Raw genomic sequence first — 112,121 nt, 5'->3', positions numbered from 1 at the left:
GGCTTCGCGGGGCGGGAGGGTGCCCGGGTCAGACGGTGGCGAGGTGCCGCAGCTTGTCGGGGTTGCGGACGATGTACACGGTCGTGACGCGGCCGTCCGCGATCTCCAGCTGGAAGAGGCTGTCGGGCCGGCCGCCGTCCAGGAGCAGGACGGCCGGGCCGCCGTTGGCCTCCACGAAGCGGTACGACATGGTCTCCCAGGCGCCCGGTACGACGGCGGCCAGGAAGCGGCCGACCTTGTCGGCGCTGTGCACGATCCGCGAGGGCGCCTTGGCCTTGCCGCCGCTGTCGCCGACCAGGCGGACGTCGGGGGCGAGCAGGGACATGAGCGCGTCCAGGTCGCCGTCGGACGCGGCGTCGAGGAAGCGCTCGGTCACCGCGCGGCGCTGGACGGGATCGACCTCGTAGCGCGGCCGGCGTTCGTCGACGTGCCGTCGGGCCCGCCCGGCGAGCTGCCGTACCGCCGCCTCGCCGCGGTCGAGCAGCGCGGCGATCTCGGCGAACGGGTAGCCGAACGCCTCCCGGAGCACGAAGACGGCCCGCTCCAGCGGGGACAGCGATTCCAGGACGACCAGCACGGCGAAGGAGACGCTGTCGGCGAGCAGGACGCGGTCCGCCGCGTCCGGGGCCGGGTCGCCGAACTCGCCGACGTACGGCTCCGGCAGCCACGGTCCGACGTACGACTCGCCGCGCGCCTGCACCTGGCGCAGCCGGTCGATGGCCAGGCGGGTGGTGATGCGCACCAGATAGGCGCCCGGTTCGCGGACCTCCGTGCGGTCGGCGCGGGACCAGCGCAGCCAGGCGTCCTGGACCACGTCCTCGGCGTCGGCGACGCGGCCGAGCATGCGGTAGGCGACCCCCATGAGCAGGGGCCGGTGTTCTTCGAAGACGTCGGTGAAGACATCGGTCTCGGTGTCGGAGCTCACCCCCGCATCCCATCCGACCCGCGCCGGGCGTGTCCAGTTCCGCGTCCCGCGCCTTCGTCCCGCGCGCTTCGTCCGCGCCCCGAGACGGACCGGGCGGAATCGGCCCGTCCGCCCAGGATCCGGATCACAATGACCGCGGACCGCCGGGGGTCGGCGGCCGGTGACCGGGAGGTGGCCGATGCGGTACGGGGTACTGGGCACGGGCGAGGTGGGCCGCACGCTGGCCGGCAAGCTGGTGGAGCTGGGGCACGAGGTGACCCTCGGGTCGCGTGCCAAGGACAATCCGGTGGCGCTGGAGTGGGCCGCGGGCAAGGGGGACCGGGCCCGCGCGGGCACGTTCGCGGAGGCGGCCGCGGCGGCCGAGGTGGTGGTCAACGCCGTGGGCGGCCCGGTGGCGCTCGACGCGCTGCGCGCGGCCGGCGCGGAGCATCTCGACGGCAAGGTGCTGGTGGACGTCTGCAACCCGCTGGCGTTCGTGGACGGCGAGGCGCGGCTGGACCCGGTGGAGTCGGACAGCGTGGCCGAGCGGATCCAGCGGGCCTTCCCGCACGCGCGCGTGGTGAAGACGCTGAACACGATCAACGCCCAGGTGATGGTGGACCCGGACCGGGTGCCGGGTGCGCACAACCTCTTCGTGAGCGGTGACGACGCCGGGGCCAAGGAACAGGTGACGGCGCTGCTCGGGGAGCTGGGCTGGCCGGCGGAGCGGGTGGTGGACCTGGGCGGGCTCCGCACCGCGCGGGCGACGGAGATGTACCTGCTGCTGTGGTTCACCATGTACCGCAACTCCGGCAGCGCGGACTTCAACATCGAGGTGCGCCGGGCGGACTGACCGACCGTGGCCGTTCCGGGGGCTACCGACGGGTAGCAGTTGCTGACAAACTGTCTATGACGTTCGTCAGCAGCCAGACGAGGAGCATCCCATGTCCGCCACCGTCTCCTTCCCGGTCCCCGGTCCGCACGGCCCGAAGGACGTGACCGTGTCCTACACGCGCGTGGGCCGCGGCGAGCCGCTGGTCCTGCTGCACGGCATCGGCCACCACCGGCAGGCCTGGGACCCGGTGGTGGACATCCTCGCCACCGAGCGGGAGGTGATCGCCGTCGACCTGCCCGGCTTCGGCGCCTCGCCGAGCCTGCCGGACGGCCTCGACTACACCCTGCCCGACACCAACGCCGTACTCGGCGCCCTGTTCGAGGCCCTGGAGCTGGACCGTCCGCACGTGGCGGGCAACTCGCTCGGCGGCCTGCTCGCCCTGGAGCTGGGCCGCGAGAAGCTCGTGCGGTCCGTCACGGCCCTGTCCCCCGCCGGATTCTGGTCCGAGGCCGAGCGCCGCTACGCCTTCACGACCCTGCTCGCGATGCGGGCGGTCGCCCGGCGGATGCCGCTGCCCCTGGTGGAGCGCCTGTCGCGGACGGCGGCCGGGCGTACGGCGCTGACGAGCACGATCTATGCCCGTCCCGCGCGCCGCGCGCCCGAGGCCGTGGTGGCCGAGACGCTCGCGATCGTGGAGGCCACGGGTTTCGACGCGACGCTGCGGGCGGGCCGGGCGGTGCGGTTCACCGACGAACTGGCGGGCCTGCCGGTCACGGTGGGCTGGGGCACCCGGGACCGCATCCTCGTGCGCCGGCAGGGCGTGCGCGCCAAGCGCATGATCCCGCACGCGCGTCTGGTGCGGCTGCCCGGCTGCGGCCACGTCCCGATGAACGACGATCCGGCGCTCGTCGCGCGCGTCGTCCTGGACGGCAGCCGCTGACCCGGATCCGGGTACCGGCGCGCCCGAACCCGCCGCCCTCGGCCGGTTGTTCACTTCGGGTTCGCGTGCGCGCCGCGACGCCCGCGTAGGTGTGGCTGTGCACACTGGCCGGATCCTGCCCCTGGAGGCACAGCCATGTCCCACCGTCCGTTCCCCGGTCGCCGCAGCGTGTTGCGCGGCTCGCTCGCCGCGTCGGCGGCCCTGACCCTGCCCGTCGGCCTCGGCGCGGCCCCGGCGTTCGCCCGCTCCGGGCGCCCGCAGGCGAGCTGGGGGGTGCAGGCGGGCGACGTGACCGCGAACTCCGGCCTGGTGTGGGTGCGTTCGGACCGGCCCGCCCGGATGATCGTGGAGACCGCGGCCACCGAGTCGTTCCGCGATCCGCGCCGATGGCAGGGCCCGCTGCTCGGCTCCGGCACCGACTTCACCGGCACCACCCGGCTGCACGGCCTGCCCGCGGGCGAGCAGGTCCACTACCGCGTGCTGCTCGCCGATCCCGACGACCCGCGCCGCACGGGCGAACCGGTGACCGGGACCTTCCGCACGGCGCCCGCCGAGCGGCGCCGCGGCGTGAAGTTCGTCTGGTCGGGCGACCTCGCCGGACAGGGCTGGGGCATCAACGAGTCCATCGGCGGCTACCGCATCTTCGACGCCATGGCGCGGACGGACCCCGACTTCTTCCTGTGCAGCGGCGACAACATCTACGCCGACGGCCCCATCGCGGCGAGCGCGCCGCTGCCCGACGGCAGCGTGTACCGCAGCCTCACCACCGAGGAGAAGTCGCACGTCGCGACCACCCTGGCCGACTACCGGGGCAACTTCCGCTACAACCTGCTGGACCAGGCGCTGCGCCGGTTCAACGCCCAGGTGCCGAACATCATCCAGTGGGACGACCACGAGGTGCGCAACAACTGGTACCCCGGCGAGGTCATCGGCACCAACACCCCCTACCCGGCCGGCACCCGGCTCGACGACCTGGCGCTGCGCTCGCGGCAGGCGTTCTCCGAGTACTTCCCGATCTCCACGATCAGCGGCCGCCCCGACGGCCGCATCTACCGCGTCGTGCACCACGGCCCGCTGCTGGACGTGTTCGTGCTCGACATGCGCACCTACCGCAACGCCAACTCCCCCGACGACCAGACCACGGACCCGGTCGGCATCCTCGGCCGCGAGCAGCTGGAGTGGCTCAAGCGGGAGCTGGCGAAGTCCCGCGCGGTGTGGAAGGTGATCGCCAACGACATGCCGCTCGGGCTGGTCGTGCCGGACCCGGTCGAGGGCAGGCCGAACTTCGAGGCGGTCGCGCAGGGCGACCCGGGCGCGCCGCTGGGCCGCGAGCTGCAGATCGCCGAGCTGCTGCGGTTCATCAAGCACCGGCGGATCACCGGCACGGTGTGGCTGACGGCCGACGTGCACCACACGTCCGCCCAGCACTACGACCCCGCGCGGGCCGCGTTCAAGGACTTCGAGCCGTTCTGGGAGTTCGTCTCCGGCCCGCTCAACGCGGGCGCGTTCCCGGCCAACGCCCTCGACGGCACGTTCGGCCCGGACCGGGTGTTCGTCAAGGCGCCGACGACCGCGAACGTGTCACCGGCCGAGGGCTACCAGTTCTTCGGCGAGGTGGACATCGACGGCGAAAGCGGCGAACTGACGGTCCGGCTGCGGGAGTACGACGGCACCGTGCTGTTCACGCGGACGCTCCAGCCGGGCCGGGTCGGCCAGTAGCCGACGGCGGGTACGCTTCCTCTCACACCGTGCCGCGCTACGGCGTCATCCCCCGGAGCGCGGCAGGGTCCCGCCGCACCCGGGCCCCGGTCGGGGGCGCGGGGTCGTAAAAATCTGGACAATTGGCGCGGAGCATACTTTACCCATCGGTCACAAAGCGTTCGTGATCACGCAACACCCTTCCTTCACAGTGGGTGTATGACTCCAGAGATGTCCGATGTGACCCGCACGAAGCACGGACGCCCCGTGCACCACTGGCGCCGCGACGTCGTCGAACTCGCCGCCCTGTTCACCGCCGTCGCGGTCGCCGACGGGGTGGCGAACCTGATCGGGCACGGCCCCGGCGGCCCCGCCCTGCTGGTGATCTCGGCGGTGCTGCTCGCCGCGACGGCCGGTTTCCACACCTGGTGGGCACGGCGCCACGGCCACGCACCGCCGGCCGACGATACCGGCGCCCGGCCCACCGCCGGGACACGGTCGGCCGGGTCCGCCGAGCAGCCCGGCACGGCGGCGGGCGAGACGGCCGGCGCCGCCGCGCTGTGGCGGATGCGGACGACCGTGCAGGACGAGCCGGGCTCGCTGGCGGCCCTGTGCACGGCGCTCGCCGGACAGCGCGTCGACATCCTCAGCCTCCAGACGCACCCCTTGGCCGACGGCACCGTGGACGAGTTCCTGCTGCGGGCGCCGGGCACCCTGGAGGCGGCCGCGATCACCCGGGCCGTCGCGCTGGCCGGGGGCGTGTCCACCTGGATCGAGCGGGCCGACGCCCACGACCTGGTCGACGCCCCCACCCGGGTGCTCGGCCTCGCCGCGCGCACCGCACTGGACGCCGCCGAACTGCCGCTGGCGCTGCGGCAGTTGCTGGGCCGCTGCACCATCCGTTCGCTGCCCGGCAAGCCGGTCGGCGGGGGCCGTGGGCCGCAGCCGGTGCCGGTCGAGGGCGTGCTGGAGGACACCGTGATGCGGCTGCGCGCGCCCGAGGGCGGGGTGCTCACGGTGGAGCGGCCGTATCTGCCGTTCACACCGACCGAGTTCGCGCGGGCCCGGGCGCTGGTGGAACTGGACAACCGGCTCGGCCCGCGCATCCCGCGCGGCGAGTACGTGCTGACGCTGCCCGCGGGCGACGACATCACCGTCCGCCGCGCCGACACCGGTGACGTGGCGGCGGCCAGGGCGATGCACGAGCGGTGCTCGCCGCGCACCCTCGGCCTGCGCTACCACGGCCCGGTCGGCGACGCCGACCGCTATCTGAACCACCTGCTCAGCCCGCGCTTCGGGCGCACCCTGGCCGCGCAGACCGCCGCCGGCCGCATCGTCGGCCTCGGCCATCTGCTGTGGGACGGCGACGAGACCGAGGTCGCGCTGCTGGTCGAGGACGACTGGCAGCAGCGCGGCATCGGCGCCGAACTGCTCGGCCGGCTGGTCGCCATGGCCGAGGACGCCGGCTGCGCGAGCGTGTACGCCGTGACGCAGGCGTCCAACACCGGCATGGTCGCCGCGATGCGCGGCCTCGGCCTTCCCCTGGACTACCAGATCGAGGAGGGCACCCTGGTGATCACGGCCCGGCTGGACGCGACCCGGGCGGTCGGCGCCCGCGACGCCCGTACGGCGCACACCCGGCTCACCTGACTCCGCCGCGCCCGCGCTCAGCCACGACGGAGGTGCCCGGCGGTGACGGACTCACCGGCACCGACCGCGGTCTCCGGCGTGGCACCCAGCGCCTGGTCCAGATCCGCCCACAGGTCGTCCGGATCCTCCAGGCCCACCGACAGCCGCAGCAGCCGGTCGCTCACCCCCGCCCCGCGCCGGTCGTCGGCGTCGACGATGCGGTGGCTGATGGACGCGGGGTGCTGGATGAGCGTGTCGACGCTGCCCAGGCTGACCGCCGGGGTGACGAGCCGGACCCGGGAGATGACCTCGTGCGGGTCGCCGTACACCTCGAAGGCGATCATCGCGCCGCCGAGGCGCGGGTAGTGGACGCGGGCCACGCGCGGGTCGGTGGTGAGGCGGCGGACCAGTTCGGCGGCGTTCGCGGAGGCGGCCCGCACGCGCACCGGGAGCGTGGACAGCCCCCGGAGCAGGAGGTAGCCCGCGAGGGGATGCAGGACGCCGCCGGTGGCGAACCGTATCTGCCGCAGCCTGCCCGCGAACTCCTCGTCGCAGGCCACCACTCCGGCCAGCACGTCCCCGTGGCCGCCGAGGTACTTGGTGGCGCTGTGCAGCACCAGCCGGGCGCCCTGCTCGGCCGGGCGTTGCAGGACGGGCGTGGCGAAGGTGTTGTCGGCGAGCAGCGGGACCGAGCCGCAGGCGTGGGCGACGGCGCGCAGGTCGAGTTCGGCGAGGGTCGGGTTGGCCGGGGACTCGACCAGCACCAGACCGGTGTCCGGGCGCAGCGCGGCGGTGATCCCGGCCGGGTCGGTCCAGGTGACCTCCGTACCGAGGAGCCCGGCGGTCAGCAGATGGTCGCTGCAGCCGTACAGCGGCCGTACGGCGACGACGTGCCGCAGGCCCATGGCGGAGCGTGCGAGGAGGACGGCGCTGAGCGCGGCCATGCCGCTGGCGAAGGCGACCGCGGACTCGGTGCCCTCCAGGCGGGCCAGCGCGGTCTCGAAGCGGGCGACCGTCGGATTGCCGAGCCGGCCGTAGACGGGCGGCCCGGCCGGGTCGGCGCCGTCGGTCGCGAACGCGTCGATGCGGGCGGCCTCGGCGCGGCTGTCGTACGACGGGTAGGTGGTGGACAGGTCGATCGGCGGGGCGTGCAGACCCTGGCGGGCGAGGTCGTCGCGGCCGGCGTGCACGGCCTCGGTGGCAAGGGCTCTCGATGCGGTGCGTACGCCGTCGTAGGCACCGGTGCTCGCTGTGTCCATGACCGGAAGGGTGAACATTGAACGGTTTCCGCGGATCGAACACCGTGCTACGTTCGGCCAATGGCCGAATCTGTCGTACTGGATCCGGTGGACCTCCATCTGCTGCGGCTCCTGCAGAACGACGCCCGGACCACCTACCGCGACCTCGCCGAGCAGGTGGGCGTCGCCCCGTCGACCTGCCTGGACCGGGTGACCCGGCTGCGCCGCTCGGGTGTGATCCTCGGTCATCGGCTGCGGCTGGATCCGGCCAAGCTGGGGCGCGGGCTCCAGGCGCTGCTGTCGGTGCAGGTACGGCCGCACCGGCGGGAGCTGGTGGGGCCCTTCGTGGAGCGGATCCGGGCGCTGCCGGAGGCCCGGACGGTGTTCCATCTGACCGGGCCGGACGACTATCTGGTGCTCGTGGCCGTCGCGGACATGGCCGATCTTCAGCGGCTGGTGCTCGACGAGTTCACCTCGCGGCGGGAAGTGGCCCGGGTGGAGACCCGGTTGATCTTCCAGCAGTGGGAGTGCGGGCCGCTGCTGCCGCCCGGCCAAGCCCACAGCTGAATCCCCCCGAACCCGGGTGACGCGGAGATCGCCGTCGTACGAGGATGGGCGGCATGTCTGAGACCAAGAGCCCGCTGCCCCGTCAGGTGGCCGACGCGTATGTGGACGACCTCATCGCCCTCGACCCGGTCACCGGTACCTATCTCGGTGTGAAGGAGAGTTCGACCCGGCTGCCCGACTACTCCCCAGCCGGTCAGGAGGCTCTCGCCCGGCTGTCGCGGGCGACGCTCGCCCGGCTCGACGAGGCGGAGCGCCGGCCCGGCGCGGACAGTGACGTGGAGCGCCGCTGCGCGCGGCTGCTGCGGGAGCGGCTGACCGCCGAACTCGCGGTCCACGAGGCGGACGAACACCTGCGCGCGGTCGGCAACATGCACACCCCCGGCCACGCGGTGCGGGACGTGTTCACGGTGACCCCTCAGCAGACGGAGGAGGACTGGGCGGCGATCGCCGAGCGGCTGCGCGCGGTGCCCGGGGCGCTCGCGGGCTACCGGGAGTCGATCGAGCTGGGCCTGGACCGCAAGCTGTTCGCGGCCCCCCGGCCGACGGCGACGTACATCGGGCAGCTGACCGAGTGGACGGACACCGACGGCTCGGGCCGCGGCTGGTTCGAGGACTTCGCCGCCGCCGGGCCGGACGCGCTGCGCGCCGAGCTGGACGAGGCGGCCCGCGCCGCGACCGCCGCCCTGACGGAGCTGCGGGACTGGCTGCGGGACGTGTACGCCCCGGCGATCGAGGGCACCCCGGACACCGTGGGCCGCGAGCGCTACGCCCGCTGGTCCCGCTACTTCAACGGCACCGACCTGGACCTCGACGAGGCGTACGGGTACGGCTGGGCGGAGTTCCACCGGCTGCTCGGCGAGATGAGGCGGGAGGCGGAGAAGATCCTGCCCGGTGCCGGGACGCCGTGGGTGGCGCTCGCCCACCTGGACGAGCACGGCAGGCACATCGAGGGCGTCGAGGAGGTCCGGGAGTGGCTCCAGGGTCTCATGGACCAGGCCGTCGCGGACCTGGACGGCACCCACTTCGAACTCGCCGAGCGGGTGCGCCGGGTGGAGTCGCGCATCGCACCGCCCGGCGGTGCCGCGGCGCCGTACTACACGGCCCCGTCGGAGGACTTCTCGCGTCCGGGCCGCACCTGGCTGCCGACCATGGGCCAGACCCGCTTCCCGGTCTACGACCTCGTCTCGACCTGGTACCACGAGGGCGTGCCCGGCCATCACCTCCAGCTCGCGCAGTGGGCGCACGTGGCGGAGGACCTCTCCCGCTACCAGGCCACGGTCGGCGGGGTCAGCGCCAACGCGGAGGGCTGGGCGCTGTACGCGGAGCGGCTGATGGACGAACTGGGCTATCTGAAGGGCCCGGAGGAGCGGCTCGGCTACCTGGACGCGCAGATGATGCGCGCGGTCCGGGTGATCGTGGACATCGGCATGCACCTGGAGCTGGAGATTCCGGCGGACTCGCCGTTCCACCCCGGTGAGCGCTGGACGCCGGAGCTGGCGCAGGAGTTCTTCCGTGCGCACAGCAGCCGGCCGGCGGACTTCGTGGAGAGCGAGGTGACCCGGTACCTGACGATTCCGGGCCAGGCGATCGGCTACAAGCTCGGTGAGCGGGCGTGGCTGCTGGGCCGGGAGAAGGCGCGCGAGCGGCACGGCGACGCCTTCGACCTGAAGGCCTGGCACATGGCCGCGCTGTCGCAGGGTTCGCTGGGCCTGGACGACCTGGTGGACGAGCTCGCCCGGCTCTGACGGCCTTCTGCCCCAAGGGAGTTGGGCACAGGTGGCCCCCGGCGCCGTCGGCACCCGCGCCGGACCCGGTGTCCGCCGTCCGGCCCTCCCCCGGTGGCGGGCGGGGGCGGCGGACTGCTGGCTGGTGGCGGAAGCGATGACGCCGGCGGCGAGGAGGCGGGGTGCGTGGCGGGGAGCCAGGAGACGGGGGCGGCGGAGGCGCTGCGGACGCCGCGGGCCGCCGGGCTGGCCGGGGTCGTGTTCGCGCTGTTGCTGGCGACGGTCATCGTGCTCGTGCGCCTGGGCATCCCGCAAGGGGCGCACGTGGTCACCGCCCGGGGGTTCACCGACTCCGGGCGGCGCGCCGCGCTCCGGGCGGCCCTCGCGCTGGTGCCGTTCGCCGGGATCTTCTTCCTGTGGTTCATCGGTGCCGTACGGGCGCACGTCGGCACGGCGGAGGACAAGTTCCTCGCGACGGTCTTCCTGGGCAGCGGACTGGTCTTCACCGCCACACTGTTCGGCGTCGGCGCCGCCGCCGGTGCCGTGCTCGACGTCGCGCATCCGAGCGGCACGGCACCGCCGCCGGCCTCCTGGGACTTCGGGCGCCACTTCGCCTACCTCCTGCTGATGGAGTACGCCATGCGGATGGCGGCCGTCTTCGTGTGCTCGCTGTCGGTGCTCGGCCACCGCCTGGGCGTACTGCCCCGCCCGCTCACGCTGCTGGGCTTCGTCACCGCCGTGACCCTCCTCTTCGCCTCCTCGAACGTGCCCTGGGCGGAGCTGGTGTTCCCCGCGTGGTCGCTGGTGCTCAGCGGCTACATCCTGGTCGTGGGCGGTCGCGTCCGTTGACCCGGACGGTGGTGCCGACGAGCGGAGTGCGCGCGTGTCTCGCATGCTGACGGGCGGGACATGACCACGGGAAGAGCGGAGCGTCGATGAGGCTCGTCGTCGATCTCAACAAATGTCAGGGGTACGCCCAGTGCGCGTTCCTCGCACCGGACGTCTTCGCGATGCACGGCGAGGAGTCGCTGATCTACAACCCGCACGCGCCGGAGGAGCAACGCGAGCGGCTGGCCCGCGCGGTCGCCGCCTGCCCGGTGCAGGCGATCACCGCCGACGGGCTGGAGGACCTCGTGACCGAGCCGGGCACCGGTCCCCGCCAGGTGGCGCCGGAGGCGTCCGATGGCCGCTGACCACCTGGACCGGCTCCGGCGCGAGGGCCGGATCGTCATCGTGGGCGCCTCCCTGGCGGGCCTGCGGGCGGCGGAGACGCTGCGCGCCGAGGGCTTCGCCGGCGAGCTGACCCTGATCGGCGACGAGCCGTACGAGCCGTACGACCGCCCGCCGCTGTCGAAGTCCGTCCTGCTGGGCATGGCGTCCCCGCGCCGCACCGAGCTGCCGCACCGCCGGGAGATCGACGCCAAGTGGCGGCTCGGTGTCGCGGCGACCGGGCTGGATCTGTCGGCCAGGCGGGTCAAGCTGGCCGACGGGGACGAGGTGCCGTACGACCGCCTCCTCATCGCGACCGGGGTGCGTGCCCGGCCCTGGCTGAAGGAGGACGAGGCCCGGCTCGGCGGAGTCTGTCTGCTGCGGACCCGGGACGACGCGGCCGATCTGGTCCAGCGGCTGGACGCGGGACCGCGCCGGGTGTTCGTCATCGGCGCCGGGTTCGCCGGTTCGGAGATCGCCTCGGCGTGCCGCGAGAAGGGCATCCCGGTCACCGTGGCGGAGCGCGCCGGGGCGCCGCTGGTGGGCGCGCTCGGTGGCGTGATCGGCGCGGTCGCCGCCGACCTCCAGACCGAGAACGGCGTGGACCTGCGCACCCATGTCACGGTGACCGGCCTGGAGGGCGACTCGATCGGCCGGGTGCGGGCCGTCCATCTGTCCGACGAGAGTGTCGTCGAGGCGGACGTGGTCGTGGTCTCGCTGGGTTCGCAGCGCAACACCGAGTGGCTGACCGGGTCGGGGCTGGGTGCCGGGCCCCGGGGCATCGCGTGCGACGCGGGCTGCCGGGCCTTCGACTTCCGGGGCATCGTCACGGACGACGTCTTCGTGGCGGGCGACGTGGCGCGCTCCCCGCACGCGCTGTTCGGCTACCAGTTCCTGTCGCTGGAGCACTGGGGCAACGCCGTCGCACAGGCGGAGACCGCCGCGCACAACATGATCTGCCACGGCGCCGACCGCCGACCGCACCTGTGGATGCCGGCGTTCTGGTCGTCGATGTTCGGCGTGAACATCAAGTCGGTGGGCGTGCCGCCCATGGGCGACCAGCTCATGATCACGCAGGGCTCGCTGGCCGAGCGCCGGTTCGTCGGCGTGTACGGCTACCAGGGCCGCGTCATCGCCGCCGTGACCTTCGACAACGCCCGCTGGCTGGAGTTCTACGCACGGCAGATCGAGCGGGGCGCCCCGTTCCCGGTGGAGTACCCGACGATGGACCGGCGGCCCGAGAACCGGCAGCCGGTGGCGGCCGACTTCCCCGACCCGTCCCTGCCGACCCACGGCCCCACCGTGACGCTCAGCGGCTACTCGCCGGCCGACCAGCAGCTGGTCTTCCACCCCGCCCGCCACTGACGGCCGCCCGGCCCGACGCTCCGAGGAACGAGTCATGCCGAAAGCCTCGCTGTTCCGCCAGATCACCGACTTCGCCAACCGCGCCGACCCGTACCCGCTGTACCAGGAGCTACGCCGGACACCGGTGCAGCACGAGGAGGAGGACGGCCCCTACGTCATCAGCTCGTACTGGGACATCGAGGCGCTGCTGCACGATCCGCGGATCAGCTCCGACGCCGCCAACCTGGCCGCCGCCGGGGCCGACGAGCTGAGCCAGCCGGACGAGACGGGCGGGCTGCCGCCGTCGTTCATCCGGCTCGACCCGCCCGAGCACGACCGGCTGCGGCGTATCGCCAACCAGGGCTTCGGCCCGCCGCACCGGCCGCGCCGGATCGAGGGCATGCGCGGTGAGCTGGAGGAGATCGTCGCCGGCCTGCTCGACGGCCTCGGCGACGCCCGGCAGATCGACCTGGTGGACCAGTTCGCCTACCCGTTCCCGGTGACGGTGATCTGCCGGCTGCTCGGCGTGCCCCGCGAGGACGAGCCCAGGTTCCGCGCCTGGGTCGACCCGATCGTCGCCGGCCTGGACCCCGACTCCCGCACGAGCGCCGACTCCGCACGTGCCGCGCAGGAGGCACGGCTGCAGCTCGGCATGTACCTGTCCGGGCTGGTCGAGCAGCGCACCAGGGAACCACGGGACGACCTGCTGTCCGACCTGGTCAACAGCCACGGCCCGGACGGCTCCATGACGATGATGGAAGTGCTCGCCACCGCGGTGCTGCTGTTGATCGCCGGCCATGAGACGACGGTCAACCTCATCACCAACGGCATGCTGACCCTGCTGCGGTACCCGGACGTCCTGCGCCGTCTCGCCCGGGACCCGGGCCTGTCGGTGCGGATCGTGGAGGAGCTGCTGCGCTACGAGCCGCCGGTGCAGATCGTGCCGCAGCGCACCTGTATCGCCGACATCGAGGTGCGCGGGGTCGTCATCCCCAAGGGCTCGCGCATCTGGCTGATGCTGGCCGCGGGCAACCGCGATCCCGAGCGGTTCAAGGACCCCGACCGGTTCGACCCGGACCGTGAGGACATCCAGCACCTCGGCTTCGGCAGCGGCATCCACAGCTGCTTCGGCGCCCCGCTGGCCCGTCTGGAGGCCCAGACCGCCCTGGCCGCGCTGGCCCGGCGGCTGGAGAACCCCCGCCTGGTGGCGGACCCGCCGCCGTACCGGCAGAACGCGGTCCTGCGCGGCCCGCGCCATCTGGAGATCGCCTTCGACGGGCTGAACTGACCGCAGGGGTCGCGTGCGCGGGGGCCGGGTCAGTGGCCGAGGCGGCTGAGACGGACCAGCCCCACCCAGGTCTCGGGGCCCGGCTGGGCGTACGCGGCGCGCACCGCGTACGTGCCCGCCTCCAGCGGCACCCGGAGGTGTTCGACGCGGCCGGCGGCGCGGCCCGGCCAGGCCGAGTCGAACAGCAGCACCGGGCCGGGCACCCGCCAGTGCACCTCGCTGCCCCACACCGCCGAGTCGAGGGCGGCCGGGACACCGGCGAGCAGTTCGTCCTCGGAGTGGGCGGCGGACCACCGTACGAAGGTGGCGTGCTCCGGCAGGAAGGAGGTGGAGGCGGGTTCCTCGCCGAACACGAGGGCCGCGCTGTCGCCGACGGGCAGCAGACCGACGTGCCCGTCGACCTCGCACGCCCGGTCGTAGTCCGTGGCGAGGTCCTCGTTGTCGGCGCCCGCCCAGAACGACAGCACCGTCTCGGGCACGGCTATCAGAGGGCCGCCGGCCGACTCCACCCACTCCAGCACGCCTGGATCCGCGTATCGAGCCATGGCCCAAGAACCTACACGGGCCGGCGTCAGCAGCCGCACTCGCCTGCGACCGGCGCGGTCAGGGGGTCGGGATCGCGCCGCGCCGGTCCCTGCCAGGTGTCGTAGGCGAAGCCCTCGCGCACCCAGTACTCGAAGCCGCCGAGCAACTCCTTTACACGATAGCCGAGTTCGGCGAGGGCGAGGGCGGAGCGGGTGGCGCCGTCGCACCCGGGGCCCCAGCAGTACGTCACCACGGGCACGGAGAGGTCGAGGAGTTGCCCCGCCTGTTCGGGGATGCGGGCGGTGGGCAGGTGGACGGCGCCGGGGATGTGACCCTGGTCCCAGGACTCGGTCGAGCGGGAGTCCACGACGACGAACCCGGGGTCACCGCCGGCCGCCAGCGCCGCGGCCACGTCGGAGACGTCGGTGTGGAAGGCGAGGCTCGCCCGGAAGTGGGCGGCGGCCTCGGCGGGGGCCGCGGGGGCCACGCGCAGGACGGGGTTCACGGGGGCCGGTGAGGTGTGGGTGATCATGGCTGAGAATTTACGGCCGCACGCCCGGCCGCTGAAGGGGCGATCCACGGGCCTGCCCTTGCCGCGCCGGGGATTTCCCTGCTATCCATCCGGGATGACCGTGTATTCCCCGGACGCCACCGACTGGCGCATCCTTGAGGTCCTCCAGCGCGAGGGCCGGGCCAGTTACGCCGAGCTGGCGCGCGCCGTCTCGATGTCGCCGAGCGCCGTCACCGAACGCGTACGGCGGCTGGAGGAGGCCGGCGTGATCCAGGGGTACGCGGCGGTCGTGGACCCCGAGCGGCTGGGGCTGCCGATCCTGGCGTTCGTGCGGCTGCGTTATCCGAACGGCAACTACAAGCCGTTCCACGACCTGGTCGCCGCCACGCCCGAGATCCTGGAGGCGCACCACGTGACGGGCGACGACTGCTTCGTGATCAAGGTCGCCGCCCGTTCCATGTCCCATCTGGAGGAGATCTCCGGGAAGATCGGCGCGCTGGGCTCGGTGACCACCAGCGTCGTGTACTCCTCTCCGCTCCCCCGGCGCGCGCTGGGCCGCTGACCCGAACTGGGCGTACGGGGCTACGGTTTGCGGGCCACGCCGCCGAAGTTGTCGACTTCGGCCGGTGCTTCGGCGCCGTTCGGCGCGGGGCGCCACCGGGACGTGGAGACCAGGCCGGGCTCCAGCATCTCCAGGCCGTCGAAGAAGCGGGCGAGCTGGTCGGGGCTGCGGTTGACGCGAGGGTTGTCGCTCGCCTCGTTCCACTGCTCGACCATGGCGCGCTGCTGCTCGGGGTGGATGACCTCGGTGCTGTCGCAGAACACGAGGTGGCTGCCGGACGGCAGGGCGTCGAGCAGTCGCTGCACGATGCCGTAGACGGAGTCGTCGGTGACATGCGCGGCGATCCCGAGCAGGATCAGGGCCACCGGCTGGGTGAAGTCCAGTGTCCTGGCGGCCTGTTCGAGGATGCCGTCCGGGTTGCGCAGATCGGCGTCGATGTAGTCCGTCGCGCCCTCGGGCGTGCTGGTGAGCAGCGCCTCGGCGTGCACGAGGACGACCGGGTCGTGGTCGACGTAGACGATCCGCGCCTCGGGCAGCAGGCGCTGGGCGACCTCGTGGGTGTTGTCCGCGGTGGGCAGCCCGGTGCCCACGTCCAGGAACTGGCGGATACCGGCGTCCCGGACGAGGTACTCCACGGCCCGGACGAGGAACGCCCGCTGCGCCCGGGCGGTGTCGAGGATCCCCGGGTTGGCCTCGGCGATCCGGTCGCCGACCTGCCGGTCGATCTCGTAGCAGTCCTTGCCGCCCAGCCAGTAGTTCCAGATGCGGGCGGAGTGCGGCGCGCTGCTGTTGACAGGCCGGCGTTCGACGGACATGCGGGCTCTCCTGGTCGGCCGGTGGTCACCTCACAACTTATTCCTCGCAACGGGGTCCTCACGCGCCCCGCTGCCGCAGCGTCGACCCCGTCCTCCCCTTGACGACCTCCAGTTGGGCGTGGATCCTGCGCCGCAGGTCAGGCACATGGCTGACGATGCCGACGCTGCGGTCGCGTTCGCGCAGGGAGTCGAGGACGTCGAGGACCTCGTCGAGGGTCTGGTCGTCGAGGCTGCCGAAGCCCTCGTCGATGAAGAGGGTGTCGAGCCGTACGCCGCCGGCCTCGTCCGTGACGACGTCCGCGAGACCGAGGGCGAGGGCGAGCGAGGCGAAGAAGGTCTCGCCGCCGGAGAGGGTGGCGGTGTCGCGCTCGCGGCCGGTCCAGGCGTCGACCACGTGCAGCCCGAGCCCGCTGCGACCGCGGCCGGAGCGGTCGTCGGAGTGGACGAGGGTGTAGCGGCCGGACGACATGCGCTGAAGGCGCGCGGTCGCGGCGGCGGCGACCTGCTCCAGGCGGGCCGCCAGGACGTACGACTCCAGGCGCATCTTGCGCTCGTTGTCGGCGGAGGTGCCCGCGGTGAGGGCGGCGAGACGGGCGACCCGGTCGTGCTCCTCGCGCAGCGGGGCGAGTTGCCGTACGGCCTCGGTGGCGCGGGCGGAGAGGCGGTCCAGCTCGGTGCGGCAGTGGGCGGCCGCGTCGCGCGCGGAGGCGGCCGTGCGCAGGCGGCGCTCCGCCTCGGCCGCGGTGCGCTCGGCCGCGGTGAGGTCGGCGGGCGGCTGCTGGGCGGCGGCCGCGGTGTCGCCCTCGGCCAGCACGGCCCGTACGGCCGCCTCCTCCGACTGCCAGGCGTCCAGGCGGTGTTGCAGCTCGCGGTGGGCGGCGGCGTCGAGGAGGGCGGCGGCCGCGGCCTGGGGGGTGTCGAAGCCGGCCCGGTAGGCGGCGTCGGCGAGGCGGGCGTCGGCGTCCTTCAGGCGCTGGGCGGCGTCCTCGGCGCTGCGCGTCGCGTCGGCGGCGTCGGCGAGCAGGGCGACGCGCCGCTCCAGCTGGGCGGCGCGCGCGGCCACGCTGCCCGCGTCGCCGCGTGCCTGCGCCAACTCGGTTTCCAGCTGGGCCTGTTCGCGCTCCAGGGTTTCGCGCCGGGTGAGCCGGGACGCGGTGCGCACGGCGGCCTGCTGGCGGTCGGCGAGGCGCTGCTCGCGCTCGCGCTCGGCGCGGCGCAGCTCCTCGTGGGTGGCGTGCAGGACGGAGGCCGCACGGCGGGCGCGGGCGTACTCCTGCTCCAACTCCCCCGCCTCTGCTTCCAGTTGGCCGGTCGGGGTGTCACCGGCCTCGGCGGTGGCGGCGGCCAGCGCCTCGCGGACGACACCGAGGCGCCGTTCGTCCTCGGTGCGGCGCTGGTCGGCCTGCTGGAAGGCCCGGTGCGCCCGCTCCTCGGCCGCGCGGTCGACATGTCCGGCGTTCTTGCGGGCCGGGGCGGGGTGCGCGGTGGCTCCGCAGACGGCGCAGGGCTCGCCGTCGGTGAGGTGGGCGGCCAGCTCGGCGGCGATGCCGCTCAGACGCCGTTCCTTGACGTCGAGCCAGTGGGCGCGGGCGTCCAGTGCCTGCTGCTGGGACGCGCGCGCCCGGTGCTGTGCGTCCTCCAGGTCGGCGGCCAGTGCGTCGCGGGTGCGGGCCGCGGTGAGCCGGCGGTCCATCGGTTCCCGCCGGACGGCGAGCTGTTCGGCGCGGGTGGCGGCCTCCTGGGCACGGTCCACGCGGGCCTGGAGCGCGGCGCGAGCGGTGTCCCAGCCGTCGAGCCAGGTGTCGGCCTCGCGCAGCACCTCCTCGTCGGCGCGCTCCTGCCGGTCGAGCCCGTCGCGTTCCTCGGCCAGCTGCACGAGCCGCTGCTCGGCGCGCCGGGCCGCGTCCAGGCCGCCCAGCTCCTCGGCGGTCCGGCGGGCGGCGGCGGCCAGTCCGCTCGCCCCGGCGTCGGCGTACGACTCGGGGAGCCTCCCGCGCGCGCCTGCCTCGGCCGCCGCTGCCCTGCGGTGCTCCTGCTCGGCGGCCTCGCGCAGCTCCAGCGCGGGCGCGACCGTGTCCGCCTTGCGGCCCCGCTCCATGCGCTCCTGGGCCTCGCGGTGCGCGCCGGAGTGCTGCTGGAGCCGCTCGGCGCGCTGCCGGGCCTCGGCGAACCTGGCCTGGAGCCGGGCGAGTTCGCGTACGTCGTCCAGGGCGCGGCGGGCCTCGGCGTGCGCGGACTCCGCGGCGCCGAGGCGGAGGTGGGCGATGGTGAGGCGCTCGCGGGCGGTGGCGCGGGCCACGGCGGCGGCGGCGAGCACCTGCTCCGCCAGGCCCGGCTCGCCCGGCGCCAGGTCCGGCAGCTCCATGGTGTCGCCTGCCTGCTGCTGCATGCGGTGGGCGTCGGCGAGCAGGGCCGCGTCGCCCTCGCGCACGCGTGCCTCGGTGGCGCGGCGGCGGTCGGCGAGGCGTTTTTCGACGTCGGCGAAGCGCTGGGTGTCGAAGAGCCGGCCGAGCAGCCGGCCGCGGGCCTCGGCGTCGGCGCGCAGGAAGCGGGCGAAGTCGCCCTGGGGCAGCAGCACGACCTGGCAGAACTGCTCGCGGCTCATGCCGAGCAGCTGGGTGATCTCCTCGCCGATCTCCTGGTGGGAGCGGCTGCGGTCGCGCCAGGCGCCGGCCGCGCTGTCGTACTCGCGCAGCCAGCTCTGGGCCTTGTCGACCGTGGTGCCCCTGCCGCGCAGTTTGCGGCGCTCCCAGGGCGGCTGCCGGGTGATCTCCAGACGGCGGCCGGCGACGGTGAGGTCGAGGCGGACCTCGGTGCGGGTGCCGGGCTCGGCGTGATCGCTGCGCAGGGTCATGCCCTGGCCGTTTCCGCTCTGCCGGGCGCCGGGGACCGAGCCGTACAGGGCGTAGCAGACGGCGTCCAGGACGGAGGTCTTGCCCGCGCCGGTGGGGCCGTGCAGCAGGAAGAGTCCGGCGGCGGACAGGGCGTCGAAGTCGACGCCGAGGGAGCCGCCGAAGGGCCCGAAGGCGGTGATGTCGAGCCGGTGCAGCCTCACCGGGCCACCTCCCGCACGGCGTCGTCGGCGCGCACGGCGTCGAACGCCTCGCGCAGCACGCCCAGTTCACGGTCGTCCGGCCCGGCGCCGCGCACATGGGCGACGAAGTCCTCGGCGACCTGCTGGTCGCTGCGGCCCGCGAGCCGCCGGGCGTACGACACCTCGGGGTCGTCCGGGGCCCGCTCGGGGGCGAAGACCAGGCTGAGGGTGTGCGGGAAGCGCTCGGTGAGCCGGGCCATGGGATCGGCCGGGCGGACCGGGTCGGTGAGGGTGGCTTCGACCCAGGAGTCCTCGTACCGGGCCAGCTCCGGGTCGGCCAGCAGGCCGTCCAGCGTGCCCCTGACGCGGGCCAGCGGGCGCGGCACCGGGCAGTCGAGGCGCTCGGCGGTGACGGAGCCGTCGGCGCCGAGGTCGATCAGCCACATGCTCTTGCGGTGGTCGGTCTCGGAGAAGGAGTAGGCGAGCGGGGAGCCGGAGTAGCGCACGCGCTCGGTGAGGGTCTGGCAGCCGTGCAGATGCCCGAGGGCGACGTAGTCGACGCCGTCGAAGACGCCCGCCGGGACGGCGGCCACCCCGCCGACGGTGATGTCCCGCTCGCTGTCGCTGGCCCGGCCGCCGGTGACGAAGGCGTGGGCGAGGACGACGGAGCGGGTGCCCCGCGCGCGCGTGGCGAGGTCGGCGCGGACACGGTCCATGGCGGCGCCGAGCACGGCCTCGTGTCCGGCCCGGTCCACCGCGAACTCGTCCTTCACCAGGGCCGGTTCGAGATACGGCAGCCCGTAGAAGGCGACGTCCCCGTGGGCGTCCGCGAGCAGCACCGGGGTGCCGGCGGCGGCCGGGTCGGTGCGCAGATGGATGCCCGCGCGCTCGATGAGACCGGCGCCGACGCCGAGGCGGCGACCCGAGTCGTGGTTGCCGGAGATCATGACCGTCGGTACGCCGAGGTCCGCGAGGCGGTGCAGCGCGTCGTCGAACAGCTCGACCGCGGCGAGCGGGGGCACCGCGCGGTCGTACACGTCACCGGACACGACCACCGCGTCCACGGCGTGCTCGCGCACGGCGGTGACGAGGTGACCGATGAACTCGGCCTGGGCCCCGAGCATGTTCACCCGGTGGAAGGCCCGGCCGAGGTGCCAGTCGGACGTGTGCAGCAGTCTCATGATCCCCGAGGTTAACGGCCGGGTCTGACATCACGGGCGGTTACTCCCGTATCGACCGGCGGCACGCAGGAGTTCGTACGGATATCCCGTACGTCGCGAATGGTCTGGATGTTCCGATCGGTCCGCTATGTCACGCGTCTCCGTAGGCCTCTCCGCCCAGTTCGAACCCCGCCGAGCCCGCCGTCGCATCGGCGAGCCACGCCCGGAAGACGTCCACGTCGGCGTCCGGCAGCCCGATCTCGATGGTGACGACCTCGCCGTACCGGACGTCGCGCACCTCCCGCCCCGTGGCGCGCAGGTCGTTCTGGACCTTGCCCGCGCGCTGGTGGTCGACGGTGACGGTGGCCAGCCGGAAGCGGCGCCGGGTGAGTGTGCCGAGCGTGTCGAGGGCCTCGCCGACGGCGCCGCCGTAGGCGCGGATGAGTCCGCCGGCCCCGAGCTTGACGCCGCCGTAGTAACGGGTGACGACGGCGACGACGTAGCGCATCTCACGGCGCAGGAGCATCTGGAGCATGGGGACGCCGGCGGTGCCGCCCGGTTCGCCGTCGTCGCTGGCCTTCTGCACGGAGGCGTCGGCGCCGATCACGTACGCCCAGCAGTTGTGGGTGGCGTCGGCGTGCTCCTTGCTGACGGCGGCGATGAAGTCCTGTGCCTCCTGCTCGGTGGCGGCCGGGGCGAGGGCGCACAGGAAGCGGGAGCGGTTGATCTCGGTCTCGTGCACGCCCGCGTGGGCGACTGTGCGGTACTCGTCCTGCATCCCGCCAGCCTAAGCGGTGGCGGGAAGTGCGGGTCCGGGCGGAGGCCGCGCCCACGCGCGCGTGGCGGCGGATCCTCCTCCCCGGCGCCGCTCGGCTACTGCTTCTTGCCCCCGCGCGGCACGGTCACCCAGGTCAGCAGGGCGACGCCGGGGGCGAGGGCGGACCAGCCGGTGCCGTGCCAGGTGAGGACGGCGATCGCGGACGTCGGGAACTTGGTCCGCACCCGCTCCAGCGTGTCGTCGAGACCGTCCCCGGCCAGCTCCAGGACCAGCTCCTCCAGCCCGGGGTTGTGCCCGACCAGCAGCAGGGTCTCCACCTGGGACGGCACTTCGCGGACCACCTCCACCAGGTCCGCCGCGTCGGCCGTGTACAGCCGCCGGTCGTAGCGCACCGGCGGCGGGGTGCCCCACTCGGCGGAGGCCAGCTCCCAGGTGCGGCGGGCGCGTGCGGCCGTGGAGCACAGAGCGAGGTCGGGCAGGCAGTCGGCCTCGGCGAGGGTGCGTCCGGCGGCGGGGGCGTCCTGCAGGCCGCGCGGCGCGAGAGGCCTGCGGTGGTCCTCGACGCCCTCGGGCCAGGCGGACTTGGCGTGCCGCAGCACCACCAGCCGGCGCAGCGGACCCGAGGAGCCCGCCCGCGCGCTCACGCGAGGCTCCCGAGGTCACGGGCGAGGTCGAGCGCCAGCAGCCGGTCCACGTAGGCGAACGTCTCGAACCGGGCGCCGTCGGGCAGATCCGGGTCACGCGCCACGTCCCGCAGCACGTCCAGGACGCCGGGCAGGTCGAGATCGTCCTCCCACGCGGAGCGCAACCGCCCCCGCACCGCCTCCGGCACCGGCCTGGACGGCCGCCGGGCCCACCCGGCGACGGACCGCCGCCACTGCGCCAGCCGCCCGGCCGCCGCGTCCAGTACGGCGGGCGACAGCCGAACGGGTTCACCCCGAGGGACGGAGAGCAGGGCGAGCCGCACCGCCTCGGGGTCCTGGAGGAGGGCCGGGAGCGCGGGGTGGGAGTGGAGGGTGGGACCGGTGCCGGGGGCGGGTGCGGACGCGGGTCCCGCGTCGCGGCCGACCGCCTGCGGCCCCTGGCCGTCCGTCTGCCAGTGCACCGGTGCCACCCGCATCACCGGGCCTTCGCCGACGGCGGCCGCGGGGTCGGCCGTCACGTGGATCGCCTGGGACTCGCCCAGCCCCGAGGCGAGGTCGCGGCCGTCCTCGAAGGGGCGGATCGCGAGGGCGGTGGCGGCCGCGCGCAGTTCGGCGTGCTGGTGGGGGGACGTGAGGATCGTCCAGACCGGGGTGCCGCCCAGCTCCAGGGCGCGGACCAGGAGGTCGGCGGTGAGGAGCACCCGCAGGGCGGTCGGGTCCAGCCCGGAGGCGTAGGCCTCGATGCGGGTCAGGCCGCGGCGGGCGGGCGCGGCGGGGACGGGCTCACCGGTTCGGTCGTCGAGGATGCGCAGCACAGCGCGAGCGTAGGCGGGCAGAGCGTCCTACGCAGGCATCTTGCTCCGATTCCGGACATGGCGGCGGCTACCGGGGCGGGAATCCGCACCCTGCGCTCCGCTGTTGCCCAGGCGAACTGTTCCCCCGAACCGAGGAGGCGGCCATGGCGGTCGTGCACGGCGACGGCAGCTACGACGGCGACGACCACGGCGACGAAGCGGTGATCCGCAGGATCCTGACCGGGCTGGGCGACACCTGGGCCGTGGTCGGCCTGTCGAACAACCGGAACCGGGCCGCCTACGGGGTGGCGCAGGTGCTCCAGCGGTTCGGCAAGCGCGTCGTGCCGGTGCATCCGAAGGCGGAGACGGTGCACGGCGAGCGCGGCTACGCCTCCCTCGCGGACATCCCTTTCGACGTGGATGTGGTCGACGTCTTCGTGAACAGCGACCTGGCCGGGGCGGTGGCCGACGAGGCCGTGGCGAAGGGCGCGCGGGCGGTGTGGTTCCAGCTCGGCGTCGTGGACGAGGCCGCCTACAACCGGACCCGGGCGGCGGGTCTGGACATGGTCATGGACCACTGCCCGGCCATCGAAATTCCCCGCCTCGACTAGCGAATCTCTCCTTCTACTTACAATTCGACGCTGAATATTGACATTCGCACTAGGCATCTGACCTGTGACAAGACAGTGACCGAGCGTGGGGCCAAGACACCTAAGATCCCGGGTCAAAATTTGGTTAACGCTCTTTTGACGGCATGGAACGCACCCCTAACCTGTGGCCTCCTCGCCCGTTAACGCTGCGTATAGATCTGAGAGGCCACTACACATGGCGAATGTCGACCAGGCTGCACCGGTAGCCACAAGCGACACCGGTGGTCTGCGCCGAGACGTCGGACTGATCGGTCTGATGTGGGCCTCGGTGGGTTCCATCATCGGCTCCGGCTGGCTCTTCGGCGCCGAGAAGGCAGTCGTGGTGGCCGGTCCGGCGGCGATCATCTCGTGGGTGATCGGCGCGGTGGCCATCGTGCTCCTCGCCCTCGTGCACGCCGAGCTCGGCGGCATGTTCCCGGTGGCGGGCGGCACCGCGCGCTACCCGCACTACGCCTTCGGCGGCCTGGCCGGCATGTCCTTCGGCTGGTTCTCCTGGCTCCAGGCCGCGACGGTGGCCCCGATCGAGGTCGAGGCCATGATCGGCTATGCCAAGCACTGGCACTTCGCCGACGGCCTGCAGAACGCCAACGGCACGCTGACGACCAGCGGCATCGTCGTCGCCGTCCTGCTCATGGCGGTCTTCGTCGCGGTCAACTTCCTCGGTGTCCGCATCCTGGCCCACACCAACAGCGCCGCCACCTGGTGGAAGATCGCTGTTCCGCTCGCCGCGATCTTCATCATCGCGGTCGGCAACTTCCACCCGTCCAACTTCACCTCCCAGGGTTTCGCGCCGTTCGGCGCCAAGGGTGTCCTCACCGCGATCAGCTCCAGCGGCATCATCTTCGCGCTGCTCGGCTTCGAGCAGGCGATCCAGCTGGCCGGCGAGAGCCGCAACCCGAAGCGTGACCTGCCGCGCGCGACGCTCGGTTCGGTCGCGATCGGCTCCACGATCTACCTCCTGCTCCAGATCGTGTTCATCGCCGCCCTGCCGCACGCCTCCTTCGCCAAGGGCTGGGCGAACCTGGCCTACGCCGGCATCAGCGGCCCCTGGGCGGGTCTCGCCTCGGTGGTCGGCCTGGGCTGGCTGGCCTGGGTGCTGTACGCCGACGCGATCATCTCCCCCGGCGGCACCGGCCTGATCTACACCACCGCCACCTCCCGTATCTCCTACGGCCTGGCCAAGAACGGCTACGCGCCGAAGCTCTTCACCAGGACCGACTCGCGCGGTGTGCCGTGGTTCGGCCTCGCGATGTCGTTCGTGACCGGTGTGATCTGCTTCCTGCCGTTCCCGAGCTGGCAGACGCTGGTCGGCTTCATCACCTCGGCGAGCGTGCTGATGTACGCGGGCGCCCCGCTGGCCTACGGCGTCTTCAAGGACCGGCTGCCGAACCACGACCGTCCGTACAAGCTGCCCTACGGCAACTTCATCTCGCCGCTGTCGTTCGTGGTCGCCAACCTGATCATCTTCTGGTCCGGCTGGGACACCCTGTGGCGACTGGGCTTCGCGATCCTGATCGGCTACGTGCTGCTCGGCGCCTACGCAGCCTACGCGATCCGCAAGGGCCTGCCCGACGCCCCCCGGCTGGACTTCAAGGCCGCGCAGTGGCTCGCGCCCTACCTGCTGGGCATCGGCGTGATCTCCTACCTGAGCACCTTCGGCGGTAACGGTGACCTGCCGCTGTGGTGGGACATGCTGGTCGTCACGGTGTTCTCGCTCGTCATCTACTACTGGGCCAAGGCCACGGCCTCCCAGCCCGAGGCGATCGAGCGCAGCATCGAGGAGGTCGTCGTCACCGACGCCCCCGCGCACTGAGCCACACCACTGCCGGTGTCCCGTCAGCCGATTCCCGGCTGACGGGACACCGTCATAATGCGAGGGTGATCTCCCCCTCCCCCTCCCCCCACCCGGATCCCGCGCACCCCGCACGCCGGGAAGCCGGTACGGTCGTCGTCGTGGGCGCCGGTCCCGCCGGGCTCGCCGTCGCCAACATCCTGCGGGCCGCCTCGGTCGACTGTGTCGTCCTGGAGACCGAGAGCAGGCAGTTCATCGAGACCCGGGCCCGGGCCGGTGTCATCGAGGAATGGGCGGTGCGCGAACTCGGCCGCCGCGGCCTCGCGGGGCACCTGCCGCAGCGGGCCGAGCTGCACAGCGCCTGCGAGTTCCGCTTCGCCGGCGAGCGGTACCGCTTCCCCTACGCCGAACTGACGGGCTGTCACCACTACGTCTACCCGCAGCCGTTGCTGGTGACGGACCTGGTGCGCGAGTACGCCGACGTGCGCGGCGGCGACATCCGCTTCGGCGTGCGCGACGTCACGCTGCACGACCTGGACACGGATCGGCCGGCGGTGTCGTACCGCTGTCCGGACACGGGTGAACGGCGGCTGCTGCGCTGCGACTTCGTCGCGGGGTGCGACGGGGCGCGCGGGGTGACGCGCGACGCGATTCCCGAGCGGCACCGGCGGATCGCCCGGCAGGACGACGGCATCGGCTGGCTGGCGCTGCTCGCCGAGGTCCCGCCGTCGACGGACTGTGTCCTGTTCGGCGTCCATCCGCGCGGCTTCGCCGGGCAGATGCCCCGCAGCCCCGGGGTGACCCGGTTCTACCTCCAGTGCCCGCCCGGCGACGATCCGGAGAACTGGCCGCACGAGCGGGTCTGGACCGAGCTGCGCGAGCGGCTGGCCGCGACCGGGGCGCCCCCGCTGACCGAGGGGCGGATCGTCGAGAAGCGGGTGCTGGACATGCACCACTACGTCGTCGAACCCCTCTCCCACGGGCGGCTGTTCCTGGCCGGCGACGCCGGTCACCTGGTCGCGCCGATCGCCGCGAAGGGGATGAACCTCGCCCTGCACGACGCCTTCCTGCTCGGCGACGCGCTCGTCTCGTACGTCACGGAGGGGGACGGCGCCGGCCTGGACGGCTACTCGGCCGCGGCGCTGCGCCGGGTGTGGGACTACCAGGAGTTCTCGCAGTGGCTGTCGGACATCTACCACGGTGTCGCGTCCGGTGATCCGTTCCGCGCCGGCACCACGCTGGCCCGGCTGCGCCGGCTGTTCTCCTCGCCCGCAGCGGCGGCGGCCTTCGCCGAGCAGTACCTCGGCACGGCCTCCGCCTACTGAGCCCGTTCGGTGAGGTGGTGGTCGGCGGTCTTCAGCGCCTCGTCCACCAGCCGCCGCAGGTGCCCGTGCGCGAGCGAGTAGACCACCCGGCGGCCCTCCTTGCGGGTCCGCACCAGACCCGCGAGCCGCAGCCGGGCCAGATGCTGGCTCACGGCGGGACGGGCCGCGCCGCATGCCCCGGTGAGCGTCGTGACGTCGGCCTCGCCCGCCGTCAGCGCGTGCAGCAGGGTGAGGCGGGTGCGGTCACCGAGCAGGGCGAGCAGCTCGGCGGCCAGCGCGAACTGCTCCTCGCCCGGGCTGCGCGGATGCGTATGGTGCGCAGGTGACAGGTGCATGCGTGCGCTCATACGCACATATTGGTCCCATGGACGCCGCACGTCCACTCCCGCACACCGGAAGGGGAGCCACGTGAGCGACCGGCACCCTCACCAGCACGCGCACGGGCACGCACACGGACAGGGGCACAGCCACCGCGCCGCCGGTCTCCGGCACCGCCTCGCGCATCTGCTCACCCCGCACTCCCACGAGAGCGCCGACAAGCTGGACTCCGCCCTGGAGTCCTCGGCGCGCGGGATGCGGGCGCTGTGGGTGTCGTCGGCCGCGCTCGGGGCGACGGCGCTGACACAGGCGGTCGTGGTGGCCGTGTCCGGTTCGGTGGCGCTGCTCGGGGACACCGTGCACAACGCCGCCGACGCGCTGACCGCCGTCCCGCTCGGCATCGCCTTCGTCCTGGGGCGGCGGGCGGCGACGCGCCGGTTCACCTACGGCTACGGCCGGGCCGAGGATCTGGCGGGGCTGGTGATCGTGCTGACGATCGCCGCGTCGGCGGCCTTCGCCGCGTGGGCGGCCGTCGGCCGGCTGCTCGAACCGCGCCCGGTCAGTCATCTCCCGGCCGTCGCGGGGGCCGCCCTGGTCGGCTTCGCCGGCAACGAATGGGCGGCCCGTCACCGGATCCGGGTGGGCCGCGCGATCGGTTCTGCGGCGCTCGTCGCCGACGGGCTGCACGCGCGCACCGACGGGTTCACCTCGCTGGCCGTGCTGGCCGGCGCGGGCGGCTCCGCGCTCGGCCGGCAACTGGCCGACCCGGTCGTGGGGTTGGCGATCACGGCCGCGATCGCGCTGGTGCTGCGGGACGCGGCGCGGGAGGTGTTCCGGCGGATCATGGACGCCGTCGACCCGGCGCTGGTGGACCGGGCCGAGCGGGCGGTGCGTGCGGTGCCGGGCGTGCGCGAGGTGGGCGAGCTGCGGCTGCGCTGGATCGGGCACCGGCTGCGCGCCGAGCTCACGGTGGTCGTGGACGGTGAGGCGACGGTGCGGCAGGCGCACGCGATCGCCGTCGAGGCCGAACACGCCCTGCTGCACGCCGTACCGAGGCTGACGGCCGCCCTCGTGCACGCCGATCCGGCACCGGTGCCGGGCGAGCGCGACCCGCACCTGGCACTGGCCCACCATCTGACCGCCTGACGCGGGCCTCCGGCAGCCCGGCCTCAGGCGGTCCCGAGTCCCTCCAGCACCACGGCGCCGGGCAGTTCGGCGAGGGCCTTGCCGGGGACCAGCAGCTTGCCGCGCCGGCGTCCGCTGCCGACGAGGACGTACGGCAGGTCGGCGACCGCCGAGTCCACGAGCACCGGCCAGCCGGCGGGCAGGCCGACCGGGGTGATGCCGCCGTATTCCATGCCGGTCTCGCCGGTCGCCGTGTCCATCGACGCGAACGAGGCCTTGCGGGCGCCGAGTTGGCGGCGCACGACGCCGTTGACGTCGACCCGGGTGGTGGACAGCACGAGGCACGCGGCGAGGGAGGTCTCGCCGCCGCGCCGGCCCGCGACCACCACGCAGTTCGCCGACTGCTCCAGCAGGCCGCGGCCGTAGTGCTCCACGAAGACGGCGGTGTCGGCCCAGCGCGGGTCGGTCTCGACGTAGAGGATCCGGTCGGCGGGGACGGCGCCCTGCCAGTGCCGTACGGCGTCGGCGACGGGTGCGATCAGGTCGTCCAGGCAGTCCGGGGCCGGGGTGGCGGTATCGAAGTCTCCGATGGGTGCGCGCATGGCCGCACGCTAACAGCCCGCGCCGCGGGGTCGTTCAGCGCACGGGCGGCACGGAGACGGCCATGACCATCTCCATCGGTACGTCGCCCTCGTTGCCGTACGTGTGCCGGGTGCTCGCCTCGAACGTGGCGCTCGCGCCGGCCGCCACCAGGTGGGCCACGCCGTCGACGGTGAGGGTCAGTTCGCCGGCGGTGACGTGGACGAGTTCCACGGTGCCCACCGGATGCGGCTCGGAGGGGCTGGACTCGCCCGGCATCAGCCGCCAGTCCCACATCTCGACCGGGCCGGGCGCCTCCGTGCCCGCCAGCAGGCGGTTGTAGCTGCCGGCGTCGGTGTGCCACAGGCGTACGGCCTGGTCGGGGGCGACGATACGGACCTTGGGGCCCTGTTCGTAGTCGAGCAGGGTGGTGATGCTGACGCCGAGCGCGTCGCCGATCTTGACGACGGTGCCGAGGCTGGGGTTCGTCCGGGCCTGCTCGATCTGGATGAGCATGCCGCGGCTGACTCCCGCACGGGCCGCGAGCACGTCCAGGGTGAAGCCGCGCACCGTGCGCCAGTGCTTGACGTTGCGCGCCAGGGACTGGGTCAGCAGGTCGAGGTCCGACACATCACGTCCATCGAGAGGAGAGTTCACTATATGGGATGAAGTAGTTCATTGTGCTGAACTACGGTGGGGTGCACCCGATCATTCAGCAAACTGTACTGCGAGGCCGTCCGTGACAGCATTCTTCGCCCTCACCACCAGTCTCCTGTGGGGCCTGGCCGACTTCGGCGGCGGACTGCTGACCCGGCGTACGCCCGCGCTGACGGTCGTCGTGGTCTCCCAGTCCATCGCGGCGGCCGTCCTGGGCGCGATCGTCGTCGCGACCGGTGGCTGGGGGGAGGCCGGGCCCCGGCTGTGGTTCGCGTTCGCGGCGGGGCTGGTCGGCCCGGTCGCCCTGCTCTCCTTCTACAAGGCCCTGGCGCTCGGCCCCATGGGAGTCGTCTCGCCGCTCGCCACCCTCAGCGTGGCCGTCCCGGTCGGTGTCGGCCTGGTCCTCGGCGAGCGCCCGGGGCTGCTCCAGGTCGCGGGCATCGCGGTCGCCGTCACCGGCGTCGTCCTCGCGGGCGGGCCCCAGCTGCGCGGCGCGCCGGTACAGCGGCGGACGGTCCTGCTCACCCTGGTCGCGGCGCTCGGCTTCGGCACGGTGTTCGCCCTGATCAGCGAGGCCTCGACCGATGTGACCGGGCTCTTCCTCGCCCTCTTCGTGCAGCGGCTGACCAATGTCGCGGTCGGCGCGACCGCGCTCGCCGTCTCCGTCCGCCGGGGCGGCCGCGGCCTGCCGGACGGCGGCTTCCCGTGGGCCTCGCTGCCCGCGCTGGCCTTCGTCGGGCTCGCGGACGTGGCCGCCAACGGCACCTACGCGATCGCCGCCCGGCTCGGCCCGGTCACCGTCGCGGCGGTGCTGGCCTCGCTGTACCCGGTGGTGACCGCGCTGGCCGCCCGCGGCTTCCTCAGCGAGCGGCTGCGCGCGATCCAGGCAGCGGGCGCGGCGCTCGCCCTGCTCGGCACACTGCTGCTGGCGACCGGCTGAAACAACCCGCCCCCGCTTCCAGGCCGCTCTCACTCCCACCCTGGAAACACCCTTCACCCCCGCCTCGGCCCCCACCCGGAAACGCCCCCCCCGCCGCGACGCCGCCCCGGAACCAGCCTCGGCCCCGACACGGCCCGGGCTTCGGCTCGGCCCCCGACTCGGCCGCGCCCCGGCCCAGCCTTCGACCCCGGCCCCGGCTCAGCTCTCTGCTTCGAGTTCGGCGAGGCGGGTCACCGTGGCCTCGTCCAGTTCTGCCAGTGCCCGGAGCTGCTCCGGTGTCGTGTCGGCCGGGATCGGGACCGGGGCCGGGGTGCGCAGTGGGGGTTGCCAGCCGTCGGCGGGGGTCCAGCGCCGGACGACGCGGGCCGGTGCTCCGGCCACCACGGCGTGGTCGGGCACCGCGCCACGCACCACGGCACCGGCCGCGACGACGACGTTCCGGCCGATCCGCGCCCCCGGCAGGATCACCGCACCGGTGCCGATCCAGCAGCCCGGGCCGATCTCCACCGGCTCCATCCGCGGCCACTGCCTGCCGATGGGCTCGTGCGGGTCGTCGTAGGAGTGGTTGGTGGAGGTGACGTAGACGTACGGGCCGAAGTAGCAGTCGCGGCCGATGGTGACCGTCGTGTCCGCGATGACGTGGCTGCCGCGGCCGAGGACGACTCCGTCGCCGATGCGCAGGATCGGGTCCGGGCCGAGGTCCAGGTCCGGCATCAGGCCGGCGGTCAGCGTGACCTGCTCGGCGATGATGCAGTGGGAGCCGAGGTGGATCCAGGGTTCACCGAAGACGGTGCCGAGCGGGAAGGCGAGGCGGGTGGCTTCGCCGATCGCGCCGAACCGGTACCCCGCCGGGTGCTCGGCCGAGACGGAGCCGGCGCGCTGTATCCAGGCCCAGGCCTGGTGGACGACACGTTGCGCTGCACGGCGTCGCCGGAATGAGAACGTGTTCTTCCGCTGGGGCACGGGGTTACGTTACTAAGCGGACGCTTTCGGCGAGAGGGCCGACCGCTGTGATCTTTGCCCCAGCCCGTGTCGTACGGTGCGGTGGACGACGACACGAGGAGAACCGTCATGACACAGCAGGCGCTGATCGTGGGCATCGGCGGCAGGGAGCCCCAGGTCGATCCCGAGGCGTTCGTGGCCCCCACCGCCTCCGTGATCGGGGACGTCACGCTGCATGCCGGGGCCAGTGTCTGGTACGGGGCGGTCGTGCGCGGTGACGTAGAGAAGATCACCGTGGGGGCGAGCGCGAACGTGCAGGACAACGTGACGCTGCACGCCGATCCCGGGTTTCCCGTCAGCGTGGGTGAGCGGGTCTCCATCGGGCACAACGCGGTGGTGCACGGGGCGACCGTCGAGGACGACTGTCTCGTCGGGATGGGGGCGACCGTGCTCAACGGCGCGGTGATCGGGGCGGGCTCGCTGGTCGCCGCGCAGGCTCTGGTCCCGCAGGGGATGGTGGTGCCGGCCGGCTCACTGGTGGCGGGGGTGCCTGCGAAGGTGCGGCGGCCGCTCTCCGAGGAGGAGCGGCAGGGCGTGACCCTCAACGGCACGATGTACGCGGAGCTGGCGAAGGCGCACAGGGACGTGCACAGCCAGGCATAGCCGGGCCGATCACGCCCGTCCGGCGGAGCCGCATGTCGATACCGCCCCGCGCGCCTGCGGGGCGTCTTCGCTCACCGGCCCACTCAGCGGTTCACTCGCCGGCGCCGACCGGCTCCGCCTCCCGGCCGTGCTCCTGCTGGGCCTTCTTCGCCTTGCGCTTGACCAGCAGCATCGAGGCCAGGCCGACGAGGACCGCCGCCGCGAGGCCCACGTAGGAGAACTTCTTCAGCCAGCCCTCGGCGACCACGCCCACGTAGTAGATGACGGCCGTCGTGCCGCCCGCCCAGCAGATGCCGCCGAGGACGTTGGCGATCAGGAACTTCCAGTACGGCATCTGCAGGACGCCCGCGAGGGGGCCGGCGAAGATGCGCAGCAGGGCGATGAAGCGGCCGACGAACACGGCCCACATGCCCCACTTCTCGAAGGACCGCTCGGCGGTGGCCACATGGCCCTCGCTGAAGTGTCTCGGGAACTTGCCGCCCAGCCAGGCCAGCAGCGGGCGGCCGCCCTTGCGGCCGATCGCGTAGCCGATGGAGTCGCCGACCACCGCGCCGGCGGTCGCGCACGCGCCGAGGACGACGGGGTTGATGCCGGAGTGCTGGGAGGACAGCAGCGCCGCCGAGACCAGGACGATCTCGCCCGGCAGCGGGATGCCGAGGCTCTCGACGCCGATCACCAGCGCGACCATGGCGTAGACGGCGACCGCGGGCACCGAGTCGAGCCATTCCTGCACGTGCACCGCGGGTTCCTCCCCTGTCGCCGACCTGTGGCTGCCGGACACCGCATGTAAAGAGCGTTCCAAGGGAAGGCTACCTGGTCGGCGGTGAGCGGCGGTTAAGCACGGGCCTCCCCGGCCGTTCCCGGCGGCTCCCCGGCGGCACCCTCCCGCCCTCGGCCCTTGGGCTCACGGACACCCCGGTGTCACACGGGCGGGGAAAACTCCCGCGGTATCGCCCGACCCGCCTCCCCCAGGTCCCCGTCCGGGACCCGCCGCGGAAGGACGACGTCCCCGTGCCCTCACCGTCCCCGTCCCCGCTCTCCCTCCCGCCCCCGCCCTCCGCTCCGCCCGTCCCGCTCGCCGGAGAACTCCCCGGTCACCTCCCGGAGGCGACGCCCGCGCCCCGGCCGTCGTCCTTCCTGGCGGGCCGCTCCGCACGGCTCGTCCTGTGCCTCGCGCCGCTGCTGCTGGCGGGCGGCTGGGCGGTGGCCAACCGGCCCGTGGTGTACGAGGGGGTCCGGCGGCTCGTCGCCGCCGATCCCTGGTGGCTGCTGGCCGGCGGCGGTTTCACCTGCCTGAACTGGGTGGCCGCCACGTGTGTCCGGCAGGGCGCGCTGCCCGACCGGGTCCCGGCGGGGCAGTTGCTGGCCTCGCAGTTCGCCGCCGGTGCCGCCAACCACGCGCTGCCCGCCGGGCTCGGTGCCCATGCCGTCACCGTGCGCTTCCTGCGGGCGCGCGGTGTGCCGCTGGAGCGGGCGACCGCGTCGGTCGGGCTGTACTCGCTGGCGAAGTCCGCCGCCAAGACGGTCGTGCTGGTCGTCCTGCTCGCGGTGTCGCCGGCCTGGCGGCGCCTTGGCGAGCTGGTCCCGGACGGGCGGCTGCTGGTGCCGCTCGCCGCGGTCGCGGGCGGGGTCCTCGCGGTCGCCGGGGTGCTGCTGACCGTCGTACGGCCGTTGCGGCGGCCCGTGACCGGGCTGCTGCGCTCCGCCCTCGCCGATGCGCGGGAGGTGCACACGCGGCCCTGCCGGGTGGCCGCCCTGTGGGGCGGGGCGGTCGCGATGCCGCTGCTGCAGGGGGCCACCCTCGTCTGTGTCGGGGCCTCGCTCGGGCTGCACATGCCGTGGCAGCAGGTGGTGCTCGCCTACCTCGCGGCCGGTACGGCCGTCGGGGCGGTCCCGGCGCCCGGCGGGTTCGCGGTCGACGCGGCGCTGGCCTGGACGCTGATCGCCTTCGGCGCCGCACCGGCCGTGGCCACCGCGACCGTCATCGGCTACCGGGTGCTGACCGACTGGGTGCCGCTGGTGCCGGGCGCCCTGACGTTCTCGGCGTTGATCCGCGCCAGGATCCTGTGAGCGCGCGTCGCGTACCGGTCAGTCACGGCGGGCCACCAGACGGTAGGCGTTCGAGACGCCGAGGCGGTGGGAGAGGGGGCGTACCGCGAAGCGGTCGAGGAGCGTGGCGGTGACGAGCGCGGGCACGCCCGCGAGGAGAAGGGCGGTGCGCGCGGCGCGGCGCGGACCGCCGGGGGGCTCGGGCAGCCAGGGCGCGTCCTCGCGGGGCGCCGCGTGGTCGAGGGCCAGCCAGACGGCGGCGAGCAGGTCGACCGGATCGTGCGGTTCGGCGTGCTGCTCCGCGACCACCGTGAAGCCCAGCTCGGTCAGCCGCCGCCGGAGGTTGGCGACGGGCATGAAGTGCAGGTGCTGCGGCTGGAGCCAGGGCAGCCACCAGCGGCCGAGCAGCCGGGCGTAGCGGCTCTCGGGGTCCGGCACCTCGATGAGGAGGTGGCCGCCGGGGCGTACGGTCTCGTGGGCGGCGCGCAGCTCGCGGTCGGGGTCGGTGCTGTGCTCCAGGTAGTGGAACATGCTCACGACGTCGTAGCGGTCGGCGAGTTCGGGGGCGAGGGCCGGGAAGGCGCCGCGGTAGGCGTGGTCCACACGGCCCTCGCGGGCGGCGAGTTCGACGCCGTCGGTGAAGTCGAGGCCGTCGAAGGAGGTGCCGGGCAGGACGGTGCGGGCGGCGGCGCAGAAGTGGCCGTGGCCGGTGCCGACGTCCAGCCAGGTCTTCGGGGCCGGGTCGTACGGCAGCATGGCCTCGGCACGGCTGCGGTACATGGCGGTGCGGCCGCCGAAGGTGCCGCTCATGCGCTGCTCGCCGAGGCCGTCGTAGAAGTCCCGGTAGTAGAACTCCAGTCCCTCCTCGGTCAGTCGGGGGTTCTGGAAGACGTGGCCGCAGTCGGCGCAGCGGTCGAGGGTGAAACGGCCGGGCTTGTGCTGGAGCAGGTCGGTGGTGCGCAGGCGGGGGGCGAGCCGGGCCGAGCCGCACCAGGGGCAGTCGGCGCGCAGGGCCGTGAAGAAGCGGTCCGGGCCGGCGGCCAGGTCCCGCTGGTAGGCGGGGCGCAGGGCGGCGATGCGCGCCCGCTTCTCGCCCTTCTCGCCCTTGTCGCTCTTCTCGCTCTTGTCGTCGGTCATCGGCTCTCCGCTTCGACGTCTGCGCGGGATGCGTGGTCTGCGAGGTGTTCGAGATGGGCCACGGCGGCCCGGGCGCCGCCCGCCGCGCGGAACGCGGTGCTGATGCGGGTCGCGGCGGCCCGGTGGGCCGGGTCGGTGAGGACGGTGTCGAGGGCCGCGCCCAGCCGGTCCGCGCGGACCCGGCCGAAGCGGACCCGGACGCCGGCCCCCGCGTCCACGACCTGTCCGGCGATCACGGGCTGGTCGTCGCGGATGGGGGCGACGACGAGCGGGACGCCGTGCCACAGCGCCTCGCAGACGGTGTTGTGGCCCGCGTGGCAGACGACGGCGTCCATCCTTTCCAGCAAAGGGAGTTGGGGTACGGACGAGAGGGCCAGGACGTCCTTGTCGCCGGGCGGCACGGGCAGGACACCGCCGGGGTCGGCGATCACCGCCTGCACCCGGTCGGCGCGTTCGCGCAGCGCGGTCAGGCACTCGGCGAGGAACCGGTCGCCCGCGCCGGCGTTCGCCGTGCCGAGGGTCACCAGGACCTTCGACCGGTCCGGGGTGAGCCTCTCCCAGGGGAAGCCGGGCCCGGCCGGGCGCCCGCTGATCGAGGGGCCGACGTACCGGATGTGCGGGGCCAACGGCGCCTGGGGGCCGATGAGTTCGGGGGTGCTGAAGATCAGCAGGAGGTGGGGCGAGAAGCGCGGGTCGGCGGTGCCGGCCCCTTCGCCGATCCGGGTCCGCAACTCGGCCAGGCTCCGGTGCAGCCACTCGGCGACCTTGGGCAGGCCGTCGTACGCGCCGCTGAACTCGGCCGACGTGGTGGCGGAGGTGGCCCACGGCAGCCCGCACCGCTCGGCGACCAGGGCGCCGGCGAAGGCCTGCTGGTCGGCCACGACGACATCGGGGCGGAACTGCCGGACCGCCGCCCGGACACCCGGGGCCATGGCGTCGGCGAGCGGGAGCAGATACCGCTCCCAGAGGAACTTCAGCGCCTCCGCGCCCCGCAGCTCCGGCGGTCGTACGGCCCCGTCGGCCCCCGGCACCGGCCCCGTGCACCCGTACACCTCGGCGTCCGGGCCCGCGAGCCGCCGCACCAGCTCGGGGTCGGCGCACGCCCAGGCGACCCGGTGCCCGCGTGCGGCCAGTCGGGCGGCGACGCCGACGGCCGGGTTGATGTGACCGGTCAGCGGCGGTACGACGAAGAGGAAGGCGCTCACCGGACCCCCGCTCCCGCGTGGATCAGGTCCAGGATGTGCCCGCCGACCACCGCCGGCGCCTCGACCAGCACCGAGTGCTCGTGCCCGGGCAGCACGACCGCGCGGAAGTCGGTCAGCAGCGCCCGCTTCAGCGGCACGAGGTCGACGAGGTCCGACTCTCCGCCGTACACCCCGAGGACCGGGCAGTGTACGGCCCTGATCGCGTCCTCCGTGAGCACCCGGCTGGCCGGGATGTCCCGGCCGAGGGTGGTCTCGCGGGCGAGCCGGGCCGCGCCCTTGGCCAGGCGGGCGGTGTTGTGGCCCCGGTTGGCGGCGATCCAGGCGATGGCGTCGGGCTCGTCGTGCGCGAGGTGGGTGACGACCCGGTCCAGGATGGCGCCGAGTTTCGTCGCCCAGGCGGAGGTCGCCGGCTCGGACTCGATCAGTGTCAGGCTGAGCGCGCGCTCGGGGTGGCGGGCCGCGTAGCCGAAGGCGATGGTGCCGCCGTAGGAGTTGCCGACGAGGTGGACGGGGCCGGTGACGGCCAGCCGGCCGAGGAGGGCCTCCAGGTCGTCGATGTTGTGGTCGAGGGTGTAGCCCGCGGGCGGGCGCTCGCTGCGGCCGTGTCCGCGCAGGTCGTACATGACCACGTCGAGCCCGGCCGCCGCGAAGCCGGGGGCGACGGTGAAGTAGTAGCTGGCCAGGCTGTCCGTGAGCAGCCCGTGCACCAGGACCACCGTGGCGCGCGGGGACCGGTCGTCCGCCGGCCCCATGCGCTGGACGTGCAGCCGGATCCCGCCGGCGTCGACCATCGCCACGGCTCAGCCCGCCTGCGTGGTCTTCAGGCTCCACACCACGTACTCCACCAGCCGGCCCACGGTCAGCTCGATGATCTCGTCGAACTCCATGCCGGCCAGGAACTCGGCCAGGTTGACCCGCTGTCCGTACTGCTCCTCCAGCAGGCCGGCCAGGGTGACCAGGTCGATGCTCTCCAGTTCCAGATCGCGGTTGAAGGTGGTGGACATCCCGATCTCGGCGTCGTCGTCGCCGTACTCCGCGAGCACCGTGCGGAGCATGTCGCGGACGTCGGCGAGGACGGCGTCGGCCGTGGGCGCGATGTCGGTCGTGGGCTGCGCCGGGGCCGGCTGGGTGGGGTTCATCGGGGGTCACTCCTCGGCTGCGTCGTCATCGTGGGGTGGTGCGTCGTCGGTGCCGGGGCCGGTGGTCCAGGCCACCACGTAGGACCGTGCGGGCAGCGCCGGTGGATTGCCCACCGGCGCGCAGTGCACGGTGTAGGCGCGCTCCAGGCGGCCGGAGACGACCAGTCGGCTGCCGTCCGGGGCGACCTCCAGCACCGCGAAGTCCCGTGGCCGGCCGCCGAATCCGACGCCCTCGGCCTTGGCGACCGCCTCCTTGGCGGCCCAGAAGCGGGTGAACCACAGGTCCTGGGGGTCGGGGCCGTCCGCCGACAGGCCTTCCAGCAGCCGCAGTTCGGCCGGGGCGAGGGCGGTGGCCAGGGTCGCGGGGTCGCGTGCGGTGACCTCTTCGATGTCGATGCCGGGGCCGGGCCCCGGGCTGTGCGGCCGTACGATCGCCACGCCCGCCTCGCCCCGGTGCGCGAGTGAGACGTCCAGCGGGGGAAGGGTGCGGCCGTGCACCCCGGTGACGTACGGCCGCCCCAACTCGTCGTTGCGAACGAGGAGTTCGGCCGGAAAGACGGGCCCCTCGCCGTGCTGCCAGAGCCACTGCCGTACGGCGTCCTTGACCGCGATCCGGCCGAGCAGCCACTGGCGGCGGCCGCGAGGCGGGCGGGCGGCGTACGCGGCACGTTCGGCCGTGCCCAGCGAGTTGCGCATGATCAGCTCGCGGGAGGCGAGGTCGGGCCAGCGCTCGTGCACCAGCACCCAGCCGCCGGGGCGGGCCTTGGACAGGGTGTGGCGCTCGGGGAAGCGTTCGACGGGCCGGGTCGTGGGGTCGTTGTCGAAGCGGCGGTCCTGCCAGCCGGTGACCACGGCCCACACCCGGCCGTCGGCCGTCAGCTCGGCGTCCGCCTCCAGGAGGGTGTCCGTCAGGGTCGTGATCCGCAGGCGGCAGCCGACCTCGGTGCCGGGGGCCGGATGCGGACCGTGGAACCTAAGCTCCCCTATCTGCACCGGGAAGACGACCGTCCGCTCGGTGCGAGTGGCCATGATCCAGTAGCCGAGGAGCTGGCCCACGTTGTCCAGCAGGGCGCCGGGCGCGGCGGGTGTGGTGATCACTCCGAGGATGTGCCGTTCGCCGATCGCGCTGAGGTCGGTGAGTCCCTGGAAGCCGGGGCCGTGGAACATCCAGCGCTCCCGGTACAGCTGGGCGGCGGTGTGCTCGGGGCGGCGCTCGACGGCCTCCGGGAACGGGCCCGGCGGGGGCGGTGCGGGATGGTGCGGGGCGAGTTCGACGACGGCGCGGGCCGTGGGGCCGAAGGCGACGGTGACCCGGTCCGGGCGGTCGGCCGACGGGGTGACGGTGACCTGGACGTCGACCGGGGGTGTCGCGGTGAGCCAGCGGTCGAAGCGGGCCCCGTGCACGGCGACCGCCCGCAGTCCGGGGGCGGCGGCCTCCGCCGCGTCCATCATGTGCCGCACGATCGTGGTGGCGGGCACCACCGGCCAACGGTCCTCCGAGTCAGGCCAGTCGGGGCGCTGCGGGAAAAAGCAGTGGTCCAGGAGGTGGGGCATGGTCCGGGGCGAGACGTGAACCGTGGTGGTCGTCGCGGCCGGCCGGGCGAGGGTGGGTACGGCGGCGGCGGTCGGGCGGCGGCGGCCCGCGGCGATCAGCTCGGCCGCCGTGTCAGCGGTGTCCCGGAGCAGGGCGGTCAGTTCGGCGGCGGCCGGGATGCGGCTGGCCAGGCCGTCCAGCTCGTCGAGGCCGGAGCGGGCCGGGCCCGGGTGGGCGGCGGGGCGCAGTACGGCGCGCACCGCGTCGAGTTCCGGTCCGGCCAGCGAGACGAGGGCGCCGGAGAGGTCCAGGCGGACGGGTGGGCGGCGCCGCGAGGTCACCGCTTGCGTGTCACGGGGTGGCAGCGCGGGCGCCACGGACGCGCCGGCCGCCCACAACGCCGTTGCCACCCGGCGGAGTTGGGCCATACCGCTGTGCTGGGCGGCGTTGGCGGCGACGGCCAGGTGGTCGCGGTCGCCGAGCGTGTCGTCGATGAGGGAGGTGAGCCGGCCGGGTCCGGTCTGGACGAAGACGCGGTGCCCGGCGGCGTACAGGGCCTCGGTCAGCTCGCGGAAGCGGACGGGTTCCAGCAGATGCCGGACGAACAGCGCGCGCACCTCCGCCGGGTCCTGCGGGAAGGGTGCCGCGGTCGTCCCGGACCACACCGGCACGGTCGGCGGATGGAGCCGGAAGCGGCCGGCGGCCTCCTTGATGGGGGCGAGGTACGGTTCGAGCATCGGGGTGTGGAAGCCGGAGCGGAACGGCAGCACCTGGCAGATCACGCCCTGGGCGCGCAGGGACTTCACGAACGCGTCGACGGCCGCGCCGGGTCCGCAGACCATGGACTGGCGGGGCGCGTTGTCGTGGGAGAGCACGATCCCGGAGTCCGGCCAGTGGTCGGCGAGCGCGGCGCGGACCTGCCCGGCGGAGGTGCCGAGGGCGGCGAAGGCGAGGCCGGGGACGGTGACCGAGTCGGGGTCGAACCCGGCCATGAACGCGTCGACCTCGGCGGCCGAGTAGAGCCCGGCCGCCGCCATGGCCGTCCACTCGCCGACGCTGTGTCCGGCTACCGCGTCCGGTACGACGCCGATGTGGCGCAGCGCCCAGTCCAGCAGGCGGCCCACGCCGACGACACCGAAGCCGTGCCGTCCGACGTCGCCGACATCGACGTCCGTGGCGGGCAGCGGGGGCAGGCCGAAGTGGGCCGCGATGTCGTCGGTGCGCGGCGTGAAGTCCCCTTCCAGACCGGGGAAGACGAAGGCGAGCCCGCCTCCGCCCGCGCCCGCGCCGAGCAGCGGGCCCGGCCGGAACCACACGTCTCCGCGCCCCTGCCAGGCACGACCCTTGGCCACCGCCCGACGGGCCAGCCCGAGCCGCTTGGCGTTCGGCCCCACGATCCCGAGCCGCACGGGTCCTGCACCGGTGTGCGAGCGCGTGGGGTCGAGCCCTGCGGCGAGCACGACGGAGTCGTCGGCATCGAGCAGCGCACCGAGCTCCGCCACGGTGCCGGCGGCCAGGAGCAACACGGGCTCGGGCTCGGCGACGTGGTCGGCGGCCGGGGTGGGGTCGGGCGCGGGGACACGGGCGGTGGTGGCAGGAGTGGCGGAGCCGATGATGTGGGTGGCGGCTTCGGATGGGGTAAGTCCCGGCGTTCGCACGGCTGTTGTGGCCGGAGTCGGGGCGGCGGGCTGGGCGGAAGCCGGGACTCGGGCAGGTTCGGTGGCGCGAGCGGCGGCGGTCTCGCGGGCGTGGCCGGGGGCCTCTGCGGCGGTTGCCGCGGGGATCCGGTCTGTGGTTCGGGGTGGGGTGGTGTGCGGGAATGGGGGTGAGGGGGTGCCGGGGGGCTCCTCCAGGACCACGTGGGCGTTGATGCCGCCGAACCCGAAGGCGTTGACAGCGGCCCGGCGCACCGCTCCGCGGGCGTCGGTCTCCCAGGGCTGGGAGACCTCCAGGGTGCGGAATCGGGTGGCGGCGAGGGCGGGATGCGGGTCGTCGCAGTGGAGGGTGGGCAGCAGCGTGCGGTGGTGCAGCGCGAGGGCCGCCTTGACCAGGCCCGCCACTCCGGCGGCGGGCATGGTGTGACCGATCATCGACTTCACCGAGCCGAGGACCGGGCGCAGGCCGTCGGGGCCGGGCACCGGTGCCCCGAACACCTCGGCCAGGGTGGTGAGTTCGGCCGCGTCCCCGGCGGGGGTGGCGGTGCCGTGCGCCTCCAGCAGGCCGAGGGAGTCCGGTGCGGCGGGGTCGAGTCCGGCGGCCTGCCAGGCCTGCCGTACGGCGCGGGCCTGTCCGCCCGGGTCGGGGTTGACCAGGCCCGCCGTACGGCCGTCGCTGGCCACGCCCGTGCCCCGGATCACCGCGTACACACGGTCGCCCGCGCGCTCGGCGTCCGCGAGCCGTTTCAGTACGACGACGCCGGTCCCCTCCCCGATGAGGATGCCGTCCGCGTGGCGGTGGAAGGGGCGGATGCGCTCGGTCGGGGACAGGGCGCGCAGTTGGGAGAAGACGCTCCAGAGGGTGATGTCGTGGCAGTGGTGCACTCCTCCGGCCAGCATCATGTCGCAGCGTCCGGTGGCCAGTTCGGTGACCGCCTGGTCCACGGCGACCAGCGAGGAGGCGCAGGCGGCGTCCACCGTGTAGGCGGGGCCGCGCAGGTCGAGCCGGTTGGCGATGCGGGAGGCGGCGAGGTTGGGGACGAGGCCGATCGCCGACTCGGGGCTGTCGGGACCGAGCCGTTCGGTGAACGCCGCGCGGATCCGGTCGAGTTGGGCGGAGTCGAGGTCCGGCAGCAACTCGCCCAGGGTACGCACGAGTTGGCCGGCCGTCCGGACCCGCTGGTCGAGCCGGACCAGGCCCGGGGTGAGGTAGCCGCCGCGGCCCAGCGCCACCCCGATCCGGTGCCGTTCGGGGAGCCGGTCCGTGCCGCCCGCGTCGGCGAGCGCGGCGGCGGCCACGTCGAGGGCGATCAGCTGGTCGGGCTCGGTGCCGGACACCGAGGCGGGCATGATGCCGTAGCGCGTGACCTCGACCTCGGCCAGGCCGTCCACGAATCCACCGCGCCGGCAGTACACCTGGTCGGCGACGGCGGGCCCGGCGGCCGTTCCGGGCCGGTAGTAGTCGGCGTCCCAGCGCTCCGCGGGGACCTCGCCGATCGCGTCGACGCCGTCGCGCAGATTGCGCCAGTACGCGTCCAGTCCGGGGGCGCCGGGCAGGAGTACCGCCATTCCGACGATGGCGACGGGCGCGTGACGTTGACGTTCCGTCATGTCACCAGCCCGACGCGGTGTGGACGACGGCGCGGGCCGCCGGGTCGCCCCAGGCGAGTTCCCGGAGCAGGGCCGCGGTGCCCTCGTCCGGGTCGATCAGTTCGACCCCGCGCCGGGCGTACTCCCGGCCGAGTTCCGCCCCGACCATCCCGGTGTGCGTACCGGACGGCGCCCAGGGTCCCCAGTGGACGGTCAGCGCGCGGTTGCCGGTGCGGTCGGCCCAGTCCGCGCCGAGCGCCTCCAGCGCGTCGTTGGCGGCGGCGTAGTCGGCCTGGCCGCGGTTGCCGAGCACGGCGGCGATGCTGCCGAACAGCACCGTGAACGCCGGTGCGGCGGGCAGGTCGTCCAGAGCGGCGAACAGCGCGGCGGCCCCGGCCGTCTTCGTGCCGTAGACCCGCTGGAAGGACTCGGGGGTCTTGTCGGCGATCACCCGGTCCTCGATGATCCCGGCGGCGAAGACGACGCCGTCGAGTCTGCCGTGTTCGGCGTGGATCTCCTTGACCGCCTGGAGGACGGCGTCCCGCTCCCGGAAGTCGACCGCGCGGTAACGTGCCTCGCTGCCGAGTGCGCCGAGTTCGGCGAGGGTGGTGGCGATCTCCCGCTGGGCGAGGAGCAGTTCGGCGGTCCTGTTGATCTCGGCGGGCTTCGGCGCCCCGGGTCCGGCGGCGAGCGCCGCGCGCAACTCGACGGGGGTGCGGGCGGCGGCGGTGCGCGGGTCCTCGGGTGCGGTGGGCGCGGGGGTGCGGCCCAGCAGTTCGACGCGGCAGCGGCAGGCACGGGCGAGTGCGGCCGCGAACCGGGCGGTGATGCCCCGGGCGCCCCCGGCCAGCAGGACGACGGAGTCCCGGTGGAGCCCGAGCGCGGCCGCCTCGGCGGCGCCGTCGGCGGCGGGCCCGGCCCCGGTCGTGCCGAGCAGTCCGAGGGGCGCGGGCACCAGTTCCAGACCCTGGCGGGCGCCGGCCGCCGTACGCAGGACGACGGGGGCGGCGGTCTTGGGGGCGCGCAGTTCGGCGAGCACGGCGTCAGCGACGGCCGCCGGTGCGGTGTCCGGTACGGCCACGACCCTGGTGAGCAGCTCGGGGTATTCGCGGCCGATGGTGCGGAACAGCCCGTCCAGCCCGGCCGCCCGCACCGCCGCCCGCTCGGCGGACCGCACGGCGAGCAGCCCGCGCGGGCCGCACGCCAGCGCCGCCCGGAGCACCGGGAAGGCGTCCGGCAGCGCCGGGAGCTCGGGGCCGGGCAGCGCGCCCAGGTACACGACACCGTCGACGGGACCGTCGGCGGCGGCGAGGAGGTGACCGCCGTCAAGGGTCACCGGCTCGGCTCCGGCCCCGGCGAGCCGTGCCGCGACCTCGGCCGCCACGGCTTCGCCGCCGCCGAGCAGGACGAACCGCCGGCCGGCCGGGTCGAGGCCCGCCGGGCCGGACTCCGGGAGGGGCACGGGCCGCAGCTCACAGCGCCGGGGGGTTACACCGGGGGCCAGAGGGGTTTCCGGGACCGGTGGCACGGCCGCGGCCGACGTGTGCTCCGCGCGCGGGGTGTCCGGGGTCGGCGCACCGGGGTACGACGTGTCCGGCCGGTTCCCGACCGGCTCACCCCCGGCTCCGCCATCGTCCCCGGGGCCCGCTCCGACCCGCGCCGTCAGCCACCCCGTCACCGCCGCTGCCGTACGCGCCTTCGCGAGTTCCTCCAGCTCGGCGTCGTCCAGGACGGCGGCGCCGCCCGCGATGCCCAGGCGCTTGGCGAGTTCGCCCGCTATCTCGGCCCGCTTGATGGAGTCGATGCTCAGGTCCGCCTCCAGATCGAGGTCGGGTTCGATCATGTCGACCGGATAGCCGGTACGTTCGCTGATGATCTCCAGGACGATCCGCTCCACGTCGTCCGTCGGCACACCATCGGCCGCCTCCGGCATCAACTGCCCCTCGGCCGGGGAGAGTTCGCGGCTCTCGTGCCGGACCGGCGCATCGGACAGGGCCGGCTGTGCGGACGGCGCGGGCGGCGCGGGCAGGGCGGGCGCCGGTGCGGTGGCGCCCGGCGTGGCTCCGAAGTAGGTGAGCAGCACGTCGCGCTGGGCGGCGATCATCTCCCGGCTGGTGCGCAGGAACTCCGAGATCAACGCGTCCCGGTCGGCCGGGGTGCCATGCGGCTGGTCGGTGGTCACGGTCGTCTCCACGACTCGTCGGGCCGGTGCGAGGGCACCGGGCAGGAGGGCTCCGTCGGCGGTGCGGACGAGGTGACCGTCGACCGTCCAGCCGGGCCGTTTCGGCGCCGGGGCGCGCAGCGCGTCGACGGCGTCGCGGCCCCGCAGCAGCCAGGCCGTGCGCACCGGCCGGCCGGCGACGGCGAGCCGGGCGAGTGCGTCGAGCCAGCCGCGCAGGCCGCTGTCGGCCGTCGGTTCGCAGGCGACCGTGCGGTGCGGCCGGTCGCCGAGGATCCGGCCGACCAGCCGGGTGAGCACGGTGCCGGGCCCCGCCTCGACGAAGAGCCGCGCGCCCGCCTCGTACATCGCCTCGATCTGGGCGGCGAAGTCGACCGGGGAGCCGATCTGGGCGGCGAGCTCGGCGCGCACCGCGTCGGGGTCGGCGGGGTAGGGCGCGGCGGTGCGGTTGGCGAAGACGGGGAACTCGGGCGCCCGTACCGGCTTTTCCGCGAGCACCTTCGCGAAGCGCTCGCCCGCCGTGGCCACGAGCGGGCTGTGGAAGGCGCAGGCCACGGGGATGCGCCGGGCCCCGAGCCCAGCCGCTCGCAGCAGTCGTACGGCGGTCTCGACATCCGGCGTCGGTCCCGAAATCACCGTCTGTTCCGGCGAGTTGACGTTGGCCACGACGACCGACGCAGGCGCCCCCGAGGTGCGCAGGGCGACACCGACGGTCTCGGCCCCGGCGCCGACGGCGGCCATGGTGCCGGGGTCGTCACCGGCCGCCGCCAGGATCGCGGCCGCGCGTTCGCCGCTCAGTTCCAGCAGGGTCTCCGGGTCGAGGGCGCCGGCCGCGGCGAGGGCGGCCAGCTCGCCGTAGCTGTGGCCGGCGGCCTGGTCGGGGTGGACGTTCGCACAGGTGAGGAAGGCGTGGGCGGCGAGAGCTGCGATGCCGAGGGCGGGCTGCGCGGCCCGGGTGTCGGTGAGGGCGGCCCGGTGCCGCTCACGGGCGGTGTCGTCGAAGGCGGCCGGCGGGTGGACGGTGTCGGCGTGGGCGCGGCCGAGGTGCAGGAAGTGACGCAACTCGGGGAGGATGACGAGGAGTTCGGCCAGCATGCCGGTGCGCTGGCTGCCCTGCCCGGGGAAGAGGAACGCGACCTGGCCGCCGAGCGGGTCCGGGCCCTCGTGCGGGTCGGTGCCCTGCGCCGGCGGCGCCACGTGGATCCCGGCGGCCGGATCCTGCTCACCTGCGAGGACCCGCCGCAGTTGCCCGGTCAGGTCGTCCACGTCCCGGGCCACGACCGCGGCCCGTACCGGTTCGTGCGTGGTGTCGGCGCGGCGGGCGGCGGCGAGGGCGAGGTCCCGCAGCCGCCAGGGGCTGCCGTCGGTCTCGGCGGCGCGGAGGATCTCCGCCGCCGTGCGGTGGGCCGCCGCCGTGTCCCGGCCCCGGAACAGGAACAGCTCGCACGGCCAGGCGTCCAGGCTCTGCGCAGGCGCCGCGGCTTCGGTGTGCGCGGCCAGCACCGCGTGGAAGTTGGTGCCGCCGAACCCGAACGCGCTGACCCCGGCGACGCGTCGCGCGGGCGGCTCCGTCCAGGGGCGGGCCCGGGTGTGGAAGACGAAGGGGCTGTCGTCCTGCGTCCAGGCCGGGTTGGGGCGCTCCAGGTGCAGGGTGGGCGGGGTGATGCCGGTGTGGAGGGCGAGGGCGGCCTTGATCAGCCCGGCGAGTCCGGCGGCGCACTTGGTGTGCCCGATCTGGGACTTGACCGAGCCGAGCGCGCAACTGCCCGTGCCCGCACCCGCTTCGGTGAACACTTCGCTCAGTACGGTGAGTTCGGTGCGGTCGCCCACGACGGTCCCCGTGCCGTGCGCCTCGACCAGGCCGACCTCCGCCGGTGAGACGCCCGCGTTGCGGTAGGCCCGCTCCAGCGCGGCCCGCTGGCCTTCGGGCCGGGGGGCGGTCAGGCCGAGGGAGCGGCCGTCGCTGGCGGAGCCGAGGCCCTTGACCACGCCGTAGATCCGGTCGCCGGCGCGTTCGGCGTCCGCGAGCCGCTTGAGGACCAGGCAGGCCGCGCCCTCGCCGAGGGCGATGCCGTCGGCGGAGGCGTCGAAGGCCCGGGAGCGGCCGGTCGGGGAGAGCGCGTGGACGGAGGAGAACAGGACGTAGTCGTTGATGCCGTTGTGCAGGTCCGCGCCGCCGCACAGCACCAGGTCGCTGGTGCCGGAGACGAGTTCCTTGCAGGCCACGTCGAGGGCGGCGAGCGAGGAGGCGCAGGCGGCGTCGACGGTGAAGTTGGCGCCGCCGAGGTCGAGGCGGTTGGCGATCCGGCCGGAGATGACGTTGGCCAGCATGCCGGGGAAGGAGTCCTCGGTCAGCCGGGGCAACTGCTCCTCGATGCCGTCGGGGACGCGGCCGTAGTACGCGGGCAGGACGGCGCGCAGGGTGACGGCGTTGGACAGGTCGCTGCCCGCCTCGGCGCCGAAGACGACCGAGGTCCGCGCGCGGTCGAACGCCCGCCCCCGCTCGCCGTACCCGGCGTCCTCCAGCGCCCGGCGGGCCGCCTCCAGGGACAGCAGCTGGACGGGTTCGATGCTGCCGAGGGAGGCGGGCGGGATGCCGTAGCTCAGCGGGTCGAAGGGGATGCGGGGCAGGAAGCCGCCCCACTTCGACGCCGTGCTGCCGGCCGCGTGGTGCACGGCGGGGTCCCAGCGGTCGGGCGGGACCTCGGTCACGGCGTCGTGTCCGGCGACGACGTTGGCCCAGAAGGCGGCGAGGTCGGGGGCCTGCGGGAACATGCAGGCCATGCCGACGATCGCGATGTCGAGCGGGGCGGGCGGGGCCGGCTCCTGCGCGGCCCGCGGATCCGGGTGTCCGGCGCGCCGGGTCAGGAAGTCGGCGGCGCCGTCGGTCACCGACCGGTGCAGCTCGGCGACGGTGGTGGTCGCCGAGCGCAGGACGGCGACCTCGCCCGCCATGAACATCCCGTCGGTCAGCTGCCGTTGCTCGTCGACGGCCGCCAACTGCCCGTCGGCGCCCCGCTCGACACCCTTGCTGGCGATGCGCAGCCGGCCGACGTTGAGACGTTCCAGTCCCTCCCAGACCTCGCGGTCGGTCAGCCCCTGTGCCCGCAGGGCGGCCTCCCGGTCCGGGTAGTCGCCGGTGAAGGGGCTCGGCACGCAGCGGGTCGCGTGGCCGGGCGCGGTCCTGAGCAGGGCGGTCGTGGTGGCGGAGAGCACCTGCCGCTGGAAGAGGGGCCGGATCGCGCCGTGTGCCACCGCCTCCTGCGTGAACAGGTAGGCGGTTCCCATGAGGAGGCCGACGGCGGCGCCCCGGGCGGTGAGCGGCGCGGCCAGGGCGGCGACCATCGCGGCCGACCGCTCGTCGTGGATCCCGCCCGCGAAGAAGACCTCCACCTGCCGGGCGGCCTCCTCACCTGCACTCGCCAAGTACTCCTCAAGTACCGCGAGTTGGGCCTCCCACAGCGGGAACGACGCCCGGGGCCCCACATGCCCGCCGCACTCGGCCCCCTCGAACACGAACCTGCGGGCCCCTGCCTCCAGGAACTGCCGCAGCAGCCCCGGCGAGGGCACATGCAGGAAGGTCCGGATCCCGGCCCGCTCCAGCGCCTCGGCCTGGGCGGGGCGGCCGCCCGCGATGACCGCGTGCGTGGGCCGCAGCTCCCGTACGGCGTCCAGCTGGGCGTTCCTGATCTCCTCCGGCGCGAAACCGAGAACACCCACACCCCAGGGCCGGCCGTCCAGCACGGCCCGCGCCTCGGTCAGCATCGCCCGGGTCCGCGCACCGTCCGCGAGGGCCAACGCCAGGAACGGCAGCGCACCGCCCTCGGCAACGGCGGCAGCGAAACCGGCCTGGTCACTGACCCGTGTCATGGGCCCCTGAGCCAACGGCAACCGCGTCCCGAGCGCCCGACTCATGGCAGACCCGGGCCGCAGGGCGACGGCCGGTGCGGCGTCGGCTGGGGTGTGGTGCGGGGTGGGGGGTGGCGTGTCGGGGGTGGGGGGTCGTGTGTCGGGCGGGGCGGAGGTTCGCGTAGCGGCTGAGGCGGGGCGTGCCATAGCGGCCAAGGCGGAGGTTCGTATGTCGGCCGAGGCGTGAGGTGCCGTAACGGCCGGGGCGGGGGTTCGCGAAGCGGCCGAAGCGAGGGGTTCCGTGACGCCCGGAGGGTGAGGTGCCGTAGCGGCCGAGGCGGAGGTTCCTGGAGCGGCCGGAGCGGGGGATCCCGTGGCGGCCGGAGGGTGGGGTGCCGTAGCGGCCGAGGCGGGGGATCCCGTATCGAGTGAGGCGGGGGTTTTCGCATCGGCCGGAGTGTCGGACCCCTTGTCGACCGGGGCATCGGGTGCCGTACGCGTCACGTCGTGGATCGCCGCCGACAGTTCCCGTACCACCCGCCGTACGTCACCCCACTGATCGGCGAACCGGGCGGCGAGGAAGCCGTCCTGGCCCACCGGCAGCAGTTGGCCGCGCGTATCGTCCACGCCCAGCAGGGCCGCGATCTCCTCCGGGTCGTCGGCCGGTGGCCGCGGGGCGGCGGGGCCGCGGCGCCGCAGTACCCGGTGACCGCCCAGCAGCACGGTCTCCGAGCCGTCCAGGTTCCGCAGCACAGCCCGGACCGTCTCGGGCAGGCCCGACTCGGGCAGCAGGGCCAGTTGGCTGTCGAGGACGACTCCGGCCGCCCCGCCGGCCACGGCGGCCGCCGCCGTTCGCGGTCCGACACCGCCGCAGGCCCAGACCGGGACTCCCGCCAACTCGCTGTCGGACAAGAGCTGTTGCAGCAGGACGAACGTGCTCAGGTCACCGACCCGGCCGCCGCTCTCGCCGCCCCGGGCGATCAGCCCCCGGGCACCGGCGCGGACGGCGGTGCGAGCCTGCCCGAGGTCGGTGACCTCGGCCAACACCCGGTACGACGGCGGGAGTTCAGCCATCTTCCACGGCGCGTCCGGGGTGAGGACGAACACGTCCGGGGCATCCCCGACGTCGGCCGGAGCCAGCGCGCAGCGCCCGCTCACGCGTACTCCGAAGGCCCCCGGAGACGCCCGCTTCAGCCGGGACAGTTCCTCTCGTGATCTTCGATCGCCGGAGCCGAGGTCGAGGATGCCGAGCCCGCCGGCGGCGCTGGCGGCTGCGGCGAGCCCGGCATCGGGCTCGCCGAACGGGGTGAGGCAAAGGATCAGGTCGTGGGCGCGCACAGGGGAGGTCATGTTGCTCCGGCACGGTCGGCGAGACAGCACGGTGGGGGGTGTGCGGCGGAACTCTCTGGTGCGAGGGCACCGGAACCTAGCGAGGTGTTACTGAGGGGTCAATAACGTCGCGCTCAATTCGCGGACCGTGACGCCGATTCGGCCATGCGATCGAATTCCCCGCAAGGGGAGAAAACGCGGCGAATTCCGTCACGTGCGTGGGCCGGGAACCGCCCCGGCCCACGCACCACACCGCCCCAACCCCGGCAAACCGCCCGCCCGCTTCACCGCGCACTCATCCGGGCGCAACACGCAGGGACAGTCACGCGAAGTCTGTAAATTCTGCATGACTTCACGCCGGTGACTCGATCACGATCCACCGAGCAGTTCGCGCACTGTCGCCGGTACCGCCGTGACCGGACCGGGTACCCGCTGGAGGGCACCGCCCATCGCGAGCAGCACGTCACCTGGGGACCCCGGCTCGGTACGGCGCCGTTGCTCGCCGGTCCGGACTTGAACAATCCTGGTCTCGTTCTCGTGCTCGTTCCTGGCCCCGTCCCCGCCCCCGGACGACCTCAACTGCCAGCTCCCTCCGGGAACTTCTGGCTCCCCCGGCGGCGGCTCGGGCTGCCCGGCGGCGCCCGGCGCACCCGGTACCCCCGTGCGCCCTGTCCCGTCCGGCACTCCCGGGCCACCGGGCGCCACCTCACTCGCCCCCGGCCCGCCCGCGCCGGACCCGAGCGCCCACCGCTGCCCCGACGAACCGTCCCGGCGCGCCACCCCGACCCCGTCGGCCGAGCCGTCCGCTCCCGAAGCCAGCGCGAGTCCCCCGCTCCGGCGGAGCAGGATCTCGCCCCGCACGGTGAAGTCGTAGACCACGTCTCCCGCGTGCACGACGCAGCCGGCCAGCACGACGCTCTTCGTTCCGGGGTCGGCGGCCAGGCACAGGGCCGGGTCGGCGGCGCTGCGCAGCAGTCCGTCGTCCTGGTACGACCACTGTTGCGAGGCGGCGGCCGAGCACGGGGCGAGCCGTACCCCCGCGCCCGGCTCGGCCCCGCCTTCCCACACGCCGCCCCCGCGCACGTCCAGGCAGCGCCCGGAGCCGAGGGCGCGCAGATTGCCGTGGGCGACCTCGACGGGGGCACCCAAGCCGCCGACCGAGCCGGTGGACTCGGCGGATGCGGCGGATGCGGCCGACGCGGCGGAGGGCGCGTCGCCGGGGCGGCTGTCGCGCGCAGGGCCGGTGTGGCCGGCAGGGGCGCCCCAGGTGGCGCCCGGGGTGGGGACACCGTTGTCATCGGACCAGCTTCTGACCGCGAGGACGGTGGCGAGCAGGGCGAGCGAGGTCAGTCCGGCGCCGACGAGCAGGGCCGTTCGGCGGCGGCCCCCGGGGCCGGTGCGATGCCGGACGCCGGACGCCGCCCGGTCCGCGTCCGGGGCGGCTGCGGTCGGCCACTCCTCGGCGGCGCCGCGTCCGGGGCGTGAGTCGAGGTAGCGGCGGGCGCCCCAGCCGAGCACGGTCTCGGCGAGCATCAGGCCCAGGTCGCCCTCGAACTGCCCGATGGTGTCGGCGGCATGCCGGCAGTACGGACAGACCGTCAGATGGTGTCGCACATCCGGCAGCAGGGCTCCGCCGCGGCGCATCGGGACATCGAGGAGCCGGTTGTAGAAACGGCATTCCTTCGTCGGCGCGAGTTCTCTGTGGGCACGTACGCAGCCCGCACGGAATTGCTCGCGGACCCGTTCCAGGGCGGCCGCTGCGGTGGCCGGAGCGATACCCAGCAGACCGGCGGGTATGTTTATCGGCTCCGCTTCCACCTCGGTGTGCCACAGAAGGCATTGCGACGCGCCGGGAAGGTCCCGGAAAGCGCGTTCGGCGAGCCGTCGCCTTTCCGGCGTTCCGGGGTGCGCGGCACGCAGTCCTCGGCCGCCGGTGGGTCTGCGCAATTCCGGCAGAGTCGTACAGGTTGCGTCGTCAGCGGCCCAGGTGCGGACGGTGTCGCGGACGGCGACCAGGAGGTGCGGGCGCAGGGCGCCGCCGACGGCACCGCCCGCAGCGCGGCCGAGCACGTCGTGGAAGGCGGCGGTGGCGACGAGCGGGGCGGCGGGGCCGAAGGAGGCGAGGCAGACGACGGCGTAGTCGCGTGCGGCTCGCCAGTGCCGGGCCAGCAGCACCGCGACGGCGTGATGGCGGGCGGCGTGCGGGCCGGACAGCCGGGCGAGGAGATCCCGGTCGGAGGCTCCGCCCGGACCGGGCAGGGGCGGGTACGGCGGGCGTGGGGGGTGAGGGGACTGCACGGAACCATTTCCTTTCTCACCGCAGAACTGCGTACGAAATGCGGTTCTGTCGGAAAGCAGTGCCTGATTGGTGCGTACCACCAGGGCCGGTCTCGGCGTTCGACGCCGGCCTTTGCCCTTCCCGCGGGGAGGCTCACCTTCGCACACGCGCCTCACAGGAAACAAGAAGATGGATTGACTGGGCTTCAAAATCGGCGAATTCCACAAGAGTTACCGCCGGTATCACATCCCGGCGGGTTCTCCGACGGTTCTCCGTCGGGATCCCCGACAGTTCTCCGGCAGGCGACTCCGACGCCTTCTCCGGTGCGTGACTCCGACGGCTTCTCCGGCGTCCACAGCCGGTTCCCATGCTTCTCCGGGCGCACTCTCATCCATGTGCTCCACCATGAGCCGCATGATCGCCCCCCACTCCGCAGCGCCCCCCGATTCCCCCCGTGCCGTCCGCAAGGCCGTCGTACCGGCCGCGGGACTCGGCACCCGGTTCCTGCCCGCGACCAAAGCCACACCGAAGGAGATGCTGCCGGTCGTCGACAAGCCGGCCATCCAGTACGTGGTCGAGGAGGCCGCCGCGGCCGGTCTCGACGACGTCCTGATGGTCACCGGCCGGCACAAGCGCGCCATCGAGGACCACTTCGACAACGCCTTCGAGCTGGAGCAGGCGCTGGCCGCCAAGGGCGACACGGTGCGTCTGGACGCCGTACGCGATCCCGCCCGGCTCGCCGACATCCACCACATCCGCCAGGGCGACCCGCTCGGCCTCGGCCACGCGGTGCTGTGCGCCCGGCACCACGTGGGGAACGAGCCGTTCGCGGTCCTGCTCGGCGACGATCTGATCGACCCGCGCGAGACCCTGCTGAGCCGCATGCTGGACGTGCGCGAGCGCTACGAGGGCAGCGTGGTCGCGCTGATGGAGGTCGCCCCGGAGCAGATACACCTCTACGGCTGCGCGGCGGTCGAGGCGACCGGCGAGGAGGGTGTCGTACGGGTCACCGGCCTGGTGGAGAAGCCGGCACCCGGAACCGCGCCGAGCCGGTACGCGGTCATCGGCCGGTACGTGCTGGACCCGGCGGTGTTCGACGTCCTGGAGCGCACCCCGCCGGGTCGCGGCGGCGAGATCCAGCTGACCGACGCGCTCCAGGACCTCGCGACGGGCGGCACCGTGCACGGGGTCGTCTTCGACGGGCTGCGCTACGACACCGGCGACAAGGCCGACTATCTGCGCACGGTGGTCCGGCTGGCCTGCGACCGGCCGGACCTGGGGCCCGAATTCCGGCGCTGGCTCGGAGAGTTCGTGGCCGGCCTGGCGGACGGCGCGACCGGCGACGGCGCGGAACACCGGGCCGCCTGAGCCGTCGACGGCCCGCCCGCCGGTCCGGGGCGGCGGCGCCGGGGGCGGGTGGCGGTCCGCCCACCGGACGGGAGCCGGAGCGATGCCCGGCCGTGGGGGCGGGGCGCCGGCCGGCCCCTTCCCCACGGGCGCGCCCATCGCCCGCGGCAGCCCGGGACCCCCACTCCTCGACGCCGGGGGCCTCTGTGCCGGTATCGCGAAATGCCGGGTCAGTCCTGCTTGTTGGGGCGCAGTGTCCAGACGACCGTCATCTCACTGGTGACGGCGCCGTCCGCACGTCGGATCTCGATCGCCACGGGAAACTCGGGGCGCTGCCCCGCGTCCAGCTCGGCGACGACCTCGGCGGCCGGGCGGCCCAGGGTCGCGGTCGCGGTGACGGCGCCCATCGCCAGCTTCTTGTAGGCGATCTCGGCGCGGACCGCGAGCGGCACCGCGCGAGCGAGCTGGTCCCCGAAGGCGGCCAGCACGATGGCGCCGCTGGCCGACTCTCCGAGCGTGAACATCGCCCCGGCGTGGGGCCCGCCCACGTGGTTGTGGAAGGCGTCCTGGTCCGGCAGGGACACGACGGCGCGCTCACGGCTCGTCTCCAGGAACTCCAGGTTCAGCGTCCGGGCCATGGGCACGGTGGCGGCGAGCATCTCGCCGATCGACATCTGGTCTGCGCTCATGGACCTCATGTTACTCACGAGTAGCCGAAACTGGCCAGCACGGACCGGTGCCCGCCCGCGCTTCGCTACGGCCCTGACGAGGGCCGGTGACCGAATCGTGTCCCAGGCCCCATAGAGTTACTGGCCATGTGGCCAGATCAGCAGCCGCCAGGGGGCGCGCCGAACCCGCAGCAGAACCCGTACCAGCAGCCGGGTTACCAGCAGCCGAACCCGTACCAGCAGCCCGGGTACCAGCAGTACCCGCAGGCCGGGCAGTATGGCCAGCAGCCGCCGTGGGGGCAGCCGCAGCCGCCCACCGTGCCCGTTCCGACACCTCCGCAGGGCGGCGGCGGCCGTACGAAGATGATCGCGATCATCGCGGCGGCGGCCGTGGTGGTCGCCGCGGGCGTGACCGGATTCCTGGTCCTCGGCAAGGACGGCAAGAAGGACGACACGGCGGGCGGCGGCAAGGGCGGTGCGCACACGAGCCAGTCGCCGACGCAGGCCCCCACGGCCACCTCGTCCTCGGACGAAGGCGACCCGCGCGGCAACCAGACGGAGAAGCCGACCGTCGCGGGCTGGAAGGTCGTGGTGAACCCCAAGTACGGCACGGCTTTCGACGTACCGGCCGACTGGGAGGTGGAACGGCCCGGCATCTTCAGCTTCTTCGAGGACAAGAAGAAGGGCGACGGGTCGGCCTACATCGGCTTCTCCGGGCCCTCGTTCCTGAAACAGGACTACTGCACCACCGACGACAACGGCTCGAAGGAGTTCTACGCGCTCGCGGGCAGCGGCACGAAGGGCGAGAACGGCGGCAAGGACACGGCCAGCATCGCCCGCGGCGACGCGGCCGCCTTCGCGTTCGGCGGATACACGGACCAGTCGGACGCCGACAAGAAGTATCTCAAGATCGGCGAGGCGAAGCCCTTCACGACGGCGTCGGGGCTGAAGGGCAGCGTCGCGACGTCGTACGTCGTCGGGGTGCCCAAGAAGAACAAGTGCGCCACCGACGGCAAGGCCATCACGTTCGCCTTCAAGAACTCCGTCGACAACTTCGTCTCGTGGACGCTCTACGGCGCCAAGGGCGTCAAGGACGAACTGTCCGACGCGACCATCCAGAAGATCCTCGGCACGGTACGGCTGCACGGCAAACCGACCCTGCAGTGACCAGCGGTCCCGGCCCGCCGGAACGGGGGCCGGGACCGGCTGCGTCGGCAGACCTGACAGGCGTGTGGCGCCGCCCACCCGTGAAACGGGACGGGCGGCGCCACACATCGAACCGGATGCTCAGCCGGGGAACGGCTTGCTCCCGTCCCGCTCGGACGCGATGCACTGGTCGAGCCGGTGCTGGAGGGCGGCCGCGTCGCTGAGCGCCTTCCTGGCCGCCGCGTCCTCCCCCAACTGCTTGAGCTGCGCGGCCTTGCGCTTGAGGTCGGCTATCTGCTGGCGCATCCGGCTCTCGTTGCACGTGATGGCGACCTTCGAGACCACGTGGCCGGCCGGAGCGGCCTGAGCGGGCACCGACGTGACGAGGAAGCCTCCGGCGACGGCCACGGAAACGGCCAGGGCGGAAAGGCGCTTGGTCATGAGTTGTTTCCCCCAGTTAGGGCGTGTTTGGGTAGGAGTGGATCTTACAAGCTTCTTGAACTCGCCGGTAACAGGCCCCGCCACCGCCGGACTTGACCTCCACCCACGATCAGCGCCCTCGCCCCTCCGCAGGGTGGTGGCCGCCCTCCCTGACGTCCGCAAACTCGCTTGGCAAACCCGGAGCGGGTAGGGATAGTCGGCCGGTGACCGAGATCTCCGGCTCCCCCACCCACCTCCACAGACCCACCTGGGCAAGCCGCAACTACTCCCTGCTGACCGCGGCGGCCGTCATCACCGACCTCGGCGCGAACGGCTCGCTCATCGCCGCCGCGTTCGCCGTGCTGGAATCGGGCGGCGACGGCGGGGACGTGGGCCTGGTGGCCGCCGCGCGCACGCTGCCGCTGGTGGTGTTCCTGCTCATCGGCGGTGTCCTCGCCGACCGGCTGCCCCGGCACCGGGTGATGGTCGCCGCCAACGTCCTCAACTGCCTGTCCCAGGGCGCCTTCGCCCTGCTCGTGCTGACCGGCGAGCCCAGACTGTGGCAGATGATGCTGCTCACCGCGCTGGGCGGCACCGGGCAGGCGTTCTTCGGCCCGGCGGCCGAGGGCATGCTGATGTCCTCCGTGGACGGCGAACAGGCGGGCCGGGCGTTCGCCTTCTTCCGCATGGCCACGCAGGGCGCGGCCCTCGGCGGGGCCGCGCTCGGCGGTGCGCTGGTCGCCGCCGTCGGCCCCGGCTGGGTGCTCGCGATCGACGCGGCGGGCTTCGCCGTCGCGGGCGCCCTGCGCTCCTTCCTCGACGTCGGCCACATCCCGCCGCGTACCCCGGGCGTGGGCATGCTGGCCGATCTCCGCGAGGGCTGGCGGGAGTTCGTCGGCCGGCCCTGGCTGTGGGGGATCGTCGTGCAGTTCTCCATCGCCAACGCGGTGGTCGGCGCGGCCGATTCGGTCTACGGCCCGCTCGTCGCCCGCGACCGCCTGGGCGGCGCCGGGCCCTGGGGCCTCGCGCTGGCGTCGTTCGGCGCGGGCACGGTGGCCGGCGCCCTGCTGATGACCCGCTGGAAGCCCCGCCGGCTGCTGCTCGCCGGCACGCTCTGCGTCTTCCCGCTGGCCCTGCCCTCGGCCGCGCTGGCCGTGCCGGTGCCGGTGGGCGCGCTGTACGTGGTGATGTTCGTCGCCGGTACGACGGTGGAGGTGTTCGCCGTCTCCTGGATGACCGCGCTGCACCAGGAGATCCCCGAGGACAAGCTCTCCCGGATCTCGGCGTACGACTGGTTCGGCTCGGTCGCGCTGCTGCCCCTCGCCACGGCGCTGGCGGGCCCGGCGGAGTCCGGCTTCGGCCGGGCGGCCGCCCTGTGGGGCTGTGCCGTCCTGGTCGTCCTGGTCACCGCGCTGGTGCTGCTGGTCCCGGACGTGCGCACGCTGACCCGCCGCACCCAGCCGGTCGCCGACTCCACACCCGCGTCAGCCGATGCCGAACGCCCCGTCGGGGGGCTCGGGTGACGGTACGGCGTCCGCGTCCTCGACCGGCCGCGCGCCGCCGATGAACTCCCGTACCGCCGCCCCGTGTTCGACTCGCGCCGGGAAGGCGTCCGCCGCCGTGCGCCGGGCCAGAGCGGCGACGTCGAGGGGCCGGTGCGAGGCGACCAGCACGGCGTTGCCGAACCGCCGCCCGCGCAGTACGCCCGGCTCGGCGATCAGCAGCAGCTCCTCGAACAGCTCGGCGAACGCGGCCAGTTGGGAGCGCAGGAAGGCGAACGGCGCGGAGTCCGCGAGGTTGGCCAGATAGACCCCGCCGGGACGCAGCACCCGCTCGGCCTCGCGGGCGTAGGCCCGCGTGGTGAGATGCGCCGGCACCCGGGAGCCGCCGAAGACGTCCGCGATCAGCACATCCGCGTGATCGTCCGGCGCGCCCTCCAGCCAGGCCCGGGCGTCGGCCGCGTGCAGTTCGACACCCGAGCCCGCCGGCAGCGGCAGATGCTCGACGACCAGCTCCAGCAGGGCGGCGTCCGCCTCGACGACGTCCTGCCGTGAGCCGGGCCGGGTCGCCGCCACGTACCGCGGCAACGTCAGCGCACCCCCGCCGAGATGCGCCACGTCCAGCGCCCGCCCGGCCTCGGCCACGACGTCGAGCACATACCCGAGGCGCCGCGCGTACTCGAACTCCAGATACGAGGGATCATCGAGATCGACGTACGACTGCGGCGCCCCGTCGACCGTGAGCAGCCAGGCCCGCGCACGGTCGACGTCGGGCATGAGCTTGGCGGTGCCGTGGTCGGTGGTGCGGAGGACGGGTATCGATTCGTTCACTCATCCATTGTGGACAACCGTCACCGTTCCCGCGCCCACGGTCCGGCCGCCCTCACGGATGGCGAACCCGAGCCCCGGCTCCAGCGGCACCTCGTGTCCCAGCTCGACCGTCATCTCCACGGTCTCGCCGGGCCGGGCCGCCCCCGCCGCGCCGAGGTCGACGTCACCGACCACGTCCGCGGTGCGGATGTAGAACTGCGGCCGGTACCCGCTCGCGACCGGTGTCGTACGACCGCCCTCGCGCCCCGAGAGCAGGTAGACCCGCGCCGAGAACCGCCGGGCCGGCACGACGCTGCCGGGAGCCGCGACGACGTGTCCGCGCCGGACGGCGTCCCGCGGCACGCCCCGCAGCAGCACCGCCACGTTGTCCCCGGCCTGCGCCTCCGCCATGGGCTTGCCGAAGGTCTCCAGCCCGGTGACGACGGTCTCGACGTCGGCGCCCAGCACGGACACCCGGTCCCCCACCCGGAGCGTGCCCCGCTCCACCGCGCCGGTGACGACCGTGCCCCGGCCGGTGATGGTGAGCACGTTCTCCACCGGCAGCAGGAACGGCGCGTCCAGATACCGCTCGGGCATGGGCACATAGGTGTCGACCGCGTCGAGCAGCGCCTCGATGGACGCCGTCCAGCGCGGGTCGCCCTCCAGCGCCCGGAGCCCGGAGACCCGTACGACGGGTACGGCGTCCCCGGGGTAGCCCTGCGCCGTGAGCAGGTCGCGCACCTCCAGCTCGACCAGGTCGGTCAGCTCCTCGTCCGCGGCGCCGTCCGCCTTGTTCAGCGCGACGACGATGTGGTCGACGCCCACCTGGCGGGCGAGCAGCACGTGCTCGGCGGTCTGCGGCATGATCCCGTCGAGCGCGGAGACGACGAGGATCGCCCCGTCGAGCTGCGCGGCGCCGGTGACCATGTTCTTGACGTAGTCGGCGTGGCCCGGCATGTCCACGTGGGCGTAGTGCCGGGTGCCGGTCTCGTACTCGACGTGGGCGATGTTGATGGTGATGCCGCGGGCCGCCTCCTCCGGGGCCCGGTCGATGCGGTCGAAGGGCACGAAGGTGCCGGTGCCGCGCTCGGCGAGGACCTTGGTGATGGCGGCGGTCAGGGTGGTCTTGCCGTGGTCGACGTGACCCATGGTGCCGATGTTCAGGTGCGGCTTGGTGCGCACGTAGGCCGTTTTGGACATGGCTGTACCTCGAAGCCTCTCAGGCGTGGGAAGAGATGCGGGACCCCCGGGGACCGGCCGACCCTCCCCCTGCGGGGTCCGCCGGAATGTCCGGAGAGGGTCAGCTTCGGGCGCCGTCGACAGCGGCCGCGAGATACGGGACGGCAGCCTTCGGCGCATCCGCGACGGCGGATGCTGCGAGGAGGAAGGCGTACCGGAACATGACGTCGATCATCGCCGAGGAGCCGTTCGGCGTCGAATGGTTTTCCGTGCCGGACGCCGTCAGGCGCCGATGTTCTTCAGCGCCTCCCGCACGCTCAGCGGGGCGAACCGGCCCCGCTCCCGCGCCAGGAACGCCCGCACGGCCCCGGGGTCGGTCCTGGCGTACGCGCGCAGGGCCCAGCCGATCGCCTTGCGGACGAAGAAGTCGGGGTGCCCGGACTGGAGCAGGCAGTAGCCGAACAGCCGCTCCGCGTCGGTGCGTTCCTTCCACGCCAGCTGGTGCAGCAGGGCCGTGCGCACCGCCCACAGGTCGCCGCCGGTGATCCAGGCGTCCATGTCGGCGGTGAGTTCCGGATCGGCGGCGACGAGCGTGCCGACGACGTGCGCGGCGAGCAGGTCGACGGTGTCCCACGAGGGGACGGTCGTCACCAGGTACCGGGTCACCGGCAGGAAGCCGGAGCCGCAGCGGGCGGCGTGCCGGCGCAGGTAGTCCACGGCGAAGTAGTGGTACTCACGCTCGGGCAGCGCCCAGCAGCGCAGGGCGATCGCGGTGCAGTCGGCCTCGTCGGGGCGGGGCGTACCCGCGAGGACCGTGCGGGACAGGGCGCGGCGGGCCGGGGTCGGGATGCCGAGGAAGGGGGCCACGTCCTTCATGTAGTCCCGCATGGCGACGGCCCGCCCAGGGTCCCCGGCGGCCGCGTACGCGGGCGTGAGGCGGGCCAGCACGGTGTCGGCGAGTGCGCTGCGCGGCACGTGCGGCGGGGTCGCGCCGGTGACGGTCATGGGACGAACGATACGGGGGTTGCGCCCCGTTTCGTACGGGCGTTCCCTGGAAGTACCGACGGTGAAGCGGGCACGCGGGGCCATGGTCCGGCGTTCGACGCGGAGGTGACACAGATGAAAGCCGTCGTCTACGAACAGCCTTTCAGCGTGCGGGTGAAGGACGTCCAGGATCCTTCGATCCAGCACCCCAACGATGTCCTCGTACGGGTCACGTCGTCCGCCATATGCGGCTCGGACCTGCACATGTACGAGGGCCGTACGGCCGCCCGGTCGGGCATCGTCTTCGGGCACGAGAACCTCGGCGTCATCGAGGAGGTCGGCGGCGGCGTGACCTCGCTGTCCGTGGGCGACCGGGTCGTGATGCCGTTCAACGTGGCCTGCGGATTCTGCAAGAACTGTCTCGCCGGGAAGACCGGATTCTGTCTGACGGTCAATCCCGGATTCGCCGGCGGGGCCTACGGCTATGTGGCGATGGGCCCGTACGAGGGCGGCCAGGCCGAGCTGCTGCGGGTGCCGTTCGCCGACTTCAACTGTCTGAAGCTGCCGCCGGGCGAGGAGTTCGAGACCGACTTCGTGCTGCTCGCCGACATCTTCCCGACCGGCTACCACGGCTGCGAACTCGCCCAGGTGTCGCCCGGCGAGAGCGTGGCCGTCTACGGCGCCGGGCCGGTGGGGCTGATGGCCGCGTACTCGGCGCTGCTGCGCGGTGCGGCGAAGGTCTTCTCGGTCGACCGGGTGCCCGAGCGGCTCGCCAAGGCCGAGCAGATCGGGGCGATCCCCATCGACTTCACCAAGGGCGACCCGGCGCAGCAGATCAAGGAGCAGACGGACGGAGAGGGCACCGACAAGGGCGTGGACGCCGTCGGCTACCAGGCCCAGGCGCACGATGCCAGCCACGAGGAACCCGCGATCGTCCTCAACGAACTGGTCGAGACGGTCCGGCCCACCGGCATGCTCGGCGTGCCGGGGCTGTACGTGCCCTCGGACCCGGGCGGCCCCGACGAGCACGCCAAGCACGGCCAACTGCTGGTCTCGATCGGGAAGATGTTCGAGAAGGGCCAGCAGATGGGCACCGGTCAGTGCAACGTCAAGCGGTACAACCGCCAGCTGCGCGACCTGATCATCGCCGGGCGGGCCAAGCCCGGCTTCGTGGTCTCGCACGAGTTGCCGCTGGACCAGGCACCGCTCGCGTACGAGAAGTTCGACCAGCGGATCGAGGGCTACACCAAGGTGGTTCTGCACCCCGGTCACGCGCTCGCCGCGTGAGCACGCGCGCGTGACCGCCAGGTCCGGGCGCCGAGGGCACCCGGACCCACCCGTGGCGGCGATCATCCGCGTACGTCGGTTAATGTCACCGGATGCTCGACGCCGATCCCGCCGGCACCGCGACAGCCGCTCCCGGACTCGCCGCGCGCTGCACGCGCGCGCTGCTGTCCCCGTACGCCCGCCTGTCGCTGCTGCTCGCGCTGCTCGCCGGGGCCGGTGCGGGGGTTCTGGTCTTCGAGCCGCAGCGGCTGCTGGCCCGGGGCTGGCCGCCGCAGCTCGGCGGGGCCGCGGCGGCCGTGGCGTTCGCGGCGGCGTACGGGCTGTGCACGGTGGCGTTCGTGCCGCGGCCGTTGCTCAACCTGGCGGCGGGGGCGCTGTTCGGCTCCCCGCTGGGGCTGGCGACGGCGCTGGCGGGCACGGTGCTCGGCGCCGGTGTCGCCTTCGGTCTCGGCCGGCTCCTCGGTCAGGACGCGCTGCGTCCGCTGCTGCGGGGCCGCTGGCTGAGGGCGGCCGACGGGCAGCTGAGCCGGCACGGGTTCCGCTCGATGCTGGCGGCGCGGCTGTTCCCGGGGGTGCCGTTCTGGGCGGCGAACTACTGCGCGGCCGTCTCCCGCATGGGCTGGTGGCCGTTCCTGCTGGCCACGGCCGTCGGGTCGGTCCCGAACACCGCCGCCTACGCGGTCGCCGGCGCCCGCGCCTCGGCACCGACCTCCCCCGCCTTCCTGATCGCGACGGCCTCCATCGCCGTACCGGCGCTGCTGGGCACGGTGGTGGCTTGGCGCAAGCGGCATCACTGGCGCGGCCGGTAGCGGTCAGACCCCTTCGAGGATCATGGCGTTGGCGAGTCCGCCCGCCTCGCACATGGTCTGCAGGGCGTAGCGGGCGCCGCGCTCCCGCATGGCGTGGACCAGGGTGGTGGTCAGCCGGGTGCCGCTGGCGCCGAGGGGGTGGCCGAGGGCGATGGCGCCGCCGTGCGTGTTGACCCGGGCGAGGTCGGCTCCGGTCTCCTGCTGCCAGGCCAGCACCACGCTCGCGAAGGCCTCGTTGACCTCGAAGAGGTCGATGTCGTCGATGGTCAGCCCCGCCCTGCGCAGCACCTTCTCGGTGGCCGGGACGACACCGGTGAGCATCAGCAGCGGGTCGGATCCGGTGACGGCGAAGCTGTGCAGGCGGGCGAGCGGGCGCAGGCCGAGGCGGGCGGCCGTCTCGCCGGAGGTGATCAGGACGGCGGAGGCGCCGTCGTTGACCGGGCTGGCGTTGCCCGCCGTGACGTTCCACTCGATCTGCGGGAAGCGTTCGGCGAAACCGGGGTCGTAGTAGGCGGGCTTGAGACCGGCGAGGATCTCCGGGGTGCTGCCGGGGCGTACGCACTCGTCGCGGCCGACCCCGTCGAGCGGGGCGACCTCGGCGTCGAAGAGGCCGTTCTCCCAGGCGCGGGCCGCCTTGTGGTGCGAGGAGACGGCGAACTCGTCCATCTGCGCGCGCGTGAGGGACCACTTGGCGGCGATCAGCTCCGCGCTGACGCCCTGCGGGACCAGGCCCTCGGGATAGCGCTCGGCGACTCCCGGCCCGAACGGGTCCTTCCCGGCGGGCACGTTGGACCACATCGGCACCCGGCTCATCGACTCCACCCCGCAGGCGACCACGAGGTCGTAGGCGCCGGAGACGACGCCCTGCGCGGCGAAGTGCACGGCCTGCTGGGAGGAGCCGCACTGGCGGTCCACGGTGGTCGCCGGGACGGACTCGGGGAACCCGGCCGCGAGGACGGCGTACCGGGTGGTGTTCATGGCCTGCTCGCCGACCTGGTCGACGGTGCCGCCGATGACGTCGTCGATCAGCGCCGGGTCGACGCCGGAGCGCTCGACCAGGGTGCGCAGGGTGTGGGCGAGGAGCTGCACGGGGTGCACGTGGGCGAGGGAGCCGTTCGGCTTGCCCTTGCCGATGGGGGTGCGTACCGCTTCGACGATCACTGCGTCGCGCATGGCGGAGGCCTCCTTGGCCGGCTACCAGTGAGTAGGAAATCCGAACTCACCATAGCTCTGCGAGTTGGAAAATCAAACCCTCCTCTAGACTGGCCCTCATGGCCGCACGGAAGACCACGCACGACTCGCGCCCCTGCTCGATCGCCGACGCCCTCGCGCTGGTCGGCGAGAAGTACTCCCTGCTCGTCCTGCGCGAGGTCTGTCTGGGCAACGGCCGCTTCGACCAGCTGGTGCGCAACACAGGCGCCCCGCGCGACATCCTGGCCACCCGGCTGCGCCGCCTCGTGGACGCCGGGATCCTCACCAAGCGCCTCTACAGCGAGCGCCCGCAGCGCTTCGAGTACCGGCCCACACAGGCGGGCCTGGAGCTGGAGCCGGTCCTGATGACCCTGAAGGAGTGGGGCGACCGCCACATCCGGGGCGGCGCCGACCTGCCCATGGCCGTCGAGCACGCCTGCGGCCACGAACTCGTCCCGGTCGTCACCTGCCGGGCCTGCGGCGACGAGGTGCGCCACGAGGACCTGACGGCCCACCCGCAGGCGCCGGGCTGGACGATCACGGGCCCGGTCGCCTCGTAACCCCACGGGAAGCACACCCAGCCCCCGTTTCCACGCTGTCACCCGGGCCCGCTACGCTGCCCTCGTCATTTGATCACTTCTTTACCCGACAGCACTGGACGCATTACCTTCATGTCTTGGTTCGAATCCCTCATCCTCGGACTCGTCCAGGGGCTGACCGAATTCCTGCCCGTCTCCTCCAGCGCGCATCTGCGGCTGACCGCGGCGTTCTCCGGCTGGGAGGACCCCGGCGCGGCCTTCACGGCGATCACCCAGATCGGCACGGAGACCGCCGTACTGATCTACTTCCGCAAGGACATCGGGCGCATCGTCTCCGCCTGGTTCCGGTCACTGTTCGACAGGACGATGCGCCGGGACCAGGACGCGCGGACGGGCTGGCTGGTGATCGTCGGCTCGGTCCCGATCGGCGTGCTGGGTCTGACGCTCAAGGACCAGATCGAGGGCCCGTTCCGGGACCTGCGCGTCACCGCGACGATGCTGATCGTGGTCGGCCTGGTCATCGGTGTCGCCGACCGGCTGGCGGCCCGCGACGAGACCGGCGGCCGGCACCGGGCGCCCAAGCAGCGCAAGTCCCTTCAGGACCTGGGCGTCAAGGACGGCCTGGTCTTCGGCCTGTGCCAGGCCTGCGCCCTGGTCCCCGGTGTCTCCCGCTCCGGCGCGACCATCAGCGGCGGCCTGTTCATGGGCTACCGGCGCGAGGCCGCGGCCCGCTACTCGTTCCTTCTCGCCGTCCCGGCGGTGCTCGCCTCGGGCGCGTTCGAGGTGAAGGACTCGGTGGCCGCGGGCCATGTGGCGTGGGGCCCGACCCTGTTCGCGACGGCCATCGCGTTCGCGTCGGGATACGCGGTGATCGCATGGTTCATGAAGTGGATCTCCCACCGGAGCTTCATGCCGTTCGTCTGGTACCGTGTGGCCCTCGGCGTCGTCATCATCGCCCTGGTCGCGGCGGGCGAACTGAGCCCGCACGCGGCCGAGTCGGCGAGCTGAGCGGGCCCCGCGCGGCGCGTGGCCGCGGTGACCAACCCCATACGTTCTGCGTAGCCGGGCGGTAGCGCAGTGTCAGTGCTTGCCCCTAGGCTGTCCGCATGTCCCGCGAATTCCCGACCTCTGGTTCCGTGCGGTCCGCCGCCGAGGTGAACGAGCAGATCCGGGCCCTCTGGCTGCGCGCGGGCGGCACCCTGTCCGCCCAAGAGCGCGAGGAGTACGAGCTGTTGGTGGTCCAGTGGGCCACGGCGATCCGCGCGGAGGTCATCGAGGCCGCCTGAGCCGGCCCGCGGCGGGGTCGCCGCGCTCACACACCCTTTGCGTCGCGGGTCCACAGGGACAGATCGCTGCTCGTCGCCACGGCAAAGGTCCGACCGGAGGGCGAGAATCCAGCGGCACGGAGTTCGGAGTAGTGGGAGTGGAAGATGTGCCACCAGCGCTCCCCGTGCGGACCGGAGTGCGGCAGACCGCCGTCGCGAGAGAGCAGGACACGCTCGTTCGGCCAGGCCGGGGCGACCACCTCCAGCCTCCAGCCGTCTCCGCCGGAAGTGTGCAGTCCTCCTCCGAAGAGGCCGGCGATGCGCACCCTGCTTCCGGCGACCGGTCCCAGCCCGGGACACCACAGCGCGGGATCCGCGTCGGGGCCGCCGTCCTCGGGGTCCGCGTCACGATCCCGCGCGATCTTCTCCCCCGTGACGGCGTCGAAGAGGCCGTGCCCGTCGTGCGAGACGACCATGACCACGTCCTGGCCGGTGCCGGGGTGTGACGCGAATCCGATCCCGAGAAGTCCGCCGACCGGGGCGTACGCGATGCGCCGCCAGGGCTCGGGCGCCTCTACCACCGGGGCGGCGAGAAGCCTTCGCCTCATCGCCTCCTGGTAGGGGGAAAGCTCCGGCTCCCGGCCCGGCCGCTCGACCGGAGGCTCGTTCTTCGTCCACTTCGTCACCCGGCCATGATCCCCGAATAAACCCGTTCGTCCTCTTGGCACTTCACCCGCCATGCCCAACACTGTGCCGATGACCCAGCGCGCGGAGCTCGCGACCGTGATCGACCGGCTGGCCGTGGACGAGGTGATCACCGCGTACGCCGTGGCGGTGGACGACGGCGACTGGACGGCGTACCGGCGGCTGTTCACACCGGACGGCCGCGCCGACTACCGCTCGTCGGGCGGCATCGAGGGCCCCGCGCCCGGGATCGCCGACTGGCTCGCCGAGAACCTGGCCCTGTTCCCCGTGCGCCAGCACCTGATCGTCAACCGCCGGATCCGCTTCGGCGTCCTGGACCACGACACGGGCGACACCGCCCGGGTCCGGGCCGACTACCTGAACCCCATGTGCTTCACGGCCGCCGACACCCCCACGCCACCGGACCTGGTGTGCGGTGGCCGCTACGACTTCGGGCTCCTGCGCACGGCGGAGGGCTGGCGCCTGCACCGGGTGGCGGTCGAGGAGAAGTGGCGCAGCCTTTCGGCCAAGGTGACCGCGGCCCCGCAGGGAGGCTCACCAGGCCCCCTGTCCTAGATCGCTCCCCCAGCGCACACTGGAAGCGCAGGCCGGGTAGGGAGGGTCCACATGAGGACGATCGATCACTGGCTCACCTCCCCCTGGCGCCGCTCGACCGTCGCCGCGCTCGCCGGCGCCCTGCCCGTACTGGCCTTCCCGGCCCCCTCCCTCTGGTGGTTCGCCTACGTCGCCCTGGTCCCCTGGATCCTGCTGGCCCGCTCGGCGCCGACCGGGCGGCGGGCCGCGTACGACGGCTGGAGCGGCGGCTTCGGCTTTCTGCTGGCTGTGCACCACTGGCTGCTGCCGAGCCTGACCGTGTTCCTCTTCGTGATCGCCGCCCTGCTGGGCGCGCTCTGGGCGCCCTGGGGCTGGCTCGTGCGCCGCTTCCTGGGCGGGCGGCCCACGGCGGGCCGGGGCGGCGCCGCGCTGCTGGTGCTGCCGTCGGCCTGGCTGATCGTGGAGCTGGTGCGGTCCTGGCAGGGCCTCGGCGGGCCGTGGGGGATGCTCGGCGCCAGCCAGTGGCAGCTCTCCCCCGCGCTGCGGCTGGCCTCGGTCGGCGGGGTGTGGCTGCTCAGCTTCCTGATCGTGGCCGTGAACGTGGCGGCGGCCGTGCTGGTCTCGGTGCGCGAGGCGCGAGTGCCGGCGGTGGCCTCGCTGGTCGCGACGGCCGCCGCGACCTCCGCCGCGTGGGCGTGGGCGCCCCGCCCGGAGGTGGCCGGGCACGTCAGGATCGCCGTCGTACAGCCGGGAGTCATGGACGGCGGCGACAAGCGGTTCGACCGCGAGGAGCAGCTGACCCGGCAGCTGGCCGGGCAGGACGTCGGCCTGGTCGTGTGGGGCGAGTCCAGCGTCGGCTTCGACCTGGGCGACCGGCCCGACCTGGCCCGCCGGATCACCGCGCTGTCCCGGACGGTCGGCGCGGATGTGCTGGTCAACGTGGACGCCCGCCGCTCCGACCGGCCCGGCATCTACAAGAGCTCGGTGCTGATCGGCCCGAACGGCCCGACGGGCGACCGGTACGACAAGATGCGGCTGGTGCCGTTCGGCGAGTACATACCGGCACGCTCGCTGCTCGGCTGGGCCACCTCGGTCGGCAAGGCGGCCGGCGAGGACCGCAGGCGGGGCACCCGGCAGGTCGTGATGGACGTGGGGCACGGGCTGCGGATCGGCCCGCTGATCTGCTTCGAGACCGCGTTCCCCGACATGAGCCGGCATCTGGCCGAGGACGGCGCCGACGTCCTGCTCGGCCAGTCCGCCACCTCCACCTTCCAGGGCAGCTGGGCGCCGGAGCAGCACGCCTCGCTGGGTGCGCTGCGGGCCGCCGAGACCGGCCGCCCGATGGTGCACGCGACCCTCACCGGGGTCTCGGCGGTCTTCGGGCCGAGCGGGCAGCGCCTGGGCCCCTGGCTCGGGACCGACGCGAACACGGCCCGCGTGTACGACGTACCGCTGACGCACGGTGTCACGCCGTACGTCCGCTACGGCGACTGGCCGGTGGGCGGCGCCCTGCTGGTGCTGGCCGCCCTCGGCGCGACAGAGGGGGCGAGGGCGCTCAGGCTGCTGCGGCGGAACGGTCCTGGACGGCTCGTACCAGCCGCTCGCACAGCTCATGGGTCGCCAGTGCGTCCCGTGCGCTGAGCACCCTGCCCGCGCGTACGGCGTCGAGGAAGGCGAGGACCGCCTGCTCGATGCCGCGCTGCCGGGCCACCGGCACCCAGTCGCCGCGCCGGCGCACGGTCGGCTGGCCCTTGTGGTCGATCACCTCGGCGAGGTTGAGCACCTGGCGCTTGGTGTCCTGCCCGGAGACCTCCAGGATCTCCTCGGCGGAGCCGCTGAGGCGGTTCATCACGCCGAGCGCGGTGAAGCCGTCCCCGGCGAGCTGGAGCACGATGTGATGCAGCAGCCCGCCCTCGGTCCGGGCGCGCACGGTCACGTCGTCGACCGTTCCCGGCACCAGCCACCGCAGGGTGTCGACGACATGGATGAAGTCGTCCAGGATCATCGAGCGCGGCTCCTCGGGCAGCCCGATCCGGTTCTTCTGCATGAGGATCAGCTCGCGCGGATGGTCCAGGCACTGCGCGTACCCGGGGGCGTAGCGGCGGTTGAAGCCGACGAGGAGGGAGACCCCGCGTTCCTCGGCGAGGCCCACCAGCCGTTCGGAATCGGCCAGTTCGTAGGCCAGCGGCTTGTCCACGTACGTCGGCACGCCCGCCTGGAGGAGCCGGGTGACGATCTCGGGGTGGGCGGCGGTCGGCGCGTGCACGAAGGCCGCGTCGAGGCCGGCGGCGAGCAGGGAGTCGAGCGTGGTGTGCCGCCGCTCGTCCGCCAGGTGGAGGCTGTCCGCGACCCGGCCGAGGGTGGCGGGTGTCCGGGTCTGCAGGTGGAGGTCGATCCCGGGCTGCGTGGCCAGCACCGGCAGGTAGGCCTTCTGCGCGATGTCCCCGAGTCCGATGCAGCCGACCTTCACGTGTGCTCCCTGTCTCGCCTGCCCGTGCGTGCTTCCTCGGCAGCATACGGGGGCCGCCGGCCGGCGATGCCGTCGAAGCCGCGCGGGAGCCGGAAAACCGCTGGTGGGGCGGGATGGACCGGGGGAGGATACGGGGCATGACGACGACCGAACGCCGAGAGCCCGAGCAGACCGCCGGTGAACGCGCCATGCTGGAGGGCTGGTTGGAGTACCACCGGCAGACGCTGGCCGCCAAGTGCCAGGGGCTGACGGACGAGCAGTTGCGCACCGCGTCCGTGCCGCCCTCCGAGCTGTCGCTGATGGGGCTGGTGCGGCACCTGGCCGAGTGCGAGCGCGGCTGGTTCCGCAAGGTGCTGACGGGCGACGATCCGGGGCCGATCTACTACACGGACGAGGACGAGGACGGCGACTTCCATGTCACCGAGGCCGACACCTGGCAGGAGGCGTACGCGACCTGGCAGGCGGAGATCGAGACCGCCCGGCGCAACACGGCCGGTTTCGGGCTCGACGATCTGTCCGTGGGGAAGAGCAGGTTCAGGGACACGCCGTTCAGTCTGCGCTGGATCTACACCCACATGATCGAGGAGTACGCCCGGCACAACGGCCACGCCGACCTGATCCGCGAGCGGATCGACGGCGCCACCGGAGACTGATCGTCACCTTCGGTACCCCGGAACCCTCCGTACGGGGCACGAGATCACCCGTGCGGGGGCATCGACCTCGGCACCTTCGTGCCAACGCGGGCGTCGAACCAGCAGAGTTGCCCGGGTGCATCGAACGACCACCACCGCAGCGCTCCTCGTCACCGTGGCCCTCTCGGCCCTCTCCGGCTGCGTGACGGTACCGGGCCCGGCGACTCCGGCACCGCCGCCGGACACGGCTCCCACACAGCCGACGGCACCCCGGCCGGACGGCAGCGTGGCGCCCCGGGTGATCCAGGCCCCGGCCCAGCAGGCCCTGGAAATGGCGGGCTCGCCCCGGCGGCCGAAGCACAGGAAGCACGCTGCCCCACGGCATACGGCCGAGGCCGCACCGACCGCACCCCGGCCTCGCGCGGCCGAGCCCGCTCCTCCGCACCCCCGCACCCGCCCCGAGCACCGGCACCGCCCCCCGCACACCGACACCCCCGACTTCCCCGGCCCGGCCCAACAGGCCCCGGACGTCTGTGCCCTGGGCAGGAAGTACGGCGGCTGGCAGGGGGACAGCCCGGCGGCGCGGATCTGCGAGCAGACGTACGGCCGCTGACGTCGTCACGGCCTCGGCCGCGCTGTTCCCCGCCGCCCGGGGCATCTCCACCGGTTCCGCCGCCCTGGCCGGGTCGGTCCACGTCCGGGGCCGGGCAGGGCCTACTCCCCCAGCCGCAGTTCCAGCCGCCTGATGGCGGCCCGCACCCCGTCGCCGTAGCGGTCGTCGGAGAGGGCACCCGCGGCGCGGCGGGCGCGGCGCACATGGCTGCGCGCGGCGTCCGCTCGGCCGAGCTTCACGTAGTCGGCGGCGAGATTGAGGTGGAGGGACGGAAGGAAACCGCGGACGCGCGCCGGTTCACCGTCGCCGCCGTCGGCCAGTTCCTCGGCCGCCGTCAACGCCCGCAGATCCCAGGCCAGTTCGTCGCCCGGGTCGTCCTGGGTGTCGGCGAGATAGTGGGCCAGGGTGCACCGGTGCAGCGGGTCCCCCGACTCCCCGATCTCCGCCCACAGCGCGAGGAAGCGACTGCGGGCCTCCTCGCGGTCGCCGCCGTGGTGCAGCATCACGACCTGCCCGATCCGCGTCAGCACGGCATCCGGTGCCACCTGCTCCTGCCGCTCCGCCACCGCGTCCTCCGGGCACTCGTCGACTGTCCGGTCCCGACGCTAACCGGCCGCGGCGGCAATCCCGGGCAGGCGGCCCCGTACGGCACGGGACCGCCCGTACGGCCGGTCAGCCCTTGAGGTCCGGGATGGTCCAGTCGATCGCCTCGTGGCCCTGCGCCGCGATCGCGTCGTTGATCTGCGTGAAGGGGCGGGAGCCGAAGAACTTCTTCGCGGACAGCGGCGAGGGGTGCGCGCCCTTGACCACCACGTGCCGGGTCTCGTCGATCAGGGGCAGCTTCTTCTGCGCGTAGTTGCCCCACAGGACGAAGACCGCCGGGTCCGGGCGCGAGTCCACCGCGCGGATCACGGCGTCGGTGAACTTCTCCCAGCCCTTGCCCTTGTGCGAGTTGGCCTCGCCGGCCCGGACGGTGAGCACCGCGTTGAGCAGCAGGACGCCCTGCTCGGCCCACGGCATCAGATAGCCGTTGTCCGGGACGGGCAGACCCAGCTCCTCCTGCATCTCCTTGTAGATGTTCCGCAGCGAGGGCGGGGTCTTCACACCCGGGCGGACCGAGAAGCACAGGCCGTGGCCCTGGCCCTCGCCGTGGTACGGGTCCTGGCCGAGGACGAGGACCTTGACCTTGTCGTACGGCGTGGCGTCGAGCGCGGCGAAGACCTCGTCGCGCGGCGGATAGACGGGACCCCGCGCCCGCTCCTCCTCGACGAACTCGGTCAGCTCCTTGAAGTAGGGCTGCTGGAGCTCGTCGCCCAGAACCCCGCGCCAGGATTCGGGCAGCATGGCGATGTCGGTCACGTCAACGTCCTCACGGTGTCGATCAATTACGGCCGAAGCCGACGTGCGGTCACTTCCAGGCTTCAGAACCTACAGGCGACCACTGACAACGGGCACGTGAAGGCCGGTTCACCAGCTGGTCTTGCGGTGCAGCATCCACATCATCATGATCGTCGACGGGTCGAGGGCCTGCTCGCCGCCGGAGATGTCGTCGCTGGCCGCGACGTACTGCCGGCCCTGCCACAGCGGGATCAGCCGGGCGTCGTTCACCATGATCTGCTGGGCCTGCTCCAGGTCCTTGACGGTCCGGGCGCGGTCGCTCTCCGCGCGCGAGTGCGGCAGCAGCTTGCCGGTGATCTCCGGGGACGGGTACGGGGTGCCGAGCGCGTTGTGCTCGCCGACGAACGGGGCGATGAAGTTGTCGGCGTCGGGGAAGTCCGGGAACCAGCCGCGGCCGAACACCGGGTACTCGCCCTTCTGGTAGCCGACCACGAAGGTCTTCCAGGGGCGGCCCTGGAGCGTGACGGTGAACAGCCCGGAGCTCTCCAGCTGCCGCTTCAGTTCCTGGAACATCAGGGCGGTCTCGGAGCCGTAGCGGTCGGTGGTGTACCAGAGGGTGAGCGGGACGCGCTGGTGAATGCCCGCGTCGGTGAGGATCTTCGCGGCCCTGGGGACGCTCGGGTCGCCGAAGTCGTCGAAGAAGCCGGTGGTGTGGGCGGTCAGGCCTTTGGGGACCATCGAGTACAGCGGGTCGACGGTGTCCTTGTAGACCTTGTGCGCGATGGCGGCCCGGTCGACGAGCTGGGCGACCGCCTTGCGGACGGCGGGCTCCCTGGCCCAGGGGTCCTTGGGGTTGAACACGAGGTAGCTGATGTCGGTGCCCGCGCCGTCGACCAGTTGCAGGTTGGCGGTGCCGTGCTGCTGGAGGGTGAGGATGTCGTCGGCGGCGAGGCCGCGGTAGGTGACGTCGATCCGCTTGTCCCGCAGTGCCTTGACCATCTCGGCCGAGTCCTGGAAGTAGCGGATGGTCACCGCGTCGTTCTGCCGCTCGGCGAAGCCGTGGTAGCTGCCGTTGGCGGCGAGGACGGCCCGCTCGCCCTCCGTGTAGGAGCGCAGGGTGTACGGCCCGGAGCCGTTGACCGCGGTGTCCTTGCGCAGGGAGCGCGCCGGGTAGTCGTTCGGGTCGACGATCGACATGGCGGGGGTGGCCAGCACGAACGGGAAGGTGGCGTCGGACTGGTTGAGGTGGAAGACGATCTCGCGGTCGCCGAGCGCCTGCACCCGGTCCAGGCTGCCGAGCAGTCCGGCGGGACCGCCGGGGGCGTCGATGGTACGGATGCGGTCGATGGAGTACTTGACGGCGTTCGCGTTCAGCGGGTCGCCGTCGGAGAACTTCAGGCCCGGGCGCAGCTCGCAGCGGTAGACGCGGCTGCCGGAGTCGGTGAAGGAGCAGCTCGCGGCGGCGTCGGGCTGCGGGGTGGTGGCGCCGTTCGGGTAGGCGAGGAGCGTCTGGTAGATGTTCCGGTACAGCTCCCAGGAACCGTCCCAGGCGCCCGCCGGGTCCAGCGTGCTCGGCGCGCTGGTGGTCCCGACGACGATGGGGCCCTTGCCGTCACCGCTGCCGCCAGACAGCATTCCGCAGCCGGCCGCCAGGGACAGGGACGCGATCGCCGCGACGACACGCAGGCTTCTGTTCCGGCTTCGGTTCCGGTTGAACACGCGCACGCTCCTCGATCCGCCGTACCAAGGGTCGGCAGACCATACCGCAGCGTTCGATCCTCTGAACCTCCCCTGGATCAAGGGTTCTTGATCGAAAAGACGATGACGAATCGATGACGACGTTGTCAGTTCGCTGTGCGGACCCGATGGGCGTTCCGGGCGCCGATCCGTCCGAAAATCGGCGCCCGGACCGTGGCTCAGCCCACGCCGGCGTTGAGGAAGATGCCGCCGTCCACGACGAGTGTCTGGCCGGTGATCCAGTCGGACTGCGCGGAGGTGAGGAAGGCCGCGGCCCCGCCGATGTCGGAGGGCACGCCGAGCCGCGCGAGCGGGTAGGCGGCGGCGGCCTCCTCCTCGCGGCCCTCGTACAGGGCCTGCGCGAACTTGGTCTTCACGACGGCCGGGGCGATCGCGTTGACCCGTACCTTCGGCGCGAACTCGTGCGCCAGCTGCTGGGTCAGGTTGATCATCGCGGCCTTGCTGACGCCGTAGGCGCCGATGAACGGCGAGGGCGCGAGGCCCGCGACCGAGGCGATGTTGACGATCGCGCCGCCGTTGTCCTTCTGCCAGGCGTGCCAGGTCTTCTGGGCGAAGCCGAGCGCGGAGATCACGTTGGTCTCGAAGACCTTGCGGGCGACGTCCAGGTCGAGGTCCGCGATGGGCCCGAACACCGGGTTGGTGCCCGCGTTGTTGACCAGGTGGTCGAGGCGGCCGAAGGCCTCCATGGTGCGCTCGACGGCCTCGGCCTGGTGGGCGAGGTCGTGCGCCTTGCCGGCGACGCCGATGACGCGTTCGGCGCCGAGCTTGTCGACGGCCTCCTTCAGGGCGTCCTCGTTGCGGCCGGTGATGCACACGCGGTCGCCGCGGGCGACCAGTGCCTCGGCGACGCCGTAGCCGATGCCGCGGCTCGCGCCCGTGACGAGGGCGACCTTGCCGGACAGCTCCGGGAGTTCAGTCATGTCGGTGTTTCCCCAGGTCCTCAGGGTTGCTTAGTCGAGCGGTCCGCCGGCCACGTACAGCACCTGGCCGGAGACGAAGCCGGCCGCCTCGCCGGTGAAGAAGGCGATGGCGTTGGCGATGTCCTCGGGCTCGCCGACGCGCTGCACCGGGATCGCGCCCGCGGCGGCCTTCTTGAAGTCCTCGAAGCCCATGCCGACGCGGTCGGCGGTGGCCTTGGTCATCTCGGTGGCGATGAAGCCGGGGGCGACGGCGTTGGCGGTGATGCCGAACTTGCCCAGCTCGATGGCGAGGGTCTTGGTGAAGCCCTGGAGTCCGGCCTTGGCGGCCGAGTAGTTGGCCTGGCCGCGGTTGCCGAGGGCCGAGGAGGAGGACAGGTTGACCACGCGGCCGAAGCCCGCGTCGACCATGTGCTTCTGGACGGCCTTGGTCATCAGGAACGAGCCGCGCAGGTGCACGTTCAGGACGGTGTCCCAGTCGGAGACGCTCATCTTGAACAGCAGGTTGTCACGGAGCACGCCCGCGTTGTTGACGAGGATCGTCGGGGCGCCCAGCTCCTCGACGATCCGGGCGACGGCCGCCTCGACCTGCGCCTCGTCGGAGACGTCCGCGCCGACCGCGATGGCCTTGCCGCCCGCGGCGGTGATCTTCTCGACGGTGTCCTTGCAGGCGGCCTCGTCGAGGTCGATCACGGCGACCGCGCGACCCTCGGCGGCCAGCCGTACGGCGGTGGCGGCACCGATGCCGCGCGCCGCGCCGGTGACGACCGCGACCCGCTGTTCAGTGGTGGACATTGCTTCTCCTCGCCCTTGAGAGAACCTGACGGGGCCCTCGCTGAGAGAGCCCCTGGTGCGGTGAGCGACCGCTTAGTACCTTCAGTACAGGTGACGCTAGAAGCCCTGGCACCCGGTGTCAACGGCGCGCCGGGTGCGTGTGATCCATTACCTGACCCATTACCTCACCAGGAGGTCGAGCAAGCGCTCGGTCTCGGCCGCCGGGTCGGTGGTCAGCCCGGTGTGCACCGGGCCGGGCTGGACGACGGTGGAACGGGGCGCGATCAGCCAGCGGAAGCGGCGCCCGGCGTCGTCCCGGGCCGCCTGTCCGGCCCCCTCGCCGCCCGCGCAGTGGAGCTCGATCGCGTCGAGCGCGGCCCGGATCCCGGCCACGTCGGCCGCCGGGTCGAGGGCGAGCAGCCGGGCCTCGTCCAGATGGGTGCGGGCGCCGACGTAGGCCGTGGCCCGGCTGTAGACGACCACGCCCGCGTTGATGCACTCGCCGCGCTCCACACGGGGTACGACCCGCAGCAGCGCGTACTCGAACACGTCCCGGTCGCCGCCCTGGCCCGCCCGCGTGATGTGCCGCTCGACGACGTGCCCGGCCATGTGGATGTGCGTCTCGCTCACTTGCCCTCCTCGGAGCCGGAGCCGATGCCGGTGATGCGCTCGGCGATGACGGCGGCGCGGGCGAGCAGCGGCCGAGCGTAGGCCCGGCGCAGGTCGTCCGGGGTGTCGAAGCCGGGCTCGTCGGCGAGCCAGGCGTCGGGGATCTCGGCGGTGACCTCGGCGAGCAGGTCCTCGGTGACCCGGGGCGCGAGGTCGGCCGCGGCGGCGGCGACGTCCGGTGCGAAGCGGGCGAGGGTGTGGTCGCGGGCGTCGTAGGGACGGGCCGCGGAGGCCTCGGCGGAGGGCCAGTTGTGGTGCCAGATCATCGTCGCTCCGTGGTCGATGAGCCACAGCTCGCCCCGGTGCACGAGGAGGTTCGGATTGCGCCAGGACCGGTCCACGTTGTTGATCAGCGCGTCGAACCAGACGATCCGGCCGGCCTCCTGCGGGCTCACCGGGAAGGCGAGCGGGTCGTAGCCGAGGGCGCCGGAGAGGAAGTCCATGCCGAGGTTGGCGCCGCCGCTGGACCGCAGCAGGTCCTGCACCTGCTGCTCGGGCTCGCCGAGTCCGAGCACGGAGTCCAGCGCGATGGTGACCAGCCGGGGCATCCGGAATCCGAGGCGCCGGGCGAGTTCGCCGCACACCACCTCGGCGACCAGGGTCTTGCGGCCCTGTCCGGCTCCGGTGAACTTCATGACGTAGGTCCCGAAGTCGTCGGCCTCGACGAGCCCCGGCAGCGAGCCCCCCTCACGCAGCGGCGTGATGTAGCGGGTCGCGGTGACTTCCTTGAGCATCGCCCCAGGCTACTGGGGCGATGGCGACAGCTCACGGACAGCTCTGGCTTACGGCCGCCTCATGTCCCGGCCGCGAGGATCTGGGTGCCCGTCTGAACGGGTGGTGCCCGAGCGCCGTACCCCTGGACGGATCACGAGAAGCTCCGCGGAAGGGAAATCCACATGAGCACCGCAACGCCCCAGCCGTCCGCCGGCCCGGCCCGTCGTACCGTCGTGGCGGCGGCCGGAGCCGCGGGTCTCGCCGCCGCGCTGACCGCCTGCGGTTCGAGCGACGACAACTCGTCCAGCACGACCGGCACCGGGTCCGGATCGACCGGTACGACGGGCTCGACCGGGGCCGCCGCCACCGGCGGGGCGTCCGCGTCCTCCGGGTCGTCCCAGAACGGCGGCGGCACCGCGCTCGCCAGGACCAGCGACATCCCCGAGGGCGGCGGCAAGATCTTCAAGGACCAGGGCGTGGTCGTGACCCAGCCGACGGCGGGCACGTTCAAGGCGTTCTCGGCCAAGTGCACCCACCAGGGGTGCGCGGTGGGCAGCGTGTCGGGCGGCGTCATCGTCTGCCCGTGTCACAACAGCCACTTCTCGGTCGCGGACGGCAGCGTGAAGCAGGGTCCCGCGACCCAGCCGCTGGCCGCCGAGAAGATCAGTGTCTCGGGCGAGAACATCACCTTGGCCTGAGCCGGTTCAGCCGCGCCGGCGCGGCCGTTCCAGGCAGCCGAGCACCTCGTCGGTGGTCGCCACCGTGGCGACCAGCGCGAGGGTGTGCCGGATCATCGCGGGGGTGTACTCGGCAGGCACCCCCGCCACCGCGTCGGCCGGGACGACGACGGTGTAGCCGAGGTTGACCGCGTCGAACACCGCGTTGGGTATCGCCACGTTGGCGGAGACCCCGGTGACGACCAGCGTGCGGCAGCCGAGGTTGCGCAGCAGGGCGTCGACCTCCGTGCCGTGCACCGGGGACAGCCCGTGCAGCCGTCGCACGACGATGTCCTCCTCGGTGACCTCGATCGGCGGCGCGACCCGGACGGCGGTGCTGCCCGCCAGCTGCCGCACCGGAAGCCGCTCGGCGGCCCGGAACAGCCGGGCGTTGCGGCTCGCCCCCCGGCCGTCCGGGCGGCGCTCGGCGATGGCGTGGATCACCTGGACCCCGCTCTCGTGGGCGGCGGCGACCAGCCGGGCGACCTTGTGCAGGGCACCGGAGGAGCGGGCCTCGCGGGCGAGTTCGGGCAGCGCGCTGTCCGGGCCGACGACCCCCTGCTGGCACTCCACGGTGAGCAGGACGGTGCTCGCGGGGTCGAGGAGTTCGCTGAGCTGTGCGTGCGACGGCATACCCATTTCCTTTTCTGACGAGTTGTCAGAGGATCACCGGGACACGATAGTTCGCCGAGACGGCGTGGGAGAAGAGGGGGCCGCATGACCGTGACCGATCAGCGCCGGGGCCGCAGGATCATGATGACGCCCGGTGAGCTGGACGCGTTCCTGACCGCGCAGCGCACCTGCCGGGTGGCGACCGTCTCGGCGGACGGCACGCCGCACGTCAGCGCGCTGTGGTTCGCCTGGGACGGCACCTCGCTGTGGCTGTACTCGGTGGTGCGCAGCAGGCGCTGGACCCAGCTGCGCCGGGATCCGCGCGTGGCCGTCGTGGTCGACTCGGGCGAGGAGTACGACCAGTTGCGCGGGGTCGAGCTGGCCGGCCGGGTGGAGTTCGTGGGCGAGGCGCCGCGTACGGGCGAGCTCTGCGCCGAACTCGACACGGCCGAGACGCTGTTCGCGCGGAAGAACTTCGGCCTGGACGAGATGCCGCACGACGGCCGGCACGCCTGGGTCCGGCTGACCCCGGAGAAGATCGTCTCCTGGGACTTCACGAAGCTGGGCTCGGCGTAGGGCAGTTGGGCGATGCGCACGTCCGTCGGGCGGGGCGCAGTGCTCAGTGCACCGGCTCAATGTACCGACTGTGCCGCCGTGCGCAGAGCCTCGACCGCCGCCCGGATAGAGGGGCGGCGGTCGGCGTCCGCGCGCCAGACGACGTACACATGGCGGCGTACGCGCTGGACCAGAGGCACCAGCACCACGCCCTCCGGCACCGGGCGGCGGCCCAGGCGCGGGGCGATGCACACACCCAACCCGGAGGCGACGAGGCCGAGTTGGGTGTGGGTCTCGCTGGCGCGGTGGCCGACGATCGGCTCGATGCCCTTGGAGCGCAGGGTGAAGGTGAGCCACTCGTGGCAGAACTCGCCCTCGGCCCAGGTGATCCACTCGTCGTCGGCGAACTCAGCGAGGTCCACCTCGTCCCGGTGGGCCAGCGGATGGTCCGTCGGCATGGCGACGTCGGCCGGGTCGTCCAGCAGTGGCGCCTTGACCAGGCCGTCGGGCACCGGCATCGGCTTGTTGTACCAGTCCAGGACCACCGCGAGATCGAGGTCACCGCGCACGACTCCGGCGATGCCCTGCTCCGGCTCCAGCTCGGTCGAGCGCACGCGCAGCCCCGGATGCCGGCCCCGCAGCGTGCCGAGCGCGGCCGGGAAGAGCCCCCGGGCGGCGGTCGGGAACGCCGCCAGCCGCAGCTCGCCGACGACCTGCCCGCGCTGCGCCTCCAGATCGGACTCGGCCAGCTCGACCTGCGAGAGGATCCGGCCCGCGTGCTCCGACAGCAGCCGGCCGGCGTCCGTGAGCCGCACGCCCCGGCCGTTCTTGGCGAGGAGCTGCTGGCCGACCTCCCGCTCCAGCTTGCCCAGCTGCTGGGAGACGGCGGACGTGGTGACGTGCAGCGCCTCGGCGGCGGCGCTGACCGAGCCGTGCCGGGCGAGGGCGTCCAGGGTGCGCAGGCGCTCAAGGTTCAACATGTAAGCGAGTCTAAGAGATACTGCGTGACAAATCTCGATTGTGCTACGAGGTTGGCTCCGGGCATCGTGAAGCCATGCGCAGCACGGTCACCGCACCCCCGGCCCAGTCCTCCCCCACGTCCGCCGAGTCGCCGTCCCGGCCCCGCCCCCGCCTCGACTGGCGGCTCCGCTTCGGCGCGCTGTCCCTGATCTGGGGCTTCAGCTTTCTGCTGATCAAGGTCGGGACGGACGGCTACGCACCGTTCCAGGTCACCCTCGGACGGCTGGCGTTCGGCACGGCGGTACTGGCGGCCGCGATGGCGGTCAAGCGTGAACGGCTGCCCCGCGGGGCCCGCCTGTGGGGTCACATGGCGGTCGCCGCGTTCTTCCTGAACGCTCTCCCCTTCTCCCTCTTCGCCTACTCCGAGCTGACGATCCCGTCCACGCTGGCCGGCATCTGCAACGCGACCTCGCCCCTGTGGGGCATGGCCCTGTCCCTGGTCGCCCTCTCCGAGGACCGGCCGACCCGGGTCCGCGTGGCCGGCCTCGGCCTGGGCTTCCTCGGGGTGCTGACCGTGCTGGGCGTGTGGCAGGGCTTCCACGGCCTGGACGCCACGGGTACGGCGCTGGCACTGCTGGCCTCGCTGAGCTATCCCGTCGGCTGGATCCACGTCCGCCGGACACTCGCCGGAACCGGCAACTCCCACCTGTCGATGACCGGGGCGCAGCTGCTGCTCGCGACGCTCCAACTGGCCGTGGTGACACCGCTGTTCACCGGCTTCCCGACGCATCTCTCGCCGGTGCCGCTGCTGGCGGTCGCCGCGCTGGGCGCCCTGGGGACGGGACTCGCGGTGCTCATCCAGTACGGCCTGGTCGCGGAGGTCGGCCCGACGACCGCGCAGATGGTCACGTACTTCATCCCGGTCATCGCCACCGCCGCCGGCATCGCGATCCTCGGGGAGTCGCTGCGCTGGACCACGCCGGTCGGAGCGGTGATCGTGCTGGCGGGGGCCGCCCTGACGCAGGTGCGGGGGCGGAAGGGGGCCTGAGCGCTCCGCTGGAAGTGCCGCGATGTGCCGTCGCTCGTCCGCGGCGCCGTCCCGGCCGGTCGCGCCCACGCGGCGGCAGCCGCATATCGGACACGGCCCCTTTCGGGCCGCTGCCGAGCCGCGGCGGACTTCCCCGGCCCTCCCGGGGGAGCGTTCACCCGTAGACCCGCGCCGGGGACGGCCGTACCGCTGCCGCCACCGCCTCCGCCAGGGGGGCGATGTCCTTCTCCGTGAGCGTCGAGACGGTGATACGGATCGCCGGGGGGCTGTTCAGGCGGTAGCGGGCGCCCGGGGCCACCGCCCAGCCGGACTGGACGAGGCGTGCCACCGCGCCCGTCTCGTCGGGGACCGGGATCCAGACGTTCATGCCGCTGCGGCCGTGGCCGACGACGCCCCGGTCCGCGAGGGCGTCGAGCAGCGCGTCCCTGCGTGCGCCGTACGACCGCGCCACCGCCGTGCGGTCCACGGCGCCCTCCCGCCACAGCCGGACCACGGCCCGTTGCAGCAGCAGGCTGACCCAGCCCGGGCCCAGGCGCTGGCGGCCGCGCACCCGGTCGACGGTGACCGGGTCACCGGTGAGGACGGCCACGCGCAGGTCGGGGCCGTAGGCCTTGGAGGCGGAGCGGACGACGGCCCAGTGGCGGGTGACGCCCGCGAGGGGGTGCAGCGGGAGGTCGACGATGCCGTGGCCGTGGTCGTCCTCGATGAGCAGGGTCCCCGGATGGTCGCGCAGGACCGCGCGCAGCGCACGCGCGCGCGTGGCGGTCACCGAGGCACCGGTCGGGTTCTGGGCGCGGTCGGTGACGATCAGCGCGCGGGCCCCGGCGTCGAGGGCCGCGCGCAGGTCTTCGGGGCGCGGCCCGTCGTCGTCCACGGCCACCGCAAGGGTGCGCAGGCCCAGCGCGGGGACCAGGTCCAGGACGCTGCCCCAGCCCGGGTCCTCGACGGCGACGGCGTCACCCGGTCTGAGGTGGGCCGACAGGACGCGTTCGATGGCGTCGAGGGAGCCGGACGTCACGGTCAGCGGGCCCTCGGGGACGCCGTCGGCGTCGAGTTCGGCGCGGGCGAGGCGGACGAGGTCCGCGTCGACGGGGTCGTCCCCGTAGCGGACGGGCCGTCGGTCGCCCTCCCGCGCCGCCGCGGCGAGGGCCGGGGCGAGGCGGGGCAGCAGGGCCGGGTCCGGGTTGCCGGAGGCCAGGTCGCGGCCCCCGGCGGGGACCTCCACGTGCAGTTCCTCGCGTCCGGTGGTGGCCGGCCTGGGGCGCACCCGGCTGCCGCGGCGGCCGGCCGTCTCGATCACCCCGCGCTCGCGCAGGGTGCGATAGGCGGCCGCGACCGTGTTGGGATTCACGCCCAGCCGAACCGCCAACTCCCGCATGGGCGGCAGGGGTTGCCCCGGTGCGAGCTCACCGGAACCGACCGCGCCCTCGATGCCGGCCGCAATCTCCGCTGCGCCGCGCCCTTCGATCCGATACTCTCCTAGCACAAAGCCAATTATGCACTAGTGCAATATGGGCCGCAACGCGGCTCGCCACAGCTCGCCATGGAGGACCGTCATGCAGGGGACGACCGAGGAATCCCGGGCCGCCGCCTACGCCCCGACCGACCGCACCGTGCCCACGCGCTCCGCGGACCGGGCGTCGTACGACAAGGAACTGGTGCACGCGATACTCGACGAGGGATACGTCTGCCACCTCGGCTTCGTCCGGGACGGGGCACCCGTGGTGCTGCCGACGCTCTACGGCCGGGTCGGCGAGCGGCTCTACGTCCACGGGTCCACCGGTTCCCGTCCGCTGCGGATGTCCGGCGCGGCCGACCCGGGGCTGGCGGTGTGCCTGACGGTCACCCATGTGGACGGGCTGGTGCTCGCCCGCTCCGCCTTCCACCACTCGATCAACTACCGCTCCGTGGTGGTGCACGGCGTCGCGCACCAGGTCACCGACCCCGAGGAGCGGCGCCTCGCCCTGGACACGCTCGTGGACCACGTCGTGCCGGGCCGGGCCGCCGACTCCCGGCCCGCGAACAAGAAGGAGCTGGCCGCCACCGCGGTGATCCGCCTGGACCTGGACGAGGTCTCGGCCAAGGTCCGCACCGGCGGCGCGAACGACGAGCCCGAGGACCTCTCCCTGCCGCACTGGGCCGGCGTCGTCCCGCTCCGCAAGGGCTACGACACGCCGGTCCCCAACGCCGACCTGGCCCCCGGCATCGCACTGCCGGACTACCTCAGGGCGCGGTAGGGCGGCGCGGTCTCCCCGGGACCGGCCCCCGCCGGCCGGCGCCGCGTGCCTCGCTCACCGCGAGGCCCGCGACCGCCGTGAGCATCAGCAGCGTGCCGGCCGCGGTCGCCGCCGTGAGCCGTTCGCCGAGCAGCACGACGGCGAGCACGGCCGCGGTCACCGGCTCCAGCAGCATGATCACGGAGACGGTGGCGGACCGTACGACGGCCGCTCCCGCGAAGTACAGGGCGTACGCGAGAGCGGTCGGCACGGCGGCGATGTAGCAGAGGAGCCAGAGCAGCCGGGCCGGGTGGGCGGTGTGCGGGAGCAGCCCGTCGTGCAGGGCGAACGGCAGCAGACACAGGCCGGTCACCGCGAAGGCCGAGACGGTGGTGTCGGAGGCGTCGACCGCGCCGCTCCTCCCCCACCAGCGGGTCAGCAGCGTCATGACGGCGTATCCGGCGGCCGACAGCAGCGCCGGCAGCACGCCCGCCGGGCGGACGGTCGCGGCCGAGCCGCCGAAGGTCAGCACGGCCAGCCCGGCGAGCGCGCCGCCGACGGCCAGGACACCTCCGGCGCCGAGCCGTTCCCCGAGCAGGAGCCGGGCGCCGAGCGCGATGAGCACGGGCCCCGCGCCGAGGGTGACGACGGTGGCCACGGCGAGCCCGGTCGACTCCACGGCCGCGAAGTAGGCGCTCTGGAACACCGCCAGCCCGAGGCCCGTGACGAGGGCCCGGACCGTCCGGCGCGGCAGCGGTTCGGTCGGGGCCGGCCGGGTCTTGGGGCGCAGCCCGCGCCCGGCCAGGAGGAACAGCAGCCCCAGCGCGCAGCGCCAGAACGACAGGCCGAAGGCACCCAGGTCACTGGTCCGGTAGACGAGGGAGGCGGCGGCGCCGGCGGTGCCCCAGGCGGCACCGGTGACGATCAGACAGAGCAGGCCATGCCCGACGGGCAGGCCGGAAGAGACGTTCGGGTTCGTCGACAAGAGAGTTTCTCCGCAGAAACGCACCGACGGGGTGCGGAAGTTCGAAGGCGACCCGTTTGAGCGGGGCGCGCGGACTTCGTCTGCGGGCAGCACCGTCCGGCCCGGCGCACACGCGCCGGGCGGTGTCCCGGAGGCCCGCCTCAGGCGGCCGGGGGCGAGAGAACGAGGAGGGACGGCACGATCGGCACCCTAGGCGGACGTCCCGCGCGCCGACAACTCCCTTTCCGGCCCGCCCGAGGCCACGGGATCGGCGGAGCCCTTGGCCGGGGCGGAGGACTGCGCGATGAACGCGCCGACCAGGACGACCAGTCCGCCGGCGAGCTGCGGCGCCGAGAGGTGCTCGCCGAGCAGCACCCAGGCCAGCACGGTCGCGATGACCGCCTCCAGACAGGCGACGACCCCGGCGACCTGCGGCGACAGCCGCCGTACCGAGAGCACCCCGGTGACGTACGCGACGACCGTGGCGATCAGCACGATCCAGGCCAGCAGGACGACGGCGGGTACGGCGGTGCCGTTCATCTCCGCGGAGCCGGTCAGCACCGTCCAGCGCATGGTCCAGGGGCGGGCCACCACGGTCAGCACCGCGGCGCCGACGAGCAGCCCGTACGCGATGACGCCGAGCGGGTCCGGGGCCTCATCCCCCGCGTCGCTGCCCTGGTCGGCGAGGACGAAGTAGCCGACCTGGCAGCAGGCGGCGGCGAGCGCGAACAGCAGGCCGAGCGCGTCGAAGCTCAGTCCCGACCAGACCTCGACCACACAGGCGAGACCGCCGGCCGCGAGGACGACACCGAGCGCGGCGGCGCGGGTCACCGGCCGCCGCTGGACGAAGCGCACCCACCCCAGCACCAGGGCCGGGGCCAGATATTCGATGAGCAGCGCCACGCCCACCGGGATCCGGGAGAGCGCGGCGAAGTAGCAGGCCTGGACACCGGCGACGGCGAGCAGTCCGAACCCGGCGAGCAGCGCGGGCCGGCGGCGCGGCAGGCTCCGGTGGCGTACGGCGAGCGGCAGCATGACCAGGGCGGCGCCGGTGACCCGCAGCCACACCACGTGGAGCGGGTCGAGTCCCGCCTCGATCAGTGGTTTCGCGGCCACCCCGGACCCGCCGAAGGCGAGCGCCGACACGAGCGCGAGACCGAGTCCGGCGCCCTTGCCGTGACTGCCCTGACTGCTTTCAGACATCTGCACCGGCACATGATGACAGGCGGCGACATGAGCGTCACGCCCTTTGACACCTGTCTCAGGGGCTGGACCGCCCGGCCGCCCACCGGCCGGCGGCCGCTCCGGACTCGGCGGTTCAGCAGCTCGTGCCCCCGTCGCCCGCGTACTCCCCGGTGCCGGCGTCGATGCGGGCACCCAGGTCGAGGGCGGAGACGCCGGCGCGTTCGAGGACCTCGACCGCGCGAGCGCCGGGGTCCGCGGCGAGCGCGGCGAGCAGATCGGTGCCGACGGGGCGGAGCTCGCCGCGGCGCCGGGCCCGCTCGCGGGCGCCGCTCATGGCGGCGGCCGCGGTGGGCGACCAGGCGGGGGCGTCCCGGGTGTCGCGCGCGAGGGAGCGGGCCGGAGCGGGTACGACGGCGATGGCGCCGGAGTCCTCCACGCTGCCCTGCCAGCGCAGGCCGTAGCCGATGCTGCGCTGCACGAGGTAGCCGAGGAGCCTCGCGAGCCGCTGCGGGTCGCCGACGGCGGCGCGGACCCCGGGGTCGTGCTCCAGGAGGGAGTGCAGCAGATGGGCGGTGTCGATCTGCCGGTCCCCGTCCCGGACGGCCCTCCGGCGGGCACCCGCGACCACCGCCGCCAGCTCGGCGCCGAGCGCGGCATCGTCCTCGATGTGCGGAACCGCCTCGTCGTGGGCGGTCCCGCGGGTAGTACGGGGTTGCACAACCTCTACCCCATCAGCCTCAACGGCCCGAGTCATCCGCGAGCGGAACCATCTTCGCGTCCCACACAGAGTGGACGTCGCCGACCTCAATCTCATCCTTACGGAGGAGATTCGGCCGACATCATGCAGAGCGCACGCGCGTTCCGGCTCGTGGCGCTGCCGGCGGTCGACGGCAAGCAGTACGTCTACCGGGTGTACGCCCCGGAGGGACGCCATGCCGAGGCCGCCGCCTCACCGTTTCCATGTCACCATTTCCACGCCATTCCTGACGGTTCATCAGTATTGAACATTGCGGCCCCTGCCGCTACGTTCCGCGACACCGTAGCCCGACACGAAGGGGTGGTCGCATGGCCGAAGTCAGCGCCGAGGCACGCTTGGAGGCGCAGGCCGAGAAGGTATGGGCGCAGCTCACCGACTGGTCGGCGTACGGGGAGTGGAACGCGACCCACACCAACTTCCCCAAGGGCGGCCCCCAGACCCTGGCGGTGGGCGGGACCTTCCAGGAGAACATGAAGCTGATGGGCTTCCCGGCGGAGGTCGAGTGGACCATCGAGGAGCTGGAGCCGGCCCGGGTGTTCGCCATTCGCGGCAAGGGCCCGATGGCCGTGACCGTCGCCACGCGCTACACGCTCACCCCGCAGGGCGAGGCCACGGTGGTCCGTATCGACGGCGAGTTCACGGGCGCCGCCGTCTCCCTCATGGCGGGCAAGCTCAAGGACTCGGCGACGGCCGCACTCAACGAGTCCCTGCGCAAGCTGGCCGGACTGGTGGCCTGAGGGGCCGGACACGCGAGGGCGCCCCGTGGACGATCCACGGGGCGCCTTCGGTACGGGCCGGTGTTCGTCAGTGCTCGTCAGTCCTCGTCGGCGAGGATCAGGTACAGCTTCTTGCGGGCTTCGTTGATGACGGCCAGCGCCTTCTCGCGCTGTTCCTTGCTGCCGGTCTTCCAGACCTGGCTGAAGGCCTCCATCAGACCGAAGCCGGCCTGCCGGATCTCACCGAGAGCCTCCCAGTCGACCCCGCGCGAGGCCTCCTCCCACGGGGCGTCCGGGCCCTCGTCGGCGACGGAACGCCCGTCCCCGGTGAGCGCGAACAGCTTCTTGCCGCCCTCGCTCTCACTGGCGATCAGACCCTCGTCCTCCAGCAGCTGGAGCGTGGGGTACACCGAGCCGGGGCTGGGCTTCCACGCGCCGCCGCTGCGTTCGGCGATCTCCTGGATCATCTCGTAGCCGTGCATCGGCCGGTCCTTCAACAGGGCCAGGATCGAGGCGCGTACGTCACCGCGCCGTGCCCGCCCCCTCGGACCACCGCGTCCGCGGGGCCCCCAGGGACCAGGGCCGAAACCGGGCCCACCGGGACCGAACCCCGGCCCACCGGGACCGAAGGGCCCGAACGCGGCCCGCCGCCCCTCGAACCCGCCCAGGCCCCGGTACCCGTGGCCCGCGTGCCGATGTCCGTGCTCGTATCCGTGGCTGCGCATCGCGATCACTCCATTCCATCGATGATCTGTCACGTCTGCATCGCGTATCATTCGCGATGCCTCAACGATATATCGGAACCGATCGCATGGCAATGCCCTTTCCGAGCTGTCGTACCCGGCACGTCGGCTTCGAGCCGTGGCTGGAGCGGGACCGGCCGTTGCCGGTGGACTTCGGTCCGAGGGTGGCGGGGATCGGCCCACAGCCGTTACGGCTGCACTGACAGGAGGGACCTCGACGGTCGACACCCGCCAATACGGTGGACCCATGTCGTCGATCAAGAAGTTCCAAGTCACCTTCGACTGCGCGGAACCCGAGCGCCTGGCCCGCTTCTGGTGCGAGGCGCTGGGATACGTCGTACCGCCGCCGCCGGAGGGGTTTGCCACGTGGGACGAATTCAAGCGCGCGCAGCCACCTGAGCAGCGGGATTCATGGTTCGCCTGCATCGACCCCTCGGGTGTGGGCCCGCGCCTGTACTTCCAGCGCGTCCCCGAGGGCAAGGTCGTCAAGAACCGCGTTCATCTCGACGTGCGGGTCGGCACCGGACTCGTGGGTGAAGAGCGCCTCGCCGCACTGGAAGCCGAGTGTGCACGACTGGTCCCGCTCGGCGCGGTACACGTGCAAACGCTGTACGACGGCAATGATGCGTGCATCCCGATGCAGGACATCGAGGGCAACGAGTTCTGTATCGACTGAGGAATGCCTCGTCCTGACTGTCCATCAGGAAAGATCCACATCGTGATCGATGAGGGACATCCCGGACACCAGAGCGCGGGCGGTGTCGGCGAAGTACTGCAGCGCGATCAGGTAGCTCTCCTGCGCCCGGACGGACGTGGCGAGCCGGGACCCCCGGTCCGGGTCACAGCTGCGCCGGTAGTACCGGGCAAAGGCGTCGACCGCTTCCAGCAGATCGAGTCCGGCGGGAACCGCCTGCTCGATCTCCTCGTAGTACGGCCGCAGGCAGTCGGCGACGAGGCTGACTCGGGCTGGAAGAAGGATCCCCTCAGTCGAGGCAGAACTCGTTGCCCTCGACGTCCTGCATCACGAGGCACGACTCGTTCTCGTCGTCGGCCGGCAGCAGTTGCACGCGTGCCGCGCCGAGCGCCACCAGTCGTGCGCACTCGGCCTCCAGTACGGCGAGGCGTTCCTCACCCACGAGCCCGGTGCCGACCCGCACGTCGAGATGAACCCGGTTCTTGACGACCTTGCCCTCGGGGACGCGCTGGAAGTACAGGCGCGGGCCCACACCCGAGGGATCGCTGCAGGCGAACCACGCGCCCTGATCCTCAGGCGGCAGCGTGCGGTTGAACTCGTCCCACGTGGCAAACCCCTCCGGCGGCGACGGTGCGACGTATCCCAGCACCTCGCACCAGAAGCGGGCGACGCGCTCGGGTTCCGCGCAGTCGAAGGTGACTTGGAACTTCTTGATCGACGCCATCGGCCCACCATAGTTCGCGTGTGCTGTGCACCGCGACCCCGGGGCAGTGACCGCGAAAACGTGCCAGGACTCGTGCATTGGCCTTGGGCCGGTGCCCGGCGCGGCCGCTAGCGTCGGCTCATGCGCATTCGAATCGTGGACGCCTTCACCGACCGCCCCTTCACCGGCAACCCGGCCGGGGTCCTGCTCCTGGACGACGCCTTCCCGGACGACACCTGGCTCCAGAACGTCGCCATGGAGGTCAACCACGCCGAGACGGCGTTCGCGCACCGGCTGCCCGAGGGCGCCGAGGCCGACTGGGCGCTGCGCTGGTTCACGCCCGTCACGGAGGTCGCGATGTGCGGGCACGCCACGCTCGCCACGGCCCACGTCCTGCACACCAGCGGCGCCCACACGGGCCCGGCGCGGTTCGCCACCCGCAGCGGCGTCCTCGTGGCCACGCCCGCCGCGGACGGCTCGATCACCCTCGACTTCCCGACCGCCCCGCTCACCCGGGTCGAGGCCCCGGCCGGCGTCGCCGACGCGCTCGGCGCCGAGCCGGTCGCCGTCTTCGACACCGGCGCGAACGTCGGTGACCTGCTGGTGGAACTGGCCGACGAGAAAACGGTGCTGGGGCTCGCCCCGGACCACAGGGCCCTGGCCGGCTACTCCTCACGGGGCATCATCGCCACGGCTCGCGCCGAGGACCCCGCCCGGGGCTACGACTTCGTCTCGCGCTGCTTCTTCCCGAACGTCGGCATCGACGAGGACCCGGTCACCGGCTCCGCCCACACCGCGCTCGCCCCGCACTGGTCCGCCCGGCTGGGCCGCGACGACCTCACGGGGCTCCAGGCCTCCCGCCGCACCGGTCTCGTCCGCACCGCACTGCGCGGCGGACGCACGCTGCTCACCGGCCGCGCGGTCACCGTCGTCGACGGCGAACTGCACGCCTGACGCCGCGCTCAGCCCGTCGGCAGCCAGGACACCCGGTGCGCGAGCAGGGCGTAGCCGACGAACGCGCCGATGTCGAGCAGGGAATGCGCGACGACCAGCGGACCGACGCGCCCCCAGCGGCGGTACAGGTACACGAAGACCACGCCCATCACCATGTTGCCGACGAAGCCGCCGACGCCCTGGTAGAGGTGGTACGAGCCGCGCAGGACCGCGCTGGCGACCAGTGCGGTCCCCGCGGACCAGCCCAACTGGCCGAGCCTGCGCAGCAGATAGCCGACGACGATGACCTCTTCGAGGACCGCGTTCTGCACGGCGGACAGGATCAGCACGGGATACTTCCACCACACGTTCGGCAGCGCCTCGGGGATGACCGTGAGGTTGAAGCCGAGACCGCGGGCGGCCAGGTAGAAGGCGATGCCGGTGCTGCCGATCACCGCCGCGATCGTGGCGCCCCGGCCGAGGTCGGGCCACGGCCTGGTGCGGTCGAAGCCCAGCGTGCGCAGGCCGGCGCCCTCGCGCAGCAGCAGATGGGCGACCAGGGCCACGGGGACCAGGGCGGTCGCGATGCCGAAGAGCTGCCAGGTGAGGTCCAGCCAGGGGCGGCCCGGGGCGGCCGACGCGTTCATGGTGGCCGCCTGGTCCTTCAGGCCGCCCGGCTTGGTCACCGAGCCGATGAAGCTGATCAGCGCGGAGACCCCGCTCGCGCCCAGCGACAGCGCGAGCACGAGCAGCGTCTCGTCCCGCAGGATCCGCCGCGGGTCGCGCTGCCGCGCCCCCGGGTCGGCCACCGCGTCAGCCTCCACCTGCACCCCTGCCTCCCGCCGGTTCACGGGCCCGCGGGCCCACCTGTCGCCTGGCAAGGATCGCAGAAGGAGATGTGAGCACGGTGAGGACGGCGCAGTGGTATGACACCGAGCACTGCGCCGCGATCCCGGCGGCTCAGGCCAGCTCAGCCCCCAGCCCAAGCGGAGCGACTGATTCCGGTAGTCCCACCGGCCACATGTGCACCGGCTCCCCCGCGAGCATCAGCTCGGCATAGCGGCGCGTCGTCGCGGCCAGGGCCGCCTCGCGGGTCAGTCCCTGTTCGAGGGCCCGGTGGAAGGTGGCCGCCTGCCAGGACGCCCCGTTCACCCGACGCCGGCAGCGCTCCTCGACGACGCCCAGGTAGAGGTCCCGGTCGGCGGCCTCCACCCCCCACGCGTCCAGCCCGGCGGAGGCCAGCGGCAGCAGCTCGTCGCGGACCAGGGTGACCGCGTCCACCTCGCCCGTGCCGCCGTAGCGCCCCCGCCGCGGCCACACGAACCGCGCGTCGATGCCGTGCCGGCACGCGGCGTCGAAGTTGGCCTCGGCCGCGGCGAAGGGCAGCCGGGTCCACACCGGCCGGCTCTCCTCGGCGAGGGAGCGCACCAGGCCGTAGTAGAAGGCCGCGTTGGCGATCACGTCGATGACGGTCGGCCCGGCCGGCAGCACCCGGTTCTCCACCCTCAGGTGCGGTACGCCGTCCGCGATGCCGTACACCGGCCGGTTCCAGCGGTAGATCGTGCCGTTGTGCAGCACGAGTTCGGCGAGGCTGGGCGTGCCGCCGGCGGCGACGACCTCCAGAGGTTCCTCGTCGTCGCACAGGGGCAGCAGGGCCGGGAAGAAGCGCAGGTTCTCGGCGAACAGTTCGTGCGCGGAGGTGATCCAGCGCTCGCCGAACCAGGTGCGCGGCCGTACGCCCTGTGCCTGGAGTTCGGGTGGGCGGGTGTCGGTGGACTGGAGGAACAGCGGGGGCCGGGACTCGCGCCACAGCTCGTGCCCGAACAGGAACGGCGAGTTGGCGCCGACGGCGATCTGCGGGGCGCACGCCACCTGCGCGGCGTTCCACACGTCGGCGAACCGGGCGGGGGTGACCTGGAGGTGCAGTTGTACGGAGGTGCAGGCGGCCTCGGGGACGATCGACTTCGCCGTACGGACGAGGTGTTCCACGCCCTCGATGTCGAGCCGGAAGTCCTCCCCGCGCGCGGCCACGATCTGGTCGTTGAGCAGGGTGTAGCGGTCGACCTCGGAGAGGTTGGCGGAGACCAGGTCGTCCGGGCCGAGCGTGGGCAGGATGCCGATCATGACGATGCCGGCGTCCACCTCGCGGGCCTTGCGGTCGGCGTAGGCGAGCGATGTGCGCAGTTCCTCGGCGAGCCGGTCGAATACCCTGCCGCCCAGTCGGTGTGGGGCTATGTTGACTTCCAGGTTGAACATGGCGAGTTCTGTTTGGAAATCGCGGCTCGCGATGCGTTCCAGCACCTGACCGTTCAACATTTTCGGCATACCGTCGGTACCGGCGAGATTCAATTCGATCTCGACGCCCATGAGGTTCTTGGGGCGGTCGAATCGCTTCTCCACCAACAGCCGCTCCAGTCCCGCCAGGCACTTCTGGAGCTTTTCTCGGTAGTGCTGGCGATCGGACAGGTCGAACTGCCCCGCCACGACCTTCTCCCCCATCGAAGTGTCCCTCCTCGGTGGGCGGACCGACGTTACGGCCGCCGGGCTCCCGGGTGCAGGGGGGATGATGCCCAGCGGAAGCGATCGATAACGCCCCGCGCGAGCCCGACGCACGCTACTCTGTCGGATTGTTCCCAGAGGCATTTTCACTGGGCATGCAGCAGCCCGGCCCACCGGGTACCCGGCACATCTCGTGAAAAACTCCGACGACATTCGGCCGACCGCTGCCGGCGCGTATTCCGAGGTCAGCGAGGCAGGACCGGTCCGGGAACCGGGAGGATTCCCGCATATCGGTGGCGTATTGCGGTCTTGCGCGGTTCACCGGAATCGGATAGACGAAACAACGGCCGAACGCGCGTCGTATAAACTTCGCCCACAAGGCAGAAGGTTGACGCCCTCGGTCGTGGTTCCTGCCATGTTCCTGCCGTCGCGGTCACGGGAGGCAGACCGAGCCGCACCCACGTTCACCGACCCGGGCCACCACCCTTCCGGCCTTTCCGTGAGCAGACAGCGCCGTCCGCCCCACCCTCCTCGCGCCGCCGCGCCTGTCGAATGAGAGAGGCGACCCACCATGCCGCTGCACGTGCCCCCTGCCCCCGCGCCCGCCCTGCGTTCCGTCCTCGCCGCCCTCGGTTCCCCCACCGCCGTCCGCGAGGCCCGCACCCCGTCCCTGCGCGCCGCGCAGGGCCCGGCGACACCCGAACTCCCGCTCCCCGTCCATGTGCTGGACCGGATCACGCCCCAGGGGCTGTCCGCGACCCGGCTGGCCGGCTGGCGCTTCCTGATCCGCTGCGGCGACAAGGCGGTGGCCGCCGCCGACACCATGCTCACCCCGGACGGCTGGACCTTCTCGCACTTCTTCGAGGGCCCCTACGTCCCCTCCACCGAGCGCGCGATGCAGCAGGCGGAGGCACTGCAACAGCCGTACCAGGCACGGCTGCTGTCCGTCCCCGGGCTGTACATGCTCACGCTGTGGCTGCACGGAGACACCACCGCCGACGGCGCCGAGGGGCACCCGGCCGGCACCGATCTGCTCGTTCCCCTCGCCCCGGCCCCGCCCGGCATATCGGCGCACCGCCCGTTCCGGGTCGCCGAACTGCTACCGGTACTGACCCACCGCGCCACCCCGCTCCCGCTCCTCGGCCCGACCGTGCTCGGCTCGCCCGCCTGACCGGACCTCCCGCGTGCCCCGCCGCCTCCCGGCGGGGGGGCACGCCCATGCCGGACACACCTGCCGGAACACCCCTGCCAGGGCCCAGGTCAGGGGCTTGGCCTGCATGGACTAGCCCCATCCGACCACTGCGAACCACCCAAAGGGACAGTGCACTTGGACTGAACCGTCCGCCCGGGTGACGCGTCATGAACCTGTGAGAAGCGGTGCCGCGAAATCCCTGCGGAATGACGCCCGGAGGGCAACACTGGGTTCCGACCGACTTATCACCACGGGGGACGGCCATGACCACGACAGAGCGAGAGATCCCACCCATGTGCCAGCACCAGCCGCCGTGTCCGACAGCAGAGTCCGCCGACCGGGAGTCCGCCCGACTCGTGGCGCACCATCCCGAGCAGGGCTGGAGTCTGCTGTGCAACGGCGTCCTGCTCTTCGAGGACACCGGTGAGCTGCTGCCCGACGGCCGCATCATCGCTCCGCACCGCCCGCTGGGTGCGGAGCATGTGATGACCGCCGCCTGAGCGGAGGGCGCGCGAAGGACCTGCGGGGCCGGCCGCACCGTACGAGGTGCGCACCGGCCCCGACGTGTGTCCAGGGGCGGTTACGGACCGTGCCCGGGTGCTAGCTCAGCGCCTCCCGCAGCGCCTGGTACGCCGGCTTGGGGTTCAGCTGCTCGTCCCAGGGCAGGGCGGCACCCTCGCCGGGGAAGACCCCCGGGATCCAGGAGTACTTGTCGGTGTAGTCCCAGACGGTGATGCCCACGCACCGGCGCACGGCCAGGCAGGCCTGCGTCAACTGCCGGTACCAGTCGGCCTGTTCGGCCAGCTTCGCGTCGGTCGCGGGCAGTTGCATCCGTACGTCGACCTCGGTGAGCGCGGTGTCCAGGCCGAGGCGGGAGAAGCGGCTCAGGTTGTCCCTGAGCGTGGTGGGATAGCCGTACTGGAGCGCCAGATGGGTCTGGAAGCCGATGCCGTCGAGCGGGACGCCTTCGGCCTTCAGGCTCTTGGCGAGCGCGTAGTAGGCGTCGCTCTTCGGGCCGGTCGCCTCGATGTTGTAGTCGTTGAGGTACAGCCTGGCGTGCGGGTCGGCCTCGTGGGCCCAGCGCAGCGCGTCGGCGATGTAGCCGGGGCCGAGCGTCTTGTACCAGAGGGTCTCGCGGTAGGTGCCGTCCTCGTTGAAGGCCTCGTTGACGACGTCCCAGGAGTACACCTCACCCCGGTAGTGCCGTACCTCGGTGGTGATGTGCTTCTTCAGCACGGCCCGCAGTTCGGCGGCCGTCCACTGCCTGGAGGTGAGCCAGTCGGGCAGCTGGCTGTGCCAGACCAGGGTGTGGGCGCGGACCTGCTGGTGGTGCTCGCGGGCCAGGTTCACGATCTGGTCGCCGTCGGTCCAGTCGAAGACGCCCTGCCGGGGCTCGGTGGCGTACCACTTCATGCCGTTGCCCGGCGTGATCATGTCGAACTCGTCGCCGAGGATCTTCGTGTAGGCGCTGTCGGTGAGTTCGGGGTTGTCGGTGGCGCTGCCGACGTAGCGGCCGTGGCGCCGGGCGAGATCGGCGAGCGTGGGCTGCCGGTCGTGAGCCTGGGCGGCGGGGCCGGTGGCGACGCCGGCGGCCACGAGGACGGCCGCGAGGGCGCCGGCGAGTCTCAGACGTACCTGGGGCATGGTGCGGCTCCGATCTGCGGGACGAGGGGTGTTCAGCCCTTGGCGGCACCGGCGACGAGACCGCCGACGAGCCGGCGTCGAGTAGGCGAAACATTCGAGCAAATCCCCGAACGTTCGGAACCGCGACTCTAGAAGGGCCCCTTGGGAGCGTCAAGGTGTCACGCACGAGGTCCGGGTGCGTAGTCGAACCAGCCGAAGGCCGCAGTGCCCTCGGTGACGTACATCCCGAGAACACGACCGGCGGGCGAGCACGGCCGCCGCCCCGCCGGCCACCTCCGGGTCGCAGTGGTGCGCCCCGTCCAGCCGGACCGACAGGCCCGCCCGGGCCGGTCGAGGCTGTCCCCGGTCGCGGTCAGGGCGAGCTGCCCGGGGCGCCGGGTGAGGGACCAGGACCGCGTGGGCCGGCGGCGCGGGGAGATCCAGTACGGCGCGAGCAGGGGGGCGGTGAAGTCGTCGCGCGCCGGCGGCTGTTCGAGGGGCGCCCAGGCGGCGGGCGGCGGATGGCGCTCCCCCACCGGCCCCAACCGGGCCAGCCGTCGGCCCACTCCACCGGCACCAGGAAGGTCCCCCGGCCGAGGACGTGGAACTCCGGGAACCAGCCGCGCGGCCGGGTGCCGAGCAGCACCGTCCACCAGCCGCCGTCGGCCGCCTGGACCAGGTCGCCGCGGCCGGTGCACTGGACCGGCAGGCCGGTGCCGCGGTGGCTCAGCAGCGGGTTGCCGGGAGCCGGCTCCCAGGGGCCGCGCGGCGAGCGGGCCCGGGCGGCCGACAGACGCCGAGCCCGAGCGCGGTCCCGCCCTCGGCGGGCAGCAAGTGCCACCACGCGCCGATCCGGTACAGATGCCGCGCCTCGGGGTCCCGCAGTCCGGTGCCCGACCGCACCGGGTCCGACCGGGGGCGCTCGGCGGTGACGAGGAAGGTGCCGCCGGCGGGGACGGCGCCGGGCAGCGTCAACCGGCCCGGTCGGTCGAGGACGTTGCCGGGCTGCCGCCAGTGCACCAGGTCCCGGCTCTGGAAGAGCGGGACACCGGGGACGTACTCGTCCCCGAGCCGGCGCGCACTCGGGTCCGGGCGGAAGCCGGGGATGACGGGGTTGTCGTAGGTCCGCACGGCTCACCCCACAGAATGTCGAAAGTTTCGATCGTGGCGCCGAATTCTCTTGGCTTGGCGCGCTGCGGAGGAGGGTCGGGAAAGGTGTACGCCCCGGCTGGTCGAATCCTGCGCGCGGAGGTGGGATGGAAGGGAGCAAGGGCCTTGCAGGCGGGCACGTCCGCACGCGTCACCCGGGCGTCGCCCGCCAGGGCGCGAGGAGCGGTGGAGCGATGTCCGGTTACGACGCCTCGGCGGTGGCTCGGGTGGTGGTCGGCGTGAGCGGCTCCCTGGGCAGCGTCACGGCCCTGCGCCGGGCCACCGCGCTGGCCCGGCGGCTGGGTGCCGAACTGTGGACCGTGCTGGCCTGGGAGCCGCCGGGCGGCGACCCCGCCGCACGCCGTTGCCCCGTCGGCGGTCTGGCGGTCGAGGAGTGGCAGCGGCTGGCCCGGCAGCGGCTGATCGCGGTGCTGGAGGAGATCTTCGGCGGGGACGGCCCGGGGGTCCCGGTCCACGCCGTCGTCGTCCGCGGCGCACCGGGCCCGGCGCTCGTCGCGACCGCGGACCGCGAGGACGACGTCCTGGTCGTCGGCGCGGGGCGGCGCGGACTGCACCGTGCCTTCTCCGGCCGGGTCTCCCGGCACTGCCTCGCCCACGCGATCTGCCCGGTCCTCGCCGTACCCCCCTCCCCGCTCGAATCCCAACTGCTGTCGGTCCACCGGCGGAACACATGGCATCTGCGCATGGACCTCCGCCGGCTGTAGGAGCGGTCCGGCACCCCGACCACGGTCACGCACCGTGGTCGCGAGCCGTGCCGACCGGCGGCCGACACCCCCCGCGAGGACGTCAGGAACGCGCTCCGCGGCCGTCAACACGTCGACAAACGGTGACGCCGGGCGAGGTTGCCAGAACGCCTGTACGACGCACCACCGGCAGAATCGTGGCCCAGGCCACACCGCCCCGGCGGCCGCTGTTGATGCGCCCGGGGCGGCCGCCGGTCATTCTTAACGCAAGCTTGACGCCCACCGAGCCGAGATCCATAGGCCCAGACGTCACTCTCTGCATACGCTGGTGCGGCCGTCCGCGTGATGGCCGGAAAGAGCTGAGCCGCACACAGGAGCACGCCGATGGCCACGACCGAACACCCTCCTTCCAGTCGATTGCGCACCTGGATGCTGGAGGGGCTGTCCGACATGGGCAAGCCCGGTGGCCACACGGGTCCCCACGCCGAGCCGGAGCCCCCGCACAAGGGCCAACGCTGGTGGCGCGTGATGTGTCTGACCGGTGTCGACTACTTCTCCACCCTCGGCTACCAGCCGGGCATCGCGGCGTTGGCGGCAGGCCTGCTCTCCCCCATCGCCACCCTCGTCCTCGTCATCGTCACCCTGGCGGGCGCCCTCCCGGTCTACCGCCGCGTGGCGGAGGAGAGCCCGCACGGCGAGGGATCCATCGCGATGCTGGAACGGCTGCTCTCCTTCTGGAAGGGCAAGCTCTTCGTCCTCACGCTGCTGGGCTTCGCGGCCACGGACTTCCTGATCACGATCACTCTTTCGGCCGCCGACGCCTCCACCCACCTCATCGAGAACCCGCACCTGACCAACGTCCTGCACGGCCAGCAGATGGTGATCACCCTGCTGCTGGTCGCCCTGCTCGGAGCGGTGTTCCTCAAGGGCTTCCTGGAGGCGATCGGCGTCGCGGTCGCCCTCGTGGTGCTCTATCTCGCCCTCAACACGGTGGTCGTGATCGTCGGCATGTGGCACGTCCTCACCGCCGGGCACGTGGTCACCGACTGGACCAGCGCCCTGACCACCCAGCACGGCAACGTCTTCGCCATGGTCGGTGTGTCCCTGCTGGTCTTCCCGAAGCTCGCCCTCGGTCTGTCCGGCTTCGAGACCGGCGTCGCCGTCATGCCCCACGTCCAGGGCGACCCCGACGACACCGAGGAGAACCCCAAGGGCCGGATCCGCGACACCAAGAAGCTGCTGACGGCCGCAGCGCTCATCATGAGCGTCTTCCTGATCGCCACCAGCTTCATCACCACGGTGCTGATCCCGGCCAACGAGTTCAAGACCGGCGGTCAGGCCAACGGCCGTGCGCTCGCCTACCTCGCCCACGAGTACCTCGGCGGCGCCTTCGGCACGGTCTACGACCTCTCCACCATCGCCATCCTCTGGTTCGCCGGCGCCTCGGCCATGGCCGGTCTGCTCAACCTCATGCCGCGCTACCTGCCTCGCTACGGCATGGCCCCGCACTGGGCCCGCGCCGTGCGCCCGATGGTGATCGTCTTCACGCTGGTCGCGTTCCTGGTGACCTGGCTCTTCGACGCCAACGTCGACGCACAGGGCGGCGCGTACGCCACCGGTGTGCTGGTCCTGATGTCCTCCGCGGCGATCGCGGTGACCATCGCCTCCCGCAGGGCCGCCCAGCGCGGCTGGACCATCGCCTTCGCGGTCGTGTCCGCCGTTCTGCTCTACGTGACCGTCGCCAACGTCATCGAGCGCCCGGACGGTGTGAAGATCGGTGCCTGCTTCATCGTCGGCATCATCCTCGTCTCGCTGCTGTCCCGGCTGGCCCGCGCCTTCGAGCTGCGCGTCACCAGCGTGACGTTCGATCCGATGGCGGAACGATTCATCCGGGACATGGCCAGCCGCAAGATGCGGTTCATCGCCAATGAACCGGGTCACCGTGACAAGGCCGAGTACCGCGACAAGGTCGAGCAGATCCGCGCCGACAACGACATGCCGGAGCAGGAGGACTTCGTCTTCGTGGAGGTCACGGTCACCGACCCCTCCGAGTTCGAGGCGGGCCTGACCGTGCGCGGCGAGGTGCTGCACGACCGCTACCGGGTGCTCACCCTGGAGTCCGCGTCCATCCCGAACGCCCTGGCCGCGCTCCTGCTCAACGCCCGCGACATGACGGGCTGCACCCCGCACATCTACTTCGAGTGGACCGAGGGCAATCCGTTCGCCAACTTCCTGCGCTTCTTCCTCTTCGGCCAGGGCGAGGTCGCCCCGGTCACCCGCGAGGTGCTGCGCGAGGCGGAGCCGAACCGGGAGCGCCGGCCGCGGGTGCACACCGGCTGAGTCCGGGAGCGGACAGCGCCGGGCCCGACCGGCTCGGCGCTACTTCCCGAACCACCGCCGGGGCGGCCGTACGTCCACCTTCCCCATGCTGATCCGCCCGCCTATCCCCACCCAGAGCACGACCGGCGCCTCGGGGCCGCGGGCCGGGCGGACCTTGGTCTTGCTGTAGCCGACCGCCAGCGAGTCCGTGTCGACGACCATGCCGGGCCGGGTGATCAGGCGCAGGGTGCCGCCGCACAGGTCCAGGTCGATGTCGAGGGTGTCGTGCGTGAGCACGGCGTCGGAGAAGTCCAGGGTCACGTTTCCCCAGGCGCACACGATCTCCAGCCGGCGGGGCACGATCCAGGGGCCCTCGCGGGTGGCCGAGGCGTACTGCTGCTCGATCCGGACGACGTCCTTGGCCGCCGCCGGTGCCACGACGGCGGCGGCCTGCGCCGGCAGGTCGGCGGTGAGCACCGCCAGCTGCCCGAGCGTGCGGGCGGACAGCGCGGCCGTGACGCGCTCGTCCAGCTCCTCGTGGGTGAGCCGGCCCTCCCCCGCGGCGGCGGCGAGCGCCTCCACCACCCGGTCGCGGTCCGCGTGCGAGGCACGCAGCCCGTCCGGCACGTCCGCGTCCACCATGTCGGCCGTCATCCCCTCACCCCGTTCCAGCAGGCTCCGCGGGGAGCCGTCGCCATCGAGAACTAACGTTATATCGCGTTATACCTGACGGCCAACCCCACGTCCATGGTTCCCGGTGGTTGGCCCTATCGTGACCGGCATGCAGTCCTACACGATCGGCCAGGCGGCGCGGCTGCTCGGCGTGAGCCCGGACACCGCCCGCCGCTGGGCCGACGCGGGCCGGGTGGCCACCCATCGCGACGAGGCCGGGCGCCGGCTCATCGACGGCCGTGCCCTCGCCGCGTTCTCGGTCGAACTGGCCAAGGCGGCCGGCGGCGAGGAGGACGCCTCCTACACCTCCGTCCGCAACGCCTTCCCCGGCATCGTCACCGCGATCAAGCTCGGCGACGTCGCCGCCCAGGTCGAGATCCAGGCGGGCCCGCACCGGCTGGTGTCCCTGCTGACCCGGGAGGCCGTGGAGGAACTGGGCCTGGAGGTCGGCATGGAGGCCACCGCGCGCGTGAAGTCCACCAACGTGCACATCGACCGCGTCTGACGCGGCGGGGTCAGCGGCAGAGCAGCGCCGCCCACAGGTCCAGCCGGTCCCGCAGCCGCGACAGGTCGCGCCCCGTCAGCCGCTCGATCCGCTCCACCCGGTAGTGCACGGTGTTGACGTGCAGATGCAGCGCCTGCGCCGTGCGCGCCCAGGAGCCGTCGCAGGCCAGGAACGTCTCCAGGGTGCCGAGCAGGACCGCGACGGGCGGCCGGCCGGTCTCCAGCAGCGGGCCGAGCACCGTACGGGCATAGGCGGTGCGCACCTCGGCCGGCACACCGGTGAGCAGCGCGTCGAGGGTGGTGAGGCCGCGGGCGTCGGTCAGGCGGGAGGCGTCGGGCGCGGTGGTCCGCGCGGAGGTGAGGGCGTACCGGGCCTGCCCGAGCGCGGCGCCGAGCTCCCCGGGCCCCGCCGCGGGCGCGCCGGTGCCGCCGTGCAGGACGACCCCGGGCACGCACCCGGCGACCAGCGGCCAGACCTCGTCCGCCCAGCCGTCGGGCACCCCGGACAGCACCGCGAAGGCGCCCCCGTCCGGCAGCCGGCCGACGGCCGCGGCTTCCCCGGGCCCGCCCTCCGCGCCCGCCTCCGCCACGGCCTCCTCGGCTCGCGCGGCCACCACCGCGGCACCGCCCGCGTCGCCGGCCGTCACCGCATGCCCCGCCAGTTCCGTCAACGCGCCCTCGGCGAGCGGCCCTTCGTCCGGCCCTGGCCGCCGTGTCCCGGCGTCCGCGACGAGGACCAGGTACGGCCCCGTCTCCGGCAGCCCGCACCGCCGCAGCGCCGCCTCCACCGTGCCGTCCTCGCGCGCGTCCGGGGCCGACAGCAGCGCGCCGAGTTCGTCGGCCGCGCGCAGCCGGGCCGAGGGGCGCCGGGCGGCGGCCTCCTGGCAGTGGGCCAGCACGGCGGCGACCTCGTGCAGCATGCGCGGCGGGGCGGCGTCCGGGTCGGGCAGGTACAACAGCCGGCGCTCGTACGGCGAGACGCCGCTCGCGTCGACGGAGGCGGTCACCCCGGTGCCGTCCGCGACGAGCGCGAGCGCCTCCCGCGGGGGCACCGGCGGGGCACCCTCGGTGGCGGCGACCGTACGGCCCGAGGGCGTGAAGACGTAGGCGGCGGTCCGGCCGAGGTGGGCGAAGGCCTCGGCGAGGACGGCGTGCGGGCCGGCCTCCTGGGCGAGCAGCCGGCTCAGCCGCACGCGCGCGTTCTCCGGCAGCGCGTGATGCCGGCTCAGCCCGCCCCACTGGCGCAGGTACACGGTGTCGGTGATCGACCGGAACATGATGTGTGCGGGCACCCCGGCCACCGGCACGCCGTGGCGCACGCACGCCTCGACCAGGTCGTCGGGCACGGTCCCGTGCGTCTCCTCGCCCGCGAGCAGCGCGGCGGCCCCCGCGTCCTTCAGGGCCGAGACGAACCGTTCGGCCTTGCCGGAGCCGCCGTCGGGTGACCACCACACCAGCCCGCTGAGGACCACCTCGCCGGGCCGTACGAACCGGGCCGGGTCCTCCAGGTCCGTGACGGTCACTCCGCTGATTTCGCGCCGCAGCAGCGCGTCCTCCGCCCACAGCAGGCGCAGCCCGAGGGAGGCGTCCCCCAGGAGGTGTTCGACGTGCATGTGCTGGCTCCTCGTACGGCCGCCGCGGGGTGAGCACATCCCCCGGCATCTCGCATTCACCAGGTGAGTGCGAGAGAAGGCATCGTAAATGCAAGGTTGCCGGAGCGGAATGCCTCTTGGTTGATCCTCCAGTCCCGGGACCTGCGACGTCGGTGTTTCCGTGCCCCGCACCAGTCGATTCGACCGGTTCCCGTTGGTTCACTTCCGGCCATGGACCTGAACACGGTGGCCGAGATACGAGACGCCCGGCGGCCCGCGCCCTGGCGGCCCGGGGACGCCTGGCTCGGCGGCGGGACGTATCTGTTCTCCGAGCCCCAGCCGCACCTGCGGCGTCTGGTGGACCTGAGCCGCATGGGCTGGACGCCCGCACAGCGGCACCCGGACGGCTCCCTGGAGCTGGCCGCCACCTGCACCATCGCCCAACTGTCCCGCTGCGCACAGGACTTGACCGCCCCCGCGGCGCCCCTCTTCGAGCAGTGCTGCCGGGCCTTCCTCGCCTCGTTCAAGATCTGGAACATGGCCACCGTCGGCGGGAACCTGTGCAACGGCCTGCCGGCCGGCCCGATGATCTCGCTCACGGCCGCGCTCGACGGCACCTGCCTGCTCCTCGCCCAGGACGGATCCGCGCGCCGCCCGAAGGTCGCCGACTTCGTCACCGGCGCGGGCCGCAAGGATCTGGCCGAGGGCGAGCTGCTGCGCTCGGTCACCCTGCCCGCCCGCGCCCTCGCCTGCCGTACGGCGTTCCGGCAGGTCTCGCTGTACGGCCTCGGGCGCTCGGCCGCCCTCGTCATCGGCACCCTCGACCCGGTCGACCACTCCCTCACGGTCACCGTCACCGCGGCCACGGTGCGCCCGGTGCGGCTGTGGTTCCCGCTGCCGCCGACGGCCGCGGCGCTGCGGGCGGCGGTCGAGGGGGCCGGCGCGGACGGCGAGTGGTTCGACGACATCCACGGACTGCCCGAGTGGCGGCGGCACATGGCACTGCGGCTGGCGGAGGAGATCCGCCGGGAACTGACGGAGGAGGAGCGGCGATGAGGGTCGAGGTCAACGGACGGTCCCACGAGGAGGACCCCCGCCCGGGCCAGTGTCTGCGCACGTATCTGCGCGAGCGCGGCTGGTTCGGCGTGAAGAAGGGCTGTGACCAGGGCGACTGCGGCGCCTGCACCGTCCACGTGGACGGCGAGCCGGTGCACAGCTGCCTCTACCCGGCCTTCCGCGCCGACGGCCGCAGCGTCACCACCGTCGAGGGCCTGGCCGCCCCGGACGGCGAACTCCACCCCGTGCAGCGCACGTTCCTCGACGCCCAGGGCTTCCAGTGCGGCTTCTGCACGGCCGGCTTCCTGATGACCACGGCAGCGCTCACGGAGGACCAACTCGCCGATCTGCCCAGGGCGTTCAAGGGCAATCTGTGCCGCTGCACCGGCTACCGGGCCATCGAGGACGCCGTGCGCGGGGTGAAGAACGTGGAGGCGCCCGCGCCCGGCGAGACCGTCGGCCGCAGCCTGCCCGCCCCGGCCGGACCGCAGGTCGTCACCGGCACCGCCCGCTACACCTTCGACATCGACGTACCGGGCCTGCTCCACATGAAGCTGCTGCGCTCCCCGCACGCCCACGCCCGCATCCTCGCGATCGACACCTCCGCCGCCCTGCGCGTCCCCGGCGTGCACGCCGTGCTCACCCACCACGACGCCCCGGAACGGCACTTCTCCACCGCCCGCCACGAACACCCCGAGGAGGACCCGGACGACACCCGCGTCCTGGACGACACCGTCCGCCACATCGGCCAGCGCGTCGCCGCCGTCGTCGCCGACAGCGAGGGCGCCGCGGAGGAGGGCTGCCGGCGGATCGAGGTGACGTACGAGGTGCTGCCCGCCGTCCTCGACCCGGAGGAGGCCATGCGCCCCGGCGCCCCGGTGGTCCACGACAAGGACGCGGCGACGGCCCGCATCGCGCGCCCCGAGGCCAACGTCGTCGGCGAGGCGCACGGCGAGCTCGGCGACGTCGAAGCGGGCTTCGCGGCGGCGGACGTCGTCTACGAGGACACCTTCCGCACCCAGCGCGTCCAGCACGCCAGCCTGGAGACGCACGGCGCCCTCGCCTGGATCGACGAGGACGGCCGGCTCACCGTCCGCACCAGCTCCCAGACGCCGTTCCTCACCCGCCGCGCCCTGTGCGCGCTGTACGACCTGCCCGAGGACCAGGTCCGGGTGCTGGCGGGGCGGGTCGGCGGCGGGTTCGGCGGCAAGCAGGAGATGCTGGTCGAGGACATCGTGGCGCTCGCCGTGCTGAGGCTGCGCCGCCCGGTGAAACTGGAGTACACACGCGCGGAGCAGTTCTACGGCGCCACCACCCGGCACCCCTTCACGATCCGGGTGAAGGCGGGCGCCCGCCGCGACGGCACCCTCACCGCGCTCCAGCTGCGCGTCGTCGCGAACACGGGCGCGTACGGCAACCACGGGCCGGCCGTGATGTTCCACAGCGTCGGCGAGTCCCTGGCCGTCTACCGCGCCCCGCACAAGAAGGTCGACGCCTACTCGGTCTACACGCACACCGTCCCGGCGGGCGCCTTCCGCGGCTACGGCCTGGGCCAGGTGCTGTTCGCGGTGGAGTCGGCGCTGGACGAGCTGGCCCGCCGACTGGACCTGGATCCCCTGGAGTTCAAGGCGCGCAACATCATCGGGCCCGACGAACCGATGCTCACCCCGGGCGGCCACGAGGAGGACCTGCACATCGCGAGCTACGGCCTCGACCAGTGCGTGGCGATCGTGCGCCGGGCCCAGGCGGAGCCGGCGTCCGAGCCCGTCCCCGCGGGGTGGCTGGTCGGCGACGGCGCCGCGCTGGCGATGATCGCGACCGGCCCGCCCGGCGGCCACATCGCCGACGCCAGGGCTTCCCTGCTGCCGGACGGCACCTTCGACCTGGCCGTCGGCACCGCCGAGTTCGGCAACGGCACCACGACGGTGCACAAGCAGATCGCGGCCGGCGAGCTGGCCACCACCGTCGACCGGATCGCCGTCCGCCAGTCCGACACGGACGTCGTACGGCACGACACCGGCGCCTTCGCCTCGACCGGTACGGTCGTCGCGGGCAAGGCCACCCTGCGCGCCGCCCGCGCCCTCGCCGACCAGCTGCTGGACTTCGCCGCCGCCCACCTGGCCGTCCCGCGCGGGCGGTGCCGGCTGACGGAGGAGGCCGTGCTCCACCCGGGCGGACGCCTGCTGCTGAAGGAGGTGTACGCGGCCGCGCGCACCGTCGGCCTGGAGCTGAGCGCCGACGGGCACTTCGGCGGCACCCCGCGCTCGGTCGCCTTCAACGCGCACTGGTTCCGGGTGGCGGTCGACCCCGGGACCGGCGAGATCCGCATCCTGCGCAGTGTGCACGCGGCCGACGCGGGCAAGGTGATGAACCCGATGCAGTGCCGGGGGCAGGTCGAGGGCGGGGTCGCCCAGGCGCTCGGCGCCACCCTCTTCGAGCGGGTCCTGCTGGACGGGCGGCGCGCGGTCGACACCGCCGCCTTCCGCCGCTACCGGCTCCCGCAGTACGCCGACGTGCCGCGCACCGAGGTGCACTTCATGGAGACGGCGGACGCGATCGGCCCGCTGGGCGCCAAGTCGATGAGCGAGAGCCCGTTCAACCCGGTCGCCCCGGCCCTGGCCAACGCGCTGCGGGACGCAGCGGGTGTGCGGTTCACCGAGGTGCCGCTGCTGCGCGACCGGGTGTGGCGGGCGCTGGAGCGCCACAGCGGTAACCGCCGTCCACCCGGATCGCGGTGATCCCGCTGATGTGCCGGGCGCCGCACCGGTCCTGTGGGAGGACCAGCTGGGGTCCGGCCGAATCCAGTGGAGTCTCGTCGATGCGCACGCCCAGCAGGACGGGCGCGTCCGCGAAGTCCGGGTCGATCTCGGCCCAGGACAGCACCGCGTGGTGGCCGTCGGTGCCGGTGACGGCGATGAGGAAGCGCAGCCGGTCCTTGCGCCGCGCCGGGTCGAAGTCCGGGCCGGCGTCGGCGAGGACGTCGTACAGGCGCGGTCCGGTGAAGCGGTGGTGCTGGATGCCGCTGGTCGCGCAGTCGAAGCTGACGTCCGCCCGGTGCTGCGGCCAGTGCAGCAGCTCCGGCACGGTCAGCCGGGCGGGCCTGGCGAGATCGCCGGTCAGGGCGAGTTGCGCGAGCGTCATCTGCGACCACCTCCCGCAGGACGGTACCCGCCGGAGTGCGCCGTACAAACGCACATGCAAGCTACATGTCACAAGTTCGCAGCTCATGCGATGTGACAGGAGACTTACCCCTGGCAGATGCGGCATTATCATCGCCGCACGGCCGGTTCCTCCGGCCGCGACAGGGCGCGACACTTGTTCCACAGAACGCGAGGAGTAGACCCGTGATGACCCGTTCCGTGCGCCGGACCCGACGGATGCTGAAGGTTGCCGGTGCGGGAGCCGCCGCCCTGCTGGCACTCAGCGCCTGTTCCTCCTCGTCGAAGTCCTCGGACTCGTCGGGCTCGTCGGCCCCGTCGGACGCCTCCGGCTCCCCCAAGCTCTCCGGCAGCGTCACCGTGTTCGCGGCCGCCTCCCTCAAGGAGAGCTTCACGGCCCTGGGCAAGGAGTTCGAGCAGCAGCACCCCGGCACCAAGGTCAGCTTCAACTTCGGCGGCAGCGACACGCTGGCCGCGAGCATCACCAGCGGCGCCCCGGCGGACGTCTTCGCCGCCGCCAGCCCCAAGACCATGGCGATCGTCACGGGCAAGAAGGACGCGGCCGGCACCCCGGCCACCTTCGTCCGCAACCAGCTGGAGATCGCGACCCTGCCGGGCAACCCGCACAAGGTGGCCTCGCTGAAGGACCTCACCGCCTCCGGCCTGAAGGTCGTGCTGTGCGACAAGACCGTGCCGTGCGGCGCCGCCGCGCAGAAGGCCCTGGACGCCAGCCACCTCAAGCTCACCCCGGTCTCCTACGAGCAGGACGTCAAGGGCGCCCTCAACAAGGTGGAACTGAAGGAGGCCGACGCCGCCGTCGTCTACAAGACCGACGTGCACGCCGCCGGCAGCAAGGTGCAGGGCGTGGAGTTCCCGGAGTCGGCCAAGGCGATCAACGACTACCCGATCGTCCTGCTGAAGAACGCGCCGAACGCCGAGGCCGCCAAGGCGTTCATCGCCCTCGTGCAGTCCGCCGAGGGCGAGAAGGTGCTGAGCGAGGCCGGGTTCCTCAAGCCGTGACCTCGCCTCTCGAACCCGACGCCGCGACCGGCCCCCGCACGGGCCGGCCGCGGCGTCGCCGCGTCGGCACGGGGGGCCGGCGCGGGGTGCCGTTGCCGCTGCTGCTGCCGGGCCTGGTGGCGCTGGCGTTTCTGCTGCTGCCGCTGCTCGCGCTGCTGGTCCGCGCGCCCTGGCGCACGCTGCCGGACCAGCTGTCCAGCACCCAGGTCTGGCAGGCGCTCCAGCTGTCCCTGGTCAGCGCGACGGCGGCGACGGCCGTCAGCCTCGTCCTGGGCGTGCCCCTGGCCTGGCTGCTGGCCCGCACCGAGTTTCCCGGCCGGGGGTTCGTCCGGGCCCTGGTGACCCTGCCCCTCGTCCTGCCGCCGGTGGTCGGTGGTGTGGCCCTGCTGCTGGCCCTCGGCCGCAACGGCGTGATCGGCAAGTGGCTGGACGCCTGGTTCGGGATCACCCTGCCGTTCACCACCACCGGGGTGGTGGTCGCGGAGGCGTTCGTCGCGATGCCGTTCCTGGTCATCAGCGTCGAGGGCACCCTGCGCGCGGCCGATCCGCGCTACGAGGAGGCGGCGACCACCCTCGGCGCGTCCCGCTTCACCGCGTTCCGCCGGGTCACCCTGCCGCTCATCGCCCCCGGCATCGCGGCCGGCTCGGTCCTCGCCTGGGCCCGCGCGCTCGGCGAGTTCGGCGCGACGATCACCTTCGCCGGCAACTTCCCCGGCCGCACCCAGACCATGCCCCTCGCGGTCTATCTCGCCCTCCAGGACGACCCCGACGCCGCCATCTCCCTCAGCCTGGTCCTGCTCGCGGTGTCGATCGCGGTGCTGGCGGGGCTGCGGGACCGCTGGATGACGGGAGCGTGAGCGTGGCCGCCGACCCCGGGCGTGTGCGAACGTACCGTCCCATGACCGACATCGACGCCCCCGAAGCCGCCCCGACCCGGGTGGGCGGCGAGGGGCTCGACGCCCGGCTCGTCGTCGACCGGGACGCCTTCCGCCTGGACGTCTCCCTCACCGCCGCCCCCGGCGACGTCGTCGCCCTGCTCGGCCCCAACGGCGCCGGCAAGACCACCGCCCTGCGCGCCCTCGCCGGTCTCGTCCCGCTCACCGACGGGCATCTCCGGCTCGACGGCGCCTCCTTGGCGGACACTCCCCCGGAGTCCCGCCCGGTCGGCGTGGTCTTCCAGGACTACCTGCTCTTCCCGCACCTGACCGCCCTGGACAACGTGGCCTTCGGGCCGCGCTGCCAGGGCGTCTCCAAGACCGAGGCCCGTACCCGGGCGGCCGCGTGGCTGGAGCGCATGGGGCTCGCCGACCACGCCCACGCCAAGCCACGCCGGCTGTCCGGCGGGCAGGCCCAGCGGGTGGCCGTCGCCCGGGCCCTTGCCACCCGCCCGCGGCTGCTGCTCCTGGACGAGCCGCTGGCCGCCCTGGACGCCCGCACCCGCCTGGAGGTCCGGGCCCAACTGCGCCGCCATCTGGCCGAGTTCGAGGCGGTCGCCGTTCTCGTCACGCACGACCCGCTGGACGCCATGGTGCTCGCGGACCGGCTGGTCGTCATCGAGGACGGCCAGGTGGTGCAGGAGGGCACCCCCGCCGACATCGCCCGCCACCCCCGCACCGACTACATCGCCCAGCTCGTCGGCCTCAACCTCTACCGGGGCCGGGCGGACGGGCACGCGGTACGGCTCGACGCCGGGCCCTCGCTCACGACCACCGAGGAGCTGTCCGGGCCCGTCTTCGTGGCGTTCCCGCCGAGCGCCGTCACCCTGTTCCGGGACCGGCCGACCGGCGCGAGCGCCCGGAACCTGTGGCGCTGCGAGGTCGAGGGCCTGGAGACGCACGGCGACCAGATCCGCGCCGGCCTCGTCGGCGAACTCCCGCTCGCGGCCGACCTCACCACGGTCGCCGCGGCCGAGCTGGATCTGCACCTGGGCGCCGCTGTCTGGGCGACGGTCAAAGCGACGCAGACGCACGCATACCCGGCTTAGGTGACCGCGCGCCCTACCGTGGGTGCCCATGACCCTGAGCATCCGCAATCAGCTGCCCGGCGCCGTCACCGAGGTCCGGTCGGGCGAGGCGATGGCCGCCGTGAAGGTCCGCCTCGGCGGCGGGCAGCACCTCACCGCGGCGATCACCCTGGAGGCCGCCGAGGAACTCGCCCTCGCCCCCGGCTCGCCCGTACGCGCCCTCGTGAAATCGACCGAGGTCTCCCTCGCCAGCGGCCGGGTCGAGGGCCTGTCGATCCGCAACCAGCTGCCCGGCGCGGTCACCGGCCTCGTCACCGGTGCCGTCATGGCGACCGTCCGGATCACCGTCGACGGCGGCGAACTGACCGCGGCGATCACCAAGGACGCGGTCGAGGACCTCGGCCTCTTCGTGGGCTCCGACGTGGTCGCTCTGATCAAGGCGACCGAGGTGGCCCTCGCGACGGAGTGACACGGCGGGTGACACGGCGAGGGCCCCGCCCGGGAATCCGGGCGGGGCCCTCGATGTCACCGCCCGCCGCCGTGCCGGCGGGCGAGAGGTGTCAGTCCTCGTACGCGTCCGGCGGCGGGCAGGAGCAGACCAGGTTGCGGTCGCCGAAGGCCTGGTCGATCCGGCGCACCGGCGGCCAGTACTTGTCGGCGGCGGAGACACCGGCCGGGAAGACGGCCTCCTCGCGGCTGTAGGCGTGCGCCCAGTCGCCGCCGAGCGCGGCGGCGGTGTGCGGGGCGTTCCGCAGCGGGTTGTCCTCCGCCGGCCACTCGTCCGCGCCGACCTTCTCGATCTCCGCGCGGATGGCGATCATCGCGTCGCAGAACCGGTCCAGCTCGGCGAGGTCCTCGGACTCGGTCGGCTCGATCATGAGCGTGCCGGCCACCGGGAAGGACATGGTGGGCGCGTGGAAGCCGTAGTCGATGAGCCGCTTGGCGACGTCGTCCACGCTGACGCCGGTCGCCTTGGTCAGCGGGCGCAGGTCGATGATGCACTCGTGCGCGACCAGGCCGCCGGGGCCGGTGTAGAGCACGGGGTAGTGCGGCTCCAGGCGCTTGGCGACGTAGTTCGCCGACAGCACGGCGACCTGCGTGGCCCGCTTGAGACCCTCGCCGCCCATCAGGCGGACGTACGCCCAGGAGATGGGCAGGATGCCCGCCGAGCCCCAGGGGGCGGCCGAGACCGGGCCGACGCCCGTCTCGGGGCCGGCCGCGGGCTGGAGCGGGTGGTTCGGCAGGTACGGCGCGAGGTGCGAGCGGACCGCGACCGGGCCGACGCCGGGACCGCCGCCGCCGTGCGGGATGCAGAAGGTCTTGTGCAGGTTCAGATGCGAGACGTCACCGCCGAAGTGGCCCGGCTTGGCGAGGCCGACCAGCGCGTTGAGGTTCGCGCCGTCGACGTACACCTGGCCGCCCGCCTCGTGCACCCGGGCACAGATGTCGGCGACGTGCTCCTCGAAGACGCCGTGCGTCGACGGGTAGGTGATCATCAGCACCGCCAGCTCGGCGCGGTGCTGCTCGATCTTGGCGCGCAGGTCCTCGACGTCGATCTCGCCGTCCTCGGCGGTCTTGACGACGACGACCTTCATGCCGGCCATCACGGCGCTGGCCGCGTTGGTGCCGTGCGCGGAGGACGGGATCAGGCAGACGGTGCGCTGCTCGTCGCCATTGGCGCGGTGGTAGCCGCGTACGGCGAGCAGACCGGCCAGCTCACCCTGGGAGCCGGCGTTCGGCTGGAGGGAGACCTTGTCGTAGCCGGTGACCTCGGCGAGACGTTCCTCCAGCTCGCGGATGAGGGTGAGGAAGCCCTGCGCCTGCTCGGCCGGCGCGAAGGGGTGCAGCCCGCCGAACTCGGGCCAGGTGACCGGCTCCATCTCGGTGGTCGCGTTGAGCTTCATGGTGCAGGAGCCCAGCGGGATCATGCCGCGGTCGAGCGCGTAGTCGCGGTCGGCGAGCTTGCGCAGGTAGCGCAGCATCGCGGTCTCGGAGCGGTGCTGGTGGAAGACCGGGTGGGTGAGGTAGTCGTCGCCGCGCAGCAGCGCCTCGGGCAGGGCGTCCGCGGCGGTCGCGTCGAGCGCCGCTATGTCGCCCGCGACGCCGAAGGCCGCGAGGACCACGCCCAGCCGGTCCCGGTCGGTGGTCTCGTCGCAGGCCACGGAGACGTGGTCGGCGTCGACCGGGCGCAGGTTCACGCCGTTCTCCCGGGCGGCGGCGACGACCTCGGCGGCCTTGCCGGGCACGCGCGCGGTGACGGTGTCGAAGAAGGCACCGTGGACGACCTCGACACCGCCGGCCCGCAGGCCCTCGGCGAGAAGCGTGGCGTACCGGTGCGTCCGCCGGGCGATGATCCGCAGCCCCTCCGGGCCGTGGTAGACGGCGTACATGCCGGCCATGACGGCGAGCAGCACCTGCGCGGTGCAGATGTTGCTGGTGGCCTTCTCACGGCGGATGTGCTGCTCACGGGTCTGGAGCGCGAGCCGGTAGGCCTTGTTGCCGTCGGCGTCGACGGAGACGCCCACGAGCCGGCCGGGCAGGCTGCGCGCGAACTTCTCCTGCACGGCCATGTAACCGGCGTGCGGACCGCCGAAGCCCATCGGCACGCCGAACCGCTGGGTGGTGCCGACCGCGATGTCCGCGCCCAGCTCACCCGGCGAGGTCAGCAGGGTCAGCGCGAGCAGGTCGGCGGCGACGGTGACGAGGGCGCCCAGCTCGTGCGCCTGGTCGATGACCGGCCTGATGTCGCGTACGGCACCGGAGGCGCCCGGGTACTGGATCAGTACGCCGTTGATCTCGCGCGCGGCGATGTCGGCCGGGATGCCCTCGCTGAGGTCGGCGACGACGACCTCGACACCGGTCGGTTCGGAGCGGGTCTCGATGACGGCGATGGTCTGCGGCAGCACGTCCGCGTCGACCAGGAACAGACCCTTCTTGTTCTTGCCCATGCGCCGGGACAGCGCCATGGCCTCGGCGGCCGCCGTGCCCTCGTCCAGCAGGGAGGCACCGGAGGTCGGCAGCCCGGTCAGGTCGGCGACCATGGTCTGGAAGTTCAGCAGGGCCTCCAGCCGACCCTGGGAGATCTCCGGCTGGTAGGGCGTGTACGCCGTGTACCAGGCGGGGTTCTCCATGACGTTGCGCAGGATGACGGGCGGGGTGAACGTCCCGTAGTACCCCAGGCCGATCATCGAGCCGAGCACCTGGTTGCGGTCCGCGAGCGCGCGCAGCTCGGCGAGCACCTCGGCCTCGGTGCGGGCGCCCGGCAGGTCGAGGGCGTCGGCGTTCTTGATCACGTCGGGGACCGCGGCGGCGGTCAGCTCGTCCAGCGAGCCGTAGCCGACCTGCGCGAGCATCTTGGCCCGCGCCTCCTGGTCGGGCCCGATGTGGCGCTGTTCGAAGGGAATACCCGCTTCGAGGTCGGAGAGCGGCATGCGGTGGGCGGTCATTGCGGAGGCCTCCTGGTCTGACGCGACCTTCGAAGGGCACCACGGTGCGGTGCCCCGACGGCCTCCCCCTCTGTCATCTCAACCTGAGAGCTTCACCGGGCGCCCGAGAGGCCCGGCTTTCACCGTCGGTGAGAGCGGAAGCCGTCGACAACCGCCCTGCTTTCCAGAGTGACCTCGTCCGTGCGGTACGTGAGCCTGAGAGATTCCGGGGAGGATTTGCTCCTTCGGCGCCTCCGAGGTGATCGGAGGACTCTCCCGCACGGGTTCAGCAGCCGTTGTCAGACTACCAGCGAGGTCAACGCCCGAGCCCTCGAGTGGCCGCCTCCGCGAATCTGCTCTTTTGTAGTGGTTACGGATGAGTTGTGACCATGTGGAGGGAGAGCGACCGTGCAGACCGACATCGATCCGCGCAACCTGATCGGCCGCAAGGCGTTCGACCGCAGCGGCACCAAGATCGGCACCGTCGACGAGGTGTACCTGGACGACGCGACCGGCATACCCGAGTGGGCGGCCATACGCACCGGCCTGTTCTCCCGTGACGCGTTCGTCCCGCTGGAACCGAGCGAACTCGTCGAGGGCACCCTCCGCGTCCCCTTCGACCGCGCCCTCATCAAGGACGCCCCGGACTTCGGCGTGGGCCGCCATCTCTCCCCCGAACAGGAACTCCAGCTCTACCACCACTACGGCCTCGACACGGCCCTGCCTCCCACGCTCCCCGACCGGGACTTCGGCAAGCTGGCCGGGTCGGAGGAGGCCTGAGGCCGGCGCACCCCGCCAGGGGGTGTCGTTCGGATCATGCCGGCGTCGCGGGCCCTGGCACGCCCATCTGCGGCATTGTCATCGATCACCGGCTCCCCCACGACCCCGCTCGGCTCGGCCGGCAGGCGGCCGTTCCTCACGGCCGGCCTGATCCAAGCGACACCCCCTAGTAGTGCTTCGTTACGTCGAGTGATCTCGGCTGGTGGTGGGCAGCTTCCCGGTATGAGGTTGGGGGAAGTGGAACGGCTCCGGGGTGAGTTA

101 protein-coding genes, 1 pseudogene and 1 riboswitch are annotated in these 112,121 nt (G+C 73.1%); of the genes and pseudogenes, 49 read left to right on the top strand and 53 right to left on the bottom strand.

Features of this window, described 5'->3' with window-relative positions:
* Nucleotides 1–28: 28 nt before the first annotated feature.
* Nucleotides 29–925 (bottom strand): RNA polymerase sigma-70 factor, encoded by an 897-nt coding sequence (locus ACFC8N_RS14835; RefSeq protein WP_376288344.1) that lies wholly within the window; start codon nt 923–925, stop codon nt 29–31.
* 178 nt (nt 926–1,103) lie between these two features.
* On the opposite strand from ACFC8N_RS14835, the gene ACFC8N_RS14830 reads away from it, so the two are divergent.
* From ACFC8N_RS14830 to ACFC8N_RS14815, 4 genes are all read left to right on the top strand, one after another.
* Complete coding sequence (locus ACFC8N_RS14830) at nt 1,104–1,757, top strand: NAD(P)-binding domain-containing protein (RefSeq protein ID WP_356030085.1); 654 nt, start codon at nt 1,104–1,106, stop codon at nt 1,755–1,757.
* Between the two features lie 91 nt (nt 1,758–1,848).
* Nucleotides 1,849–2,679 carry an alpha/beta fold hydrolase gene (locus tag ACFC8N_RS14825; RefSeq protein ID WP_376288343.1) on the top strand — a complete coding sequence of 277 codons (831 nt, stop codon included), beginning with the start codon at nt 1,849–1,851 and terminating at the stop codon, nt 2,677–2,679.
* Between the two features lie 135 nt (nt 2,680–2,814).
* A complete protein-coding gene (locus tag ACFC8N_RS14820; RefSeq protein WP_356030083.1) occupies nt 2,815–4,398 on the top strand; it encodes an alkaline phosphatase D family protein in 1,584 nt (527 codons plus the stop codon).
* A gap of 210 nt (nt 4,399–4,608) precedes the next feature.
* The gene (locus ACFC8N_RS14815; protein WP_376288342.1) at nt 4,609–6,027 is read left to right on the top strand and encodes a GNAT family N-acetyltransferase; all 1,419 of its coding nucleotides are present in this window, start codon (nt 4,609–4,611) and stop codon (nt 6,025–6,027) included.
* A gap of 17 nt (nt 6,028–6,044) precedes the next feature.
* On the opposite strand, the gene ACFC8N_RS14810 is transcribed toward ACFC8N_RS14815, so the two are convergent.
* Complete coding sequence (locus ACFC8N_RS14810; protein WP_356030080.1) at nt 6,045–7,265, bottom strand: PLP-dependent transferase; 1,221 nt, start codon at nt 7,263–7,265, stop codon at nt 6,045–6,047.
* Between the two features lie 60 nt (nt 7,266–7,325).
* Here ACFC8N_RS14810 and ACFC8N_RS14805 point away from each other — a divergent pair, with 60 nt between their 5' ends.
* From ACFC8N_RS14805 to ACFC8N_RS14780, 6 genes are all read left to right on the top strand, one after another.
* Nucleotides 7,326–7,811, top strand: coding sequence for an Lrp/AsnC family transcriptional regulator (locus tag ACFC8N_RS14805; RefSeq protein ID WP_356030079.1), 486 nt, complete (start codon nt 7,326–7,328; stop codon nt 7,809–7,811).
* Nucleotides 7,812–7,864: 53 nt separating this feature from the next.
* Entirely contained in the window at nt 7,865–9,556 is a 1,692-nt protein-coding gene (locus ACFC8N_RS14800; RefSeq protein ID WP_376288341.1) for a DUF885 domain-containing protein, read from the top strand.
* Nucleotides 9,557–9,721: 165 nt separating this feature from the next.
* Nucleotides 9,722–10,384, top strand: a complete 663-nt coding sequence (locus tag ACFC8N_RS14795; protein WP_376288340.1) for a hypothetical protein — start codon at nt 9,722–9,724, stop codon at nt 10,382–10,384.
* An 86-nt stretch (nt 10,385–10,470) separates the two neighbouring features.
* Nucleotides 10,471–10,728, top strand: coding sequence for a ferredoxin (locus ACFC8N_RS14790; RefSeq protein ID WP_356030075.1), 258 nt, complete (start codon nt 10,471–10,473; stop codon nt 10,726–10,728).
* Complete coding sequence (locus ACFC8N_RS14785) at nt 10,718–12,109, top strand: FAD/NAD(P)-binding oxidoreductase (RefSeq protein WP_356030074.1); 1,392 nt, start codon at nt 10,718–10,720, stop codon at nt 12,107–12,109. The genes ACFC8N_RS14790 and ACFC8N_RS14785 overlap by 11 nt, the downstream gene beginning before the upstream one ends.
* 34 nt (nt 12,110–12,143) lie before the next feature.
* Nucleotides 12,144–13,376: a cytochrome P450 gene (locus tag ACFC8N_RS14780; protein WP_376288339.1), complete on the top strand. Its 1,233-nt coding sequence runs from the start codon at nt 12,144–12,146 to the stop codon at nt 13,374–13,376.
* A 29-nt stretch (nt 13,377–13,405) separates the two neighbouring features.
* On the opposite strand, the gene ACFC8N_RS14775 is transcribed toward ACFC8N_RS14780, so the two are convergent.
* The gene (locus ACFC8N_RS14775) at nt 13,406–13,921 is read right to left on the bottom strand and encodes an immunity 21 family protein (protein ID WP_356030071.1); all 516 of its coding nucleotides are present in this window, start codon (nt 13,919–13,921) and stop codon (nt 13,406–13,408) included.
* 26 nt (nt 13,922–13,947) lie between these two features.
* Nucleotides 13,948–14,433, bottom strand: a complete 486-nt coding sequence (locus ACFC8N_RS14770; protein WP_356030069.1) for a rhodanese-like domain-containing protein — start codon at nt 14,431–14,433, stop codon at nt 13,948–13,950.
* Nucleotides 14,434–14,527: 94 nt separating this feature from the next.
* On the opposite strand from ACFC8N_RS14770, the gene ACFC8N_RS14765 reads away from it, so the two are divergent.
* Complete coding sequence (locus ACFC8N_RS14765) at nt 14,528–14,974, top strand: Lrp/AsnC family transcriptional regulator (protein WP_356030067.1); 447 nt, start codon at nt 14,528–14,530, stop codon at nt 14,972–14,974.
* 20 nt (nt 14,975–14,994) lie between these two features.
* Here ACFC8N_RS14765 and ACFC8N_RS14760 read toward each other — a convergent pair whose 3' ends face one another.
* The 6 genes from ACFC8N_RS14760 to ACFC8N_RS14735 form a co-directional block, all read right to left on the bottom strand.
* Nucleotides 14,995–15,789 carry an SAM-dependent methyltransferase gene (locus tag ACFC8N_RS14760; RefSeq protein ID WP_376288338.1) on the bottom strand — a complete coding sequence of 265 codons (795 nt, stop codon included), beginning with the start codon at nt 15,787–15,789 and terminating at the stop codon, nt 14,995–14,997.
* 58 nt (nt 15,790–15,847) lie between these two features.
* On the bottom strand, nt 15,848–18,844 hold the full coding sequence (locus tag ACFC8N_RS14755) for an AAA family ATPase (RefSeq protein ID WP_376288337.1): 2,997 nt from the start codon (nt 18,842–18,844) through the stop codon (nt 15,848–15,850).
* Nucleotides 18,841–20,004: an exonuclease SbcCD subunit D gene (locus ACFC8N_RS14750; protein ID WP_376288336.1), complete on the bottom strand. Its 1,164-nt coding sequence runs from the start codon at nt 20,002–20,004 to the stop codon at nt 18,841–18,843. Before ACFC8N_RS14750 ends, ACFC8N_RS14755 begins: the two co-directional genes overlap by 4 nt.
* A 130-nt stretch (nt 20,005–20,134) precedes the next feature.
* Nucleotides 20,135–20,761: a YigZ family protein gene (locus ACFC8N_RS14745; RefSeq protein ID WP_356030062.1), complete on the bottom strand. Its 627-nt coding sequence runs from the start codon at nt 20,759–20,761 to the stop codon at nt 20,135–20,137.
* Nucleotides 20,762–20,856: 95 nt separating this feature from the next.
* Nucleotides 20,857–21,405 (bottom strand): histidine phosphatase family protein, encoded by a 549-nt coding sequence (locus tag ACFC8N_RS14740; protein WP_356030061.1) that lies wholly within the window; start codon nt 21,403–21,405, stop codon nt 20,857–20,859.
* Nucleotides 21,402–22,220: a hypothetical protein gene (locus ACFC8N_RS14735; protein WP_376288335.1), complete on the bottom strand. Its 819-nt coding sequence runs from the start codon at nt 22,218–22,220 to the stop codon at nt 21,402–21,404. The genes ACFC8N_RS14740 and ACFC8N_RS14735 overlap by 4 nt, the downstream gene beginning before the upstream one ends.
* Before the next feature lie 143 nt (nt 22,221–22,363).
* On the opposite strand from ACFC8N_RS14735, the gene ACFC8N_RS14730 reads away from it, so the two are divergent.
* The 3 genes from ACFC8N_RS14730 (at nt 22,364) to ACFC8N_RS14720 (ending at nt 25,966) form a co-directional block, all read left to right on the top strand.
* Nucleotides 22,364–22,810, top strand: coding sequence for a CoA-binding protein (locus ACFC8N_RS14730; protein WP_376288334.1), 447 nt, complete (start codon nt 22,364–22,366; stop codon nt 22,808–22,810).
* A 214-nt stretch (nt 22,811–23,024) separates the two neighbouring features.
* Nucleotides 23,025–24,662, top strand: a complete 1,638-nt coding sequence (locus ACFC8N_RS14725) for an APC family permease (RefSeq protein ID WP_356030056.1) — start codon at nt 23,025–23,027, stop codon at nt 24,660–24,662.
* Nucleotides 24,663–24,727: 65 nt separating this feature from the next.
* Nucleotides 24,728–25,966, top strand: a complete 1,239-nt coding sequence (locus tag ACFC8N_RS14720) for a 4-hydroxybenzoate 3-monooxygenase (RefSeq protein WP_376288333.1) — start codon at nt 24,728–24,730, stop codon at nt 25,964–25,966.
* Here the strand turns inward: ACFC8N_RS14720 and ACFC8N_RS14715 are convergent.
* The gene (locus ACFC8N_RS14715) at nt 25,960–26,313 is read right to left on the bottom strand and encodes a metalloregulator ArsR/SmtB family transcription factor (protein WP_362821362.1); all 354 of its coding nucleotides are present in this window, start codon (nt 26,311–26,313) and stop codon (nt 25,960–25,962) included. The genes ACFC8N_RS14720 and ACFC8N_RS14715 overlap by 7 nt on opposite strands.
* Nucleotides 26,314–26,374: 61 nt before the next feature.
* On the opposite strand from ACFC8N_RS14715, the gene ACFC8N_RS14710 reads away from it, so the two are divergent.
* Nucleotides 26,375–27,430: a cation diffusion facilitator family transporter gene (locus ACFC8N_RS14710; protein ID WP_376288332.1), complete on the top strand. Its 1,056-nt coding sequence runs from the start codon at nt 26,375–26,377 to the stop codon at nt 27,428–27,430.
* Nucleotides 27,431–27,453: 23 nt separating this feature from the next.
* Here ACFC8N_RS14710 and ACFC8N_RS14705 read toward each other — a convergent pair whose 3' ends face one another.
* Nucleotides 27,454–28,011 (bottom strand): YbaK/EbsC family protein, encoded by a 558-nt coding sequence (locus tag ACFC8N_RS14705; RefSeq protein WP_376288331.1) that lies wholly within the window; start codon nt 28,009–28,011, stop codon nt 27,454–27,456.
* Nucleotides 28,012–28,045: 34 nt separating this feature from the next.
* Complete coding sequence (locus ACFC8N_RS14700; protein WP_356030050.1) at nt 28,046–28,618, bottom strand: XRE family transcriptional regulator; 573 nt, start codon at nt 28,616–28,618, stop codon at nt 28,046–28,048.
* A 109-nt stretch (nt 28,619–28,727) separates the two neighbouring features.
* Between ACFC8N_RS14700 and ACFC8N_RS14695 the strand changes: the two genes are divergently transcribed.
* Entirely contained in the window at nt 28,728–29,585 is an 858-nt protein-coding gene (locus tag ACFC8N_RS14695; protein WP_356030048.1) for an EamA family transporter, read from the top strand.
* Nucleotides 29,586–29,783: 198 nt separating this feature from the next.
* On the opposite strand, the gene ACFC8N_RS14690 is transcribed toward ACFC8N_RS14695, so the two are convergent.
* Nucleotides 29,784–30,548, bottom strand: a complete 765-nt coding sequence (locus ACFC8N_RS14690) for an acyltransferase (protein WP_356030047.1) — start codon at nt 30,546–30,548, stop codon at nt 29,784–29,786.
* Nucleotides 30,549–30,656: 108 nt separating this feature from the next.
* Between ACFC8N_RS14690 and ACFC8N_RS14685 the strand changes: the two genes are divergently transcribed.
* The gene (locus tag ACFC8N_RS14685) at nt 30,657–31,190 is read left to right on the top strand and encodes a gamma carbonic anhydrase family protein (protein WP_356030045.1); all 534 of its coding nucleotides are present in this window, start codon (nt 30,657–30,659) and stop codon (nt 31,188–31,190) included.
* Between the two features lie 91 nt (nt 31,191–31,281).
* Here ACFC8N_RS14685 and ACFC8N_RS14680 read toward each other — a convergent pair whose 3' ends face one another.
* Entirely contained in the window at nt 31,282–31,929 is a 648-nt protein-coding gene (locus tag ACFC8N_RS14680) for a DedA family protein (protein ID WP_376288330.1), read from the bottom strand.
* 272 nt (nt 31,930–32,201) lie between these two features.
* Between ACFC8N_RS14680 and ACFC8N_RS14675 the strand changes: the two genes are divergently transcribed.
* The gene (locus tag ACFC8N_RS14675; protein WP_376288329.1) at nt 32,202–33,260 is read left to right on the top strand and encodes a YbhN family protein; all 1,059 of its coding nucleotides are present in this window, start codon (nt 32,202–32,204) and stop codon (nt 33,258–33,260) included.
* Between the two features lie 18 nt (nt 33,261–33,278).
* Here the strand turns inward: ACFC8N_RS14675 and ACFC8N_RS14670 are convergent, their stop codons facing one another.
* The 7 genes from ACFC8N_RS14670 to ACFC8N_RS14640 all read right to left on the bottom strand — a co-directional run bounded on the left by ACFC8N_RS14670 (nt 33,279) and on the right by ACFC8N_RS14640 (nt 51,154).
* On the bottom strand, nt 33,279–34,376 hold the full coding sequence (locus ACFC8N_RS14670) for a class I SAM-dependent methyltransferase (RefSeq protein ID WP_376288328.1): 1,098 nt from the start codon (nt 34,374–34,376) through the stop codon (nt 33,279–33,281).
* Nucleotides 34,373–35,581 carry a glycosyltransferase gene (locus tag ACFC8N_RS14665; RefSeq protein ID WP_376288327.1) on the bottom strand — a complete coding sequence of 403 codons (1,209 nt, stop codon included), beginning with the start codon at nt 35,579–35,581 and terminating at the stop codon, nt 34,373–34,375. Before ACFC8N_RS14665 ends, ACFC8N_RS14670 begins: the two co-directional genes overlap by 4 nt.
* The gene (locus ACFC8N_RS14660; protein ID WP_376288504.1) at nt 35,578–36,372 is read right to left on the bottom strand and encodes an alpha/beta fold hydrolase; all 795 of its coding nucleotides are present in this window, start codon (nt 36,370–36,372) and stop codon (nt 35,578–35,580) included. The genes ACFC8N_RS14665 and ACFC8N_RS14660 overlap by 4 nt, the downstream gene beginning before the upstream one ends.
* A 9-nt stretch (nt 36,373–36,381) precedes the next feature.
* Nucleotides 36,382–36,720: an acyl carrier protein gene (locus ACFC8N_RS14655; protein ID WP_376288326.1), complete on the bottom strand. Its 339-nt coding sequence runs from the start codon at nt 36,718–36,720 to the stop codon at nt 36,382–36,384.
* 6 nt (nt 36,721–36,726) lie between these two features.
* Nucleotides 36,727–41,520, bottom strand: coding sequence for a beta-ketoacyl synthase N-terminal-like domain-containing protein (locus ACFC8N_RS14650; protein WP_376288325.1), 4,794 nt, complete (start codon nt 41,518–41,520; stop codon nt 36,727–36,729).
* Between the two features lies 1 nt (nt 41,521).
* Nucleotides 41,522–48,877, bottom strand: a complete 7,356-nt coding sequence (locus tag ACFC8N_RS14645; RefSeq protein ID WP_376288324.1) for an SDR family NAD(P)-dependent oxidoreductase — start codon at nt 48,875–48,877, stop codon at nt 41,522–41,524.
* 348 nt (nt 48,878–49,225) lie between these two features.
* Entirely contained in the window at nt 49,226–51,154 is a 1,929-nt protein-coding gene (locus ACFC8N_RS14640) for an RICIN domain-containing protein (protein ID WP_376288323.1), read from the bottom strand.
* 394 nt (nt 51,155–51,548) lie between these two features.
* Here ACFC8N_RS14640 and galU point away from each other — a divergent pair, with 394 nt between their 5' ends.
* Nucleotides 51,549–52,502 (top strand): UTP--glucose-1-phosphate uridylyltransferase GalU, encoded by a 954-nt coding sequence (gene galU, locus ACFC8N_RS14635; protein WP_376288322.1) that lies wholly within the window; start codon nt 51,549–51,551, stop codon nt 52,500–52,502.
* 209 nt (nt 52,503–52,711) lie between these two features.
* Here the strand turns inward: galU and ACFC8N_RS14630 are convergent, their stop codons facing one another.
* Complete coding sequence (locus ACFC8N_RS14630) at nt 52,712–53,170, bottom strand: DUF4442 domain-containing protein (RefSeq protein ID WP_356030028.1); 459 nt, start codon at nt 53,168–53,170, stop codon at nt 52,712–52,714.
* 126 nt (nt 53,171–53,296) lie between these two features.
* Between ACFC8N_RS14630 and ACFC8N_RS14625 the strand changes: the two genes are divergently transcribed.
* Nucleotides 53,297–54,316: a hypothetical protein gene (locus ACFC8N_RS14625; RefSeq protein WP_376288321.1), complete on the top strand. Its 1,020-nt coding sequence runs from the start codon at nt 53,297–53,299 to the stop codon at nt 54,314–54,316.
* A 120-nt stretch (nt 54,317–54,436) separates the two neighbouring features.
* Here ACFC8N_RS14625 and ACFC8N_RS14620 read toward each other — a convergent pair whose 3' ends face one another.
* Nucleotides 54,437–54,736 (bottom strand): hypothetical protein, encoded by a 300-nt coding sequence (locus tag ACFC8N_RS14620; RefSeq protein ID WP_356030025.1) that lies wholly within the window; start codon nt 54,734–54,736, stop codon nt 54,437–54,439.
* 203 nt (nt 54,737–54,939) lie between these two features.
* Here ACFC8N_RS14620 and ACFC8N_RS14615 point away from each other — a divergent pair, with 203 nt between their 5' ends.
* Nucleotides 54,940–56,238: an MFS transporter gene (locus tag ACFC8N_RS14615; protein ID WP_376288320.1), complete on the top strand. Its 1,299-nt coding sequence runs from the start codon at nt 54,940–54,942 to the stop codon at nt 56,236–56,238.
* On the opposite strand, the gene ACFC8N_RS14610 is transcribed toward ACFC8N_RS14615, so the two are convergent.
* The 3 genes from ACFC8N_RS14610 to ACFC8N_RS14600 all read right to left on the bottom strand — a co-directional run bounded on the left by ACFC8N_RS14610 (nt 56,200) and on the right by ACFC8N_RS14600 (nt 59,208).
* Nucleotides 56,200–57,045, bottom strand: coding sequence for a fused MFS/spermidine synthase (locus tag ACFC8N_RS14610; protein ID WP_362821376.1), 846 nt, complete (start codon nt 57,043–57,045; stop codon nt 56,200–56,202). The genes ACFC8N_RS14615 and ACFC8N_RS14610 overlap by 39 nt on opposite strands.
* On the bottom strand, nt 57,046–58,224 hold the full coding sequence (gene tuf, locus ACFC8N_RS14605) for an elongation factor Tu (protein WP_376288319.1): 1,179 nt from the start codon (nt 58,222–58,224) through the stop codon (nt 57,046–57,048).
* Nucleotides 58,225–58,485: 261 nt separating this feature from the next.
* Nucleotides 58,486–59,208, bottom strand: a complete 723-nt coding sequence (locus ACFC8N_RS14600) for a DNA alkylation repair protein (RefSeq protein WP_376288318.1) — start codon at nt 59,206–59,208, stop codon at nt 58,486–58,488.
* A 114-nt stretch (nt 59,209–59,322) separates the two neighbouring features.
* On the opposite strand from ACFC8N_RS14600, the gene ACFC8N_RS14595 reads away from it, so the two are divergent.
* Entirely contained in the window at nt 59,323–60,474 is a 1,152-nt protein-coding gene (locus ACFC8N_RS14595; protein WP_376288317.1) for a glutathione-independent formaldehyde dehydrogenase, read from the top strand.
* A gap of 92 nt (nt 60,475–60,566) precedes the next feature.
* The gene (locus ACFC8N_RS14590; protein ID WP_356030016.1) at nt 60,567–61,283 is read left to right on the top strand and encodes a VTT domain-containing protein; all 717 of its coding nucleotides are present in this window, start codon (nt 60,567–60,569) and stop codon (nt 61,281–61,283) included.
* A gap of 3 nt (nt 61,284–61,286) precedes the next feature.
* On the opposite strand, the gene ACFC8N_RS14585 is transcribed toward ACFC8N_RS14590, so the two are convergent.
* Nucleotides 61,287–62,456, bottom strand: coding sequence for a thiolase family protein (locus ACFC8N_RS14585; protein WP_356030015.1), 1,170 nt, complete (start codon nt 62,454–62,456; stop codon nt 61,287–61,289).
* A 98-nt stretch (nt 62,457–62,554) separates the two neighbouring features.
* On the opposite strand from ACFC8N_RS14585, the gene ACFC8N_RS14580 reads away from it, so the two are divergent.
* The 3 genes from ACFC8N_RS14580 to ACFC8N_RS14570 all read left to right on the top strand — a co-directional run bounded on the left by ACFC8N_RS14580 (nt 62,555) and on the right by ACFC8N_RS14570 (nt 64,299).
* Entirely contained in the window at nt 62,555–63,034 is a 480-nt protein-coding gene (locus tag ACFC8N_RS14580; protein WP_356030014.1) for a helix-turn-helix domain-containing protein, read from the top strand.
* Nucleotides 63,035–63,145: 111 nt separating this feature from the next.
* Nucleotides 63,146–64,021 (top strand): undecaprenyl-diphosphate phosphatase, encoded by an 876-nt coding sequence (locus ACFC8N_RS14575; RefSeq protein ID WP_356030013.1) that lies wholly within the window; start codon nt 63,146–63,148, stop codon nt 64,019–64,021.
* A 98-nt stretch (nt 64,022–64,119) separates the two neighbouring features.
* Nucleotides 64,120–64,299, top strand: a complete 180-nt coding sequence (locus tag ACFC8N_RS14570; RefSeq protein WP_356030012.1) for a hypothetical protein — start codon at nt 64,120–64,122, stop codon at nt 64,297–64,299.
* Nucleotides 64,300–64,325: 26 nt separating this feature from the next.
* Here ACFC8N_RS14570 and ACFC8N_RS14565 read toward each other — a convergent pair whose 3' ends face one another.
* Nucleotides 64,326–64,964, bottom strand: coding sequence for a hypothetical protein (locus ACFC8N_RS14565; protein WP_376288316.1), 639 nt, complete (start codon nt 64,962–64,964; stop codon nt 64,326–64,328).
* 70 nt (nt 64,965–65,034) lie between these two features.
* Between ACFC8N_RS14565 and ACFC8N_RS14560 the strand changes: the two genes are divergently transcribed.
* A complete protein-coding gene (locus ACFC8N_RS14560) occupies nt 65,035–65,538 on the top strand; it encodes a nuclear transport factor 2 family protein (RefSeq protein WP_356030011.1) in 504 nt (167 codons plus the stop codon).
* A 51-nt stretch (nt 65,539–65,589) separates the two neighbouring features.
* Nucleotides 65,590–67,158, top strand: coding sequence for an apolipoprotein N-acyltransferase (gene lnt / locus ACFC8N_RS14555; protein WP_362821381.1), 1,569 nt, complete (start codon nt 65,590–65,592; stop codon nt 67,156–67,158).
* Here the strand turns inward: lnt and ACFC8N_RS14550 are convergent.
* Nucleotides 67,073–67,987, bottom strand: a complete 915-nt coding sequence (locus tag ACFC8N_RS14550; protein WP_356030008.1) for a Gfo/Idh/MocA family oxidoreductase — start codon at nt 67,985–67,987, stop codon at nt 67,073–67,075. The genes lnt and ACFC8N_RS14550 overlap by 86 nt on opposite strands.
* Nucleotides 67,988–68,124: 137 nt before the next feature.
* Here ACFC8N_RS14550 and ACFC8N_RS14545 point away from each other — a divergent pair, with 137 nt between their 5' ends.
* Both ACFC8N_RS14545 and ACFC8N_RS14540 read left to right on the top strand, forming a co-directional pair.
* Nucleotides 68,125–68,640, top strand: coding sequence for a DinB family protein (locus ACFC8N_RS14545; protein WP_376288315.1), 516 nt, complete (start codon nt 68,125–68,127; stop codon nt 68,638–68,640).
* A gap of 115 nt (nt 68,641–68,755) precedes the next feature.
* A complete protein-coding gene (locus tag ACFC8N_RS14540) occupies nt 68,756–69,232 on the top strand; it encodes a hypothetical protein (RefSeq protein WP_356030005.1) in 477 nt (158 codons plus the stop codon).
* A gap of 101 nt (nt 69,233–69,333) precedes the next feature.
* Here ACFC8N_RS14540 and ACFC8N_RS14535 read toward each other — a convergent pair whose 3' ends face one another.
* From ACFC8N_RS14535 to ACFC8N_RS14505, 7 genes are all read right to left on the bottom strand, one after another.
* Entirely contained in the window at nt 69,334–69,798 is a 465-nt protein-coding gene (locus ACFC8N_RS14535; RefSeq protein WP_356030003.1) for a hypothetical protein, read from the bottom strand.
* Nucleotides 69,799–69,904: 106 nt separating this feature from the next.
* On the bottom strand, nt 69,905–70,591 hold the full coding sequence (gene ung, locus ACFC8N_RS14530) for a uracil-DNA glycosylase (RefSeq protein WP_356030002.1): 687 nt from the start codon (nt 70,589–70,591) through the stop codon (nt 69,905–69,907).
* Nucleotides 70,592–70,699: 108 nt separating this feature from the next.
* Nucleotides 70,700–72,295, bottom strand: a complete 1,596-nt coding sequence (locus ACFC8N_RS14525) for an ABC transporter substrate-binding protein (protein WP_362821385.1) — start codon at nt 72,293–72,295, stop codon at nt 70,700–70,702.
* A 191-nt stretch (nt 72,296–72,486) separates the two neighbouring features.
* Nucleotides 72,487–73,248: an SDR family oxidoreductase gene (locus ACFC8N_RS14520; protein ID WP_356029999.1), complete on the bottom strand. Its 762-nt coding sequence runs from the start codon at nt 73,246–73,248 to the stop codon at nt 72,487–72,489.
* Between the two features lie 30 nt (nt 73,249–73,278).
* Nucleotides 73,279–74,040, bottom strand: coding sequence for a 3-oxoacyl-ACP reductase FabG (gene fabG / locus ACFC8N_RS14515; protein ID WP_362821386.1), 762 nt, complete (start codon nt 74,038–74,040; stop codon nt 73,279–73,281).
* A 159-nt stretch (nt 74,041–74,199) separates the two neighbouring features.
* The gene (locus ACFC8N_RS14510; RefSeq protein ID WP_356029996.1) at nt 74,200–74,649 is read right to left on the bottom strand and encodes a DUF3037 domain-containing protein; all 450 of its coding nucleotides are present in this window, start codon (nt 74,647–74,649) and stop codon (nt 74,200–74,202) included.
* On the bottom strand, nt 74,646–75,422 hold the full coding sequence (locus ACFC8N_RS14505; protein ID WP_362821388.1) for a HipA family kinase: 777 nt from the start codon (nt 75,420–75,422) through the stop codon (nt 74,646–74,648). Before ACFC8N_RS14505 ends, ACFC8N_RS14510 begins: the two co-directional genes overlap by 4 nt.
* Nucleotides 75,423–75,584: 162 nt before the next feature.
* On the opposite strand from ACFC8N_RS14505, the gene ACFC8N_RS14500 reads away from it, so the two are divergent.
* A complete protein-coding gene (locus ACFC8N_RS14500; RefSeq protein ID WP_356029993.1) occupies nt 75,585–76,100 on the top strand; it encodes a Rieske (2Fe-2S) protein in 516 nt (171 codons plus the stop codon).
* A 6-nt stretch (nt 76,101–76,106) separates the two neighbouring features.
* Here ACFC8N_RS14500 and ACFC8N_RS14495 read toward each other — a convergent pair whose 3' ends face one another.
* Nucleotides 76,107–76,751, bottom strand: coding sequence for a cysteine hydrolase (locus tag ACFC8N_RS14495; protein WP_356029992.1), 645 nt, complete (start codon nt 76,749–76,751; stop codon nt 76,107–76,109).
* A gap of 84 nt (nt 76,752–76,835) precedes the next feature.
* Between ACFC8N_RS14495 and ACFC8N_RS14490 the strand changes: the two genes are divergently transcribed.
* On the top strand, nt 76,836–77,306 hold the full coding sequence (locus ACFC8N_RS14490; RefSeq protein ID WP_376288314.1) for a pyridoxamine 5'-phosphate oxidase family protein: 471 nt from the start codon (nt 76,836–76,838) through the stop codon (nt 77,304–77,306).
* Between the two features lie 56 nt (nt 77,307–77,362).
* Here the strand turns inward: ACFC8N_RS14490 and ACFC8N_RS14485 are convergent, their stop codons facing one another.
* The gene (locus tag ACFC8N_RS14485; protein WP_356029989.1) at nt 77,363–78,265 is read right to left on the bottom strand and encodes a LysR family transcriptional regulator; all 903 of its coding nucleotides are present in this window, start codon (nt 78,263–78,265) and stop codon (nt 77,363–77,365) included.
* Nucleotides 78,266–78,339: 74 nt separating this feature from the next.
* Between ACFC8N_RS14485 and ACFC8N_RS14480 the strand changes: the two genes are divergently transcribed.
* A complete protein-coding gene (locus ACFC8N_RS14480; protein WP_376288313.1) occupies nt 78,340–79,293 on the top strand; it encodes a DMT family transporter in 954 nt (317 codons plus the stop codon).
* A 154-nt stretch (nt 79,294–79,447) separates the two neighbouring features.
* Here the strand turns inward: ACFC8N_RS14480 and ACFC8N_RS14475 are convergent, their stop codons facing one another.
* Entirely contained in the window at nt 79,448–80,779 is a 1,332-nt protein-coding gene (locus tag ACFC8N_RS14475) for an aminotransferase class I/II-fold pyridoxal phosphate-dependent enzyme (RefSeq protein WP_356029987.1), read from the bottom strand.
* Between the two features lie 70 nt (nt 80,780–80,849).
* On the opposite strand from ACFC8N_RS14475, the gene ACFC8N_RS14470 reads away from it, so the two are divergent.
* Entirely contained in the window at nt 80,850–81,530 is a 681-nt protein-coding gene (locus ACFC8N_RS14470; RefSeq protein WP_376288312.1) for a pyridoxamine 5'-phosphate oxidase family protein, read from the top strand.
* Here the strand turns inward: ACFC8N_RS14470 and ACFC8N_RS14465 are convergent.
* The 3 genes from ACFC8N_RS14465 to ACFC8N_RS14455 all read right to left on the bottom strand — a co-directional run bounded on the left by ACFC8N_RS14465 (nt 81,517) and on the right by ACFC8N_RS14455 (nt 84,376).
* The gene (locus ACFC8N_RS14465; protein ID WP_376288311.1) at nt 81,517–82,494 is read right to left on the bottom strand and encodes a DMT family transporter; all 978 of its coding nucleotides are present in this window, start codon (nt 82,492–82,494) and stop codon (nt 81,517–81,519) included. The two genes, ACFC8N_RS14470 and ACFC8N_RS14465, sit on opposite strands and share 14 nt — an antisense overlap.
* Nucleotides 82,495–82,683: 189 nt before the next feature.
* Nucleotides 82,684–83,676 carry a DMT family transporter gene (locus tag ACFC8N_RS14460; RefSeq protein WP_376288503.1) on the bottom strand — a complete coding sequence of 331 codons (993 nt, stop codon included), beginning with the start codon at nt 83,674–83,676 and terminating at the stop codon, nt 82,684–82,686.
* Nucleotides 83,677–83,791: 115 nt separating this feature from the next.
* Nucleotides 83,792–84,376 carry a Clp protease N-terminal domain-containing protein gene (locus tag ACFC8N_RS14455; RefSeq protein WP_362821393.1) on the bottom strand — a complete coding sequence of 195 codons (585 nt, stop codon included), beginning with the start codon at nt 84,374–84,376 and terminating at the stop codon, nt 83,792–83,794.
* 347 nt (nt 84,377–84,723) lie between these two features.
* Here ACFC8N_RS14455 and ACFC8N_RS14450 point away from each other — a divergent pair, with 347 nt between their 5' ends.
* Nucleotides 84,724–85,152 (top strand): SRPBCC family protein, encoded by a 429-nt coding sequence (locus tag ACFC8N_RS14450; RefSeq protein WP_356029980.1) that lies wholly within the window; start codon nt 84,724–84,726, stop codon nt 85,150–85,152.
* A gap of 77 nt (nt 85,153–85,229) precedes the next feature.
* Here ACFC8N_RS14450 and ACFC8N_RS14445 read toward each other — a convergent pair whose 3' ends face one another.
* The gene (locus ACFC8N_RS14445; RefSeq protein WP_376288310.1) at nt 85,230–85,856 is read right to left on the bottom strand and encodes a PadR family transcriptional regulator; all 627 of its coding nucleotides are present in this window, start codon (nt 85,854–85,856) and stop codon (nt 85,230–85,232) included.
* Between the two features lie 265 nt (nt 85,857–86,121).
* On the opposite strand from ACFC8N_RS14445, the gene ACFC8N_RS14440 reads away from it, so the two are divergent.
* Nucleotides 86,122–86,550 carry a VOC family protein gene (locus tag ACFC8N_RS14440; RefSeq protein ID WP_376288309.1) on the top strand — a complete coding sequence of 143 codons (429 nt, stop codon included), beginning with the start codon at nt 86,122–86,124 and terminating at the stop codon, nt 86,548–86,550.
* Between the two features lie 307 nt (nt 86,551–86,857).
* Here the strand turns inward: ACFC8N_RS14440 and ACFC8N_RS14435 are convergent, their stop codons facing one another.
* Nucleotides 86,858–87,292: a VOC family protein gene (locus ACFC8N_RS14435; protein ID WP_376288308.1), complete on the bottom strand. Its 435-nt coding sequence runs from the start codon at nt 87,290–87,292 to the stop codon at nt 86,858–86,860.
* A 120-nt stretch (nt 87,293–87,412) separates the two neighbouring features.
* Between ACFC8N_RS14435 and ACFC8N_RS14430 the strand changes: the two genes are divergently transcribed.
* Entirely contained in the window at nt 87,413–88,225 is an 813-nt protein-coding gene (locus ACFC8N_RS14430; RefSeq protein WP_376288307.1) for a PhzF family phenazine biosynthesis protein, read from the top strand.
* Nucleotides 88,226–88,233: 8 nt separating this feature from the next.
* On the opposite strand, the gene ACFC8N_RS14425 is transcribed toward ACFC8N_RS14430, so the two are convergent.
* Together ACFC8N_RS14425 and ACFC8N_RS14420 are read right to left on the bottom strand one after the other, a co-directional pair.
* Entirely contained in the window at nt 88,234–89,034 is an 801-nt protein-coding gene (locus tag ACFC8N_RS14425; RefSeq protein WP_376288306.1) for a CPBP family intramembrane glutamic endopeptidase, read from the bottom strand.
* A gap of 130 nt (nt 89,035–89,164) precedes the next feature.
* Nucleotides 89,165–90,703, bottom strand: coding sequence for a glutamate--cysteine ligase (locus tag ACFC8N_RS14420; protein WP_376288305.1), 1,539 nt, complete (start codon nt 90,701–90,703; stop codon nt 89,165–89,167).
* Between the two features lie 571 nt (nt 90,704–91,274).
* Here ACFC8N_RS14420 and ACFC8N_RS14415 point away from each other — a divergent pair.
* Nucleotides 91,275–91,874 carry a hypothetical protein gene (locus ACFC8N_RS14415; protein WP_356029973.1) on the top strand — a complete coding sequence of 200 codons (600 nt, stop codon included), beginning with the start codon at nt 91,275–91,277 and terminating at the stop codon, nt 91,872–91,874.
* Nucleotides 91,875–92,188: 314 nt separating this feature from the next.
* Entirely contained in the window at nt 92,189–92,395 is a 207-nt protein-coding gene (locus ACFC8N_RS14410; RefSeq protein WP_071377983.1) for a DUF5999 family protein, read from the top strand.
* A gap of 100 nt (nt 92,396–92,495) precedes the next feature.
* On the opposite strand, the gene ACFC8N_RS14405 is transcribed toward ACFC8N_RS14410, so the two are convergent.
* Entirely contained in the window at nt 92,496–93,539 is a 1,044-nt protein-coding gene (locus tag ACFC8N_RS14405) for an endo-1,4-beta-xylanase (RefSeq protein WP_356037301.1), read from the bottom strand.
* A 240-nt stretch (nt 93,540–93,779) separates the two neighbouring features.
* Nucleotides 93,780–94,649 (bottom strand): annotated as a pseudogene (locus ACFC8N_RS14400) (family 43 glycosylhydrolase); the annotation flags it as partial.
* A gap of 212 nt (nt 94,650–94,861) precedes the next feature.
* Here ACFC8N_RS14400 and ACFC8N_RS14395 point away from each other — a divergent pair.
* Both ACFC8N_RS14395 and ACFC8N_RS14390 read left to right on the top strand, forming a co-directional pair.
* Nucleotides 94,862–95,392, top strand: a complete 531-nt coding sequence (locus ACFC8N_RS14395) for a universal stress protein (protein ID WP_362821403.1) — start codon at nt 94,862–94,864, stop codon at nt 95,390–95,392.
* A gap of 363 nt (nt 95,393–95,755) precedes the next feature.
* Nucleotides 95,756–97,711 (top strand): amino acid transporter, encoded by a 1,956-nt coding sequence (locus ACFC8N_RS14390; protein ID WP_376288304.1) that lies wholly within the window; start codon nt 95,756–95,758, stop codon nt 97,709–97,711.
* Between the two features lie 39 nt (nt 97,712–97,750).
* On the opposite strand, the gene ACFC8N_RS14385 is transcribed toward ACFC8N_RS14390, so the two are convergent.
* Complete coding sequence (locus ACFC8N_RS14385; RefSeq protein WP_376288303.1) at nt 97,751–98,344, bottom strand: DUF1707 domain-containing protein; 594 nt, start codon at nt 98,342–98,344, stop codon at nt 97,751–97,753.
* A 127-nt stretch (nt 98,345–98,471) separates the two neighbouring features.
* Here ACFC8N_RS14385 and ACFC8N_RS14380 point away from each other — a divergent pair, with 127 nt between their 5' ends.
* A complete protein-coding gene (locus ACFC8N_RS14380) occupies nt 98,472–98,867 on the top strand; it encodes a molybdopterin-binding protein (RefSeq protein ID WP_071377990.1) in 396 nt (131 codons plus the stop codon).
* 10 nt (nt 98,868–98,877) lie between these two features.
* Here ACFC8N_RS14380 and ACFC8N_RS14375 read toward each other — a convergent pair whose 3' ends face one another.
* Entirely contained in the window at nt 98,878–100,479 is a 1,602-nt protein-coding gene (locus tag ACFC8N_RS14375) for a helix-turn-helix domain-containing protein (protein ID WP_376288302.1), read from the bottom strand.
* A 210-nt stretch (nt 100,480–100,689) separates the two neighbouring features.
* Here ACFC8N_RS14375 and ACFC8N_RS14370 point away from each other — a divergent pair, with 210 nt between their 5' ends.
* Together ACFC8N_RS14370 and ACFC8N_RS14365 are read left to right on the top strand one after the other, a co-directional pair.
* Nucleotides 100,690–101,514, top strand: coding sequence for an FAD binding domain-containing protein (locus ACFC8N_RS14370; RefSeq protein WP_376288301.1), 825 nt, complete (start codon nt 100,690–100,692; stop codon nt 101,512–101,514).
* A complete protein-coding gene (locus ACFC8N_RS14365) occupies nt 101,511–104,252 on the top strand; it encodes a molybdopterin-dependent oxidoreductase (protein WP_376288300.1) in 2,742 nt (913 codons plus the stop codon). Before ACFC8N_RS14370 ends, ACFC8N_RS14365 begins: the two co-directional genes overlap by 4 nt.
* Here the strand turns inward: ACFC8N_RS14365 and ACFC8N_RS14360 are convergent.
* Nucleotides 104,167–104,655, bottom strand: a complete 489-nt coding sequence (locus tag ACFC8N_RS14360; RefSeq protein WP_356037288.1) for a molybdopterin-dependent oxidoreductase — start codon at nt 104,653–104,655, stop codon at nt 104,167–104,169. The genes ACFC8N_RS14365 and ACFC8N_RS14360 overlap by 86 nt on opposite strands.
* Before the next feature lie 206 nt (nt 104,656–104,861).
* Between ACFC8N_RS14360 and modA the strand changes: the two genes are divergently transcribed.
* From modA to ACFC8N_RS14340, 4 genes are read left to right on the top strand one after another with little or no spacing between them, the layout of a single operon-like run.
* The gene (modA, locus tag ACFC8N_RS14355; protein ID WP_356037286.1) at nt 104,862–105,692 is read left to right on the top strand and encodes a molybdate ABC transporter substrate-binding protein; all 831 of its coding nucleotides are present in this window, start codon (nt 104,862–104,864) and stop codon (nt 105,690–105,692) included.
* Nucleotides 105,689–106,549: a molybdate ABC transporter permease subunit gene (gene modB / locus ACFC8N_RS14350; RefSeq protein WP_362821410.1), complete on the top strand. Its 861-nt coding sequence runs from the start codon at nt 105,689–105,691 to the stop codon at nt 106,547–106,549. Before modA ends, modB begins: the two co-directional genes overlap by 4 nt.
* Before the next feature lie 41 nt (nt 106,550–106,590).
* Nucleotides 106,591–107,676, top strand: coding sequence for an ABC transporter ATP-binding protein (locus ACFC8N_RS14345; protein ID WP_376288299.1), 1,086 nt, complete (start codon nt 106,591–106,593; stop codon nt 107,674–107,676).
* A gap of 28 nt (nt 107,677–107,704) precedes the next feature.
* A complete protein-coding gene (locus ACFC8N_RS14340) occupies nt 107,705–108,124 on the top strand; it encodes a TOBE domain-containing protein (RefSeq protein ID WP_362821412.1) in 420 nt (139 codons plus the stop codon).
* Nucleotides 108,125–108,215: 91 nt separating this feature from the next.
* Here the strand turns inward: ACFC8N_RS14340 and gcvP are convergent, their stop codons facing one another.
* On the bottom strand, nt 108,216–111,101 hold the full coding sequence (gcvP, locus tag ACFC8N_RS14335) for an aminomethyl-transferring glycine dehydrogenase (protein WP_356037279.1): 2,886 nt from the start codon (nt 111,099–111,101) through the stop codon (nt 108,216–108,218).
* 173 nt (nt 111,102–111,274) lie between these two features.
* A riboswitch (glycine riboswitch) is annotated at nt 111,275–111,369 on the bottom strand.
* 119 nt (nt 111,370–111,488) lie between these two features.
* Between gcvP and ACFC8N_RS14330 the strand changes: the two genes are divergently transcribed.
* Nucleotides 111,489–111,860, top strand: coding sequence for a PRC-barrel domain-containing protein (locus ACFC8N_RS14330; RefSeq protein WP_376288298.1), 372 nt, complete (start codon nt 111,489–111,491; stop codon nt 111,858–111,860).
* The last annotated feature ends 261 nt before the right edge of the window (nt 111,861–112,121 follow it).

The sequence above is a fragment of the Streptomyces sp. NPDC055966 genome (assembly GCF_042269865.1).
Classification (GTDB): Bacteria; Actinomycetota; Actinomycetes; order Streptomycetales; family Streptomycetaceae; genus Streptomyces.
This window is presented reverse-complemented; position numbering and strand designations above follow the sequence as displayed.

Bases quoted from the DNA above. Each gene is read 5' to 3' on its own strand.
- ACFC8N_RS14830 (WP_356030085.1), top strand. From the start codon at position 1,104: ATGCGGTACGGGGTACTGGGCACGGGCGAGGTGGGCCGCACGCTGGCC.
- ACFC8N_RS14825 (WP_376288343.1), top strand. From the start codon at position 1,849: ATGTCCGCCACCGTCTCCTTCCCGGTCCCCGGTCCGCACGGCCCGAAG.
- ACFC8N_RS14820 (WP_356030083.1), top strand. From the start codon at position 2,815: ATGTCCCACCGTCCGTTCCCCGGTCGCCGCAGCGTGTTGCGCGGCTCG.
- ACFC8N_RS14815 (WP_376288342.1), top strand. From the start codon at position 4,609: ATGTCCGATGTGACCCGCACGAAGCACGGACGCCCCGTGCACCACTGG.
- ACFC8N_RS14810 (WP_356030080.1), bottom strand. From the start codon at position 7,265: ATGGACACAGCGAGCACCGGTGCCTACGACGGCGTACGCACCGCATCG.
- ACFC8N_RS14805 (WP_356030079.1), top strand. From the start codon at position 7,326: ATGGCCGAATCTGTCGTACTGGATCCGGTGGACCTCCATCTGCTGCGG.
- ACFC8N_RS14800 (WP_376288341.1), top strand. From the start codon at position 7,865: ATGTCTGAGACCAAGAGCCCGCTGCCCCGTCAGGTGGCCGACGCGTAT.
- ACFC8N_RS14790 (WP_356030075.1), top strand. From the start codon at position 10,471: ATGAGGCTCGTCGTCGATCTCAACAAATGTCAGGGGTACGCCCAGTGC.
- ACFC8N_RS14785 (WP_356030074.1), top strand. From the start codon at position 10,718: ATGGCCGCTGACCACCTGGACCGGCTCCGGCGCGAGGGCCGGATCGTC.
- ACFC8N_RS14780 (WP_376288339.1), top strand. From the start codon at position 12,144: ATGCCGAAAGCCTCGCTGTTCCGCCAGATCACCGACTTCGCCAACCGC.
- ACFC8N_RS14775 (WP_356030071.1), bottom strand. From the start codon at position 13,921: ATGGCTCGATACGCGGATCCAGGCGTGCTGGAGTGGGTGGAGTCGGCC.
- ACFC8N_RS14770 (WP_356030069.1), bottom strand. From the start codon at position 14,433: ATGATCACCCACACCTCACCGGCCCCCGTGAACCCCGTCCTGCGCGTG.
- ACFC8N_RS14765 (WP_356030067.1), top strand. From the start codon at position 14,528: ATGACCGTGTATTCCCCGGACGCCACCGACTGGCGCATCCTTGAGGTC.
- ACFC8N_RS14760 (WP_376288338.1), bottom strand. From the start codon at position 15,789: ATGTCCGTCGAACGCCGGCCTGTCAACAGCAGCGCGCCGCACTCCGCC.
- ACFC8N_RS14750 (WP_376288336.1), bottom strand. From the start codon at position 20,004: ATGAGACTGCTGCACACGTCCGACTGGCACCTCGGCCGGGCCTTCCAC.
- ACFC8N_RS14745 (WP_356030062.1), bottom strand. From the start codon at position 20,761: ATGCAGGACGAGTACCGCACAGTCGCCCACGCGGGCGTGCACGAGACC.
- ACFC8N_RS14730 (WP_376288334.1), top strand. From the start codon at position 22,364: ATGGCGGTCGTGCACGGCGACGGCAGCTACGACGGCGACGACCACGGC.
- ACFC8N_RS14725 (WP_356030056.1), top strand. From the start codon at position 23,025: ATGGCGAATGTCGACCAGGCTGCACCGGTAGCCACAAGCGACACCGGT.
- ACFC8N_RS14715 (WP_362821362.1), bottom strand. From the start codon at position 26,313: ATGAGCGCACGCATGCACCTGTCACCTGCGCACCATACGCATCCGCGC.
- ACFC8N_RS14705 (WP_376288331.1), bottom strand. From the start codon at position 28,011: ATGCGCGCACCCATCGGAGACTTCGATACCGCCACCCCGGCCCCGGAC.
- ACFC8N_RS14685 (WP_356030045.1), top strand. From the start codon at position 30,657: ATGACACAGCAGGCGCTGATCGTGGGCATCGGCGGCAGGGAGCCCCAG.
- ACFC8N_RS14670 (WP_376288328.1), bottom strand. From the start codon at position 34,376: ATGACCGACGACAAGAGCGAGAAGAGCGACAAGGGCGAGAAGGGCGAG.
- ACFC8N_RS14660 (WP_376288504.1), bottom strand. From the start codon at position 36,372: ATGGTCGACGCCGGCGGGATCCGGCTGCACGTCCAGCGCATGGGGCCG.
- ACFC8N_RS14655 (WP_376288326.1), bottom strand. From the start codon at position 36,720: ATGAACCCCACCCAGCCGGCCCCGGCGCAGCCCACGACCGACATCGCG.
- ACFC8N_RS14650 (WP_376288325.1), bottom strand. From the start codon at position 41,520: ATGACGGAACGTCAACGTCACGCGCCCGTCGCCATCGTCGGAATGGCG.
- ACFC8N_RS14645 (WP_376288324.1), bottom strand. From the start codon at position 48,877: ATGACCTCCCCTGTGCGCGCCCACGACCTGATCCTTTGCCTCACCCCG.
- galU (WP_376288322.1), top strand. From the start codon at position 51,549: ATGATCGCCCCCCACTCCGCAGCGCCCCCCGATTCCCCCCGTGCCGTC.
- ACFC8N_RS14630 (WP_356030028.1), bottom strand. From the start codon at position 53,170: ATGAGCGCAGACCAGATGTCGATCGGCGAGATGCTCGCCGCCACCGTG.
- ACFC8N_RS14625 (WP_376288321.1), top strand. From the start codon at position 53,297: ATGTGGCCAGATCAGCAGCCGCCAGGGGGCGCGCCGAACCCGCAGCAG.
- ACFC8N_RS14620 (WP_356030025.1), bottom strand. From the start codon at position 54,736: ATGACCAAGCGCCTTTCCGCCCTGGCCGTTTCCGTGGCCGTCGCCGGA.
- tuf (WP_376288319.1), bottom strand. From the start codon at position 58,224: ATGTCCAAAACGGCCTACGTGCGCACCAAGCCGCACCTGAACATCGGC.
- ACFC8N_RS14600 (WP_376288318.1), bottom strand. From the start codon at position 59,208: ATGACCGTCACCGGCGCGACCCCGCCGCACGTGCCGCGCAGCGCACTC.
- ACFC8N_RS14595 (WP_376288317.1), top strand. From the start codon at position 59,323: ATGAAAGCCGTCGTCTACGAACAGCCTTTCAGCGTGCGGGTGAAGGAC.
- ACFC8N_RS14590 (WP_356030016.1), top strand. From the start codon at position 60,567: ATGCTCGACGCCGATCCCGCCGGCACCGCGACAGCCGCTCCCGGACTC.
- ACFC8N_RS14585 (WP_356030015.1), bottom strand. From the start codon at position 62,456: ATGCGCGACGCAGTGATCGTCGAAGCGGTACGCACCCCCATCGGCAAG.
- ACFC8N_RS14580 (WP_356030014.1), top strand. From the start codon at position 62,555: ATGGCCGCACGGAAGACCACGCACGACTCGCGCCCCTGCTCGATCGCC.
- ACFC8N_RS14575 (WP_356030013.1), top strand. From the start codon at position 63,146: ATGTCTTGGTTCGAATCCCTCATCCTCGGACTCGTCCAGGGGCTGACC.
- ACFC8N_RS14570 (WP_356030012.1), top strand. From the start codon at position 64,120: ATGTCCCGCGAATTCCCGACCTCTGGTTCCGTGCGGTCCGCCGCCGAG.
- ACFC8N_RS14560 (WP_356030011.1), top strand. From the start codon at position 65,035: ATGACCCAGCGCGCGGAGCTCGCGACCGTGATCGACCGGCTGGCCGTG.
- lnt (WP_362821381.1), top strand. From the start codon at position 65,590: ATGAGGACGATCGATCACTGGCTCACCTCCCCCTGGCGCCGCTCGACC.
- ACFC8N_RS14545 (WP_376288315.1), top strand. From the start codon at position 68,125: ATGACGACGACCGAACGCCGAGAGCCCGAGCAGACCGCCGGTGAACGC.
- ACFC8N_RS14520 (WP_356029999.1), bottom strand. From the start codon at position 73,248: ATGACTGAACTCCCGGAGCTGTCCGGCAAGGTCGCCCTCGTCACGGGC.
- fabG (WP_362821386.1), bottom strand. From the start codon at position 74,040: ATGTCCACCACTGAACAGCGGGTCGCGGTCGTCACCGGCGCGGCGCGC.
- ACFC8N_RS14505 (WP_362821388.1), bottom strand. From the start codon at position 75,422: ATGCTCAAGGAAGTCACCGCGACCCGCTACATCACGCCGCTGCGTGAG.
- ACFC8N_RS14500 (WP_356029993.1), top strand. From the start codon at position 75,585: ATGAGCACCGCAACGCCCCAGCCGTCCGCCGGCCCGGCCCGTCGTACC.
- ACFC8N_RS14495 (WP_356029992.1), bottom strand. From the start codon at position 76,751: ATGCCGTCGCACGCACAGCTCAGCGAACTCCTCGACCCCGCGAGCACC.
- ACFC8N_RS14490 (WP_376288314.1), top strand. From the start codon at position 76,836: ATGACCGTGACCGATCAGCGCCGGGGCCGCAGGATCATGATGACGCCC.
- ACFC8N_RS14485 (WP_356029989.1), bottom strand. From the start codon at position 78,265: ATGTTGAACCTTGAGCGCCTGCGCACCCTGGACGCCCTCGCCCGGCAC.
- ACFC8N_RS14480 (WP_376288313.1), top strand. From the start codon at position 78,340: ATGCGCAGCACGGTCACCGCACCCCCGGCCCAGTCCTCCCCCACGTCC.
- ACFC8N_RS14470 (WP_376288312.1), top strand. From the start codon at position 80,850: ATGCAGGGGACGACCGAGGAATCCCGGGCCGCCGCCTACGCCCCGACC.
- ACFC8N_RS14460 (WP_376288503.1), bottom strand. From the start codon at position 83,676: ATGTCTGAAAGCAGTCAGGGCAGTCACGGCAAGGGCGCCGGACTCGGT.
- ACFC8N_RS14450 (WP_356029980.1), top strand. From the start codon at position 84,724: ATGGCCGAAGTCAGCGCCGAGGCACGCTTGGAGGCGCAGGCCGAGAAG.
- ACFC8N_RS14445 (WP_376288310.1), bottom strand. From the start codon at position 85,856: ATGCGCAGCCACGGATACGAGCACGGACATCGGCACGCGGGCCACGGG.
- ACFC8N_RS14440 (WP_376288309.1), top strand. From the start codon at position 86,122: ATGTCGTCGATCAAGAAGTTCCAAGTCACCTTCGACTGCGCGGAACCC.
- ACFC8N_RS14435 (WP_376288308.1), bottom strand. From the start codon at position 87,292: ATGGCGTCGATCAAGAAGTTCCAAGTCACCTTCGACTGCGCGGAACCC.
- ACFC8N_RS14430 (WP_376288307.1), top strand. From the start codon at position 87,413: ATGCGCATTCGAATCGTGGACGCCTTCACCGACCGCCCCTTCACCGGC.
- ACFC8N_RS14420 (WP_376288305.1), bottom strand. From the start codon at position 90,703: ATGGGGGAGAAGGTCGTGGCGGGGCAGTTCGACCTGTCCGATCGCCAG.
- ACFC8N_RS14415 (WP_356029973.1), top strand. From the start codon at position 91,275: ATGCCGCTGCACGTGCCCCCTGCCCCCGCGCCCGCCCTGCGTTCCGTC.
- ACFC8N_RS14410 (WP_071377983.1), top strand. From the start codon at position 92,189: ATGTGCCAGCACCAGCCGCCGTGTCCGACAGCAGAGTCCGCCGACCGG.
- ACFC8N_RS14405 (WP_356037301.1), bottom strand. From the start codon at position 93,539: ATGCCCCAGGTACGTCTGAGACTCGCCGGCGCCCTCGCGGCCGTCCTC.
- ACFC8N_RS14395 (WP_362821403.1), top strand. From the start codon at position 94,862: ATGTCCGGTTACGACGCCTCGGCGGTGGCTCGGGTGGTGGTCGGCGTG.
- ACFC8N_RS14390 (WP_376288304.1), top strand. From the start codon at position 95,756: ATGGCCACGACCGAACACCCTCCTTCCAGTCGATTGCGCACCTGGATG.
- ACFC8N_RS14385 (WP_376288303.1), bottom strand. From the start codon at position 98,344: ATGACGGCCGACATGGTGGACGCGGACGTGCCGGACGGGCTGCGTGCC.
- ACFC8N_RS14380 (WP_071377990.1), top strand. From the start codon at position 98,472: ATGCAGTCCTACACGATCGGCCAGGCGGCGCGGCTGCTCGGCGTGAGC.
- ACFC8N_RS14375 (WP_376288302.1), bottom strand. From the start codon at position 100,479: ATGCACGTCGAACACCTCCTGGGGGACGCCTCCCTCGGGCTGCGCCTG.
- ACFC8N_RS14370 (WP_376288301.1), top strand. From the start codon at position 100,690: ATGGACCTGAACACGGTGGCCGAGATACGAGACGCCCGGCGGCCCGCG.
- ACFC8N_RS14365 (WP_376288300.1), top strand. From the start codon at position 101,511: ATGAGGGTCGAGGTCAACGGACGGTCCCACGAGGAGGACCCCCGCCCG.
- ACFC8N_RS14360 (WP_356037288.1), bottom strand. From the start codon at position 104,655: ATGACGCTCGCGCAACTCGCCCTGACCGGCGATCTCGCCAGGCCCGCC.
- modA (WP_356037286.1), top strand. From the start codon at position 104,862: ATGACCCGTTCCGTGCGCCGGACCCGACGGATGCTGAAGGTTGCCGGT.
- ACFC8N_RS14345 (WP_376288299.1), top strand. From the start codon at position 106,591: ATGACCGACATCGACGCCCCCGAAGCCGCCCCGACCCGGGTGGGCGGC.
- ACFC8N_RS14340 (WP_362821412.1), top strand. From the start codon at position 107,705: ATGACCCTGAGCATCCGCAATCAGCTGCCCGGCGCCGTCACCGAGGTC.
- gcvP (WP_356037279.1), bottom strand. From the start codon at position 111,101: ATGACCGCCCACCGCATGCCGCTCTCCGACCTCGAAGCGGGTATTCCC.